This window comes from Lactococcus sp. bn62 (assembly GCF_029492705.2).
Lineage (GTDB): Bacteria > Bacillota > Bacilli > Lactobacillales > Streptococcaceae > Lactococcus > Lactococcus petauri.
This window is the reverse complement of record NZ_CP120417.1, coordinates 1,724,266-1,839,608: the sequence shown is the minus strand read 5'-3', so window position 1 is coordinate 1,839,608 and position 115,343 is coordinate 1,724,266. Positions and strand designations below refer to the sequence as shown.

The following is a 115,343-nucleotide window of genomic DNA, read 5'->3' as shown; positions in this document are numbered from 1 at the left end:
TCATCATCGTTACTTTTTATGTCGCAAATGCTTATAATGTAATGGTGTACCTCTGTACAGCATGTATCATGATCTGTTACGCTTTGGTCGGTGCATATATGATGAAACACGGTCTTGAAGAAAAAAATACAAAAAATATAGTCATTGGCTTTGTGGCCCTTGCTTTCCAAATTTTAGCGCTGTGGCTTTCAGGCTGGCAGTATGTTTGGATGGCTTCGATTCTCTATGCAATTGGTTTTATTTTCTACTACTTAGCGAAGAAAGAAAATGGTAAGACACTTTCTCGTGTAGAAATTATTGTTCTTTTTGTAATTATCGGTTTGTCTATCTTTGCAGCTTTTGGCTTGATTGGCAATCATTATGGTTTAAGAGAGTTACTTGGCTTATAAATAACGTAAAAAAATTCGGAATTAATGTTCCGAATTTTTTTGCTCTAATTGTGAGTAATGGCTATTTTTGATATGAACCAATACACGTAAATCTTCTTCGAGTTTATCTTTTTGTTGGCGCAATTCACGTTCTTGTTCAACAAGAAGGGAAATACGTTTTAATAACGTAGAATCCCCTTCTGCCTCCAGTGCCTTAAATTTGAACAGGTTATCCTCAGTCAGTGGTGGTTCTTTCTTGTCCATTTGTTTCAATTTCTCCTTGCTTCACATTGAAAATACTTAAGTTTTCTGGCAGGTTTTTGAGGTGGTCAAGCGTCGTTGTAGTAATAAAGGTTTGTGTTTTTCCGAGCGTTGTTTCTAAAAGATCCAACTGACGGCTATTATCGAGCTCACTCATGACATCGTCGAGCAAAAGAATAGGATATTCTCCAGTCTCTTCAAAAATTAAATCAATCTCAGCGAGCTTGACAGATAAAGCAACGGTTCTTTGTTGGCCTTGGCTGCCAAAGTCCGCAACATTAATACCATTGACAAAAAAAGTCAAATCATCTCGGTGAGGACCGACAGAGGTCTGATGACGAAAGATATCCTTATCACGTGCGCTTTTCAAATCTTCTAAGAGAGCTGTGGAATTAACTTTATAATTAATCTGCAGCTCCTCAAGCCCATGAGTGAGTTGAGCATGAATTTTTTGTGCCAGCTTTTCTAGTTTGTCAATAAAATTTTGACGTTCAGTACTAATCTTCTGACCGTGTTCTGCCAGTTGGCTGTCTAAAACATCTAAAAAAGTAGTGTCAATCTGTTTGCGTTCCATCTTGAGGTAAGCATTGCGCTCTTTTAAAGCGCGGTTATAGCGCACCGAATCATAAAGATAAACGGGGCGTATTTGACCAATCTCCATATCCAGAAAGCGACGGCGAATGCTTGGTGCACCTTTGATAAGTTCTAAATCTTCAGGTGCAAACATGATAAGGTTCAGCTGACCGATATAGTCTGCTAAGCGGTTTTCTTTCAAATGATTGACATGAGCCGTACGTCCTTTAGGAGTCAAAGCAACTTCTAGAGGGATATTACTGTGACCTTTTGTGACAGTACCAGAAACCTTCATTTCTTTGGCATCCCACCGAATCAGTTCCCGATCATGATGGGTGCGGTGGCTACGTGTTAAAGCAAGAAAGTAGATACTTTCTAAAAGATTAGTTTTACCTTGGGCATTCTGTCCTAAAAAGATATTGAGATTGGGATGAAATTCAAGGGAAAGCTTATCATAATTTCGGAAATTATAGAGCTGTATATTGTTAAGTTTCATGCTTATTTAGCGCCGGGGAATCTTGGCTTGGCCGCTTTTTTGGGTTTTTGAGTTTTGACTTGAGCGTTCATTTTCTTGACAAGTGCTTTGACGCGTTCTTCCTCGGCCTTATCTTCTTCACGTTCAGCAATTTCTTCTTCAGAAGCTTGGACAAATGTGAGAATCAGTCCAAATTCAGGAATCTCCAAAACATCTCCCGCACGCAGTTTTTTGCCACGGCGATTTTCAGCTTCCTTGTTTAAGAAAATATTGCCTTCATTTTCAGCGAGAAAAAGCTTAGCTTGGCCTCCTGTATTGACAATGGCCAATTCTTTAATGACTTGTCCTAAGGTGATGTATTCTTCAAATAAAATGTAATTTTGCATAACTCTATTTTAGCATAAAGAGTCTCAAAAATAGTGGAAAATTTGCTATAATAGAGATATTACAGCTCCTGCTCTTTTTAGGATTAAAAGAAGTTCCTTTAAACTTAAAAAGAGGAGTAGACAAGGGATATCTATGAAACTAGCCAGCGGAGTAAATCTCCATGTTATAAAAGAAACAAAATTCAAAACAATACGTCTCATGGTGCGCTTTCGTGAAGAACTTTCGCGAGAAAATATTGCTAAGCGTGTGATTATCTCTAATTTATGGGAAACGACCAATGCAGCATACCCAACAGCTCAAGCATTTTCAAGCCGCTTGTCAGAACTTTATGGGACATCTTTCTCAACTGCAGTAAATAAAAAAGGCAGTCAACATTTGTTAAGCATTCATATGAATCTTGTTAATCCTAAGTTTGTTGATGTGGATACTTTGGCAGGTGCCGTTGACTTTATGCATAAAGCGCTCTTTAGTCCAGATAATAATGTTGAAGTTTTCCAGCGGGAAAAGACAAATCTCATCAACTACCTTAAAGCTATGAATGAAGATCGCTCTTATTATGCCAGCCGTCAGTTGGCTGCCCTTTTCTTTACGGATCCAAATCAATCTCTCCCAGGTGTAGCAACTGTGGGACTTTTGCAGTCAGAAACAGCAGAAGCTGTTTTTAATTATTACACTGAAATGCTTAATCACAATCTGATTGATATTTTTGTTCTAGGTGATGTGGAAGAAGCTGAAGTTGTACGTTTGTTCCAAAACTTTGACTTTAAGGATCGTCAGAGGCATTCTGAAATTTTTTATAAGCAAGAGCTCAAGGATTATCAAGAAAAAATCGAAGCTAAGGAGGTGCAACAGTCTATTTTACAAATGGCTTTTGCGCAACCGACAACTTATGGCAGCAAGGATTACATGACTTTACAAGTGATGAATGGCCTTTTTGGTGGCTTTGCACATTCTAAATTATTTATGAATGTCCGTGAAAAGGCAAGCTTGGCTTACTATGCAAGTTCAGCTTTTGATAGTTTTACAGGCCTGCTAAGAGTTAATGCAGGAATTGATGCAGGAAATTATCAACAGGCACGAGAGCTGATTCTAGAACAACTTCAAGCCATGCAATCTGGAGACTTTACCGCACAAGAAATTGAGCAAACTAAAACAATGCTAAAAAATTCTTACTTCATGTCGCTTGACTCTTCTTCGAATCTCATCGAACAAGCTTTTATTCACGAAGTTTTGCCTGAACTTTATGTTGATGAAGCAACTTTTTTGAAAGCATTAGAAGCTGTGAGCAAAGAAGATATTATGCGCTTGGCGCAAAGTTTAAAACTACAGGCTCAATATTTCATGAAAGGAGAAGTTTATGCAGAAGAAGAGATATGAAAAAACGGGTGAAATCTTATATACTGATGTTCTAGCCAACGGTTTAACGGTTTATTACTTACCGAAACCTGATTACAATCGTACCTACGGTCTTTTTACGACAAACTTTGGGTCATTGGATACCTCTTTTGTCCCTATGGGAAGTCAAGAGATAAAGACTTTTCCAGAAGGTATCGCTCACTTTTTGGAGCATAAACTCTTCGAGAAAAAAGAAGGGGATGTAATGTACAAGTTTGGAGCCTATGGGGCGCAAACCAATGCTTTTACAAGCTTTTCGAGAACGTCTTATCTTTTTTCGACACGTGAAAATATCTATGAGTGTGTGAACTTACTGCTTGATTTTGTGCAAGAACCTTACTTTACGGAAGAAAATGTTGCAAAAGAGCAAGGTATTATTCAACAAGAAATCCAGATGTATCAAGATGATAGTGACTGGCGTTTGTTTGCAGGGCTTTTAGCTTCGCTTTATCCTGAGTCACCATTGGCAGATGATATTGCTGGTACTCCACGTTCGATTAAGGAAATTACCGCAGCTGACTTGTATGTTAACTATGAAACTTTTTATCATCCCTCAAACATGAACCTCTTTTTAACAGGTCCTTTTGATGTGGATTACATGGCTGCATTTGTAAATGAGAATCAAGAGAAGAAAGCTTTTGTTAAAGCTGAACCCATACAGAGAAAAACTGTTGAGGGGAGTCAGCCGATTGCAGGAAAAACTCTTGCGTTTGAAGTTGCGATGCCCAAGTTGGCTCTTGGTTTTCGTGGAGAAGATGCTTTACCAACTGATGCCCGCGAATTATTAGAATATAAACTTTCAAATCAGTTGCTTCTCGATATGCTTTTTGGGAAAACAAGTCATCGTTATGAGGAAATGTATAATGCAGGTTTAGTTGATGATTCTTTTGGCTATGGTTTTGATATGGATAAAAGTTTTCACTTTGCGAATATTACAGTAGATACTGAAAAACCAGAGCAAGTAAGTAAAGTTTTGCAGGAAGCCCTAAAAAGTTATAAAATAGATAAGGATTTTGAAAAAGAAAATCTAGAAATACTGAAACGTGAAACACTAGGGGACTATTATAAATCCCTAAACTCTTTAGAATATATCGCCAATCAATTTTCATCAAATATTTATGGCGAGATTAACTTCTTTGATTTACCTGAAATTTTATCAGGATTAACCCTTGAAAAAGTCAGCAAATACGCTGAAAAATTTGTTGAGAATATGCAAACTGTAGATTTTATCATCTACCCTAAATAATACGAACAGTTATGAATAAATCCATGTATTTCATAAAGCTGAGAGGAGGACATGGTGGCAATTAAAACAATAGGCGAAGTCCTCAAAGACAAGAGGACGGAACTTGGCCTCGGGCTAAGTGAAGCCGAAAAACTTACAAATATTCCGAAATTATATATTATTGCTTTAGAAACAGGGGATTATAAGGCTTTACCCGGTGATTTTTATATTAAAGCTTATCTTAAACAATATGCAGAAAAGTTGGATCTTGATGCAGATCAAATCATGTTTGCATATGAGAAGGATGGATCAATGTCTGTTGAAGAACACGAAGACATCCAAGAAACTTATCGATTTGTGAAACCAAGTGAACGCGTAGAAGAGGAAGAGGAAGAAAGTAATAAGCCTGCATGGCGTCATTATGTTCCCATTATCTTGCTTTCTGCTGTTGCACTAGCCATTGTCGGAAGTGTCACAGCTGTTGTATTACTTACGCGCCCGCCAAAGCCAGACTTGAGTGATACGTCTTATACTTATAAAACGAGCGAAACAAAAAAGGCAACAGAAGAACAAAAGAAAACAACAGAATCATCAGAAAAGCCTGTTGAATCAAAACCAGAGCCCCAAAACCAAATTACGATTACTGGAAGTGGTGCGCAGCTCAATGTCAAGGTAGAAAATGCTACGAGCCCAACACAAATTGTCTTTACAACAGCAGCTGGCGCAGTGACAACTGTTTCATTGACCAATGCGGATTGGGCAACAGTACGCACGTTATCTGATGCCGAAAATACAGCTACAGCAACGCTCGGAGCAGGATTAACTAACTCCGTGATTAACTTGTCCAATACCCAAGGACTTACAATGACAATCAACGGTAGCACTGTCGATTTGTCTGCTCTTACAGTAGGCGTTCCAGTTCAAGTGCAATTAACGGTGACTTATGCAAGCACTACAGCACCTGTAACACAATAAAAAGTTGAGCCACGAGCAGGCCAACTCTAAGAAGCGAAGAAAGTAATTATGAAAAAAGAAAAACTCCCTAATCAACTAACGATACTAAGAATCTTTATGATTCCTGTCTTTCTCATTGTCCTTTATCTGCCACATGGTGCAGCTGTGGGTACAAGCTATGTTTCATGGATTGTTGCAGCAATTATCTTTGCTGTAGCTTCAATTACAGACTGGCTTGATGGCTATTTGGCGCGCAAGTGGAAAGTTGTTTCTAATTTTGGTAAATTTGCAGATCCTTTAGCGGATAAAATGTTAACGATGGCTGCATTTGTGATGCTAATTGCTCTAGGCTTAGCTCCAGCTTGGGTTGTTGCAATCATCGTATGTCGTGAACTTGCTGTGACTGGACTTCGCCTTTTACTGGTTGAACAAGGTGGTGCAGTCTTGGCTGCAGCTATGCCAGGAAAAATTAAAACATTTACACAAATGTTGTCTATTATTTTCTTACTAATTGGTGATCCCATTTATATTGGCACAATCTTACTTTATGTTTGCCTTATCTTCACGATTTATTCCGGCTATGATTACTTTGCCAAAAATATGCAAGTTTTTAAAAATTAATGTGAATTTAAAGCTTGAAAAAAATAGAAGTCTGCGTTATACTTAAACATACAGAGAGTAAGACTTGGCTGAAAGCTTACAAAACCTAAAGTGACGATAAGAAACGGTAGCAACGTTATAGCTAAACTGAGGTTCTGGAAGACAGGACAAATTTAGGTGGTACCGCGATAAGATTACTGACGCCCTAGAGCTTTTATGCTTGGGGCGTTTTAATTTGCTACCAGCATTGCACCTAAAGGTGCTAATGCTGAACGGCAAGGCTCACAAAGGCTTTCTTAATAATGTTTAAATCATAAATGTATTCGATACAAAGGAGATAATATGAAATTACAAAAACCAAAAGGTACGGCAGATATTCTGCCTCAAGAGTCACAAAAATGGCAATATGTAGAAATGATGGCACGTGCAGTATTTGAAGATTACAATTTCAAAGAAATCCGTACACCCCTTTTTGAAAGTTATGAGCTGTTCAGTCGTGCAACAGGTGAAACAAGTGATATTGTGACGAAAGAAATGTATGACTTTGACGATAAAGGTGGACGTCACATTGCCTTACGTCCTGAAGGAACTGCTTCAACTGTTCGCGCTTATATTGAAAATAAACTCTTTGCCCCAGAAGTGCCAAAACCTGTCAAAATGTATTATATGGGCTCAATGTTCCGCTATGAACGCCCTCAATCTGGACGTTTACGTGAATTCCATCAATTTGGTGTAGAGTGTTTCGGAGCAAAAAATCCGGCAATTGATGTCGAAATTATCGCCATGGCACAATCATTATTTGAACAAATCGGTATTTCTGGTGTGACACTTCACTTGAATTCTCTGGGGGATTTAGAAACACGTAAGGCTTATCGTACAGCTTTGGTTGATTATTTGACACCTTTTGAAAAACAACTTTCAAAAGATAGCCAACGTCGTCTTCACGAAAATCCTCTTCGAGTACTTGACAGCAAGGAAAAAGAAGACAAAGAAATCGTCAAGGATGCACCATCTATCTTGGACTTTCTTACAGAAGAGTCTCAAAATCACTTTGACATGACACGTGATCTGCTCGATGGTTTAGGCATTGAATATGTCATTGATACTAATATGGTTCGTGGTTTGGACTATTATAATGATACAATTTTTGAATTTATCGTAGATGTCAAAGGACAAGAATTGACGGTTTGTGCAGGCGGCCGTTATGATGGTTTGGTTGAATACTTTGATGGTCCAGCCACACCAGGTTTTGGATTCGGACTGGGTGTAGAGCGCTTGTTGATGGTTGCTGAAATGCAAGGTGTTGATTTCCATGAAGAAGATACACTTGATGTTTATATTGCCGTTATGGGAAATAAAGCCAGCTTAGCAGCGACACAACTCGCAGAAAGCCTCCGTGCTCAAGCCTTTAAAGTCGAACGTGATTTCTCTAATCGCAAGCTTAGCGCACAATTTAAATCAGCTGAAAAAGCAAAAGCAGAAGTGATAATTACGCTTGGGGATAATGAAGTGGAAACAGGTGAAATTACAGTTAAACATAACCAAACGCGTAAAGAAGTGAAAACAACTTTGGCAGAAGTTGCGAAAGGATTTGCGCCTATCTTTGAGGAAGCGCTTGGAGAATAACAAAGTTCAGTAGTTCTAGAGAACAAGAGTACTAAAAAACATAAGGAGATTAAATTTGAAGAGAACAAACTATGCAGGAAATATTACCGAAGAATATTTAAATCAAGAAGTTACCGTAAAAGGTTGGGTTGCGAAGCGTCGCAATCTTGGAGGCTTAATCTTTATTGATTTGCGCGACCGCGAAGGTATTGTCCAGATTGTCGTTAACCCAGAAACAGCAGCAAAAGAAATTGTTGAGGTAGCGGATAAAGTCCGGAACGAATACGTCCTTGAAATTACAGGTAAAGTTGTTGAACGTGCCAGCAAAAACGAAAATATTAAAACAGGTGGAATTGAAATTGAAGCCAACCAAATGCAAATTCTCAGCACTTCAAAAACAACGCCTTTTGAGATTAAAGATGGAGTTGAGGTGCTTGATGATACACGGTTGAAATACCGTTATCTCGACTTACGTCGTCCGGAAATGCTTAATAATATTACGATGCGTCATGCGACAACACGTGCTATCCGTAGCTACTTAGATAATCAAGGCTTTATCGATGTTGAAACACCTTTCTTGAATAAATCAACTCCAGAAGGTGCACGTGATTACCTTGTTCCTTCTCGTGTTAATAAAGGCGAATTTTATGCTTTACCACAAAGTCCACAACTTATGAAACAATTGTTGATGACTGCGGGCCTTGATCGTTACTATCAAATCGTGAAATGTTTCCGTGACGAAGACTTGCGTGGTGACCGTCAACCAGAATTTACACAGGTCGACTTAGAAACAAGTTTTCTTGGGGAAGAAGAAATTCAAGATTTAACTGAAGGTTTGATTGCGAAAGTTATGAAGGACGTTAAAAACGTTGATGTAACTTTACCATTTCCGCGTATGAAATACGATGATGCTATGAATTTCTATGGTTCAGATAAGCCAGATACACGCTACGAAATGCTCTTGACAGACTTGACAGACCTTGCGAAAACTGTAGATTTCAAAGTGTTTAGTGAGGCGCCAGTTGTTAAAGCCATTGTTGTTAAAAATAATGCCGATAAGTACTCTCGTAAAGCTATTGATAAATTAACAGAGCAAGCCAAACAAAATGGTGCCAAGGGCTTAGCTTGGATCAAGTTTGAAGACGATAAATTGGCAGGTCCAATTGCTAAATTCTTGACAGATAAAACATCAGAATTCGTTGAAACTTTGGGCTTAGAAAACAACGACTTGGTTCTCTTTGTGGCGGACAGTTTAGAAGTGGCAAATTCAGCACTGGGTGCTTTACGTCAAACGATTGCCAAAGAGCAAGGCTTAATTGATTATTCGAAATTCAATTTCCTCTGGGTTATTGATTGGCCAATGTTTGAATGGTCAGAAGAAGAAGGGCGTTATATGAGTGCGCATCACCCGTTCACTTTACCAACTGCTGAAACACAAGGGGAACTTTCAGGAGATCTTAGTAAAGTGCGTGCGCATGCTTACGACATTGTTTTGAATGGTTACGAACTCGGTGGTGGTTCACTTCGTATTAATACGCGTGAATTACAAGAAGAAATGCTCAAAGCGCTAGGCTTTAGTTTAGAAGATGCCAAAGAGCAATTTGGTTTCTTGTTGGAAGCTTTAGATTATGGCTTCCCACCACACGGAGGATTGGCCCTTGGTTTGGACCGTTTCGTTATGTTGCTTGCAGGAAAAGACAATATTCGTGAAGTTATTGCCTTTCCTAAGAATAATAAAGCCACAGACCCGATGACACAAGCGCCATCAGTAGTCAGTGAGAGCCAACTGGAAGAATTGAGAATTAAACTTGAAAAACTTGACTAAATTTATCAACATGTTTGGTGGCTGGGAAAAGTTGACACATCGTTTCTCAGCATCTGTCTTATATGGAATCACATCTGCTTTTGCATTGAACTTCTTTTATCAACCCGGAAGAGTTTATGCAAGTGGCGCGACAGGGGCAGCACAGGTGGCAACGGAAATTTTAACACGAATTTTGGGGCACAACTATCTTCCCATATCAGCCACGCTCTTCCTGATCAATGTTCCCTTAATGATTTTAGCTTGGTTCCGTTTAGGGAAACAGTTTACTCTGTTTACTTTGTTAACGGTTACCATGAGCTCCATTTTTATCCACTTTGTTCCTGAAACAACGCTGACACCTGATCCAATCATCAATGCCATCTTTGGTGGTACCATCATGGGTGCAGGTGTTGGATATGCCATGCGTAATGGTATTTCAAGTGGTGGTACGGACATCATTGCCCTTTATATCCGGAAGAGAACAGGCCATAATGTTGGTACACTAGGTTTCATTGTCAACGGAGTAATTATCTTTACTGCAGGCGTACTCTTTGGCTGGGAATATATGCTGTATTCTATGATTGCTATCTTTGTGAGCTCACGTGTCACAGATGCAATCTTTACACGTCAAAAACGTATGCAGGTGATGATAGTTACCGAGAATCCTGAAATCATCATCCGCAAACTCTTTGAAAAAATGCATCACAGTGCAACAATTTTGAACAATGCTGAAGGTGCATACTCACACGAGAAACGGACAATTTTGTTTACGGTTATCACCATGTATGAGTATCAAGATTTTAAAGAAATCATCACAAAATATGATCCGAAAGCTTTTGTCTCTATCTCAGAAAACGTTCGTGTAATAGGGAACTTTAGTGAGATTACTGATTAAGTTGACAAAATGACCGTTTTAGTATAAATTAGAGAAGGCCTCTGTCAACTGTGACAGAGGTTTTACAAGAAATTATAAAGCCATTTTTATAAGGTAAAAATGGTATTAGATTGGAGAGTTGTATGAAGGATATGAGCCTCATTAAAATCCATTTTCGTAACTTTATTGCCATCAGCTTAGGCGCAATTATCTTTGCTTTTGGTTTTGTAAAGTTAAATATGGCCAATCAGTTGGCTGCAGGTGGCCTTTCCGGTATTACCTTGATCTTGCACGCATTATTCAAGTTGGATCCGGCCCTAAGTCAGTTCATTCTGAATATCCCCTTGCTTTTTATTGGTTACCGTTTCTTAGGACAACGGACCTTTACCTATACGGTCTATGCGATTGTTAACATCTCGCTTTTCCTTTCAGTTTTCCAAGCATTTGATTTTAGTATTAATCTTTTGCATGATAACTTAGTCGCAGCTCTCCTGGCCGGGGTATTTGCCGGAACGGGGATTGGGATTATCTTCCGCTTTGGCGGAACAACTGGAGGTTCAGATATCATTGCTCAGCTGTTGCAAATTAAGCGAGGCACAGCAGTGGGGCGTGTGATTTTCACAATAGACCTTTTTGTAATGACACTTTCTCTCACTTACATTGATGTTAATCATATGGTTTATACATTAATTGCAAGTTTCGTAAGTGCCCAAGTGATTAACCTTATCCAATCTGGTGGTTATACCGTTCGTGGGATGCTTATTATCAGTCCTAAGTATCAAGAAATTTCAAATGCCATCCTGGCAGAACTTGGACGTGGTGCAACATTCTTACATGGTGAAGGCGCATATTCAGGTACAGAAAAACGTGTGGTCTATGTGGTGCTTAACCCTCGAGAAGTCATGACGGTTAAAGCTCTGATTGCTGAAATAGATCCTCAAGCCTTCTCAACAGTAATAAATGTTCATGAAGTTATGGGAGATTTTACTTATCCACAAAGTAAATATAAACGTAAGAAAAAATAAAAAAAGAGCCAGATTTTGGTTCTTTTTATTTTAATGGCTATTATTGAAAAAGTTTTGAAGTTAGACGTTCGCCTTCAAGTCGGCCTACAGAAGAAACACCTTCTACATCAGAAGAATCAGCATTAACGCCGTCCTTAAGAATTTGTAAGCGATCGATAGCTTGATTGATTTGAATGAGGCTTTGAGTTTGGTTTTCAAAGCTATAATTACTAATCTCACGTTTAGCTTTCTTGAGGTGAATAATTGCCTTTTCGATTTCGACAAGAGCTTTTGATGTACGCATAGAGTCCCTCCTTGTTTTATGATACTAACCTTATTATAAACAAAAAGACTGGCAAAAGCCAATCTCTTAATTTTGAGCAACGAAATCATCTAAAATCTTGACAATTTCTGCTTGTGTTTCTGCTTGATTTACAGCTACTTTAACTTTTGCAGCACGTTTTGCACCTTTGAGGTAGTAAGCTGCATGTTGACGGAATTCGCGTGACGCTAAGTTATCGCCTTTGAGGTCAACAAGACGTTGCAAGTGAATCTTAGCGATACGCATTTTTTCATCCACAGTTGGTTCAGGGAGTAATTCCCCTGTGCGAAGGTAGTGTTCCGTACGGTGAAGCATCCACGGATTTCCAAGAGCTGCTCGACCAATCATGACTGCATCAACACCTGTTTCATCAATCATGCGTTTAGCATCTTCAGGTGTTTTAACATCGCCGTTTCCGATGAAAGGAATGTTAATATTGCTTGCTACTTTTTCAAGCCATGTCCAGTCGGCTTTACCTTCATAGAGTTGAGCGCGTGTCCGTGCGTGCATTGCAACAGCTGCACCACCAGCTGCTTCAATAGCTTTGGCATTTTCGACAGCGTAGAGATGATCAGAATCCCAACCGATACGAATTTTTACAGTGAGTGGTAGATCAATCGCAGAGCTGACAGCTTTCACTACATCGTAAACCTTATCTGGGTCAAGTAGTAAGCGACTTCCCGCTTCATTTTTGGTTACCTTCGGAACAGGACAGCCCATATTGATATCAATGATGTCTGCTACTGTATTTTCTTGAACAAATTTCGCTGCTTCAACCAGTGTATCAACTTCACCACCAAAAATCTGCATGGAAAGTGGATGCGGAACGCCTTCAAAGTCCATCATTTGAAGCGTTTTTTTGTTACGATGTTCGATACCTTTATCAGAAATCATTTCAGTAACAACAAGTCCGGCTCCAAACTCTTTAGCTGTTGTCAGGAAGGCTTTATTATTAATTCCCGCCATTGGAGCGAGTACAATTTTATTAGCAATTTCTATATCCCCAATTTTCCATGGGCGTGTGTATTTTGAATCCATAGTCATAGAGAATATTTTACCATTTTTTAGGGGATTTGCTAAAACTTTGCACTGAAAAAACCTTCGTAGATAAATTAACGAAGGTTTTTTAGATTAATCAGTAAATAAGTGCTTTATTTTTTGGCGTACAGAAACTTCCTGAGCTTGAGTGGTTAAAAAGGTTGCAACATCTCCAGCATGGAGTAGTGTATCTCCTCGTGGAATAATTTTTTCACCATTTCTTTGAATAGCAATCAGAAGACTATCTTTAGGAAGATGGAGATTTTGAACCGGTTGATTGTCAGCTTCCGAATCAAACTGTACCAAGGCTTCAATCATAATATGACCTTCTTTTTCAGTAGCTATTTCCGAATCAACAGTAAGTAGATTGTGGAGTAATGAGTGGTAGATTGGCTCAGAGTGTAAAAGCTCGGCCACAAGATAGGAAATTAGAGAAACAAAAGCCAGAGGTAATAAATGATCAAAGGAACCTGTCATCTCGACTAAAAGGAGAATTCCAGTCATTGGTGCACGAACGATAGCAGTAAAAGTTGCAGCCATCGCTAAAATAATAAAATTTGGGAATAGGTTGGGCGACAAATGCAAGAGAGGAATGACTGTTGTAGCAAAAATGCTACCAAGACTAGCACCGAGTACTAAGAGGGGGAAGAATATTCCTCCGGGAACACCTGAAGCATAGCTGATGAGGGAAATCAAAAACTTTGCAACAAAGACCAGACAGAGAAAGGCAAGTCCCCAAGTAAGCGTCAATTGGTCAATCAACTGGTGACCACTGCCGCTGATTAGTGGAAAGAAGAGTGCGACAAGAGCAGAAGCAGCAAAACTGAACAAGACACGAAGAAAAGGACTTTTTATCTTCCCCTTCATGAGGCTTTGACTCTTTAGAAGAGCAGCATTATAAACTGCACCAAAAATTCCCATAAGGATGCCTAAAAGTAAGAGTAGCCAATAATCTGAGAGGGGAAAGCTGCTCACGATTTGGAAATCAAAGATACTGGCTGGACCAAAAATAATACGCGAAACGGCATCAGCCATGATAGCAGAGCTCATACAAGTTAATAATATCAAAGGTGAGAAGTATTTGAATACTTCTTCAAGCGTAAACATGATACCCGAAAGCGGTGCATTAAAAGCAGCAGATAAACCGGCGGAAGCTCCAGAAGCAATCAACAAACGTTGGTGTCGCTCAGTAGAGGAAAATCTTTGACCAAAGGCTTGTCCCATCGCAGCCCCGAGCTGGATCGATGGTCCTTCACGACCTAAGGATAACCCAGCAAACATGGCCAGTGTTCCTCCGACAAACTTAGCCCAAGCCGTTGAAAACCAGTCTGGTTTAAAGTAGCCCAGCAATTGCCCTTTGACTTGAGGAATTCCGCTACCAGTCGACATAGGGTATTTTTTCATCAAGGTACTGACAATAAAGACAAGGAGAAGCAAGGTGGGAAGGAGGAAAAGCCCATAAATAAGGTGAGTGCTGGCTTGATGGTAGAGAGCAGCACCTAATTTTTCAGCTAGAGAAAGGGCCAAACGATAAAAGCTGGCTAAGAAGCCAGCTGCCAGTCCAACCAATAGACTTAAAAAAATTAAACCTATATTTTTGTTTGACGATTGTGAAAGATCTTTAATCAATAGTCTCATTTTTGAGCAGCTCCCAAGATTAAATCATTGAGTTCTTTTTCTGTAAATTCATATTTGCGTCCGCAAAATTGGCAGAGGACTTCAGCCCCGTGATCTTCTTCAATAATTTCGGTGAGTGCTTGACTACCGAGGCTTTGTAAGCCTTCAGCAAATCGTTCCTTTGAACAGTCACACGCAAAGGCTAAGGGTGATTCAGCAAGAATCGTATATTCGAGCTCACCATAAAGTGCAGCTAACATGGCTTCAAGCGGCTTTTCTTTTAAAAGCATTTCTGAAATACTTGGCATTGCTTTGATGTTTTTTTCCATCAGAGTGATTTCATCATCAGTTGCATCAGGCAAGGCTTGGAGCATAAATCCCCCTGCGATTTTAACACTGTCTTCCCCGTCATTGAGCAAGACATTTAAACCAACAGAAGAAGGTGTTTGCTCACTAGAGAGAAAATACCAGGCCAGATCTTCCCCAATTTCTCCAGTAATTAAATCAGTTTGGCCTGTATAAGGTTGACGAAGTCCCATATCTTTAATAACGACAAAGAAGCCATTGCCAATGAAAGGAGCAACAAGTACTTCTCCTGTTGAAGCTTTTTTATAGTCTAAATCTTTGTTTTGAACATAACCTTTAACATTTCCTTTAGCATCTGCTACGGCAACAATTGCACCCATAGCACCATCACCCAAGATTTTGACCGTAATTTTACTGTCCCCTTTTTCATTAGCGCCTAAAATTTGGGCAGCAATCAAGGTACGACCAAGGGCAACAGTAGAAGTAGGCATCGTTTGATGACGTTCCTGAGCTTCACGGACAGTTAATGTTGAATCAAGAGCAAAAGCACGAAAGTGACCATTTTTTGAAATGGATTTTAATATTTTATCAGTCATAACTTCTTCTATTTTAACATATTTTTAACGTCATGGATTGTTAGGATTTTATTTTGACACTGATGTTTTATAACGAGAACGAAGGTAGTCAAAAAAGTAAGATTATTAGAAAAAATAGAAATAAAGTTAGATATTTCCGAACAAAATAGTAGTTTTATAGAAAAAAACTCGTTTCTTACTCAAAGTAAATTATATTTTTTGCTATAATAGGAATAGTGCGATAGGAGCTTTTCAATATCAAAATGCCAGCTGTGCCTCTTGAAAAGGAGACATAGAGCGTACAAATATTAAAAGAAAAGAGAGCTATTATGCCATCAGTTGTTGTTGTAGGAACGCAGTGGGGAGATGAAGGAAAAGGTAAAATTACTGACTTCCTCAGCTCAGACGCAGAGGTTATTGCGCGTTACCAAGGAGGGGACAATGCCGGTCACACTATTGTTATTGACGGCTTTAAGTACAAACTCCACCTTATCCCATCTGGTATTTTCTTCCCAGAAAAAACATCTGTTATCGGTAATGGTGTAGTCATCAACCCCAAAGCCCTGGTAAAAGAAATTGCTTACCTCCACGAAAACGGTGTAACAACAGACAATCTTCGTATCTCAGACCGCGCCCACGTTATCTTGCCTTACCATATCAAGTTAGATGCCCTTCAAGAAGAAGCTAAAGGCGATCAAAAGATTGGTACGACAATCAAAGGTATCGGCCCAGCTTACATGGATAAAGCGGCACGTGTCGGTATCCGTATCGCAGACCTTCTTGATAAAGAAATTTTTGAAGAACGTCTACGTACAAATCTTGAAAATAAAAACCGTGAATTTGTTAAACTTTACGATAGTGAAGCACTTGATTTCGATGAAATCTTTAACGAATACTATGAATACGGTCAACAAATTAAAAAATATGTAGCGGACACCTCAGTAATCTTGAACGATGCGCTTGATGAAGGCCATCGCGTCCTCTTTGAAGGTGCACAAGGTGTTATGCTAGATATCGACCAAGGAACTTATCCTTTTGTTACATCTTCAAACCCATTGGCAGGAGGAGTAGCTATCGGTTCAGGTGTTGGTCCAACAAAAATTGATAAAGCAGTTGGTGTATGTAAAGCCTACACTTCACGCGTTGGTGATGGTCCATTCCCAACAGAGCTTTTTGATGAAACAGGTCACCAAATCCGTGAAGTTGGACATGAATATGGTACAACAACAGGTCGTCCACGCCGTGTAGGATGGTTTGATGCGGTCGTTATGCGTCACTCACGACGTGTTTCAGGTCTGACTCATCTTAGCTTGAACTCTATTGATGTTCTGGCAGGATTACCAACAGTGAAAATCTGTGTCGCTTACGAACTTGACGGAAAAGAAATCACTCACTACCCAGCAAGTCTTAAAGAATTGGAACGTTGCAAACCAATTTACGAAGAAATGCCAGGATGGTCTGAAGATATTACTGGAATGCGTACTCTGGAAGAACTTCCAGAAACAGCACGCAACTATGTTCTTCGTGTTGCAGAACTCGTTGGTGTCCGTATCTCAACATTCTCTGTTGGTCCAGACCGTGACCAAACAAACGTTTTGGAAAACGTTTGGGAAGCCTAAGGAAATAAATCTAAGAGCAAGCAATCATTGAGTTGATTGCTTTTTTTGGTGCCTTTTTTCTCGTATTAGTTGCTAAAAATTAATTATTGATTTTTGGAGGAGAATATTATTGAAAAAGAGAATAAGAGTAGTGCTGTTTGTGAGCCTGAGTTTTGTCCAAATACTTATTGCTATGTTTATAGTCGTGAAAAAATGGCTCCGTACGGCTTTTGAAACGGATTCTGCAGTAGTAAAAACGATTGAAGATGGGATGTTTTCAGGAAATGCCGTAGTCTATCCCACCTATGTCCGCCAGCTTTCAATCTGCCACCAGAAACAGAAGTAGAAGAAAAAGAACTCAATAGGCGTAAGGGGTATATCCTTAAAATCAAGAAGTAATAATTCTTTGAAATTGTTAATAATTGTGGAAAATGCTTAAGGCAGCGATAACCATTGACAAATGAGATAAATCTGCTAAAATAAGAACATATAAAGAATGAGAAGAGTAGGTTACTGGAACGTTTAAGGGAGTGATGTCGTCGACTGCAAATCATCACACGGAAAAGTTATTGAAGTTCACCTCGTTCTAATTTAAAATAGTCTTTAATTAAGTGATAAAATAGGATGGTACCGCGGTTTTCGCTCCTTTGTGTAGGGGTTGAAATCGTGGTTTTTTTGTCATCACGGTTAGAAGGTATTAGGAGAAAAAATGAATTTACAAGAAAAAATTGAAGCTTTACGTGAACAAGCTTTGAATAATTTAACAGCAGCTGTTGAAGAAAGAATGCTGAATGATTTGCGAACAGCAATCATGGGTAAAAAAGGCGAGTTGACAGAAATTCTCAAAGGGATGAAAGACCTAACAAATGAAGAACGTCCAGTTATCGGTGCTCTAGCTAATGCCTTCCGTGACGAATTCGGAGCGAAACTTGAGGAGAAAAAAGCAGAGCTTGAAGCAGCAGCCATGAATGCAGCCTTAAATTCTGAAACTTTAGACGTGACTTTACCCGGTCATGCACCTAAAAAAGGTGCACGTCATATTTTGACTCAAACAGCAGAAGAGATTGAGGAAATTTTCTTAGGTATGGGTTATGAGATTGTTGACGGCTATGAAGTCGAAACGGATCATTATAATTTTGAGCGTATGAATTTGCCTAAAGATCATCCTGCGCGTGATATGCAAGATACTTTCTATGTAACAAACGAGGTATTATTACGCACACATACATCGCCAATGCAAGCGCGCACGATGGACCAACATGACTTTAGTAAAGGTGGTTTACGCATGATTGCTCCAGGTCGCGTTTACCGTCGTGATACGGATGATGCTACTCACAGCCACCAATTCCATCAAGTCGAAGGCTTAGTTGTGGATAAAAACATTACGATGGCCGATCTTAAAGGTACGCTTGAACTTGTCATTCAAAAAATGTTCGGTGCTGACCGTGAGATTCGTCTACGTCCTTCTTACTTCCCGTTTACGGAACCTTCTGTTGAGGTCGATGTAAGCTGCTTCAAATGTGGCGGCAAGGGATGTAATGTCTGCAAATATACTGGCTGGATTGAAATTCTCGGTGCGGGTATGGTTCATCCTAACGTTTTAGAAATGAGTGGTATCGACAGCAAGGAATATTCTGGTTTTGCTTTTGGTATGGGACAAGAACGTATCGCAATGCTCCGCTATGGTATCAATGATATTCGTGGCTTCTATCAAGGTGACTTACGTTTCTTAGAACAATTTGGAAAATAATTTCAGAAGTAAAGACATAAAAGAATACGGAATAAAAGGAAAAATAAAATGTTAGTATCATATAAATGGTTAAAAAAATTAGTCAACGGTCTTGATGATGTTCCTGTTGCTGATTTGGCAGAAAAAATGTCACTTTCAGGTATTGAAATTGAAGGTGTAACTGTACCAGGACAAGGTTTGTCAAAAATTGTTGTCGGTCAAGTCTTGACTTGTGAAGATGTACCTGAAACACATCTACATATTTGCCAAGTTGATGTTGGAGAAGAAGAACCGCTCCAAATCGTCTGTGGTGCTCCAAATGTCAAAGCTGGAATTAAAGTCATTACAGCACTTGTGGGTGCACGTATCGCGGATAACTATAAAATCAAAAAAGGAAAAATCCGTGGTATCGTTTCCTTAGGAATGCTGTGCGCACTTGATGAAATTGGTATTCCTGAATCTGTTAATCCAATGAAGCATGAAGATGGCATCTATATTTTACCTGAAGATGCAGTGATTGGTGACAGTGTCTTGCCATATCTTGACTTAGATGATGAAATTATCGAACCCGATATCTTGGCCAACCGTGCTGATGCAATGTCAATGCGTGGTGTTGCTTATGAAGTAGCAGCTATCTATGGTAAAACAGTCAATTTTGAAGAAAAAACGGTAACCGAAGTAGCCAAAAAAGCGGCTGATAAGGTAGCTGTAAAAGTGGAAACAAGTACAGAACAAGTTCCGACTTATAAAATTCGTATGATTGAAAATGTCAAAATTGCTCCATCACCACTTTGGCTACAAAATACCTTGATGAATGCTGGTATTCGCCCCATTAATAATGTCGTTGACGTAACCAACTATGTTTTGATGTACTACGGCCAACCGCTTCATGCTTTTGATTTTGATAAGTTTGGTGCAGATGAAATTGTGGTGCGTCAGGCGGATCAAGGAGAGAAGATTATTACTCTCGACGAGCAAGAGCGGGAACTTAGCCCTGAGGATATCGTAATTACAGCTAATGGCCAACCGGTAGCTCTTGGAGGTGTCATGGGTGGCTTTGACAGTGAAATTACTGATCAAACAGTCACAGTAGCTTTAGAAGCTGCACTTTTCAACGGCACTTCAATCCGTAAAACTTCACATAAGTTTGCCTTACGTTCAGAATCTTCAAGCCGTTTTGAAAAAGGAATCAACCAAGGTACAGTACGTGAAGCACTAGACTTTGCAGCAGCCATGATTCAAGAACTGGCTGGTGGAGAGATTCTCTCAGGTGTGGTAGAGTCAAATGACTTCATGCCCAAACTTCAAGAAGTTAACATTACTTTGGACCGTATCAATGCGGCTTTAGGAACATCACTTGAAGATGCAGAAGTACTTGCGATTTTAGCGCAACTTGGTTTTGAAACACAAGAAAAAGAAGGACAATTTAACATTCAAATTCCTTCACGACGTTGGGATATCAAGATTGAAGCCGATATCGTGGAAGAAGTAGCTCGTATTTATGGCTATGATAATTTACCTAGTACTCTACCTTCAGGTGCGACAGCAGGTGAATTAACTGCCATGCAAAAATTACGTCGCAAGGTACGCACACACGTCGAAGCGGCAGGGCTTTCAGAAGTTATTGGTTATTCTTTAACTACAGCAGAAAAAGCGCAAGAATTTGTAGAAACACAAGGGGCAACAACATCGTTGATGTTGCCAATGACAGAAGATCGTCAAACCTTACGTGGCAGTCAAATTCCGGGTCTCTTAGATATTGTTAATTACAATCAAAACCGCAAAAATGCAGATGTTGCAATTTATGAAGTAGGCAATATTTTTGTAGCGACAGATTCTGAAGATACACGTCCTCTTGAAATTCCACATCTTGCCTTTGCTATTTCTGGAAATGTAGAAGACAAAACCTACAGTTCTGATGCTGTAGCTGTGGACTTTTATTATGCAAAAGCTATTGTTGAACAACTCCTAGCAGGTTATGACAACCTTGCTTTTGAAGCTTATTCTGAAGTCAAAGAAATGCACCCAGGGCGTACTGCACGTATTCTTTTGGGTGACCGTCAAGTTGGTTTCGTTGGGCAAGTTCATCCTGCAACAGCAAAAGCTTATGATGTGAAAGAAACTTATGTGGCTTCACTGGACTTGGATGTAATGCTTGAGCTTGCACCAGCGCAGACAGTCTTTGTGGAAATTCCAAAAGTTCAAGCTGTGCATCGTGACATTGCGATGCTAGTTGATGCAGAGAAAACACATGCTGAAATCGTAGAAACAATCACTTCAAGTAAAGTTAAAACATTAAGCAAAGTTGAGCTCTTTGATATTTATCAAGGTGAAAACTTACCAGAAGGTAAGAAATCAATGGCTTATAGCTTAACTTTCCAAAGTCGTGAAAAGACAATGACAGAAGAAGAAATTGCAAAAGCAATGGCAAAAATTACGAAAAATCTTGTAGAAACTTTAGCGCTTGAAATCCGTTAAATGAAAAACCTTAGAAGTATATTCTAAGGTTTTTATTATGAGTTTTAAAAAAAGTCAAGAGATAAAGTATTAATAAAAGCGGTTTACATTAAGTTTGTATGTCTCTTCGTAATGTATTTGACATCAACCTGCGTTCTTTTTGTGTTAAAATAGTAAAATATGAAAAAGAACAATTGGAAAAAAGGTGCAACTTTACTTGGACTGTCAGTCGGAATGCTGACAATGGGCCTACAAGTTGCTAAAGCTGACGAAAGTACGATTAATAAAGATATCGAGAACTTTCAACAACAGCTCAACTCAGAACTTTCTCAGACAAATGCTATCTACGCAAAAGCAACTGATTCGCAAAATAAGCTAAAAACAACGCAAGAAAAGATTGCAAGTCTGAATCAAGAAATTGAAAGAACTGAGGGAAAATACAATTCTTTAAAAGAAACAGTAGCGAAGCAAATGCGTGCCATGCAAGCTCACGGTGGAGCTTCAGCTTCTGTTCTTAATGTAGTATTGAATGCTAATGATTTTCATGAAGCAATACAGGCTTGGACAAACCTGAGTGTGATATTAAGAGCTGAGGATGCGCAAGCTAAGGACTTAGTTGACACGCAGAAAAATTTGGAAACAATGCAAAGCTCACTTATGCAAACCAAAGATGAGTTAAAAACTGCTCAGGCAGACTACCAAGAGCAAGCGGAGAACCTTGAAGAGAGTATTCATACCCTAAAAAATAAAATGGCTGATAACCAGAACATACTGGAGGAGATGAAAGCCAAAGCAGAAATGGCTAAAGATACAACAGTAGACGAGAATGCAGATCAGCCTAAAATAGAGCAGTTGGCTTCAAAGAAAAATGAAGCACCTCAAGTTTCGGAGCCTAAAGATACGACGATTACAGCTCCGAGTAGTGATGGTGGAACTTCCTTGACTGTTTCGGCTACAGCTTACTCCTCAGATAACGGCTTAGGTTTTATCACAGCTACAGGGATTAACTTGCACCAAAATCCAATGTGTATTGCCGTAGATCCTTCTGTCATTCCCTTAGGAAAGATGGTTGAAGTCCCAGGATATGGCATTGCTATTGCAGGTGATACAGGTGGAGCCATCAAGGGAAATATTATTGATGTCCATCTTCCAACAACAGCTCAAGCGCAAGCTTGGGGACGTAAGACAATTCAGATTAATGTACTTGCTTAACAAACAACAGCATATCTACAGTAGCCTTTCAAAACTACTTTAAGTATGCTTTTTGTTTTGCATTTATAAGTACTAAAAAAGCCCAAGAAGAGGTTATTCAAAGTCTTCTTGGGCTTTTTTTTGTGAGCCAAGGCTGCACTTATCTTTCTTTCATGAAACTTTCTGACCAGTTTTTAACTTTATCGCTGTTGGCAGAGTGATGAATTTTTGAGCTTCAACTTGTTTTACTTTTTTAGTCTTACGTAAATCTCGCTCCTCAGGACTAAACCAGAGGGCTATTTCATAGAGGGCTGCAAAACCTAAGCCCATTCCACCAAACATTAAAACAATTTCTATAAATTCCATTGTGACCTTCTTTTATAATATTCTTAGTTCTCGATTAATTCGGGCGTTATTTCTTCAATACAATCAACGACAGGGCCGACGATTCTTGAAGTTTCTTCATCTAAGTAAAAATCCTTGTATTGTGGATCGGTGTTGAGTGAGTGACAGCGGAAACTTTCTCCGTCTCGAAAAACTTGCTTACAATACAGCTGTTCTTCTCCGGGTCCGCCCTCTGAAATGACATAAATATCGCCATCTCTATCAAAACCAGTCGTAACAAAGGTGACAATAGAGAAGTTAGGATACTCTGGTTGCATAGAGTCTCCTTTGATGCGTGCAGCACCGTCATAACGGCCTGGACGTACATCTGTAAAGATGGTGTAAGTCTCTTGGGTGTCATTCAGAGCCTGACCAAAACCAGCAGATAATTGCTCATCAGCTACCTCAATCGTATATAGTTCCTCACGACGGTAAGTACGTAAAGGAATGATATTATCTGAGTCAGGAAGAGTTTGTGGTTTCTGACTGGCAAGAAACTGTGAAAAATTCAAGACATTCTTTTGCTGTTCAGCATCTAACTGTTTGTAAATATCGAGAAGCTCAATAAAAGAAGAATGTCCTTGATTTTCGTTGAGGATAAGATCAATAGGTGTTTTGTAAATATCTGCAAGTTTAGTAATCATTTCTAAAGCAGGATTACTGGTTTTCTTCTCCCAAAGCGCATAAGTCCCTTGAGTGATGTCAAGCATCTTGGCAATGTCTTTTTGAGTAAACTGATGTTCTTTACGTAGCTTTTTTAAGGTTTGTCCTAGATTCATGCTTCCATCCTCTTTTATTGAATTTATCAATATTATAAGCTAAAATAGAATAGAAGTCAAGCTAAAAAATTGAATGAGTCAATAAAAGGAAGCGAGCTTGCTTCCTTGCATTTATTAATCTTCTCGATATTCAAGGAGATCTTTAGGTTGACAGTCGAGTGCTTTGCAAAGTGCTTCAAGTGTAGAGAAGCGTATTGCTTTAGCCTTACCATTTTTTAAAATAGAAATGTTAGCCATTGTGATACCCACTCGTTCTGAAAGTTCAGTCACAGACATTTCACGCTCTACAAGCATTCGATCTATATGTACTTTTATTGCCATTTTATACTCCTTTCTTAAACCGTGAGGTCATTTTCTGATTTAATCTGAATGACACTTTGCAGGAGCTTTTCAATTGTTGCAATAAAGATAGCAACAATAAAAGGAGTAACACTAATGGCTACACCAATAACCATAATTACCGGTGCATGAATCACCTCGATGATGTGATAGGTCATAGGTAAAATTCCAAGAAGCACAAAGAAAGTTGCAAATGATAATTTTTTAATAGTAGAAATTATCTTTAAGGCCGGCTCAGTAAAGGCTGTACCACGCTCAATAAGTAACAGTATACGATAGACAAAAATCGTTACGACAAGAGATAGGGCCGCAGCTATGTAAAGCGCCAAATAAAAGAGAATTTTTACAAAATAAATATCATGATCAGAGTAGGAACTGATGAGCCCTTGTGTCAAAACAACAAAGAAAAAAAGGATAAATGCAATAACAGGTACAAGTGCAACCTTGAGAAAGGTGGTCTTAATTTTCGATATTTCTTTCATGTTGTTCATTATAAGTGATGGATGATTGATTGTCAAGATGAAAATATCGTTTTGCGATATGAGTTGACTATGGTTTTGTACGTATAGATGTATCATTCAAAGAACAATTGTTTTTTATAAGAGAGATAGTCGTAAGGGTTTCAAGGAGCAGAGAATAATAATTATATGAAATGTGTTAAAATATCAGTATGGTAAAAAAAGGACGTATTATTAAATCTTTAGCAGGGTTTTACAATGTAGAATCTGAGGGACAAGTTTATCAAACACGAGCGCGTGGTAACTTTCGTAAGAAAGGGATGAAACCAATCGTTGGTGATTTTGTGGACTTTTCAGCTGAAGAAAATTCAGAAGGTTATATCTTAGATATACACAAACGCAGAAACAGCTTGATTCGTCCTTCCATTGCGAATATCGATCAGGCTGTCATCATCATGTCAACGGTTAATCCTGATTTTTCCTTGAACCTGTTGGATCGCTTTCTTGTGTTTTTGGAACATAAAGATATTCAGCCTCTCATCTACATTTCGAAACTAGATTTGCTTGAGGATGTCAGTGAGTATGAACAGTTCAAAAAGAATTATGAAACGATTGGCTATCAAGTTTTCTTTGACTGGAAAGAACTGACAGAAGTATTAGCAGATAAAGTTACGGTCTTTATGGGGCAAACGGGCGCTGGAAAAACAACTTTGTTGAATCTAATTGCACCAGGTATGAACTTGGCTACGGGAGAAACTTCAGACAAACTAGGACGTGGACGTCACACTACGCGTCATGTGGAATTCTTTGAAGTGGCATCAGGCTTAATTGCAGATACCCCAGGATTTTCAAATCTAGACTATGATGTCTCTAACCAACCCGATTTAAATGCGGCCTTTCCAGAAATTTTACGAGAAAGTCATGGGTGTAAGTTTAGAGAATGTACCCATACACATGAACCTTCTTGTGCTGTCAAAGAAGCACTTGAAGAAGGTAGGATTTTAGCGAGCCGTTATGAGAACTATCTACAATTATTAACTGAAATAAACAACACGAGGGAAACTTATGCCAAACAAAGAAAAAAACAAAATTAAAGGGAACATTTGGATGAAGCAAGCCGGCTTTTTAGGCTTAGTGATTCTTTGGGGCCTTATCATTCTGTTTAAAAATAGTTTAGGAGATTGGAAGTGGCCACTTTTTGGCTTGCTTGTTGTCTTAACTATTTGGGGTTTATACCAAATCAATAAAGCTTTCTTTGGCTTGAAAAAATAGGAGGAAACATGAAACAATATACAAATAAAATCGCACCATCTATTCTCGCTGCTGACTTTGGTGCTTTTACAGCAGAAGTCGCAAAGATTAGAGCTGCTGGTGCTGATTATGTACACATTGATGTTATGGATGGTCATTTTGTTGACAACTTGACTTTTGGCTCTGGTGTCGTTGCTGCACTTCGCCCACATACAGATATGGTTTTGGATGTGCACATGATGGTTGAAAATCCAGAAAAATATGTAACGGAGTTTGCGAAAGCCGGTACGGATATCATGAGTATTCATGTTGAAGCAACAGCACATATCCATGGTGCATTGCAAAAGATTAAAGCAGCCGGAATGAAAGCAAGCGTGGTCATCAATCCTGGAACTCCCGTTTCAATGATTGAACCTGTTCTCGGCATGGTGGATATGGTCTTGGTGATGACTGTCAATCCTGGTTTTGGAGGTCAAGCCTTTATTCCTGAAACGATGGATAAAATTCGTGAACTTGTGAAATTACGTGAAGCTAATAATCTAGAATTTGATATTGAAGTTGATGGTGGTATTGACGATAAAACTGTTGACCAAGCACGAGAAGCAGGCGCCAATGTATTTGTAGCTGGATCTTTTGTCTTTAAAGGCGATGTGGCTGATAACATTCAAAAGTTAAGAGATAGATTATGAACGTCGTCATTATTATTCTTTTGATTTTAGCCATTCTGATTGGGATTGCTAATTTTTTCAAAAAGCCAACGTCTAACACCAAACTGAATGCGCGGGTCGAAAATCTGTCTTCAAACCTGACAGAGTTACGTATAGAAATGTCGCAACAGTTGGGGCAAAATCGCCAAGAAATTTCCGGAACAGTTTCAAGCTTATCGCATAATATGAATGCAAACTTAGGAAATCTGACAGAAAATATCAATGCTAAATTTGATTACCAGTTTAAGGATTTACAAAGTTCCAACGAGCAAAAACTAGATAAAATTGCGCTTAACTTAGCAGAAATGTCAGCAGCTATTACGGATAAATTTGACCGTAAGTTTCAGGAGCTGCAAGAGGCTAATGATAAAAAGCTCGGTCAAATTCAGAACACGGTGGATGAAAAGCTTCAGGAAACATTAAACAAAAGGATTTCCCAAAGCTTTGAACAGGTCACAAATCTTCTGACTTCAGTTGATAAAGGATTAGGCGAAATGCGTAACCTAGCCAGTGATGTCGATAGCCTACAAAAAGTAATGACGGGTGTGAAGACACGAGGTATTATTGGCGAGGTACAACTTGGCCGTATTTTAGAGCAAATTTTCACCTCAAGTCAGTACCAGGAGCAAGTCAACATTCAAGACCGAAATGCAGTAGATTTTGCGGTTATCATGCCTGGTAAAGTAGCAGGCAGTGATGTTTTATTGCCGATTGACTCAAAGTTTCCTTTGGAAGACTACCAACGCCTGCAAACTGCGCTTGAAACAAACGATATGCTGGCGATTGAAGCATCACGAAAAGCCTTGTTTGCCGCGGTTAAAGCTCAGGCAAAATCAATTTCGGAGAAATACATCTTACCGCCAAAGACAACCGACTTTGCAATCATGTTTTTACCTATTGAGGGGCTTTTCATGGAAGTGGTAAATAACACAGACCTTTATGAGCAACTCAGCCGTGATTATAAGGTAAATGTTACTGGTCCAACAACCATGACAGCAGTCTTGAATAGCTTGCAAATGGGATTTAAGACCTTACAGATAGAACAAAAATCAAGTGAAGTTTATGAAATGCTTGGGGCTGTTAAAACCGAATTTGGTAAGTTTGAAACCTCGCTTAAGAAAGTTCACGAACGTTTGCAACAGTCCGAAAAAGAAATCAATACGCTGATTACGACAAGAACGAATGTCATGAATCGTAAATTGCGCACGATTGATGCCGTTGACAAAGACACGAGTGCTGCGCTTTTAGAAATAGAAGGGGACTAAGATGGTTCTGATAAAAAACATAGCTATGGGAGAATTTTTTGAAGGATTCTACCTGATAAAATCAGTCGAGCTTCGTCGAACACGCGCAGGTAAGGATTTCCTTGCGATTGTTTTTCAAGATCGGACAGGAACAATATCGGGCAATATTTGGGATGCCAATCCTAAAGCTGTCAAGCAGTTTGTTGCGGGGCGTGTGGTTCATATGAAAGCCTTAAAAGAACTCTACAACGGTATGCCGCAGGTCAATCGAATTAGCCTACGTTTGCCGGAAGGTAACGAACCAGCTAACCCTGCAGATTATCGTGAAAAATCACCGGTAAATGAGACGGATCTCCGTAAATATGTTGAAAGTATCGTTTTCCGTATTGAAAATGCAACATGGAATCGTATCGTTCGTCATATCTTGAAAAAATTTGACCGTGAATTTTATCAGTTTCCTGCTGCAAAAACCAATCATCATGCCTTTGAAGGTGGGTTAGCTTATCATACAACCACGATGCTCCAACTGGCCGAAAAAGTATGTGAAGTTTATCCACAGCTCAATGAATCTTTGATGTTTGCAGGTATTCTTTTGCATGATATGGCCAAATGTTTAGAGTTTACTGGTTATGAAAACACAAGTTATACGTTGCGTGGAAATCTCTTAGGACACATCGTTCTTATCGATGAAGAAGTCAGTAAAGCAGCGATCGAACTTGACATCAGTGATGAAAAAGAGGACTTGCTTTTACTGCGTCATGTCTTACTGAGTCATCACGGCCAGTTAGAATATGGCAGTCCTGTCCGCCCTAAAATCATGGAAGCAGAAATCATTCATCAGATTGATATGATGGATGCTAGCATGATGATGATGATGACCGCTCTAAATAATGTTGAACCGGGACAATCAAGTCAACGCGTCTTTGCCTTGGAAAATCGTAACTTTTATAAACCATTAGATAACTAAAGAGAAGAAGAAAAGATGAAACACACACTTAAAAATAATACATTAACGGTTGCAGTTGACACTTTTGGTGCAGAATTACACTCTGTTCAAAAAGAGGGTATCGAATATCTTTGGCAAGCAGCTCCAGCGTTTTGGGGACGTCATGCTCCTGTTCTTTTCCCGATTGTTGGGAAGTTAAAAGACGGACATTACAGCTACGCAGGTAAAAACTATGAGATGTCAGGACACGGCTTTGCACGTGATACAGAATTCAAACTCGTACAGGAAAAAGAGGATGAGTTGGTTTATGAAATTACCTCAAATGCTGATACACTTGCACAATATCCTTTTGAATTTAGCTTTAAGGTAAGTTACAAATTGACAGGAAATCAAGTGCGCGTACTTTATCAAGTGGAAAACAAAGATGAAACGACGATGATTTTTGGTGTGGGTGCTCATCCAGCTTTTAACGTTCCTCTCGAAAAAGGCAGCTTTGAGGATTACACCTTGACGATAGCCCCAGCCGAAAAACGTACATTTATTCCTTTAGATTTACCAACGGGTACGCTTAAGAGAGAAGAGCAATCTGAGGTTGAGGTGAGTGATATAGCACTGAACCATGAACGCTTTTCTAAAGACGCGCTCGTTTATACATCATCAGATGAGATGTCAGTGGCTTTAACAAACCGTTTAGATAGTCGAAGTGTGAAAGTCACTTGGGAAAACATGCCTTTCTTTGGTCTTTGGAGTCCCTATCCAGCTGAAGCTCCTTTTGTTTGTATCGAACCTTGGGCTGGTATAGCAGATGAAGTTAGCACAACAGGCGAACTTACCGAAAAATTTGGGATGAATCAACTTGCTCCACATGAAACTTTTAGCTGTGAATATGTCATTGAAATAAACTAAGACAAAAAGATAGACAGTAAGTCTATCTTTTTCTAAATTTTTAAGAAAGACCGCGAGAAAAAGCAGCTGTAAATTGCTATAATAGAAAGTATGAATGATATTTTCCAACTTACACTGATTTTAGTGGCTTCATTAGTCGCAACTTTAATCGCAAGAAGAATAAGAATTCCCGCAGTAGTCGGTCAAATACTGATTGGTATTGTCTTAGCACCTGCTGCTTTGGGATGGTTGCAAGGAGGACACACCATTGAGGTCCTCTCCGAAATTGGGGTGATTCTGCTCATGTTTCTGGCAGGGCTAGAGAGTGACCTAGGGGTTTTAAAGAAAAACTTTAAACCTGCTTTACTGGTTGCCCTAGCGGGTGTCCTTGTTCCTTTACTGGTTTTCTGGGGCGTAACAACGATGATGGGCTATGCCTTCTCAACGGCTATCTTTTATGGTATCGTCTTTGCAGCAACCTCTGTCTCGATTACAGTTGAAGTTTTGCAAGAATACGGTAAGCTTTCCACAAAGGCAGGCTCTATTATCTTGGGTGCGGCTGTTGTAGACGATATTCTGGCTGTTTTAGCTCTATCTATCTTCACATCTACACAAAGCTCTTCTGGCAACTTGCCAAAGCAGTTTTTCATGGAATTCCTCTTCCTTCTTTTCCTTGTCTTGGTACACAAGTCAATCCCTAAAGTTTGGCGCTTTGTGGAGAAACTTCCGGTCTACGCAAAAAATACAACAGCGGCGCTCATTCTTTGTTTGGTTTTAAGCCTCCTTGCTGATGCAGCGGGTATGTCAGCTGTGATTGGTTCTTTCTTTGCTGGATTAGCTTTAAGTCAAACAGACGTTTCTCATAAGATTGAGGAATACAGTTCCGCTATTGCTTATGTCGTCTTCATCCCAGTTTTCTTCGTTTCCATTGCGATTTCCGTAACTTTCGAGAGCATCTTTGAACATCCAATCTTGATTCTCTTCTTTACTTTATTAGCCGTATTGACGAAGTTTATTCCGGCTTATTTCATCGGGAAATCAACGGGACTTACAAGCTCAGACAGTGCCTTGGTCGGTACAGGAATGGTTTCTCGTGGTGAAATGGCTTTAATCATCGCGCAGATTGGTCTTGCTTCACAAGTGATTAATAGCGATATTTATTCAGAGCTGGTTATCGTGATTATCCTCAGCACTCTGATTGCACCGTTCCTAATCAAGCTCTCTTTGAAAAAAGACTAAAATAACAATAATAACAGACTTATGACAAGAAAAATGATAAAATAGTCAAAGTATATAAAATGAAGGGGTTTCTTATGTCAAACTGTCAAGTAGTAAAACATCCACTTATCCAACACAAACTTTCAATCTTGCGTCGTGCAGACGTTTCAACAAAAGAGTTCCGCGAACTCGTTGACGAGATTGGTATGCTTATGGCTTATGAAGTATCTCGTGACTTGCCTGTACAAGATGTCGAAATTGATACTCCTGTTGCGCACATGACTGCGCAAGAACTTGCAGGGAAGAAATTAGCAGTTGTGCCAATTCTTCGTGCAGGTATCGGTATGGTAGATGGTATCTTGAAACTTATCCCAGCAGCGCGCGTGGGCCACATTGGTATGTATCGTGATGAAGAAACGTTCAAACCAGTTGAATACTTGGTTAAACTCCCAACAGATATCGCTGAGCGCCAAATCTTTTTGGTTGATCCAATGTTAGCTACAGGTGGTTCAGCAATTCTTGCAATTGATAGCCTTAAAAAGCGTAATGCTAACAATATCAAGTTCGTTTGTCTTGTTGCAGCACCAGAAGGTGTAAAAGCAGTCCAAGAAGCGCATCCAGATATTGATATCTATGTTGCAGCACTTGATGATCACCTTAACGAACATGGCTACATCGTTCCAGGACTTGGTGATGCTGGAGACCGTTTGTTCGGAACAAAATAATAAAACTTTAAAACGTTAGAGAGTAAAAGCTTTCTAGCGTTTTTTTATAAAAAAAATAAAAATCCTGAGCTAAATAGTTTACAAGCGTAAATTTATGTGTTAAGATTACAATTGTAAACATAAATAAGAAAATAAAAGGAGACATTACTATGTCATTTATCAACTCACTCAAAAATCGTCGTTCAATCTACGCACTTGGTAAAGATGTTAAAGATGCAGACCAAGCTATCGAAACAATTAAAGAAGCAGTAAAACACAGCCCATCAGCTTTCAACAGCCAAACAACACGTGTACTTATCGTTACAGGTGAGGCGCAAGAAAAACTTTGGGGCCAAATCGTGGCTGACGAATTGAAAGCAACAATGAAAGCACAAGGTGTTCCTGAGTCTGCTTGGGAAGGTACAAAAGCAAAACTTGATGGCTTCAAAGCTGCTTATGGTACAGCTCTCTTCTTCGAAGATCAAGACGTTGTAAAAGGTTTGCAAGAACAATTTGCCCTTTATGCAGACAACTTCCCAGTATGGAGCGAGCAAGCTTCAGGTATCACTTCAGTCAATGCATGGACAGCTCTTGCAGAACTTGGTATTGGGGCAAACTTGCAACACTATAATCCAGTTATTGATGAAGCAGTTGCTAAAGAATGGAATGTTCCAGCAAACTGGAAACTACGTGGTCAACTCGTATTCGGTTCTATCGAAGACGAAGCAGGAGAAAAAACTTACATGGCAGATGATGACCGTTTCATTATCGTAAAATAAGTTAATAAAGGCCTTAGGGCTTTTTTTTGTAGGAAAAATGATAATTTGCTATAATAAAAGAAAGTAATACTACTCGAAAAAGACTAGCGTTGCTACTGTTTGAGGCAATAAAATATTTTGAGATAATCAAGATATGAGCCAAAATATGATTTCGAAAAATTCCTTAGAACTAAGGACGCAAGATAAAGCACATAAAGGAGAAGATATGGAAGCAAAATTGCTCAATAAAGTAGTGATAAAACGTAATGGTCGCGTTGTCGATTGGGATTCATTTCGTATACAAACAGCGGTTTTTAAAGCTGCAATTAATGGAAAATACAAAGACAAACCCTTGCATGCCAATATGATTGCCAACAATGTTGCTAAGGTTGTTGAGAAAGTTATCGCTGAAATTCCTTTTGATAAGATTGAGATTGACACAATTCAAAACCAAGTGGTCAACCAGCTCAATGACTTTGACAAAGAAGTGGCAAAAGATTTCCTTGAATATAAAGTGAAACAAGAAATTAATCGTAAGCACTAATAGCGGGACTATATTGAAAATAAAAAGCAGATTCTCTGAGAAACTGCTTTTTGTGTTCCTTAATTAAAAACAAATGAGTGTAATATTACTTCTTTATAATTTTAATCTTTGATATAATTTGTAATATGAGAAACATTACGTTATATCCGAGCGGTATCATGAGATTCCCAAAAGATTTCAGGAGAAGAATATATGACAGAAAGAAAAGCAATCAAAGCAAAGAAGCAAGCCATACGCCGTGCGCGACTTAAAAAAGCAGGCACTGTCGCTGCAATGTTGCCACTTGTAATGTCCAAAGGTGCACCTGTAGCTACACTCATCCGGGGCCGACATGATGAAGAAGTGCCCGGTATCGAACAAGTTGTCGAAATGCCTGAGCAGGAAATCGCAGACGTTGTCTTGCCAGAAACACCTGCTGAAGCAATGTATGAAGAAGCAAAAGAAGCTGAGGTGTTAGAAGAACTGGAGATACAGGAAATTACCGAAACTCCAGCTACTTTTGAAGCGCCACAAAAATTTGAGGCACCGCGTTTTTCTGAAGGGGGATTGACTCAGTTTGAGGCCAGTGATGCTTATGTGGGGATTGTGCCTCTGAACATGCCATGGAATGACTGGGGAAACAGGGACAATTGGCCTCTTGGAACAATCTACAGCGTACAGTGGGTAGAGAAAGACGAAGTTCGGATTGAATTTTCAAGAAATTTTCCTGAAGTAGATGATCCAAGTAAAACTTTTAATATTGGAGTGGGTCAATTTAAGGATATAGAATTTAAAATAGGAGTGGGAGATGAACTTTCTGAAATCATGTTAGCTGGAGATTATACTCATGATGGAGGAGATAGGAGTTTTCTTACTTTACGAGGAGTAAATCCTGAGACATATGGCCAGATAAGTGTTTATGGCCGGAACACAGGAAAGAGTGAGGAGTCCATTCGCCTTATTGGTGGGCAGCTCCGCCCAAACCCTTTCTTCCCCATAGTTTTCGCAAAGGAAGATATTCGTTTGGGTCGAGTAACTGACAAGTTTGTCGGTGATGACGTTCCGGTTGATTATGTTATCAAATGGCCACACTTGGACTTGGGTGATTTAGGATTTACGGGGAATTTTTATTTTAGGGATAAAATAGCAGCTATTGTTTTTGACAGTACTGACTATGTTGGGCCAGCACAAATTAACTATGGAGCAGTTGATTGGGAAAGTATAGCTGCTGACTTGGTGCTGGAACTTACCCAGCAAAGACAACTTGTAGATATGCAATATGAGGTAGACATTGCTGCCTTGGAATCCGCCTTCACGGGCACAGGTCTTTTCTACGAGGCACAAGTTCATGAAAACGTTCCTGTAGCGCTTCAAAATATCCAGATTAATCGAGGTTTAGTCCCTGAACGTCCTTTTGATGGTACACGGACCGTCCAGAATATTTCTCGGCATATCTCTCTGGACTTTGAGATTGAGATGGCGAATGGCCACCGACTTCCGAAGGTTGAGAAATTCGAAGTACAACTTCCTAAGGAAATCTTACGTCATAATCGCGCGGGCTTGTCTGCTTCCTTTGTTCATATCGAGGGGCATAATCACTCTCCAGCCGTTCATGCAGCCGTGCGTGAAGCAGCCCAAGATTTGCCACAAACACTCAGTGAGGAACTTCTCTCTGAGCTGACGCAGATTATCCTGACACAGTCCGCACAAGCCAATGGACTTTATGACGGGACAATCACTCTGGCGACCACTGGTTTTACCCCAACGATTATCGATGATCTTCAAGCAGTGCCAGATAAGACCTTTGATAATACCAAGCTTGTCGTGGATGGTCAAGAAGAATATACCTTTGAGTTTGCCATCAAGGGACCAAATTCTGCCGGTGTAGGAGAAGTACGCTTTGCTACCGCCACCTTGGTTATTGGCCGTCATGATTTGAAATTTGCTAACTCCCACGTAGGGCGTCACAAGATTGTGGTGTAACCCTATGTTTATAAGAGCTTAGACATTACGGCTGGGATAGAGGATCTTTTTAGCACAGAAGACCTACCAGCTTTCTTGGCGGACTACCGTGTACAAATTGAGAAGGCAATCCAGACTTTAGCGGAGCAAGGCGGACTTTTCGTTGATACAAATATTAACCAGAAGGAAGTCAGTTGGACAGTAGGTCACGTTGATAGTAGGGAATATGATGGTACGACCGCTGTGACAGGCATTGTAGCGCCTGAGTTGACAGGCTTTGTTGAGGGGGATAGCAATACTATCGCATGGGATTTTGGCGACTTGGAAAATCGTCTACAGTTTGCCAGCAGTCTGCCTGGAGAGTGGTGGATTGAAGGTTTTGACTTTAATGATTCCATGCTGAATCGTCGTGACCAGATTTCAGGTGCTAACCTGCCCAACTATAAGATTAGCAACTCTCCTGAATTTGCGCGAGCTACTATCAACCCTTTGACTTTAGAAGTTGAAGATATTGGACGTCTTATCTTTGACCGTGGCGAAATTAGCCGTCAATATAACGCTACAAATATCTATGATTATAGTTCTCTCACACCGCTTATTATTGAAAAAATCGAGGGGCTAGCTGAGAATAACCGCTACCGCTTTGTCTTCTATGATGCCTTTGATGAGCTTTATTTTGACAGCCGCCACGTGACGGATGGATTTGTTCCAGTGCGTGTCACGTCCGACTTTGGTTTACAACGTCTCGGGGTGCAAAACTCAGTTGAATCGCCTGTCCAGCTGTCACCAGAATTACGTGAGTACTTGCGTGATAAGCTTTTCTATGGCGAGATTACACCACGTCAAGTTTTCTGGGGCTTGGGCCAAGTGGGGGACAAGGATTACGATGGAAAGGTTTCAGCTACTATCAAAGGTGAAGTGCAACTTCTTCCAGCTCCCGAAGCTACAGGAGATTTCGGAATTGCTGACATAGATAAAGAAGGAGCCCAGCGTGTAATACTGCAAACAGGTTCAGCTGAATTTTCATCTGAAAATGTTGCCTTTGATACCGACGATAATGTTACTGGCCAGTCTGTCCGTACCCTTGGTGACTGGTTTATCGATGGCGGTTTATATGCGTCTAACTATGAGCTGGTCGCGCGACCGCTAGAAGGAGAAGAAATAGGAACTGTCGACTTTGACTTGCCCAACCAGCTTTTTGGCCAGTCTGCCTTCGCAATGCCAGAATTCTTTATAGCAGAGCGTATGCAGCCCGCTTTCGCTGATGCGGTGATTCATCCGCTAGACGTTCAGTTTACGGGTCTGGCATTAGCGGACCCAAGCGTAAGCCATAGCTATACGGGCAGGAAAATTGAGCCAGAGATGATTCTTCCAAGTCTAAGCACGATAGATAACACCAAACAAGCCTTATTAGTCCAAGAGTTAGAGGAGGGTAGAGTAAATGATGTTATAGGTGGACTTATACACAAGAATAACACGCAGAGAGGTACAGCAAGAACCGCTTTAGATGACATCTGGGACATTACAGGCGACGGGGCAAGCAACTACATTCTGCTCAAGGCAGATGAACTTGAGTGGGAGATAGTTGCTGGCAAAGTAACCGCTTGGGATCCTGAGCAAATAGCTGGCGCTCAAGCAGGCTTGGCAACAAGACTCTTTGATAATACGAGGTATTTCTCAGAAGACGATATCATTAGGCGTCCGCGCTTGAATACCGTAGACTTGGATATTAGCAATTGGGATCTGTCCTTTAACTCTCCTCATGTGCTTGGGGCAAAGTATCTGACCATTGGAAATCCTGAATTGGTTCGTGCGCAGTTAAACGACTTACTCGGACCAAACCAAGTACTTGCTGATAATTTTGATTTCACTAGCCTTTTTGCAGGGGAAATCACACCACGTATTCTACGCTGGGAAAATGGACGCATACCTTCACGACGGTATAATGGTACAGTTGACATCATAGGGGAGATTACTCTACCAACCTTTTTTGGATACTCTTGAATTTGAAAGTGAACTTCCAGGACTTTATACATTTGACTGGTATATAGAGATTGGTTTGAGACATGAGTTTAGCGATTCGATATATGAAGGAAATTATAGGGTGCAAAAGCTTCTTCCGACTCAAGCATCAATCCTCCCATATGATATAGGGACGATAACATCAGTGAATTCAAATTTTACTATCGACGGACGAGAATATAATGGCACGAACGATATCATACATAATGGATGGGTAGCCGATATTTTTCTTGACGATGGCACTGAACTTGAAATTCCTTACCTTGCAAAAAATCTTCACTTTAAGCAGGTACATGCGGGTACTAATGAACTTGATTTAAACGAAATTCTCTTTGATGAGGTATATGAATATTACTTTAAAAATATTGGTAAAGTTCAGGAATATATTATGAACGATATTTTAGCCTATCGAGAAGCCTACATCACTCCACGCCGTATCCAATGGACAGAAGGTCAAGTGTTTGATAAGGAGTGGGATGGCACTCCTGAGGTACACCGCGTTCGAACTATGCCAGACTTAGCACGTGCAGGATCAAGACTTGAAGAAGTTATTGTTGCACGGGACAGAGCGGCGATTAGGGTAGAAGAAGGCTGGGCGCAGTCTTAAATCCTCAGATACATGCAGGCGCCATTACACCTTTGTGGATTGGTGAAAAGGGAACGGATAATCCAGAGGAGCGAGATATCTCTGAACTTTGGACAGATGTCATAGATGTGACACGTCAGTATGATGGTACTACAGAAGTTTATCAAGGGACGAAGTCAGATGCTGATTTTAAGGACTTCCTTACTCTTCTCTCTGAAATCATCATTGTCACTTTTGATGAGGCAGATGATGTGAAAGTTTCGCTCACAGCAGCAACGGTGAACTTCGATGAGCGTCATGTACCTGACCAAAACGAGGAGAGAAGCATTGTCATAGAAGGTTTGGCAAATCATGAAGATAATCTTAATGTTAGACTGACTGACGCAGCCCTTGATTGGATAGAAAGTCGCCTTTTTGAGGGAAGCATTGATCCGAGAGTTTTACAGGCTGGGCAAGGTATATTTATGCCTCGCGCCTATACTGGAAATTCCTACTATTTGCCAAACTTTGAAAATGATGACTGGAATTTAGTCACTCTCCCTCCGCTGGTTGGACGGACTAATTTCCATGCGGAAGACCGACCAGTCTTGGTACCACAAAGCAGAGCGGAATGGCATGAGGCACCTCGTCCGCAGTTGCTTGAGCGCGATATTGATCCTGCAAGCTGGACAGACCCTAAAAATTCTGGTCAGTATGTCATTTCAGGACTAGATTGGTGGATTGCAGGCAGTATTTATGACCAACGTAATTTCGCTGTCGAGAATCAGCCTACTTTCTTGATTACTATTGGTGAGAAAGATATCGAAAACTGGGACGAGCTGATTCAGATGGGATTGGCGAACCCTGGTCATGTCGAAAAGGTTTATGACCGTACAGTAAGCATTATCGGTGTAGATGATATTCAGATTAGTGCGCCACAGCTGACTGTGACAGAAACTTCGCAGACCATAGAGGTCGATATCGAGGAATGGCTTCTTCAATTTGCCCAAGCAAATGTAGGTGACAACATAGCCGTTAATCTTATCAGTGTGGAAGCAGAAGAGATTATTCAGCAGTTACAAGACTACATTGATGAAGTTTTTGGGTCTGGACTTATTCGCTTAACTTCAGAATTTGATATTCATTCTCTCTTCACAGGTCGAATCACAGCTAGAGAATTAACGATTAGTACAGGGAGCTTGGGAAGCCATACTTTTACAGGCAATGCACTTAGTTTTTCAGATTTTGGCTTAGAATATTTACATAATCAAGGACGTCCAGAGCTAGAAGGCATCATTGCAGGGGATGAGGTCTTGCTTCCAGATGCTGGAGTTAATCAGGCGACTTGGCCAGATGATGCCATAAATGTTGGACTTTATGACAACGTTGAAGGACAAGGTTGGACTATTCTGGAAGGTGAGCAAGCAGCAAACTATAAACTACTTGCAGAACCGCTCTTGAGCTTTGAAATTACACCAGCCCAACTTCAAAATTGGGAGGATTTGGAACAATGGGCGATTCTTGAAAGCAAAGGAGGCGTAAGTAAGGAATATGACGGTCAAGTCGAAATTGATTTGAACAAACACGTGATTGCACCCAGCTATCGAGATAATGATGGTATACTTCAAGAACTGGATATTAGCCTTTGGGGATTATCCTTCGCTCAGGCAGATGTAGGTTCCGAGTTGCTTATTGGTAATACAGAAGTCGCTCTTGCAAGTCTGGAAGCTCTTCTGACGGAGGACAACTTGGTCTTAGCAGAAAACTTTAATCTTAGCTCCATCTTTGAAGCAGTAATTGAGCCACGTCTAGTGGCTTGGAGTCAGGGACAGGTTGCAGATAAAGTTTATGACCGTAACAGGTCAGCTCAGTTTAAGGATTCAGAGCATCCCAAGCTTATCTATGCTGGTTCATCAGCAGGGGAGCAAGTTGCTCTAGTGGAGGTTGACAAGCCTTATGTGACTTGGAATGAAGGCCTCATTGAATTTGAATCGGCAGAGATAGGGGCAAACAAGATAGTATCGATTATGCCCGACCAATGGTGGACAATCTTGGATAGTAGTCCTCAAGGCACTTGGAGCTTGAACTACCGTTTGGTGGATGAAGATGGGGAAGAACTGGATTTACAGGCAGTGGAACCAATTATTCAGCCAACTTTAAGTCGTGCAGCCATTACGCCGATTGTACTTGGCACTGGAGAAGATGAACCCATAATTATCCCTTTACCAGATGAGGAAAATCATGGGGAGGATGTAGAGGTGGAAACACCGATAAGGAACCTTCAAACTTGGACAAGTATGCAAACAATTGATCTGAGCCGTGAGTATGATGGAACTGAAATTATCCTTAGTTCATTTTATCTTGACCACTTATCAAGTAGTTTGCTCTATCTTTGGTCTGAAACAGAAAGCCAAGCCCTTATGCTTGAAGTCGATGATGTTCATTTTGCTCATCGTCATACGGAAGTGGCTCAAACTAACACTATTCTTGTGGAAAATCTAAGGTTAGCGAATAACCAAGACTTTATTCTGACGGATAAGGCGCTGGAATATCTGACACAACATCTTTTTAGTGGAGAAATTACGCCACGACAGATTCATTGGAATCAACTTCAAGTAGAGGATAAGTATTATGACCGAACTCGTACAGCAGTCATAGTCAATGATGAAATCGAACTCATAGGACGAAATGATGGACGAGCTGGTATCTTGACGATTGACCAAGAAGAAGTCATTGTAAATAAAGGGGGCGCAAGCTTTGTCGACTTTAATGTCCACCGTGATACACAAGGGCAGGTTATTGCCCAAGCAGTTCAAGCCATTGGCGACTGGTCTATTCAGGGAGATATGGCTGGGAACTATGAGATTGTTGCTGCCACAGGACCACAAGCATTTGCATTACCAAGATTTAGCGCATTAGAACCAGAATTTGAGCCAGCCGTAATACGTCCACGTCCGATTCAATTTAATGGACAGATTGAGATGCGAAAGGTCTTTGACCGTACAGCAGATTTTAACGGTAATTTAGCAGAACACCACATTTATGTTTCTTTAGACAATGGACCACATAACTTTACTGCCGTGATTGAAGGTGTTGATCCTGATGATCCGAATTTGGCAATCATGCATATTGGAGCTGAAGATGGCACACCAAATGAAGTTTTACATGATGATGTGGCAAAATCTCTGTCCAACTTCATTGGTCAGCAAACGGTTAATGGACTGCCCGATGCAAATGCCAATATTCAATCGCAATATACCGCTGGTCTCCTCGAACATAATATTGAATTTGGCTTAAGAGGTGCAGAAAGTGGCAACTATCAACTCGTTGGAGAGCTGCCAAATATTGTGACAAGGATTAGTCAGGCGCCTGGTCCGGATTTAAGTTTAGCAGTAGAAAGTAGAGGAGAGACTGCGATACGTGTTCAACCTGCAAATATTCTGCAAGATAATACACCAGCACCACCAGAAATGAGCGTGTTACGTGAAGCAGATAATGACTTCACGATTGTTTATACAATTAGCGATTCGCCCGATATGAGTAGAATTGAAAGTTACAGCGAAAATCCAGAAATCTGGCAAGAAGGACGTGACTTTGAAGGTTTGGAAGCAGATACAACTTACTATATCTTTGCTCAATCTATTGAGACACGGAATCACTACCAAGGCCCTATCACAGAAGCTTTAAGTGTTAGAACGTCAGTACCTACTCTATCTCGGGAAAGAATTCCTGCACTTGGTGATTCCGCAATAGCTATAGGAACTTTAGGTTTAACTTTAAGTGCTAGTGCCATATATCTGGCTAAAAAACGATGTAAGCGAAGCACAGACGGTGGAAAAAGAAGAAAGTAGATTTACTATATAAAAGCATCATTGTTCTTTTTGGTAAGTGTATTTTAAGGTTTTCAGTTAATTAAAAGGAAACCCAAAGAAAAAATAAAGATTATTTTCTAAAAAATCAAAAAACTTACTCAAAAGGACTTGACAAAAGATAAAGAAAATCCTAAAATGGTCATTAGAGACAAGTCTTTAACCAATTCTTTCCAAGAGAGCGAGTGTGTGGTGCGAACTCGTATTGTGATTGCTAAAGATACCACTCTGATAATTCTTTCTGAGAACAGAAAGCGTGGCTGACACGTTACGTCAAAGATGAGATATTTTTGAAGCTTTTTATGCTGAAAAAATTAAGAAGGTGGTAACACGCAGATCGCGTCCTTTAGAGGGAGTTGATCTGCGTTTTTTTATTTCCTCAGTGCTCATCCCCAAAACTAAAATATGTTAACAAAAAAATTGGAGGCTTATATGATTAAAATCACTTTCCCAGATGGTGCTGTCAAAGAATTTGAGGCAGGCATCTCAACACTTGAAATTGCGAAATCAATCTCACCTGGTTTGGCTAAAAAAGCCTTGGCTGGTAAAGTCAACGGCAAACTTATTGACGTGACCCGTCCAATCAAAGAAGATGCAACTTTTGAAATTGTAACACCGGATCATGAAGATGCTTTTGGTTTACTTCGTCACTCTGCAGCTCACTTATTTGCTCAAGCAGCACGTCGTCATTTTCCAAATATTCACCTTGGTGTAGGTCCAGCTATTGAAAATGGTTTCTACTACGATACTGATAATGAAGAAGGACAAATTTCAAACGATGATTTGGAAAAAATCGAAGCAGAAATGCGTCGTATCTCAAAAGAAAATTTCCCTTCAATTCGTAAAGAAGTAAGCAAAGAAGAAGCGAAAGAAATCTTTGCTGGTGATCCTTATAAGCTTGAGCTTATCGAAGAACACAATGAAGATGAAGGCGGCTTGACAATCTATAGTCAAGGCGAATACACAGATCTTTGCCGTGGCCCACATGTGCCATCAACTGGCTTTATTAAATTCTTCAAATTGCTTAATGTGGCAGGAGCTTACTGGCGTGGAAATAGTGATAATGCAATGATGCAACGTGTTTACGGTACTGCTTGGTTTAATAAAGAAGACCTCGAAGAAAACTTGAGAATGCGTGAAGAAGCGAAAGAACGTGATCACCGTAAGCTCGGTCGAGAGTTAGATCTCTTCTTCAATGAAGCTTCTTTGGGAGCAGGTACAGCTTACTGGCTTCCAGATGGAGCAACTATTCGCCGTACAATCCAACGTTTCGTAGAAGACCGTGAAATCGCTGCAGGCTACTTGCACGTTAACACACCAAACTTGATGAACTTGGATATTTATAAACAATCAGGTCACTGGCAACATTATCATGAAGACATGTTCCCACCAATGGATATGGGTGATGGCGAGCAAATGGAGCTTCGTCCAATGAACTGCCCATCGCACATTGCTATCTATAAACACCACGTACACAGCTACCGCGAATTACCTATCCGTATCGCTGAGTTCGGTACAATGCACCGTTATGAAAAATCAGGCGCACTTTCAGGTCTTCAACGTGTACGTGTGATGCAACTAAATGATGGTCACACATTTGTGACACCTGATCAAATCCAAGAAGAATTTGGAAAAATTCTTGAATTGATTATGGAAATGTACCGTGATTTTGGTATCGACGATTACAGCTTCCGTTTGTCATATCGTGACCCGGAAGACACAGAAAAATATTTCCCAGACGATGCAATGTGGGAAAAATCACAACGTATGCTTAAAGCAACCATGGATGATATGAATCTTGACTACGTTGAAGCTGAAGGCGAAGCAGCCTTCTATGGACCAAAATTGGACATCCAAGTTAAGACAGCTTTAGGTAATGAAGAAACACTTTCAACTATCCAGCTGGACTTCCTTAACCCTGAAAACTTTGACATCACATATGTTGGTGCAGATGGTGAAAAACACCGTCCAGTTATGATTCACCGCGGTGTAATTTCAACTTTGGAACGCTTTACAGCTTACTTGATTGAACTTTATAAAGGTGCGTTCCCAACTTGGTTGGCACCTACTCAAGCAATCATCATTCCTGTAAACAACGAAATTCATGCCGATTACGCATGGGAAATCAAAAAACGTCTCCAAGAAAAAGGATTGCGTATCGTTGTTGATGAATCAAATGAAAAAATGGGTTATAAAATCCGTCAAGCCCAAACACGTAAAGTTCCTTATCAAATCGTTGTGGGTGATCAAGAAATGGCAGATGGCACTGTAAACATTCGCCGTTATGGTTCAACAGATACTGAAGTTATTAGCTTGGATCAATTTATCGAAAATATTCAAGAAGACGTAGCTAACTACAGCCGTACTAAATAATAAAAAGAGAGGGAACTCTCTTTTTATTTGTCATTACCATATGTTTTATTTTCTAAAAAAACCAGAATACAAGCGCATTCACGACTTATAACTAGAAAAATAGTTCACAAAATGCTATACTAAGACAGTAATAGAAAATATTCGGAGGAATTTGAAATGGCAATCGTTTCAGCAGAAAAATTCGTACAAGCCGCTCGTGACAATGGTTACGCTATCGGTGGTTTCAACACAAACAACCTTGAATGGACTCAAGCTATCTTGCGCGCAGCAGAAGCTAAAAAGACTCCAGTACTTATCCAAACTTCAATGGGTGCTGCTAAATACATGGGTGGTTACAAAATGTGTAAACTCCTCATTGAAACTCTTGTAGAATCAATGGGAATCACTGTACCAGTAGCTATTCACCTTGACCACGGTCACTTTGATGACGCTTTGGAATGTATCGAAGTTGGTTACTCTTCATTGATGTTTGACGGTTCACACCTTCCAATCGAAGAAAACCTTAAACTTGCTGAAGAAGTTATCACAAAAGCTCACGCTAAAGGTATCTCAGTTGAGTGTGAAGTTGGTTCTATCGGTGGTGAAGAAGACGGTATCGTCGGTGAAGGCGAACTTGCTCCTATCGAAGATGCAGTAGCAATGGCTAAACTTGGTGTTGACTTCCTTGCGGCTGGTATCGGTAACATCCACGGTCCTTACCCAGAAAACTGGAAAGGTCTCCACATCGATCACTTGACTAAATTGAACGAAGCACTCGTTGAAGCTATGGGCAAAAATGTTCCTATCGTATTGCACGGTGGTTCAGGTATCCCTGACGATCAAATCCGCGAAGCAATCGCTAACGGTGTAGCTAAAATCAACGTAAACACAGAATGCCAACTTGCATTTGCAAAAGCAACTCGTGAATTCGTCGTTGAATTTAACGCTAACGAAGCTGAATACATGAAGAAAAAACTCTTCGACCCACGTAAATTCTTGAAACCTGGTTTCGACGCAATCACTGCATCAGTTGAAGAACGTATCGACGTTTTCGGTTCAGCAAACAAGGCGTAAGCCTTGTTCTGCGAAGCAATCTCTGATTGTGAGCAAACAAATATAGTTTTTGATTTGCGAAGCAATCTTTGATTGTGAGCAAACCAAGATTAATCAGTTTTTTGAAATATGATTAAAAGAACGCTTGTCGCTTTTGGCAAGCTTTTTTTGTGTGAACTTAGGAGTAGGAAGTAAGTGAAGTCAGATTGAGTCAAAAATTTGAAAGAAAATGTTAAACTTAAAGAAGAGCAAAGAACATACGATTTGCAGGATAAATCTGATACTTAGATCGATGAAGCTCAGACAATAAATAGTGAAGAAATGAGGGGGAGAGATGATAGGAATAAAAAAACGTAAGAATATAGAAGTTTCAAAAGAAATGAACGGACAAATACCTCAAACGGTAAAAAAATCTATAAGTAGTGATAAAGCTTCTAAGGTTCATAGAACAATTCACGGAGCCTCAATCACTGCTGCGGGCGTAGGCGCTCTACCGATACCTATTGCGGATGCTTTAATTTTAGTACCTATTCAGTTAAAGATGCTGAAAAATATTTATAATATTTATGACGTGAAGTTTAGTGATAAATTTGTCGTAAACTTTATAAGGGTGACATTGATTCCGTACATCGGAAGATCATTGGCTACTTTGATTCCAGGTGTAGGTAGTGTGGTCAATGCTTCGATAGCTGCGGTAATCACTGAAGCGATTGGCTGGAGTGCAGCTGCTTCATTAGAAAAAGGGATCGATATCACGAAAGATACTGAAAAATTCGAAGGAATACTGACAGATACACTTAAAACTTTAATTCAACAAAAAAAATAAAAACTGCTAGGTATTAGCAGTTTTTTTTATTTTAAAATTTATCCTTGACAAGATTTTGATAATACAGTATACTAATATAAAAGCGGTTTCATAAAAAACGGATAGTGATTATTAAGTTAAGCTAGACCTTATCGTACTCTATTTTTGTCATAGGGGCGATAGGGTCTATTTTTGTGAAATGAGGGGTGAATTGTGGAAATCAGAAAAATCCTAAACAATAATGTGGTCATAGCAATTAATAGCAGAAATGAAGAAATCATCCTTATGGGGCTTGGTATTGGTTTCAAGAAAAGAATAGGTCAAGCAGTTGGGGTTGATAAAATCGAAAAGATTTTTGGTTTAAAAGCCAGTTCAGATATACAGAGTTTTTCGGAGATTTTAAACGAAATTCCGAGTGCTATCATTGAGCTTTCGATGGTGACTTTATCCGAGGTTAAAGTTAAGTTTGATAAGGAAGTTTCAGATACAACACTTGTTGCTTTTGCGGACCATCTTCATGCAGCGCTTCTGCGTACTGAAGAAAACATCTCGGTGAAGAATTTTCTGCTCTGGGATATTAAACGTTTCTTTCCAGAAGAGTTCAAAATCTGTTTGAAAGCATTGGAAAAGGTCAAAGAACAATTTGGTGTAGAACTGCCAGAAGATGAAGCAGGTTTTCTGACGATGCATATCGTTAACGGTACACTTGGTACTGGTCATGAGTACGCGATGCAGCTGACCAAGCTTATGGAAGAAATTTTAACGACATTAAAGTATACTTTGAAAATCACCTTTGATGAACAAGATATTTACTTCCAACGCTTCATTACACATTTAAAATTCTTTACTGAGCAGATTTTAGCAGGTAGTGCTAGAGTAGAAGAAACCGACAAGGAACTTTTTGCTCTTATTGTGCGCAAATATCCCAATGCTTATCTTGGCACACGTAAAGTGAGCGAATTTTTAAATCAAACAAGGGATTATGAAGTCTCTGAAAGCGAACAGATTTACATGACTGTGCATTTGGCACGTATCTTGGAGAAAATCCAATAAAACTAAACTTTGGTAACAAATGGATCGTGACATTAAGTTGGCGAGACCTCTAAAAATATATTATATTATGGAGGTTTGTGATGGGCAAATATGAAGCTCTTGCAAAAGACATTGTAGCAAATGTGGGAGGGAAAGAAAACATCCTCTCATTGACAAATTGTATTACGCGACTACGTTTTAAGTTGAAAGACGAAAGTCTCGCGAATACAGAAGTACTGAAGAAGATGAATGGTGTTGTCACTGTCATGCAAGCTGGGGGACAGTACCAAGTTGTCATTGGGAACCATGTTCCTGATGTCCGCGCTGACGTAGATAATGTTATCGGTAAGCTAGAGATGGATTCTTCTCAGACGAAAGCTAAGGGAAATATTTTCGATAAGTTTGTCGAAATGATTTCAGGAATTTTCCAGCCTATTTTAGCACCCTTAGCGGCAGCAGGTATGATTAAAGGGTTGAACGCGATTTTATCCTTTGCATTGGGTGCAAGCTTCCAGGCTTCATCAACCTATGCTGTCCTTAATTCTATGGGCGATGGACTTTTCTTGTTCTTACCAATTTTTATCGGCTATACAGCGATGAAAAAATTTAACGGTTCGCCATTTGTCGGGATGCTGATTGCCGCAGCCTTGGTTTATCCTGGATTTGTGGATGGTTCAGTCACAAAAACTTTCGCTGAGAGTGGAGGGCTAAACTTCTTTGGCATTCCATTTTCAGTGCCAGCAGCAGGTTATGGTTCATCAGTTATGCCTATTATCGCTATTACAGCTTTTGCGGCCTTTCTTGAACAACAGCTCAAGAAAATTATCCCTGACGTGGTGAAACTTTTTCTAGCACCTTTCTTTACAGCTTTGATTGCAATTCCTTTAGGTTTTCTCATTATTGGGCCAGTCATGAACATTGCTTCTGATGCTTTAGGGAAAGGACTTCTCGCCTTACAAGGATTCAGTCCAATTATCTTTGGACTTGTGTTAGGCTTTACGTGGCAAATTTTGGTTATGTTTGGCTTGCACTGGGCAATTGTGCCTTTTGCCATCATTTCTTTAGCACAAGGTGAACCAACTGCATTACTTATTGCAGCATCAGGTGCTTCATTTGCTCAGACTGGTGCAGTGGGAGCAGTAATGGTGAAAACAAAAGATAAACGATTACGTGAGTTAGCAATCCCTGCTTTCATTTCAGGATGGTTTGGCGTAACAGAGCCAGCAATCTACGGGATAACACTTCCAAAGAAACGTCCTTTCTGGGCTTCATGTGTGGTAAGTGGTATTATTGGTGCATTTGCTATGGGAATGGGTATTAAAGGATACACAATGGGCGGCTTAGGTGTCTTTAGTTTCACAACAAATATCAGTTTAGATGGTGATATTTCGGGAGCAGTTAAGATGATTATTTTAGCAATCATTGCTGTAATCGCAGGTTTTGCCTTGACATGGATTCTTGGTTTTGAAGATGAAAACTCAGAGGAAGAACAACCAAAAGAAGCAAAAAATAATCAAACTCGTGTATCACAAGCAGTAGGTGAAGAACATATTACGACTCCTTTAGAAGGTAAAGTTCTTCCATTATCTGAAGCCAATGATGCAGCTTTTGCTGCAGGTGTGATGGGCAAAGGAGCAGTAATTGAGCCAACACTTGGTGAAGTTTATGCCCCATTTGATGGACAAGTGATGACTGTTTTCCCTACAAAACACGCTATTGGTTTAATTTCAGAGCAAGGAACAGAACTCCTTATACATGTTGGTATTGATACCGTGCAGCTAGAAGGAAAATATTTTGAATCCTTTGTTTCACAGGGACAAAAGATTCAAAAAGGCGATTTATTGTTGAAGTTTGATATGGAAGCTATTGAAGCTGCAGGTTTCAGTACACAAGTGCCGATTATTATAACTAATAGCAGTGATTTTGCAGATATTGTAATCACTGACAAGACAGTTATTCATAAAGCAGAAGAGTTATTAACTGGTCTTGTAAAAACAGCTGATGGTTTGGTCGTTCAGCCGGTATAAAAAAGGAGAGAGAAATGAGCTTTAAAAAAGACTTTTTATGGGGTGGAGCTATCGCGGCCAATCAAGCAGAAGGTGCTTATAATGTTGGTGGTAAAGGACTGTCTGTAGCTGATATGAAAACAGTAGGTGGAAAAAATAAGGAACGTCATTTTACACCAGTGCTTGACGAGGAGACATATTACCCTTCACATCGCGCGATTGATTTCTATCATAATTACAAAGAAGACATTGCTTTATTTGCAGAAATGGGCTTTAAAACATTTAGACTGAGTATAAACTGGTCGCGCATTTTCCCTCAGGGAGACGAAACGCAACCTAATGAAGAAGGTTTACTCTTTTATGATCTCGTATTTGATGAATGTTTGAAACATGGCATTGAACCGTTGGTTACACTCAGTCACTTTGAAATTCCCTTGGGATTGATGGAAAAATATGACGGCTTTTTAAGCCGGGAAACCATTGATTTCTATGTGAATTATGCCAAAGTATGTTTTGAGCGCTACAAAGATAAAGTGAAATACTGGATCACTTTTAACGAACTAAATTTTGGTACAATGCCACACGGTGAACTTACAGTTTTAGGCCTTCATCCACATGGTGATTTTGCGCTCAATGCGATTCCAGAAGATGAGCATAAAAGATTTCAAGCCTTACACCATACTTTTATTGCCAGTGCAAAGGCGGTCATTGAGGGCCATAAGATTAATCCAGAGTTTAAGATTGGTTGTATGATTGCTCATTTGACTATGTACCCTCTTACACCAAACCCAGAAGATATCTTGCAAACCAAAGAATACGACCTGCTTGTGAATAAGTTTGTCGGTGATGTCCAAGTTAAAGGGAAATATCCAGCGCTTATCGAAAAATACTTTCAAAATAAAAAAATTGAAATCCAAAAAGAAGAAGGTGATGATGCGCTGCTCCAAGAAGGAAGAGTTGATATGTACACTTTCAGTTACTATATGACACTTTGCGTAACGACTCAAGAAGGGGCAGAGCCTTCGATGGGGAACTTGATGGGAGGTGCAGCAAATCCTTACTTGGAAGCCAGTGAATATGGCTGGCAGATTGATGCGACAGGGTTAGAATATACCTTAATGGATTTGTATGACCGCTATGAAGTCCCGCTCTTTGTTGTGGAAAACGGTTTAGGCATGGAAGACAAAGTCGAAGCAGATGGTACAATCAATGATGATTATCGTATCGATTATTTCCAAAAACATATCAAGGCGATGAGCCGTGCAATTGATAAAGGTGTGGATCTCCTGGGTTATACACCTTGGGGCTGTATTGATTTGGTTTCAGCAGGAACTGGGGAAATGCGGAAACGTTATGGTTTTATCTATGTAGATATGGACAATGACGGTAAAGGAACATTAAAACGTTCAAAGAAAAAATCCTTTGACTGGTACAAAGAAGTAATTGCCTCAAATGGCGAAACGATTTTAGGAGAAAAATAAAATGACATTTAAAAAAGACTTTTTATGGGGCGGTGCCACAGCTGCTAATCAATTGGAAGGTGCCTTTGATGTGGATGGAAAAGGACTTTCGGTTGCAGATGCGATGCCAGGTGGGAAAGAACGCTTAGAAATTCTCAATTCACCAGACTTTGACTGGACCATTGATGAAGACAAATATGTTTATCCTAACCACAAAGGGATTGATCATTACCATCATTTTAAAGAAGATATCGCCTTGTTCGCCGAGATGGGTTTTAAAGCTTATCGCTTTTCTGTAGCTTGGTCCCGCATCTTTCCGAAGGGAAACGAAAGTGAACCTAATGAAGCCGGTCTTAAATTCTACGACCAATTGATTGACGAATGTTTGAAATACAATATCGAACCTGTAGTCACAATTTCTCACTATGAAATGCCACTTCATCTTGCTAAAGAATATGGTGGATGGAAAAATCGTGAATTGATTGAGTTCTATGTTCGTTATGCCAAAGTTTTGTTGGAGCGTTATCAAGACAAAGTGAAATACTGGATGACTTTCAATGAAATTAACTCTGCAACTTTCTTTGCGGCTCTGGGTCAAGGTTTAGTACCTTCAAATGGTGGAGATGATAAAAAGAATGTCTTTCAAGCTTGGCATAATCAATTTGTTGCAAGTGCATTAACTGTAGAATTTGGACATGCCTTAAACAAAGATTTACACATCGGTTGTATGAGCATTTATTCGACAACTTATGCTTTTGATGCCAATCCAATCAATCAGATAGCTGCTCAACAAAGTATTCAAGAATTCAATTACTTCTGTAATGATGTTCAAGTGCGAGGGGAGTATCCTGTCTTTACATATCGACTTCATAAAAAATATGGAATTAAAAAAGAAGACTTAGAGATAACGAAAGAAGATTTGGAAACTTTGAAAAAAGGAACAGTCGATTACATCGGTTTTAGTTACTATATGTCAACTGTAGAATCGAAAACCCAAGAAGGAGTTGAAGCAAGTGGAAATATGGTACTCGGGGGTGTAAAAAATCCGTTTCTTAAAGAAAGTGAATGGGGTTGGGCCGTTGACCCTGATGGATTACGTTATGCCTTAAATGATCTTTATGGACGATATCAGGTTCCACTCTTTATAGTAGAAAATGGCTTAGGAGCTATTGATAAAGTTGAAGCTGACGGCAGCATTCAAGATGATTACCGTATCGATTATTTACGCAGACACATTATCGCCATGGAAGAAGCAGTTGAAGATGGTGTGGACTTGATGGGCTATACACCTTGGGGCTGTATTGACCTTGTTTCTGCCTCAACTGGAGAAATGAGCAAACGTTATGGCTTCATTTATGTGGATTTGGATGATGAAATTCATGGTACAGGAAAACGTTCGAAGAAAAAATCATTTGATTGGTATAAAGAAGTCATTGCATCAAACGGTCAAAGACTTTGAAATAAAAAACCACTTTAAGTGGTTTTTTTATTGAGAGCTTTATTAACAGGAGGTTTCCAAGTATCCTCTAGAAAATTACGGACAATCTGACTGAAATTTGTGGGACGAAAATAGAAACTCAGATGGCTTCCCCAAGGGATAATAAAAAACTGACTGTTAGGAATATGCTTTGCAATATCATGCGCATGGGCAGTTTTAACCACATCAAACTGGCCATTGATGACAAGTGTGGGAGCAGTGATATTTTCTAGTTCATTCATATTTTGAAGCACATCTTCTAAAAGAAGTTGCAAAGCAGGTGAGGGTCTACGCAGTAAATGTGCACAAATGTTTAGTGATTTTACTGTGAAGCGTACCAAGCTATAAAGTCCAGCATAGGTGGAATTGCCAGCGTTAAGGATTAAGCGATGTATGCGCGTAGGGTACTTGCTGGCTAGAAGCATTGCAATATTTGCGCCATCGCTGAAACCAAGCAGATTGATAGACTGAAGATCTTCAGCTTGCATCACTTCAAGTACATCCTCCATTAAACGATTAAAACTAAGTTTTTTTCCGCTAAAAAGACTTTTTCCATGACCGCGTGTATCGATTGAAATGCAAGTATAATCACCTTTTAGCCTTTTGATAAGTGGCTTAAAGATATTACTATTTTGTGAGTTGCCGTGCAACAGTAAAAGTGTAGGTCCTTTACCTTCAACTTTATAGTAAATTTTCACCTTATCACTTGTAATAATATATTTTTCCATGATTTTGTCCTTGATGTTAGTATAGCAGATTAGCTTGGGAAATGGGGGCTTGTAAAATAAATGAAATAACTGTAAAATAATCGCTCATATTGGTTGAGTGAAATAATAATTTTTGTTAGAATAAAGTGGCCAATAGTTTTATTAAAAAAAGATTATAAAACCAAGATTTTTTGATTGACTTGAGGAGATAAAATTAACAATGGCTGAAAAAAAATATAAACATATGAAGGTAAAGGAGCGTAAAGCTCTACCAAAGGTCACTCTAAGTGCAGCGGCAGTATTAGGCGTCGCTGCTTTTGGTGCGAATGCTCATGCGGATAGTACAACAACTGCTTCATCAGATTTCAAAGTGGTAACGAATGTAGATACTGTGACTCAGAACTCAGAGGTAAACAAGATTGAAGCTGGGGATGATGGGCAGTTGAGCAGTAGTAATTCAGAAAACTCAACGGATTCAACAAATTCAACGGACTCAGTTGACCCAACGGATCCAGTAGATCCAACGGACCCGGTTGACCCAACAGATCCAGTAGATCCTACAGACCCGGTTGACCCAACGGACCCAGTAGATCCTACAGACCCGGTTGACCCAACGGATCCAGTAGATCCTACAGACCCAGTTGACCCAACAGATCCTGGTAAACCTGTGAACCCTGAGAAACCAAAACCAGAAAAGCCGAAACCATCAAAGCCAAAGCCTTCTAAACCAAAACCATCAACGCCAAAACCTAGCACTCCGGCACCGGCGCCTACACCAGCTCCATCTGCACCTAACTATAATTATGTGGCACCCGTTTATTCTGGAGCAAATTATACAGCACAGGATGCGGTAACGACTTATAAACAGGCAAGTACAGATGGCGATTTGAAATTCAATAAAACAAATATTGCAGTACCTCCATTGACAAAAATTAACAACACAACTGTTGAAGATTTTATCAAAAGTATTGCTCCTCGAATTTCACAACTTGCAGGACAAAATAATCTCTATGCTTCTTTAATTATTGCACAAGCTATTTTGGAGTCAGGCTACGGACATAGTAATGTCGCATCTATCTACCACAATTTGTTTAATATCATTGGTGCATTTAATGGACAGTCCGTAACAATTTCTTCGGGAACTTATCGGGCCTATGATAATTTTGACCAATCCCTTGTAGATTACATCAACTTGATGTTGCATGGGACAACTTGGAACAGCAAGATTTATGCTGGAAGCTGGAAGGTCAATAGTGACAGTGTTGAGGATGCAGCACGTTCATTGCAAGGAATTTTTGCTACGGATCCGGAGTATGCGGCTAAGCTCATTCAAATTATTAAAGAATACAACTTGACTCAGTATGACGATATTGAAAACTTGTCAGATGAGTTTAAAAATCTTGATGCTCCTGCAAGTCCATTATTGGAAAAAATGCCGACTGACTTGAAATTCCCAGAATATGATGGCAAACAATATCCAGGTGCCTCAAGCTATGCTTGGGGAAATTGTACACAATATGTGTATAACCGTATCTTCCAATTGGGTGGAAAAATTGGCCAATTCATGGGTAATGGTGGCGTTTGGGGTTCAAACGGTGCCGCACAAGGTTATTACACAACGACTATTCCACAAGTGGGTTATGCGGTAAGTTTCCCACCGGGTGTAGCTGGAGCTTCTGCTGAGTATGGTCACGTTGCTTTTGTGGAAAAAGTAAATAAGGATGGTTCAATCCTTGTTTCCGAAATGAATGTTAAAGGCCTCAATGTTGTGGACTATCGTACGATATCTGCAAGCGATGCAAGTTTATCCACATATATTCAACCTAAAAAATAAAAAAACGGTTCGTAAGAACCTTTTTTTGTTCTTTTTAAAAAAAGTTAAAGAAAAAAATCAGTCCAAAGACTGAGATTATCCACAATAAAGTATGGGATAATTTAAATATAGAGATTGACAGATCTCAGTTCTATAACAGGAGGAACAAAAATGAATAAAAAAGATAGAATTATGGACTTGATGCGTCGGGGAATTATTACCGAAGATGAAGCTTTGGAATTGCTTGATAAATCAAATCCTATGGCTGAAGAAGGCCAAAGCGAAAATAAAGAAAAATTTAATTATACAGATACAGAGGGATTTGTTAACCACGAGGTTGACTTTATGGACTCCTTCAAAGGTATCATGGACCAAATCGTGTCAAAAGGAAAAGTAGTGTTCAAAGATGCTTCGAAAGCAATCGATGACAATATCGACTTCTCTAAAGGCTTTCCAAAAGTAAAATCAACAGTAAAAACTGTGGAAAAAGATATTGACGGCGACTTTCATTCCGTTAATTTAGACATTAAGGCAGGTAAAATTTCCGTTTATCCTGGTGAAAATGCTCATGTAAAAGCTGAATACAGAATTTACGGTGCAGTGGATCAAGAAAAAATTGATGAATATCTGGCTGAAAAAACAAAACTCGAAGTTAACGACGGCGTTTTAGAGATTACGACATCTGATAGCTTGCGTACAGCTGTTAATTTGGAACTTTACTTACCTGAAAAAGTGTATGAAACTTTTGATTTCAAGTTTGCACATGGGGATATTAAAGTAGAAAAAATAGCAGTGGATAACTTAGAGATTGATCAAGTCAATGGTGAAGTTGAACTTGTGGAAACAACCAACAAAGACATTAACGTAACTATTAAAAATGGTGAAATTAAAGTTTTAGATGGTTCAACAAATGTTTTGAAGTTGAATTCAGTCAATGGTAACATTCGAGTTACATCAGCTTTTGAAGATGGAGATGTCAACTTGGTTAATGGGAATATTCTCTTGACACAAAACCAAGATACACCAAGAAAATTAATGGTGAAAAATGTCAATGGTGATGTGAAACTTTCTGTACCAGAATATCTCGGTCTTGTTGGACATGTGCGTACAGTCTTTGGTGGCTATAAAACACGTTTGAACTTGGATAATCCTTTTGAAGCAAGTCGTAACGGTGCGGCAGTCGTTCGTACTGGTCCAGATACTTTAACCTTTGAACTCGAAACAAAATCAGGAACAATCTGGCTTAAAGATATTGACTAAGCAGAAATCCTTCCAAACTTTTTAGAAAGGAAAACATATGTCTAAAAGACAACTTACAAAATCATCGAGTAACCGTATGCTGACGGGGACCATAGCTGGCGTAGGCGAGTATTTTGGCTTAAGTCGTGATATAATTACACTAATGCGTATTTTGTATGTGTTCTTCGCTTTAGGAAGTTTTGGAACACTTGCACTTGTATATATCGTAGCGAGTTGGCTAATACCTAGCCCTCATTAATCATTCGAAGGACAGCTTCTAGAAAGGAAAGAAAATGTCTCAAAAACAATTAACAAAATCACCAAACAATCGAATGTTGACGGGTACGATTGCAGGTATCTGTGAATACTTTGGTTGGAGCCCTGATATCATTACTTTTGTACGGATCTTGTATGTCCTCTTAGCTTTCGGAAGTTGGGGAAGTCTTATTCCTGTATACTTTATTGCCAGTTGGATTATTCCAAGTGCTGGAAGTAATGCTGGGAGACAAAACTACCGCAGAACAAATGAAGAAAACTGGTCAAGCTATGCGGACCGTTGGCAAAGCAAATCTTCATCTCACTCATCTGGCCGTAAGATGAAAGAGGCTGAACCAGTTGAAGATGAGAAAAAAGATGACTGGTCAGATTTTTAAAAAATAATAATTCCGAATTTCCTAAACTCCTAATAATATAAATGAAAAAATTAAAACTGGACGTCCATCACGTCCAGTTTTTTAGCGAGATTTCACCGCTTGAGAGAGTTTTTATCTGACCATCTTCAAGGTGAACAATGAGTTGACCAGATGGTGTTAAGTCTACTGCGGTACCTCTATATAAGACTTTATTTTCCTCAAATTCTACTGTTTTCCCAAGAATGAAGGAATGAGTTTTATAAATTTCAAAGAAGTCTCTTTTAGAGAGCTGATGAAATTCTGACCAGATTTTGGCAACAAGCTCAGAGCGTGTTATTGTAGGAGTTTCTGTAAATAATGAGCCAGCTTTGTGAGCGATTGCTTCAGGAAATGTTGAAATATGAAAATTTATTCCGATGCCTAAGGCGATCTGCAAACTCGTATCTGGTTGGACTTGGGCCTCTGCGAGAATCCCTACAATTTTTTTATGATTGAGATAAATATCGTTGACCCATTTAATATCTACTTTCTTTGTGGTCAGTGTTTCAATTGCTGAAACGACAGCTGCAGCGGCAAGCAGTGTGTAATTAGGCAGAGTTCCCAAAGATCCGACAGGCTTTAAGAGGAGTGTCATATAGATACCTCCTTCAGGACTGGCATAGTATTCCCGCCCAAAACGGCCATAAATACCTGTTTGTTTTTCAGACATATATAAAGTGTTGGCTTGACCATCAGCTTTAGCATCCAACTGTGTTGAGATGGATTCATCAAGGATTTTAACGTCGTTTAACCAAGGATTAGCATCTAAAATAATTTTTTTATCTAAAGGATTTTTCATTTAGGCAAAGTATATCAAAAATTCTCTTTTTGTGCTAAAATAAAGGAGTTACAATTTCCGATGGCGGGAGAGAACTCTCCAAGTGAGCAATCACTACCATTAAGCCTGTAACCGAAAAATACTTAAGAAGTAGGGGAAATAAAGAATGTCAGAAAAACGTCTATTCACATCAGAATCAGTTTCAGAAGGACATCCAGATAAGGTTGCTGACCAAATCTCGGATGCTATCCTTGATGCCATTGTGGCACAAGACCCAGATGCACACGTAGCCTGTGAAACAGTAGTTTACACAGGTACAGTTAATGTATTTGGGGAGATATCAACATCAGCTTATGTTGATATTGCTGGAGTGGTTCGTGAGACAATCAAAAATATTGGCTATACAGACAGTGAAAATGGATTTGACTATAAATCAGTCGGTGTCCATGTTTCACTTGTAGAGCAGTCACCAGATATTGCCCAAGGGGTAAACGAAGCAGAAGAAGTTCGTGGTAAAGATGGAAAAATCATTGATCCACTTGATCTTATCGGTGCTGGTGACCAAGGGATGATGTTTGGTTATGCAACCAACGAAACAGAAGAATATATGCCACTTGCGATTTCACTTAGCCATAAGCTAGTGAAAAAATTAGCAGACTTACGTAAGTCAGGTGATATCAGCTACCTTCGTCCAGATGCAAAATCACAAGTTACAGTAGAATATGATGAAGCAGGACAAGTTAAGCGTGTAGATACAGTGGTTATTTCAACACAACACGCAGCTGAAGCTACTAATGAAGAAATTCGCCGAGATGTTATTGAAAAAGTAATCAAGGAAGTTATTCCGGAAAATCTTCTTGATGATGAAACAAAATACTTTATTAATCCAACAGGTCGCTTTGTTATTGGTGGACCTCAAGGAGATTCTGGTTTGACTGGCCGTAAGATAATCGTAGACACTTATGGTGGGTACGCACCTCATGGTGGTGGTGCTTTCTCAGGTAAAGATGCCACAAAAGTTGACCGTTCAGCTTCATACGCAGCACGTTATGTTGCCAAAAATATTGTTGCTGCCGGTTTGGCAGATAAAGCTCAAGTCCAATTGTCTTATGCGATTGGTGTAGCTACACCAACCTCTGTAAATATTGAAACCTTTGGTACTGGAAAAGTTTCTGACGACATCTTATTGGCAGCTATCCGTGAAAACTTTGATTTGCGTCCGGCTGGTATCATCGAAATGCTAGATTTGCTCCGCCCAATTTATGGACAAACCGCCGCTTATGGTCATTTTGGTCGTACAGACATTGATCTTCCATGGGAACGTTTAGACAAGGTTGAAACACTTAAAGAATTGCTTTAAACAACAAAACTGTGTTATTATGCACAGTTTTTTTATTTTATAAAAATGCTATAAAGGACGTTATTACGCAGTTGCTTTACTGGTTTTACTAATCATAATCTTTCATCTTTCACTCTTCAGGATATCATGCTTTTAAAATCAAAATGTCAAAAAGTTGAAAGCGGTAAAATACTTAATTGAAACATATCCTAAAAAATGGTAAAATATAGGGAGTGTTTCTCTGCAAACACATATGATTTATAATCAAGCTATCTGCCTTATTGAACCGCGATAAGGCAGGTATGAATAAAAGGAGACAAATGAACGTCATATCACTCGTTCTGCTTGTCTTGTTGATTGTATTGGTTATTGCCTTTATTTTTTATGCCCAAAATATTAAGAAAAACAAGCAAGATGCTGAGAGTCTTTTTATGCAGGCAGAAAACAAGGCAAATGAGATAACGGCAAATGCACAGCGTGATGCTGCTCTTGTAAGAAAAGAAGCGGAAATCCTGAGGGACGAAGCAGAAGCATTCAAGAAAGAAGCGCGCTTTAATCTTCGCGAAGAAGAACAAAAGCAACGCCGTGAAATCGAAGATGAATTTAAGCAAGATCGTAAGGAGTTAAAAGAAACTGAACAACGCCTAAAACAACGTGAAGAAGTTCTAGACCGTAAGGATGATAAACTTACAAATAAAGAACGTAGCTTAGACTCTAAAGAGGAAGCGCTCTCTAAAAAAACTGATACACTCAATAAACGTGAGCAAGAACTTTTAGAAATTGAAGAAAAGAAACAAGAAGAATTAGAACGTATCGCTGCTTTAACAAAAGATGAAGCGAAAGAAATCATTCTTAGTGAAACCCGTGATGGTTTAACCAAAGAAATGGCACAGCTGATACGTTCAAGTGAAGAAAAAGCACATGCTGAAGCTGATAAACGTGCGAAAAACATTGTTTCACTTGCAATCCAACGTGTCTCTAGTGATTCGGTTGCTGAACAAACGGTATCAGTAGTTACTTTACCAGATGATGGCATGAAGGGACGGATTATCGGACGTGAAGGTCGGAATATCCGCACCTTTGAAGCCTTGACGGGTATTGACGTAATTATTGATGATACTCCAGAAGCTGTTGTATTATCTGGCTTTGATCCGATTAGACGTGAGATTGCACGAATGACCTTGGAGCAACTGGTTCAAGATGGTCGTATTCACCCTGCACGTATTGAGGAACTTGTTGAGAAAAATCGCAAAGCATTGGATCACAAGATGCGCGAGTATGGCGAACAAGCTGCCTTTGAAGTGGGAGCACATAACCTCCATCCAGATTTAATGAAAATCATGGGTCGCTTGCATTTCCGTACTTCTTATGGTCAAAATGTTCTTGACCATTCAGTTGAGGTGGCAAATGTTGCTGGAAACCTTGCTGGAGAGATGGGCGAAAATGTGAGTCTTGCAAAACGTGCCGGCTTCTTACATGATATCGGTAAAGCTCTGGATCATGAAGTTGAAGGTAGCCACGTCGAGATTGGTACAGAACTTGCACGTAAGTACAAGGAAAATCCAGTCGTTATTAATACTATTGCGAGTCACCATGGAGATACAGAACCAAACAGTAATATTGCTACTTTGGTTGCTGCAGCTGATGCTTTAAGTGCAGCACGTCCTGGGGCACGTCGTGAGTCGATTGAAAATTATATTAAACGTCTGCGTGATTTGGAAAATATCTCAACAAGCTTTGACGGTGTTGAAAGTGCCTTTGCATTACAGGCAGGACGTGAAGTTCGTGTCATGGTTAAGCCAGAAAAGCTTACAGATGATCAAATCGTAATTCTTGCACGAGATGTGAAAAATCGTATTGAAGACGAGATGGATTATCCAGGAAATATTAAAGTTACAGTTATTCGTGAAACACGGGCTATTGACTATGCAAAATAAAAAGTACTCCCAGCAGTACTTTTTTATTTTGAAGAAGAATAAAAAAGTTATGTTACGTTTAAATTAATTAAAGTTACTTTGTGTTACGCAAAGTGGATATATAAGCCCAACTTTGCTAGAATAGATTGTAAACAATAAGTGAGGTTAAAAAGATGCCCGAACGTGGTTTATTAATTGTCTTTTCTGGTCCTTCGGGAGTAGGAAAAGGTACTGTCCGTGCGAAAATTTTTGAAAATGAAAATAACTTTGATTACTCTGTATCAATGACAACACGTGCACAACGCCCTGGTGAAGTAGATGGAAAAGATTATTATTTCCGCACACGTGAAGAGTTTGAAGAAATGATACGTAAAGGTGAGATGTTAGAGTATGCTGAATATGTCGGCAATTACTACGGTACACCTTTAACCTATGTCAATCAAACTTTAGATGAAGGTAAGGATGTATTTCTTGAAATCGAAGTGCAAGGAGCCTTGCAAGTTAAGGAGAAAGTACCAGATGGTGTATTTGTCTTCTTGACGCCCCCGGATTTGGAGGAGCTACGTGGTCGACTTGTTGGCCGTGGTACTGATAGTGCAGAAGTAATCAATAACCGGATGATGAAAGCAAAAGAAGAAATTCGCTTGATGAGTGAATACGACTATGCTGTTGTCAATGATAAGGTTGAACTTGCTGCAGAACGTGTCATCAAGATTATTGAGGCAGAACATTATCGTGTCGATCGTGTAATGGAGCGTTATGCACATATGATTGAGAAGTTAGACGAAGACGGTAAAAATTAAAAACAAGAGGCTTGAGATTTTAGCTGAAAGACGCTTAGGTTGTTTTAAAGTAAGAAGAACCCATTGGTGACTGAGATCCAATGAAACAGCGTACAGAAAAGAAAAGAGGAAACTGATATGATGTTAGAACCTTCAATTGACAAATTACTCCAACACGTGGATTCAAAATATTCACTCGTTGTTTTGGAAGCCAAACGTGCTCATGAATTGCGTGATGGCGAACGTCCTACAATGGAATTTAAATCTGTTAAACGTACATTACAAGCCTTGGAAGAAATCGCGGCAGGAACAGTAACGATTCACCCTTCGCCAGATGCTAAACGTGAAACATTGAAAGAAAAACGTGAATTAGAACGTCTTCAACAAAAAATGGCTGAAAAACTTATCCGCGAACAAATCGCGAAAGAAGAAGCCGAAGAAGAAGCAAAACAAAAAGGTAATCGTGCAGCTAAAGCAGCTGCAGCTGCAGCTGAATAAGAAATAGTACCAGCTTTCAAAGATTTATTTTATATAGAAAATCTTTGGAAGTTTTTCTTTATCCCAAATTCAGAGTTGACATTCGGTTAGCTCTTTTTGCTATAATTAAATTACTATATTTAGATACAGAAGAAGTAAGCAGAGGAGAAAAATGTTCAAAAAAACAGCACGAATTATTGTAGATGTTCCTCTGATGCAGATAGACAAACCGTTCTCCTATGCTATTCCTACAGAATTGCAAGAGTTGATTGAGCCAGGAATGCGCGTTCATGTTCCCTTTGGTAAAGGCAATCGGCTGGTTCAAGGAATTATTATTGAAAGTGTAGATGAGGAAGAAGAGGGACTCAAAGAAATAGCGGAGCTGCTCGACTTAGAGCCTGTTTTGACAAAGGAACAACTCCGCTTGGCAGATGAAATGCGCCATACTGTCTTTTCTTACAAAATTTCTTGCCTTAAAGCCATGTTGCCTAATTTATTGAATTCAAGCTATGATAAGATTTTGACTAATCAAGAAGGCATTCAAACCAAATGGAGCGCGCTTAGTGAAAGTCAAAAAGTCCGAGCATTAAAAGATGTCAAGTCAGGAAAGTTATCCGTTAACTACTCTGCAAAGTCAAAAGAAAATAAGAAAACAGAAAAGTATTTAAAGGCTAATGCTAAATTGGCTACCTTTGAGATTGGCAAAGCGGCCAAAAAAAGAGCAGAATTGAAAGATTATCTTTTAAACCAAGAAGCAAGTGTGCGTCAAAAAGACTTACCATTTTCTTCGGCTATCATCAAGTATTTTATAGAAAATGAACTTGTTGAAGTGACTGAAAAAGAGATTTCAAGAACAGCGGCTGTTTTTGAAGCTGTCGTTCCTGATAAAGCAAAAGTTTTGAATCATGAGCAGCAACTTGCCTTTGAGGCAATTGTTTCTTCTGCAGAAAAGCCCTTTTTACTGGAAGGAATTACAGGATCAGGAAAGACAGAAATTTATTTACAGGTTATTGAACATTTTTTGGAAAAGGGACAAACTGCAATTATGCTGGTGCCTGAGATTTCTCTAACACCACAAATGTCTAATCGTTTTATTGCGCGCTTTGGGGAAAAAGTTGCGATTATGCATTCGGGACTTTCGGACGGTGAAAAATATGACGAATGGCGTAAGATAAAGGAAGGACGAGCTCAGGTTGTTGTGGGGGCGCGTTCCGCTATCTTCGCACCTTTAGAAAATATTGGGGTTATTATTATTGATGAGGAGCATGAAACAAGCTACAAGCAAGATTCGAGCCCACGTTACCATGCCAGAGATATTGCCTTATTACGTGCACAATATCATCATGCACGGTTAGTTCTCGGTTCAGCGACCCCTAGTCTCGAAAGCCGAGCACGTGCTCAGCGAAATGTTTATCATTTATTGACACTCACACATCGAGCTAATGACCAAGCTTTCCTACCTGAAGTTCAAATCGTAGATATGCGTAATAACCTTAGTGACAAGTCGGCCAATTTCTCAGATATTTTACTACAAAAAATTCGCGAAAAAATTGAGCGAAATGAACAAGTAATCTTGATGCTTAACCGTCGGGGTTATAGTTCTTTTGTGATGTGTAGAGATTGTGGTTTTGTTGTTGAATGCCCGAACTGTGATATTTCTTTGACCCTTCATATGGATACAAAAACTTTGAATTGCCATTATTGTGGTCATCAAGAGGGGATTCCACAAACATGTCCGAGCTGTCAAAGTCGAAAAATACGGTATTATGGCTCAGGTACGCAGAAGGTTCAAGAAGAATTAGAAAAACTTCTACCAGAAATCCGCATTTTACGTATGGATGTTGATACAACAAAAACAAAAAATGCCCATGAGAAAATTTTAAAGAAATTTGGTCATCATGAGGCAGATGTACTTTTAGGAACACAAATGATTGCGAAGGGACTGGATTTTCCTAATGTGACACTGGTCGGTGTGATTAATGCGGACACTGGTTTAAATCTCCCCGATTTTCGAGCAAGTGAGCGCAGTTTTCAGCTGCTCATGCAAGTTGCAGGACGTGCTGGGCGTGCGGATAAAAAAGGTGAAGTTATCATCCAAACATTTAATCCAGGTCACTATGCGGTTAAACTTGTTGCTGATCAAGATTATGAAGCCTTCTACCGTCAAGAGATGTATTACCGGCAACAACTTTCTTATCCGCCCTATTATTTTACGGTTCAGATCTTAGTTAGTCATAAGGATGAGGATACAGTTGCAAAAAAAGCTTATGAGATAGCAAGCATAATTAAGGCCAGTTTATCAGAGAAGGCTAAAATATTAGGACCAACTCCAAAACCTATTGCACGAACACATAATCTTTATCATTATCAGATACTGGTGAAGTATCGTTTTGAGGAGCAACTGGAAGAAGTCTTAAATCAGGTCCTTGATTTAACACAAAAACGTGAAAATAAAGATGTTAGAGTTCTTATCGATAGTGAACCCCAAAGTTTTGTATAAAAATGACAAGCTACTTGTCGTTTTTTTTGTGGAACATTGTCTGAATTTTATCAGGTTTTCATTGCTTACATTTTTAAAGTTAGCACTATATGTTGTGTTGTGTTATAATTAAAAATGCCTTTAACCACTACATGTTGTGTTTGTGCGTTGGGGCGATTTTGAACAAAAAAAGTGTGTTCATGAGCTCAATGAACCTTTTCAAATAGTATTCTGGGAGTAAGAATACAAAAAGTTAGGAAGGAAAAAATGGCAGTGTTAGTATTAGCTGGAACAATTGGAGCTGGCAAAAGTTCACTTACAGAGATGTTAGCAGAAGAGCTGGGAACAGAGGCGTTCTATGAGAGTGTAGATGATAATGAGGTTTTGCCTCTCTTTTATCAAGATCCACAAAAATATGCCTTCTTGTTGCAAATCTATTTTTTAAATAAGAGATTTGACTCGATTAAAAGAGCACTTTCGCATAACAATAACGTGCTTGATCGTTCAATTTATGAGGACAGTTTGCTTTTTCACCTGAATGCAGATTTGGGACGAGCAACAGAGATTGAAGTAGAGGTTTATGATGCTTTACTGGAAAATATGTTAGAGGAAATCAATACGCTAACTTTTAAAAAGCGCCCTGATTTATTGATTCATGTAAGTGTATCTTTTGAAAAAATGTTGGAACGTATCCAAAAAAGAGGACGCGAATTTGAACAATTGGAATACGATAGTTCATTGTATGGCTATTATCAAGAGTTAAACAAGCGTTACGAAAAATGGTTTGAGGATTTTGATATTTGTCCTAAAATTCAGATTGACGGCGATAAGTATGATTTTGTTGAGGATGAAGAAGCAAAATTGTTTGTCCTTGAACAAATTAAAGATAAACTCGCAGAAATTGAGAAGGAGAACAACAAATGAATCTGACTGTTTTCTTATCGGCTCGTGATGGGAAAAATCCGACACATTTATTACGTAGCAAGAAACTCGGTGAAGCGATAACGCGTTGTGGACATACCTTAGTTTATGGAGGTTCCCAAGAAGGATGTATGGGTGCTGTATCAGATGCGGTGCTAGAGAATAAAGGACAAGTTATTGCTGTTTACCCGGATGGGGTTTTGCCTTTAGAACCACCTCGCCAAAATGCAACAGAGCTCTATCTGGCCAAAAATATGGATGAACGCAAGCGCAAGTTGATTGATCTGGGCGAAGCATTTATTATTTTGCCTGGAGGATTTGGGACAATGGAAGAAGTTTTTCAACTCTTGACAGAAATGAGTATTGGGCAAACAGCAATTCGCCCAGTTATTTTCATTGATAAAGACTTTTATCTTCCTTTATTTAATATGATTCAACAACAAACCCAAGAAGAAATGTTATCTTTAGAAGTTTTAGAAGCCGTTCATCTTGTTGAAACAACCGAACAAGCAATGGAGTTATTAGGAGATTTAAATTATGAACAAGCCATTTGAACAGGCAGTAAAAGTATATCTTGCAGCACCCTTTTTCAGCGAGAGTCAAATTCAAAAAGTGAAAAAATTAGAAGCAGCACTTGCAAGTAATGAAACAGTAGCGTCTTATTTTAGTCCGATGCGTTGCCAACGTCCAGAAGGATTAGCAGAGGATATTGAGCCATTTACACCAGTGTGGGCAAAAGCTACGATGGAAAACGATGTTAAAGAAGTTGAAGCTGCTGATGTGATTGTTGCCATCTTGGATTATGATGGCCAGGATACTGATTCGGGCACTGCATGGGAATTAGGCTATGCGATTGCGAAAGGCAAACCGACTTTCTTAGTACGTTTTGAGGAAGATGTACCGGGAAATATTATGCTCACAGAGCGAAATACCGCCTTCTTTACCGAAGCTGAGCAAGTAGAAACATATGATTTTATGGAAGCTCAAACTATACCTTATACCGGCAAATATATATAGTTATTATTTATTTTTTATTCATTTCGGGGCGAACAAATAACAAAAAGAGAGGTATTGATTTTCTCTCTTTTTTCTTTTTTATCGTAAAGAAGAGTTATGCTGAGTTGAAAGCCTATAATTAAGGGTATGAAAAGGAATAGGGAGTAAGAAAATGTTATAATAAAGGGCACACATTTTTTATAGGATAAGAAAAAATTTTTTATGAAAAATAAAAGAGGAGGATAAAGAGCACGAGTAACCTGTTCAAGGAAATTATCATGAACTTGAAATATTAAGAAAAAGGTTTAGACAACGTGTTAAAATAATACTATGACAAAAACGAAAATCATATTTATGGGGACACCTCAGTTTTCTCAAACGGTTTTGCAAGGATTAATTGATAGCCAACGTTATGATATTTTAGCTGTGGTGACGCAACCAGATCGTAAGGTGGGACGTAAGCAAGAACTTCGACAAACACCTGTAAAAGAGTTAGCATTGAAAGCTAACTTGAAAATTTTACAACCAGAGAAATTATCTGGTTCACCTGAAATGGAAGAATTGTTAGCCTTTGGCGTTCAAGGTGCAGGTATTGTAACGGCAGCCTTCGGACAATTTTTGCCGGGGAAATTGCTTGATGCAATGGCTTTTGCGGTAAATGTTCACGCGTCTTTATTGCCTAAATACCGTGGCGGAGCACCTATTCATTATGCAATTATGAATGGCGAAAAAGAAGCAGGCGTGACCATTATGGAGATGGTTAGAAAAATGGATGCAGGCGATATGGTTGCAAAAGCTTCTACTCCGATTTTAGAAGAAGATAATGTAGGTACAATGTTTGAAAAATTAGCTGTTGTCGGTCGTGATCTTCTTCTTGAAACACTCCCTCTCTATGTTGCAGGAGAAATCAAGCCAGAAGCACAGGATGAAACGCAAGCTACTTTTTCGCCAAACATTAGTCCTGAAGAAGAAAAAATAGACTGGACAAAAAATAATCGTCAAATCTTTAATCAGATTCGCGGTATGAATCCTTTCCCTGTGGCACATACCACATGGAATGAAGGGCGTTTCAAAATCTACAATAGTCGTCCCATTGACACAGACAAACACGGACAGCCTGGCGAAATCATTGACAAAACAAAAAAATCGCTCGTAGTGGCAACAGGTTCTGGTGCCTTAGAACTTTTAGAAGTACAGCCGGCTGGAAAGCCCAAAATGGATATTGTTAGTTTCCTCAATGGTTTAGGACAGAAAGTAAATATAGGTGATCAATTTGGCAAGTAATGCAAGACAAGTCGCACTCGATGTGCTTAATGATATTTTTGGGAATGATGCGTATGCGAATATCGCCTTAGATAGAACGTTACGTGAGGTACAACTTTCGGACTTAGATCGTAATTTTGTAACGGCTTTGGTCTATGGTGTAGTGTCCAAGGAAAAACTTTTGGAGTGGTATCTAGAGCCTTTCTTTAAAAAACAACCGAAACCTTGGGCCAAGATGCTTTTGATAATGACTATATATCAAATCCTTTTTATGGATAAAGTGCCAACTTCAGCTGCGGTTGATGAGGCTGTTAAGATAGCTAAACGTAAGGATGGACAGCAAGCAGGAAACTTTATTAATGCTGTTTTACGTAATTTTATGCGGTCAGAACGCCGAAATGAAGAACCAAAAACTTGGGAAATCAAATATTCTATGCCGAAACTTCTTTTGGATAAAATGGTACGTCAGTTTGGTGGGAAACGTACAGGAATGATTTTAGAGAGCTTAGAAAAACCAAGTAAAGCCAGTCTCAGAATAATTGATCCTCAAGTTACTATTCCTGACACAGTTCCTTCAGAACTCTCGCCGGTTGGCCGTGTGGCAGACCATGGTAATTTTGCTCATAGCCAAGCATTTATTGAAGGAAAAATGACCATTCAGGATGAGACAAGTCAGTTGGTAGCCCCACAACTTGATTTAACGGGAAGCGAGCGGGTTCTTGATGCCTGTGCTGCCCCAGGAGGTAAAACAACACATATCGCTCAATATCTTGATACAGGACATGTTACAGCCTGTGATTTATACGATCACAAGCTAAAGCTCATTGAAGACAATGCGGAACGTCAAGGCGTGTGGGAAAAAATTACGACAGTCAAAGCCGATGCAACACAATTAGAAGAACGTTTTGCAGATGATGAGGACTTTGACCGCATCTTGGTTGATGCACCGTGTTCGGGTATTGGTTTAATTCGTCGCAAACCTGATATTCGCTATCGTAAAGAAAGCTCTGATTTTCTTAATTTACAGGAAATCCAACTAAGAATATTGGACAGTGCTTCGAAAAAGCTGAAGAAAAATGGTATAATGGTTTACAGTACCTGCACAATTTTTGATGAAGAAAACTTTGAGGTAGTCAATAAGTTCCTTGAGGCTCATCCAGAATTTGAACAGGTTGAAATTTTGCACGAAAAAGAAGATATTGTCACAGACGGTTGTATTTTCATTACACCGGAAATGTACCATACAGATGGTTTCTTTATTGCGAAATTCAGAAAACTTTAATTCTTTTATAAGGAGCAAAAGTGGAATATAGTATTTTATCAGACATTGGTATGAAACGTACTGCCAACCAAGACTTTGCAGGCACTTATGTTAACCGCGCAGGTTATCGTCTTTTTCTTTTAGCAGATGGTATGGGTGGTCACAAAGCAGGCAATGTCGCTAGTAAATTAACCGTAGAGGATTTGGGGAAATTGTGGTCCGAATCATTTTTTGATGATGGCACACCTGTTGCGACAATGGAAACATGGCTTCGCAATCAAATCCGTAATGAAAGTGAAAATATTGCAGATTTAGGTAAACTAGATGAATATCAAGGGATGGGAACAACTCTTGAAGCTTTAGTGATGCAAGAAGGACAAGTCATTTCGGCTCACGTTGGTGACAGTCGTACCTATCTCATTCGTGATGGACAATTGCAAAAAATTACAACAGATCATTCTTTAGTTCAAGAACTTGTTGATGCAGGTCAAATTACTGAAGAGGAAGCTGAAATACACCCTAACAAAAATATCATTACACGTTCTCTTGGCCAGTCAGCCGAAGTACAAGCTGATTTACAAGCTGTTGATGTTCAGCCAGGGGACTATCTGTTGATGAACTCTGATGGTTTGACCAATATGATTTCTGCTGAGGAAATTTTAGAAGTTGTTTATTCTGAGGCTAGTATTGAAGAGAAAACGGAAATACTTGTAGGTCTTGCAAATGAAGCAGGTGGTCATGACAATATCACAGTAATCTTGGTGAAAATTGACGAAGAGTCTGCAGTGGTGAATGAAGATGTGGAGGTTGACTGATGATTCAAATCGGAAAAATCTTTGCAGATCGCTATAAAATCATTAAAGAAGTTGGTCGTGGTGGTATGGCTAATGTTTATCAAGGTGAAGATACGTATCTTGATAATCGGCAAGTCGCTATTAAAGTTTTGCGTTCTAATTTTGAAAATGACAATATTGCCATTGCTCGTTTTCAAAGAGAAGCATTCGCAATGGCAGAACTTTCTCACCCCAATATCGTTAGTATTTCTGATGTAGGAGAGTCTGAAAATCAACAATATATCGTAATGGAATATGTTGATGGTATGACTTTAAAGCAATACATCAATGAACACGCCCCTTTATCAAATGATGAGGCAGTGAATATTACTTCAGAAATACTTTCGGCTATGGAATGTGCACATAACCATGGCATTATTCACCGGGATCTGAAACCGCAAAATGTGTTACTCTCACAAAGTGGTAACGTGAAAGTGACGGACTTCGGTATTGCCAAAGCCTTAACAGAAACGAGTTTAACACAAACGAACACGATGTTTGGTAGTGTTCACTACTTATCGCCAGAACAAGCGCGTGGTGCCAATGCAACGCTTCAGTCAGATATTTATGCTATTGGTATTATCTTGTTTGAGTTGTTGACAGGGCAGATCCCGTTTGATGGTGATTCTGCCGTAGCCATTGCCTTGAAACATTTTCAGGAAAATGTACCCAGCATTATCAACATCAACAAAAATGTACCTCAAGCGTTAGAAAATGTCGTAATCAAAGCAACAGCTAAAGATATCGACAATCGCTATGCGAATGTTGAGGAGATGATGACAGATCTCGCTACGGCTACCAGTTTGGATCGTAAAGGAGAACCGAAACTTACCTTTGATAAGGATTTAGATGCAACTAAAGCTTTGCCTAGTAAGTTAATTAATCCTTATGATACGAAGCCATTAATTGATCATCCGCAAGCTGAGCAAAAGGATGAAGCTAAAGATAAAGCGTCTGAAGATAAGGCAAAAACAGATTCTGAGCCAAAAAAGAAAAAATCACGCAAAGGCTTAATTGCTTGGATTATCCTTGCCCTTGTACTTATTGCAGGCGGCATCACAGCTTGGATGATTACAACACCTCAAAATGTTTCTGTTCCTGATGTGACAAATATGACACAGGCAGAAGCAGAAAGTAAACTGAAAGAGAAAAATCTTGCTGTAGGAAATATTATTCCCGAACTAAGTACGACGGTTGAAAAAGATAAAGTAACACGTACAAATCCTGAATCTGGATCAAATGTCCGAAAAAATAGCAAAGTAGATATCTATGTCTCACAAGGTGCAACCGGCTTCAAGATGGACGACTATGTAGGTCAAAAATATGAAGACGTTGTTGACGAGCTTGTTTTGAATAAAAATATCAGTAAGAGCCAAATTAAGGTTAACTACGTGACAAGCTCCGAAGATTCTGGCACTATTGTGAAACAAACGCCAGCTAAAGGAGAGTTTTTCGATCCGACAGGTAACGATCAAATTACATTTGATGTATCCGAAGGCGAGACAGTAATTATGCCTGCGCTTGCTCTTACTTCAGGTGGATTAAGCTCAACATCAGCAATCAGTTACCTCAATCAGCTTGAAAGTCTTGGTGTTCCTACATCCAATATAACTTTTGTTGATGCTAGCACGGCTAGCAAGGTTTCAAGTTCTAACCTCGATGGTTATTATGTAACACAGACCAGCCCTGAATCAGGAAAAGAATTTAATCCTTCAAATACAAAAATTACATTGACAGTGGCTAAAGCTAACAATAGTAATACTGGTGGCAATCAAACGTCAGAAACTACAACTGAAACAACTCCGGAAACAACACCAGAGACGACTCCAGAAACAACACCAGAGACTTCACCAGAACAAGGTAAAGACTCTTCCAACCAAGAAAAAGATTCTTCATCAAACAATGGAGACACGAATAGTACAACGGAACAAGCGTCTTGACACAAAAAAAACTTCCAGATATCTGGAAGTTTTTTATATAGTAAAAGAAAAAAACTGCCCAAAGGCAGTTTTTTCTGAGTCTTAACGACGAAGACCGAGTGAAGCGATAAGTTCGCGGTAACGTTGAACATCTTTTTCACGAAGGTAAGCAAGAAGGTTACGACGGTGACCGATTTTTTTCATCAATCCACGGTAAGTTGCGTGGTCTTTTTTGTGTGATTTGATGTGGTCGTTAAGGTGGTTGATTTCCCAAGTCAAAACAGCGATTTGAACTTCAGGTGAACCAGTATCGCCTTCAGTGCGCGCATATTGCTTGATGATTTCTTGTTTTTTTTCTTTTGAGATTGCCATGAGTTTTTCTCCTTTTTATTTAGTGCTCATACCGAGTAGAGCGCAGGCAAAGCGCAAAACCAAGAATGAGTTGTAAAAAACTACCTACTTATCTTACACTATTTTTAGACTTTTTACAAGCTTATTAGGTAACAAAAGCTGTTTTAGTTTAAGGTATTTTCTTTTTCAATCGTTGCAGTGATTGCATCAATTACTGTGGCTACAAAATGATTTTGTTCTAAAGAAACAACACCGGCAACAGTGGTCCCGCCAGGACTTGAAACTTTATCGACCAAAGTCCAAGGACCTTCACCTGATTCCAAAATCATTTGAGCAGAAGCTGCAACGGTTTCTGCAACGATTTTGGTAGCTTGATCTTTAGGAATACCATGAAGAACACCAGCTCGGCTCAAAGCATCAACAAACATATAGATATATGCAGGACTAGAACCAGCAATCGCTGTGAAAGTAGAAAAATCTTTTTCAGCAACTTCATGAACAGTACCGATGGAAGAGAAGATTTCTTGAGTCAACTGATAGATATCAGAACTTACATACTCATTACGTACAATCGCAGAAGTCGATTTTTGAATTTGTGCGTTAATGTTTGGCATTACGCGAATGATAGGAAAGTCATATGTTTTAGACATGTCTGATAAGGCTTCCAAATCGAAACCGGCTGCGATAGAAATAAGGGTTTTATCTTTCGTAAACAGAGGGGAAATTTCTTCCATGATGTCAGGCAAAATTTGAGGTTTGACAGCCATAACGATAAGATCAGATTGTTCAACGAGCTCACCATGTGAATGACTAGCAAACACACCCAATTTATCAGCTTGCTCCTGTGTCTTTCTCAAATCACGTCCCGAAATAAGCACGCGGACATTTGACTTATCAAGTCCAGTAATGATAGCAGATGCCATCTTACCGACACCTATAAAACCAATTGTTTTCATTTTATCTCCATTTTCTTTATAGTAGAACTTCCTTCATTTTAGCATATATTTTAGCATATTTATAGAAACAAAGACAATAATTAGAAATACTCTTAGAATGTGATATAATCGATGTATATTCTATTAGAAATTTAACAAGTTTTGGAGGCCATATAAAATGGAAAAATATGCAATTATACTCGCGGCTGGAAAAGGCACGCGCATGAAATCGTCTTTACCAAAAGTTCTTCACAATGTGGCAGGAAAAACAATGCTAGGTCACGTTTTACAAAGTGTGAATCAAGTGGATATGGAAAAACGTATCGTGATTGTTGGGCATGAAGCAGATAAAGTTATTGAAACTCTTCCTAAAGGAACAAACTTTGTGAAACAAGATGAGCAATTAGGAACTGGCCATGCGGTTCGTATTGCCTCAGATTTACTTGAAAATGAAGAAGGTGCAACTTTGGTTATTGCGGGAGATACACCTTTAATTACAGGCGAAACTTTAGAACAATTATTTGAGTATCATGTGGCGCAAAAAGCTACCGCAACTATTTTAACAGCTATTGCACCAAATCCTACAGGCTATGGACGTATCATCCGCGATGCTGAGGATTGTGTGGAAAAAATTGTGGAGCAAAAAGATGCTTCTGCAGAAGAGCAAGCTATTCAAGAAATTAATACAGGTACTTATATCTTTGATAACAAGGCTTTGTTCTCAGCGCTTGAAAATCTCACAACGGATAACGCACAAGGTGAATACTACTTGACAGATGTTATCGAAATTTTCAAAAAGCAAGGAAAAACTGTTACGGCCCATATTTTAGAAGACTTTGATGAAAGTCTTGGTGTAAACGATCGTGTTGCTTTAGCACAAGCAGAAAAAATTATGCGTCGTCGCATCAACCATCAACATATGGTTAATGGTGTGACACTTATTGATCCAGAAACAACTTATATTGATGCAGATATCGAAATCGGTGAAGAAACGGTCATTGAACCAAATGTACAAATTATGGGTAATACCGTTATTGGTAAGAAAACCTTGATTACAAGTGGAAGCCGCATTGAGAATTCAGAAATTCATTCTCATTGTGAAATCCGTTCGTCATGGATTGAAAGCAGTAAAATGAACATTATGAGTAATGTTGGACCATATGCTCACTTACGCCCAGGAACGGTTCTCAGCGAAAAAGTTCATGTGGGTAACTTTGTTGAAATCAAGGGCTCAACACTCGGTAAAGGAACAAAAGCCGGTCACCTTACTTACATTGGTAATGCAACAGTTGGTGAAAAAGTGAACTTCGGTGCTGGAACAATCACTGTAAATTATGATGGTCAAAATAAATACAATACGGAAATTGATGATTTTGCCTTTATTGGTTCTAACTCAACATTAGTAGCACCACTTCGTGTGGGTAAAAACGCCTTGACTGCTGCCGGCTCAACCATTACTAAGGATGTTGCACCAGAAAGTATCGCAATTGGACGTTCACGTCAAGTTGAAAAGTCAGGTGCTGCACGTCGCTTGCCGCATTTTCGTGGTGAGTAAAATATAAGAAAATAAAGATAACGGAGATAAACATGCGAGAATTTGACGAGAAAAAGTTTGAAGAACCCACTTTGTCTCGTGAGCAAATTTTTCACGGACAAATTTTTCGAGTGGTAAAAGACTTAGTAAGTTTACCAGATGAAACAATGGCAACAAGAGAGCTAGTTTTTCATAATGGTGGTGTTACTGTTGCACCAATAAGTGGAGATAAGCTTGTATTGGTAGGACAATATCGTAAAGCTTTTGAAAAATTTATTTATGAAGTGCCTGCGGGGAAACTAGAAGCCGATGAGTTGGATGACCCGAAAGCCGCCGCTTTACGTGAATTAGAAGAAGAGACGGGCTACACAGCAGAACAACTTGTCGAAATTACGAGCTTTTATGGTACACCTGGTTTTTCTTCTGAAAAAACATATCTTTATTTCCCTATTGGACTCACGAAGGTTGAAAACCCTCGTCCGAAAGACGAAGGAGAATTTCTTGAAATGATTGAAGTGACGCTTCCGGAAGCTAAGACAATGATTGAAGAAGGGCAAATTTGTGATGCTAAGACAATCATGGCTGTTTGGTACTGGGAGCTGAAAAATCTGAAAAAACAAGGAGATTTAGATGCCTAAACCACTTTTGACAGATGATATCATTGAGGATGCAGAGCGAAAAAGAAGACGTTTAGAGAGAAGTCTCAAAGAAGAATTAGAGCAAGATCGAGAAATATCAGAGAAATACGATAAACTTGAACGTGATTTATCAAAAAATGCGGTTTATAAAAGTCGCCGCATTGAAAATGCCAAGCAGAAAAAACGAAGTAGTCGTGTAAACAAATGGCTCCTTATTACTTCGCTTGTTGTAATTGGGATAGGAATTTTGTTTTTCTGGTACTATTTCTAAACGATATCTATACCTCACATATATGTGGGGTTTTATTTTAAACTTTTATACTATATAATGTACTTACCACAATGAAAGAAAAAGGAGAATAAAAATGAAATTAGGAATTATTTGTGCAATGGAAGAAGAGCTCCGTACTCTTGTAGAAAATCTTGACAATGCAAGTAAGATTACACGTCACGGTTATGTCTTTCATACCGGATCAATAGGTCGTCATGAGGTTGTACTGGTCCAATCAGGAATAGGTAAAGTGATGTCTGCAATGGCAGTTACTTTGTTGGTTGAAGTTTTTTCCGTTGAAGGGATTATTAATACAGGTTCTGCTGGTGCGGTTAATCACGAATTAAAAATAGGCGATGTTGTTGTTGCTGACAAGCTTGCTTATCATGATGTTGATGTTACAGCTTTTGGCTATGCTTTTGGGCAAATGGCGCAACAGCCGCTTTATTTTGAGAGCAGTAAATATTTTGTTTCAGAGCTTAAAAAAGCGATTGAGAATCCTGTTGTTGGTCTGATTACAAGCTCTGACAGCTTTATTTCTAGCGACGGCCGCATTGCTGAAATTAAAAAACACTTTCCAGATGTTTTGGCCGTTGAAATGGAAGGGGCTTCGATTGCCCAAGCAGCAACAGCCTTGAAAAAACCGTTTGTCATTATTCGTGCGATGTCGGATACAGCAAGCCACGATGCAAATGTGAAATTTGATGAATTTATTATTGAAGCTGGTCGCAAATCTGCCCAAACATTAATGAATTTTCTGAACAATATGGAATAAACGATAATTAGCTGACTTTTTCACCAGAAAAAGTTATAATAATAAAATCAATACATGGAAGTGGAGAAGAATGAAATGACTATTACTCAAGATTTCACACAAAAACTTAATGACAACTTTGCGGAAAACCCTAAATTTCGTGCTGTAGAGAATGCAGCGACGAAAAATGGGCTCCTGAATGCTTTGGAAGTTCGTAGCTCACATGCCAACAATATTCCAGAGTTTTCAATTGACCTTACCAAAGATAAAGTAACGAATCAAAAACAATCAGGTCGTTGTTGGATGTTTGCTGCTCTGAATACTTTCCGTCATAAAATGATTGGACAATTTAAGTTAGAAAACTTTGAACTGTCACAGGCTTACACTTTCTTTTGGGATAAATACGAAAAGTCAAATTGGTTTATGGAACAAATTATTAACCATGTAGATATGGACGATCGTCGCTTGAAATTTTTACTCCAAACACCACAACAAGATGGTGGACAATGGGATATGGTTGTGGCGCTTTTTGAAAAATACGGTGTTGTTCCTAAGGATATTTATCCTGAATCAGCAGCATCTTCTAATTCGCGTGAACTCAACCAGTATTTAGACAAACTGTTGCGCCAAGATGCTCAATTATTGAGAGAAGCACTGGCAAAGGGCGAAGATGTACAAGTTCTTAAAGAAGATTTGTTACAAGAAATTTTTAACTTTTTAGCAGCAACTCTTGGACTTCCTCCGCAACATTTTGAGTATGCATTCCGTGACAAAGAAAGCGCATTAGAAAAATTCTCAGGCACAGCCCAAGAATTTTATGCTCAATATGTAGATATCAAACTTGATGACTATGTTTCGGTCATTAATGCACCAACAGAAGATAAACCTTACAACAAATCATACACAGTTGAATTTCTGGGAAATGTGGTTGGAGCTCGTGATGTTAAGCACTTGAATCTTGACATGGATCGTTTCAAAAAACTCGCCATTGCACAAATGCAAGCAGGTGAAACAGTTTGGTTTGGTTGTGATGTTGGACAAGTTTCAAATCGTAAGGATGGTTTGTTGACTCTTGATGCATATGATTTTGAGACAGCGCTTGATATTCACTTTACACAGGACAAAGCCTCACGCTTAGATTATGCTGAATCTTTAATGACACATGCTATGGTTTTAACAGGTGTAGATTTGGATGAAAATGGAGCACCTACGAAATGGAAAGTTGAAAACTCTTGGGGGAAAGATGTTGGTAAGGAAGGCTATTTTGTGGCCTCTGATGCTTGGATGGATGAATATACCTACCAAATCGTAGTACGCAAAGATTTGCTCACTCCTGAAGAACTTGCAGCCTACAATGCTGAACCTCAGATCCTCTTACCTTGGGATCCTATGGGAGCTTTGGCTTAAAAGAAGAGAAGATGTCCCATATGGACATCTTTTTTGCTATAATAATATTATGGAAAATACGGATATCATATACGGCTTACACGCTGTAACAGAGTCACTCAATGCAGGAGTAGTCAATAAACTCTATGTCGAGGAAAAATTACGGGGTAAGAACGTTGAGAAAATCAAGGAACTTGCGCGTGAAAAAAAAGTAAACATCTCTTGGACACCTAAAACTGAATTAAATAAAATATCAGAAAACGGAGTTCATCAAGGTTTTGTTGCCCGTGTGGCAGAATTTGCTTATGCAGAATTGGCAACAATTTTAGCACAAGTTTCGGATAAAGAAACTGCGACAATTTTAATTTTAGATGAGCTGACAGATCCTCACAATTTAGGATCAATTGCCCGAACAGCAGATGCAACAGGAGTAGATGCGATTATTATTCCAAAACACCGCGCGGTAGGGATCACGCCAACAGCAGTAAAAGCAAGTACAGGTGCTTTGCAACATGTGCCCGTGGTACGTGTTACTAATCTTTCTCAAACGTTAGATAAACTAAAAGAAGCTGGTTTTTGGACTTTTGGAACCGACATGGACGGTACCACTTATTCTAAATGGAATACCTCGGGTAAAGTTGCCTTGGTGATTGGAAATGAAGGAAAAGGTATTGGTCAAAATCTGAAGAAACAAGTGGACGAGATGATTACTATTCCGATGGTTGGCCATGTTCAAAGTTTGAATGCAAGTGTTGCTGCCAGTATTTTGATGTACGAAATTTTTAGAAATAAGATGTAAGGGGAAAAAGATGACTTTTCGCATTGTTACTGATTCAACAGCGGATTTGAGTGAAGATTATTTACAAAAGTACGACATAGCTGTATTAGGAATGACTGTCACTATTGGTGAGCAAACCTATCCAACTATTGGCGAAAATAGCCTGAGTAATGAACACCTTCTCCGAGAAATTAAAGCAGGCAAAACTGTTCAAACATCACAAATTAATTCTGGCCAGTTTTCCGAGTTATTCAAAAAATTTATAAGCCAAAATCCAGAAGAAGAAATTGTGTATCTGGCCTTTTCATCAGGCTTATCAGGTACTTATCAATCTGCCGTTATTGCTCGAGAAATGATTCTAGAAGAATATCCGAAAGCTAAAATTACGGTAGTGGATACATTGGCCGCAGCTTCTGGAGAGGGTTTCTTGGTCCAAGAAATGGTGAATCTACGAGAATCTGGGAAGAGTTTGACAGAAGCGTTGCCTATTTTTGAAACACTTATTTTACGCCTTAAGAGTCTTTTCATGGTTGACGACTTGAATCATCTGGCACGTGGAGGACGTATTCCCAAAGCTGTTGCTATGGTTGGAACGATGGCCAACATCAAACCTCTCCTTACCGTAGATGCAGAAGGCAAGTTGACACAACTGACTAAAGTACGTGGCAAGAAGAAAGCAATAAAAAGTTTAGTTGACATGACACTTGAAGAGATGGACCCGGCTTATTCACATGTAATTGTGGCCTATTCTGGGAGCGAAGCCACTGCTCAAGAAGTGAAACAACTCTTCTTGGAACAACATGTTGACAAGGTTGACATCCGTCCTCTGAGTCCAACGATTGTCACTCATACAGGTTCTGGTACTTTGGCGATTTTTTCAATTACTAAAAAAAATAGAAAATAATATAAAAAATCACAGTTGAACTCTTGTTTTACTGTGATTTTGTGTTAAAATATAGAGTGAGTGTAAACTCGATAAATTGAAAATATGAATTGTGATATGTGAGGAAAGGGGTCGCTTTTATGCTAAAAAGTGGACTTTATACGGGCGTTGACATCGGTACAAATACTATTAAAGTGTTGGTTGCGGAGTACGTCTCAGACGAAATGAATATAATTGGCGTCGGTAATGCAAAATCTGACGGTCTAAAAAACGGAATTATTGTAGATATTGAAAAGGTGGCAACAGCTTTGCGCAAGGCTGTTAACGCTGCTGAAGAACGTGCGGGGATTACGATTGACAAAATTAATGTCAGTATTCCTGCCAATCAACTCGAAATGGAAAACTGCCAAGGCATGGTTCCAATTATCGGGACTTCAAAAGAAATTACAGAAGATGATGTAATGCAAACGGTGCAAAATGCATTGATGCGTGGTGTAGTTCCTGAACGTGAAATAATTTCTGTAGAGACAACTGAGTTTACAGTTGATGATTTCACAGGAATATCTGACCCTCGTGGGATGTTTGGTGTGCGTTTAGGTATGCGTGGTATCATTTATACTGGTCCAAAAACATTAGTACACAACATTCGTAAAGTTGTGGAACGTGCTGGCTTGATTGTGGATAATCTCGTGATTGCTCCGCTGGCTATGAGTCACTATGTACTTTCAGAAGGAGAACGTGAGTTTGGTACAGTAATGATTGATCTTGGTGCAGGCCAAACAACAGTTTCCGCTGTTCGTGATCAACAGCTGAAGTTTGCACATACAAGCCCAGAAGGTGGCGATTATGTGACACGTGACATTTCTACTGTACTTAATACTTCATTGAGTGAAGCAGAAGATTTGAAACTAAATTATGGTGAAGCAAGTACTGAGCGCGCCAGTCAAGAAGAATACTTCCCGGTTGACGTTGTTGGACAAACAGACCCAGAAGAAATCACAGAATATTACCTTTCACAAATTATTGAAGCACGTTTAACACAAATTTTTAACCGTGTGAAATCAGATTTGGAAAACACACGTTCATTAGATTATCCTGGTGGAATTGTGGTCCTTGGCGGAGCTGCGGCAATGCCTGGCACAGTGAATCTTGCAACAAAAGTTATTGGGATGAATGCACGTCTTTTCGTACCAAGCGAAATGGGCTTACGTAACCCAGCTTTCGCTCAAGTAATCAGTGTTGTCAACTACGTTGGTGAACGCACAGACATTGATCGACTTGTATCACAAGCCATTGCTTCTGACAGCACATATGTTGCTCCTGTTGCGCAATATGAAGAACCTGTTCTTCCGGCAACAGATACAATGGATTATGAAGAAAATAACTTCTACCAAACAGAAGCTCCAACTCGTCCAGTTGCTCAACCAGCAGCTGAACCTGAAGAAGAAAAAGAAGGTGTTGTGGATCGTATGCGCAACATGTTCTCAAACCTTTTTGACTAAAACGACTTAATAACGGAGAAATAAAACATGGAATTTTCATTTGATACAGAAATCGCTCAAGGCGCTGTAATTAAAGTTATCGGTGTTGGTGGCGGCGGTGGTAACGCAGTTAACCGCATGATTGAAGAAGGCGTTTCTGGCGTTGACTTTATCGTAGCTAATACAGATGTACAAGCTTTGCGCAGTTCAAAAGCAGATACAGTAATTCAACTTGGTCCAAAATTGACACGAGGACTTGGTGCAGGTGCACAGCCTGAGGTTGGTCGCCGTGCCGCAGAAGAATCTGCAGAAACAATTGCCCAATCTTTTGAAGGCGCAGATATGGTCTTCATCACTGCTGGTATGGGTGGTGGAACAGGAACAGGTGCTGCTCCTGTAATCGCTCAAATCGCAAAAGAAATTGGTGCTTTGACAGTTGCAGTTGTAACTCGTCCATTTGGTTTTGAAGGCTCAAAACGTAGCTACTTTGCAACAGAAGGCATTGAAGATCTTCGTGCAAATGTAGACACATTACTTATCATCTCAAACAACAACTTGCTTGAAATCGTTGATAAGAAAACTCCTTTGACAGAGGCATTGCGTGAAGCAGATAATGTTCTCCGCCAAGGTGTTCAAGGTGTTACTGACTTGATTACAAATCCAGGTATGATTAACCTTGACTTCGCTGATGTGAAAACAGTTATGGCGAACAAAGGAGATGCCCTCATGGGTATCGGTGTTGCAACTGGTGAAGATCGTGTCATTGAAGCAACACGTAAAGCGATTTACTCACCATTGCTTGAAACAACAATTGAAGGTGCTGAAAATGTCCTCCTTAATGTTACAGGTGGTATGGATATGAGCCTTATTGAAGCTCAGGATGCTTCAGAAATTGTTATTCAAGCTGCAGGTAACGATGTGAACATCTTGTTGGGTACATCTATTGATGACTCACTCAGTGATGAAATTCGTGTTACTGTTGTAGCCACAGGTGTTTCACAAGATGCAACTGATGAATATTTAGGAACATCTACAGCTCCAGTTGTAGATGAACCACGTCGTCAACCGAACTTTCAACATACTTCGATGAAACAAGCCTCAGCGCCAACTTCACGACCAGCACAAGCTTCACAGCCTTCACAAGCCCAACAAGCTCCTACACAAAAATCAGGATCTGCTTTTGGTGATTGGGATCTTCGTCGCGATGCTTCACCGCGTCAAAACGGAAATCAAAACCGTGAAAACTCATCGAATGTTACAAGCTTCTCAGGTATCCCATCTACAGATGAAGATATCGATACTCCACCATTTTTCCGTAAATAATGAGTATAGCAGAAAATGTTAAAAATATTTTGAACAAGGTAGATGTGGCAAAAGCTACATCTCCTTATTCAAATCAAGACGTTCAGGTGATTGCCGTAACCAAGTATGTCGATACTGCAAAAGCAGCACAAGTAGTTGAAGCAGGTATTCATCATTTAGCAGAAAATCGTACAGATTTATTTCTTGAAAAATATAAGGCTCTTGAAAACAAAGATATTACTTGGCATCTCATCGGAAATTTGCAACGCCGTAAAGTAAAAGATGTCATTAATTTAGTTGATTACTTTCATGCTTTAGATTCGGTCAAGCTTGCCAAAGAAATTGAAAAACGTGCGGAACATATGATAAAATGTTTCCTCGAAGTCAATATCTCAGGTGAAGAGACAAAACATGGATTTGCGCCAGAAGACATAGATCAAGCTTTAGCAGAAATCTCACAGTTAGATAATGTGGAAATTGTGGGCTTGATGACGATGGCGCCGATTGATGCTGATAATGAGCAGTTGGATAACATTTTCGCTTCGATGAAGCAATTGCAAATCGAAATTGCGGCTAAAGAAATTACTAATATTCCTTGTACTGAATTGAGTATGGGAATGAGCCGTGATTATACAAGAGCAATTCAACAAGGAGCGACCTTTGTTCGAATTGGTACAGCATTTTTTGAATAAAATTTGTATAGAATCTTAAGCATTGAAAACGGAGGGAAGTATGGCCTTAAAAGATCAATTTGATAAATTAAAAAAATTTTTCGAAGAGGACGACGATGAGTATGATGAACCCGTTGTAGCGGCACAAAAGCCACAACCACAACCGCAAAAGTCTTCAGCAGTAAACACAGAAAAGAAAGCCACAGGTATGAATCGTCCGGTTCAACCTCAAAGACAAGCGCAAGCAAAATCAACTGCTAAACGCCCAGCATCCTTTTCTTCAACAACAAATAACACTAAAACAACAGAGAAAAAAGTTCAAAAACCTATGATGAATCAAGCCACAACAAATGCAGGACAAGTTATTGCCATCAAAGAGCCACGTGCCTATTCTGATATTATGGAATCTGCGCGCATCGTTAAAAATGGAGAGTCGGTTTTGGTTAACTTCAAGTTTATGCCAGATAACCAAGCACGACGTTCAATTGACTTCTTGACTGGTGTTGTATTTACACTTGATGGTGATGTTCAAAATGTTGGCGGACAAATTTTCTTACTTACACCGGCGAATATCACAGTTGATGCTTCCCAAGAATTAAGTATCTTGGCAGGGCAAAACTTTGAGAACTTCGATATTTAATAAACTATGATTATATATATTTTAATTCGACTGATTGGTCTTTATACCTGGGTTTTAGTAGCTTATGCTCTGATGAGTTGGATACCAAGCCTTTATGATACAGCTGTAGGCCGTTTTATTGTCAAAATTTCAAGACCTTATCTGAGCTTATTTGAAGGTATTCCATTACGTTTTGCAGGATTAGATTTCACAATCGTGCTTGGTGTAATTGCTTTACAAGTTATTCAACAACTTCTTTTACGCTTCTTATGAGTCATGAAAATATATATCAACACTTTCATCCTGATGAAAAGCAATTTATTGATCGCGTCTTAGACTGGATGGATCGTGTGGAAAACAATTATTCTGTAGTTACTACTTATTTTCTAAATCCTAGAGAAGTTGAAATTCTCGAATCTTTAGCAAATAAGCGGGAACTTCAGATTTTTTCTACTCAGGATATTGCCCAGACCGAACTTACTAAGATTATTATTGCGCCTGAATTTTATCAGTTAGATGTCGCAGACTTTGACCTGGCGTTGTTAGAAATTTTATACGCTAAGAAATTTTGTCAACTCAAGCATTCCCAAATTTTGGGAAGTTTCTTAGGTCAAACGGGAATTCGGCGTTCAGAGCTTGGCGATATTATTTTAAGCGAAGGAAGGGCACAAGTTTTTGTTTCCAAACATCTTCTTGAAATCTTTCAGAATAATATCAAAAAAATTGGTTCTGCCACCGTACAATTTGTTGAAAAACCATTTGAAGAGCTGATAGAAACAGAAGCTGCCTCAGTAATGAAAGTAGTCTTAGTTTCGAGTATGCGTATTGACAAAATTATTGCAAGCACTTTCGAGATTTCTCGCAATCTTGCCGTAAATATGTTACAATCAAGAAAGGTAAAATTAAATTACCTTGAAATTGAAAAGAAAGATTTTACTGTCGAACAAGGAGATTTAATCAGTGTTCGTGGCCTAGGTCGTATTAAGATTCTAAGAATTTTAGGTGAAACCAAAAAAGGTAAACAGAAAATCGAATGTGAAATTACTAAGAATCATAAGAAAAGATAGAGTCTCTTGGGAGATTGGAGGTACTTATGGCATTAAATAGTTTAGATGTTCAAAATAAAACATTTAATACACAAATGCGTGGTTACAACAAACATGAAATTGAAGAATTTTTAGATATCGTTGTTCGTGATTACGATGAATTTGCACAAAAAATTAAAGATCAAGAGCGTGAGCTTAAGGCTTTACGTGAACGCGTAAAATATTTCGATGATATGAAAGATTCCTTGAATAAATCTATTGTCGTTGCACAAGATGCGGCCGACAATTTACGTGTTCAAGCACAGAGTGAATCAAACAGCATTATTGCTGAAGCTAGTCAAAAAGGTCAGCTCATTATTGAAGCCGCTAAAAAAGAAGCAGGAACAATCCTTAATCAAGCTTCGGATGATGCACGTCGCTTGGTTCGTGATACAGATGATTTGAAACGTAAAATGCGTCTTTATCACCAACGTATGACTTCAATCATTGAGGCTCAGTTGGCAAGTATTCATTCAGAAGATTGGCAAGATACTCTAGAAGCAACATCTTCACATATTACAAATCCTGAAGAAAAGCTTCAAGAAATTGTGGATATGCAGTTGAGTGATACATCTTTACAAGGAAATATCGCTAAAGATGAACCCGCTAAGGCTGAAGAAAACACTGTTGTAGAACCTACAGTTAAGGAAGAAACTGAAATTCCACAGACTGTGAAAGAAGTTTTGGCTCCTGCTCTTGAAGAGGAAACTCAAAAAATACCCTCAGAAGAAGGGAAAGTTGCAGAAACTGAAAAAAATGAAGAAACTTCTTATCCAGTTTTTCCAGAAATGCAAACAGAAGTTCCAGAAGTAGAAGTACCTGAACATAAATAATTTAATTTTAGGACAAGAAAAGAAAAATATATTTACAGCAAGTGAGAGTTGATGGAAGTCTCATATTCCCTGTTTTTCGGATTATCACCTAAATTATTCTAAGCCCAAGTCAAGTAAGTTTAGACGCTGTACACGTTACGTACGTAAGAGTTCTCACTTTTCGTGAGAAAAATTAAGGTGGTACCACGGTCTTTCGTCCTTTTTCGAAAGACCGTTTTTTATTATCATTCTTTCCGCTTTAGCGGATTAGAATGATAATACGCAAGAAACAGAGAGTTTAGAGATACTGGTAAACAGATAAAGTTTAAAAGAAAGGTAAAAATTATGAAAATTAAAGATACATTGAATTTAGGGAAAACGGCTTTCCCGATGCGAGCAGGCTTGCCAAATAAAGAAGCTGGCTGGCAAAAAGGCTGGGAAGAAGCTAAACTTTATGAAGCACGTCAAGAACTGAATGAAGGTAAACCATCGTTTATGTTGCATGATGGACCTCCCTATGCAAATGGAAATATCCACGTTGGACATGCCCTAAATAAAATTTCGAAAGATATTATTGTACGCTATAAATCCATGTCTGGTTTCCGTGCACCATATGTACCAGGATGGGATACTCACGGTTTACCTATCGAACAACAACTTTCAAAAGCGGGTATGAACCGTAAAGAAATGGACATGTTAGACTATCTTGAGGAGTGTCGCAAATATGCGCTCAAGCAAGTAGATATGCAACGTTCAGACTTTAAGTCTTTAGGAGTTTTAGCAGATTGGGAACGTCCATATATGACACTTCTCCCAGAATATGAGGCTGCACAAATTCGTGTCTTCGGTAAAATGGCGGAAAAAGGCTATATCTACAAAGGTCAAAAACCAATTTACTGGTCTCCTTCATCAGAAAGTTCATTGGCAGAAGCGGAAATTGAATACCAAGATGTCCGTTCGGCATCAATCTTTGTGGCTTTCAAAGCAAAAGATGTTAAGGGCTTGTTACCAGAAGATGCAGAATTTGTTATCTGGACAACGACACCTTGGACATTGCCAGCAAATATGGGGATTTTTGTACATCCAGACTACGAATATTCAGTTGTAGAAGTAGGAAATCGTAAATTTGTTGTTGCTTCAGAAATGCTTAGCAAGGTGGCAGAGACTTTAGAGTGGGAAAACCCAACGGTAATTCAAACACTTAAAGGTTCTGAAATGGATATGATGACGGCTTATCACCCATTTTATAATCGTGAATCATTGATTATGAATGGGGATTATGTCACACTTGATTCTGGTACTGGACTCGTTCATAGCGCACCAGGTCATGGTGAAGATGACTACTTCTTTAGCCGTAAATATAAACTTGAAGTTCTATCACCTGTGGACAACCGTGGTTACTATACGGATGAAGCACCTGGTTTAGAAGGTATCTTCTACGATGAAGGAAACAAAATTGTAAGTAAATGGTTAGAAGAAAAAGGAGCTTTGCTGAAGCTTGACTTCTTTACACACAGTTATCCACATGATTGGCGTACGAAGAAACCCGTTATTTTCCGTGCAACACCACAATGGTTTGCATCGATTGATGACTTCCGTGAAAATATCCTAAGTGAAATTAAACAAGTGGATTGGATTATCCCTTGGGGGAAAACACGTCTCTATAATATGGTTCGTGACCGTGGAGATTGGGTCATTTCTCGTCAACGCGCTTGGGGTGTTCCACTGCCAATCTTCTATGCGGAAAATGGAGAGGCAATCATTACGCCGGAAACAACAGAACATGTTGCCCAGCTTTTTGCGGAACACGGTTCAAAAGTTTGGGTTGAACGTGAAGCTAAAGAGTTGTTACCAGAAGGCTTCACTCATCCTGGTTCTCCAAACGGTAAATTCACAAAAGAAAAAGACATCATGGATGTCTGGTTTGATTCAGGTTCATCATGGAATGGTGTTCTGAACGAACGCGATTACCTATCTTACCCTGCCGATCTTTATCTTGAAGGTTCAGATCAATATCGTGGTTGGTTTAACTCATCAATCACAACTTCAGTTGCTGTTAACGGTGTTTCTCCATACAAAGCAGTTCTGTCACAAGGTTTTGTTCTTGATGGAAAAGGACGTAAAATGTCTAAATCTATTGGTAATACAATTTTACCTTCAGATGTGACAGGAAAATTAGGGGCAGATATTCTTCGTCTCTGGGTAGCTTCTGTCGATACTGAAGCCGATGTTCGTGTTTCTATGGAGATCCTTAATCAAGTTTCAGAAGTTTATCGTAAAATCCGTAACACAATGCGTTTCCTAATCGCAAATACTACCGATTTTGATAAAAACACAAATGCGGTTTCTTATGAAAACTTACGTAGTGTTGATAAATATATGCTTGTCAAATTCAATACACTAGTAGAATCAGTACGTGAAGCTTATGATTCATACAATTTCATGAGTGTTTATAAGCAAGTGATTAACTTCTTGACCAATGATTTGTCTGCTTTCTATCTTGATTTTGCTAAGGATGTGGTATACATCGAGGCAGTCAATGCTGCAGATCGTCGTTCAATGCAAACCGTGATGTATACAATGCTTGCAGATTTGACAAAACTTTTAGTTCCGATTCTGCCGCACACAGCAGAAGAAATCTGGTCATACCTTGAAGCAGAAACGGAAGAGTTCGCTTATCTTGCTGAAATGCCTGAAGTTAAAGACTTCACTGGCTCAGAAGAGTTACTCGGTGAATGGGAAGCATTCCTTGATTTCCGAAATAAAGTACTTAAAGCGCTTGAAGAAGCACGAGAAGCAAAATTAATCGGTAAATCACTTGAAGCAAAAGTTACTGTATATCCTAATGAAGTGGTTTCAAGTCTTCTTGTAAGTCTTGATGAAAATGTTGCTCAACTTCTCATTGTTTCAGAATTCTCTGTATCAAATGAGGGAGCACCAGAAGAAGCTGTTAAATTTGATGATGTAGCTATTCTTGTGGAACAAGCAGCAGGTCAAGTATGTGACCGTTGTCGCCGTACAGATGTGACCGTTGGGACTGATGAAAATGAACATTTACATGCCCTTTGCTCAAGCTGTGCTACCATTGTAAAAAATGAATTTCCTCAAGTATTAACTGATGGGTTTGAATAAAATAAAAAGCTTGGATATCCAAGCTTTTTATAATATAAAAAACTGCTTCAAGCAGTTTTTAAAATGCAGACAGAGCCATAGCTAGGGAGCTAAAGACAATAAGTAGCAGCATCGCAACGACAACAACCATCGTCACTTTTTGAAAAGTAGATTTTTGTTTCTTTTTGTAAGCCATAGTTTCCTCAATATTTATTATTCTCAGTTCTATTCTAGCAATAAATTAGTAAAATGTCACACTATTTACCAGAATTGTCCGTTTCAGATTTTGAAGACTCTTTTGGTTCTAAGAATTTTGCAAATGGATCTTCTTGCTTCTCAGTTTTCGCTGTTGCTTTATCAGTGTCTAAATTACCGGTTGAGACGCCTAAATCATCCATCATTTTATCGAAATCATCACGTTTTCTAAAAGTTAATCCCATATCGATATTACTCCTTATCATTTTTTATATATTTTACTACGAAAAGTCAAAAAAAGCCAGATAAATAGCAATAAAGTTTGCATTTAAAGCGAAAATCCAGTATAATGTTATGGAACGGTAGTTTGTGTAAAGCACTGCTACCTATAAAAAATATATTTTTTCTCAAAGGAGACATTTTAAAATGGCTAAAGAAGTTTACGACCGTAGCAAACCGCACGTAAATATTGGTACTATCGGACACGTTGACCATGGTAAAACTACCCTCTCAGCTGCAATCTCTAAAGTATTGTCTGACAAAGGTTATTCTAAAGCGACTGATTTCGCATCTATCGATGCTGCGCCAGAAGAACGCGAACGTGGTATCACTATCAACACTGCTCACATCGAGTACGAAACTGATAAACGTCACTATGCCCACATCGACGCCCCAGGTCACGCGGACTACGTTAAAAACATGATCACTGGTGCTGCCCAAATGGACGGCGCGATCCTCGTAGTTGCTGCAACTGACGGACCAATGCCACAAACACGTGAACACATCTTGCTTTCACGTCAAGTTGGTGTTAAATACCTTATCGTATTCCTTAACAAAGCTGACCTCGTTGATGACGAAGAACTTATGGAACTTGTTGAAATGGAAGTACGTGACCTCTTGTCAGAATACGACTTCCCAGGTGACGATACTCCAGTAATCGCTGGTTCAGCTCTTGGTGCTTTGAACGGTGAACCTCAATGGGTTGCTAAAGTTGAAGAACTTATGGACATCGTTGACGAATATATCCCAACTCCAGAACGTGACACTGACAAACCATTGTTGCTTCCAGTCGAAGACGTATTCTCAATCACTGGTCGTGGTACAGTTGCTTCAGGTCGTATCGAACGTGGTACTGTTAAAGTCAACGACGAAATCGAAATCGTTGGTATCAAAGAAGACACTAAAAAAGCTGTCGTTACTGGTATCGAAATGTTCCGTAAAACACTTGATGAAGGTCTTGCCGGCGATAACGTTGGTGTACTTCTCCGTGGTGTTCAACGTGACGAAATCGAACGTGGTCAAGTTATCGCTAAACCAGGTTCAATCACTCCACATACTAAATTCGAAGGTGAAGTTTACGTATTGAGCAAAGAAGAAGGTGGACGTCACACTCCATTCTTCGACAACTACCGTCCTCAATTCTACTTCCACACAACTGACGTTACTGGTTCAGTTAAACTTCCAGAAGGTACTGAAATGGTAATGCCTGGTGATAACGTTCACATCGATGTTGAACTTATCCACCCAGTTGCCATCGAACAAGGAACTACTTTCTCTATCCGTGAAGGTGGACGTACTGTTGGTTCAGGTATCGTAGCTGAAATCAAAGCATAATTCGTTAAGAATTATTGAAGTGAACTCACTTCCTAAAAAACCTCACATTTTGTGAGGTTTTTTTGATGAATAGGTTTGAGATTAGAAAATAAAAAAGCTCCCATTTGGGAGTTTTTTTAGACTTCATTTTTAATAAAGATTTCACGATCAACAAAAGTATCCATTTGGAAATAAAATTTTTCTTGGATAATTTCGCTAGCATTTTTAAAGATATTCACATTACGTAATCCAGATTTATCAGTAACTGATAGTTTAAAACCTGTTAAATCAGGATTAATAATAATTTTAAGGAGAAAACCTTGACCCGAATTTGGAACTTCTTCAAGTATACGTTTAAATTCAAAGTTTCCAATATTATTTTGAGAAAAAGTTGTGTCTTTGAGAGTAAATTTCTTAACTTTTGGTGATAATGTGTAGCTGTATTTGCAGCCCTCAAGTTTTTTTTCAGTAATAAAAGCCATCTTTTATAGTGCCCTTTCTTTTAGTGTTTGAACAAAATTGTGAATTTCTTCTTCAGTATTGAGTTCTGAAAAAGAAACACGAATATTTTCTTTAAGTTTTTGTGATTCACTACCATATACAGCTTCGAGAACATGGGAAGGATCAACTGTTCCAGCGGTGCAGGCTGAACCAGTTGAAATTGCCACACCAGCAAGATCAAGTTTTGCGAGTAATAAATCATGATTTTTCCCTGGGAACCCGATATTTACAACATGTGGCATACTCGGACCAAATTCGTGTGTATAATACTCAATATCTGCAAGATCGTCTAGAAGTGAAGCTTTCAGTTTTTCAACATGGGCATAATTAGCACTCATGTTATCTGTTGCAATTTGTAGTGCTTTTGCCATACCCAAAAGAGAATGAAGATTTTCTGTACCTGCACGTCGTTTTTCTTCTTGTTCGCCGCCGTGTATAATACTGTCAAATTTTAGTCCGGAACGATGATAAAGAAAGCCAACACCTTTTGGACCATGGAATTTGTGAGCACTAGCTGATAGAAAATCTATTTTTAGCTCCTCAGGATGTACGGGGATTTTCCCCATTGTTTGTACTGAATCAACATGAAAAACAGCTTGATGATTTTCTAAAAGTTGCCCCACTTCTTTGATGGGAAGTAGTTGCCCAGTTTCATTATTGGCCATCATCATTGAAACAAGAATTGTCTCTTCCCGCAATTCATTTTCAATCAATTGGGCGGGGAAAGAGCCATCAGTTTTGGGTTGAACAAAAGTAACATCAAAGCCATGACGTGTTTTCAAGTAGTCAAGGGCATTAAGTACTGATGGATGCTCTAAGGCAGTGGTGATAATATGATTACCATTTTGACGGTTGGCTAAAGCGTAACCGACCAAAGCGGTGGAGTTGGATTCACTTCCGCCGGAAGTAAAAGTAATTGTTCCAGGTGAAACTTGAAGTGCCTTAGCTACTGTTTCTCGTGCCTGACGTACGAGTTGGCTCGCTTGGCGACCAAAAGTGTGCGTACTGGACGGATTGCCAAAATTGTTAGCAAGAACTTCCGTCATGACATCAACAACTTCAGGAAGTATCGGTGTTGTTGCGGCATTATCTAGATATATAATTGTTCTTTCCTCTCTTTCGAGTTTCTATTAAAAGTCTTATTTCAAGGACATGTAAGCTTCTATTAACTTAACCTTTTAATAAATGTGTGTATTTCATTTATGTACTCTATACGAAAGCTTAATGATAATCGTAAGTTTCCATTATCTCTATATTACCATGTTTTATATTTTTTTTCTGAAATTCGAACGCTTCCGCTAATTTTTTAGATAAATGAAGTTATGAGAGGAGAAAGAAGTGACTAAAGTAAGTACAGGTTATGAAAAAAGCCACCTAGGCAGAGAGGTGACCTTTGAAAGATGTATTAATTATATTATTGTGATCTGCCTATACCAATTATAACACTGACAAAGGCTAAAGTATAATTTTTTAAACGAAGTGGAACAATCTAATAATGAAGGATATAATAAATTTAAGCTGGTAAACAGTCTTATAGGAAAGGAAGAGCAGACAAATGGAATATAACTTATTAGGTATCTCGGCATTAATTGTAATTATTTTAGGATTAACATGGCTCAAGGATGGCGAAAAAATGGATCCGCCTTTGAAGAAAAGAATAGTGATTGATGTTGTAACGATAGCAATCTTTTGGGGTGTTTTCGAGTTTTACAAGTTTTCAAATGTAAAAATGTACAACCATGAAATAGAATTTGTTATCAATAGTTCTTTACTTTTTTTCTTTGCACGAATGCTTCAACTCATTTGTCAAATCAATCCATTATTTCAAGAACTCTTTCTCTATCTCAAATCAAAAGGATTTACTCTTGAGGACAAAAAAATAAAGGAAGAAAATTATAAAGAAAAGAATGATAAAAAAAGAGATAGCTAACCATTTCTAGCTCTGTTAACAAAAGGTAACGTTATTGATAAGCAAATATGATATATTGGATATGGCAAATCAAAATATCGATAAAAATTTCCTGAATATGAAGTCTCGTTTTGCCAACGTGGCTTTTTTTCATATAAAAAAACCAGCTAAAAGCTGGTGCTGAATGAACTTAAATATTGTTCAGAATAGACTTTAGTCTTGATTTTTATCAAATTTGAAGAGCGGAGATACAGGACGTCCTTCATGAATACGAAGAATTGCATCTGCCATGTGTTTATCGACACTAAGGTATTTTACATTGTTAGGTTTACGATTTTTAGTAGCTACCGAGTCTGTGACGAGAACTTCACAAATTCCAGACTTTTCAAGTAAGTCAGCTGCCGTTTTAGTGAAGAGACCGTGACTTGCTACGGCATAAACATCTCCAGCACCTGCTTCGCGCACGACAGAAGCAGCATTTGAGAATGTTACACCTGAGTTGAGGATATCATCAATAAGAATAACTTTTTTCCCTTCAACATTACCGATGATATAACCATTTTCACGTTTTGCATCGTCATCTTCATAGTCAACGATGGCAATAGGAGCTTCTAAATATTCCGCAAGACTACGCGCGCGTTTGATACCTGAGTTTTTAGGTGCAACAACGACAACGTCATCGCCAGACAACCCTTTATTCATGTAGTACTCAGCAAAAAGCGGTACAGTAAAGAGATTATCGACAGGAATATCAAAGAAACCTTGAACTTGAACTGCATGGATGTCTAAAGTGAGTACACGATCTGCTCCAGCTTTGACGAGCATATCAGCTACAAGCTTAGCTGTGATTGGTTCACGGCTTGAAGCAGTTCGGTCTTGACGCGCATAACCAAAGTATGGCATAACGATATTGACTGAATGTGCAGATGCACGGACGCAAGCATCAATCATAATCAACAATTCCCAAATGTTGTCATTGACTGGCCAACTTGTTGACTGGATAATATAAACATCATGATTACGAACACTTTCTTCCATGTTAATCATGATTTCTCCGTCAGAAAATTGTTTTGAAGTTACTTTCCCCAAAGGAACATCCATAATTTTGCTAATTTTTTCAGCTAATTCAGGATTCGAGTTCAGTGAAAAAAGTTTAAGTTGTGCGTCAGAATAAGTCACAGTTTTTCTCCTATAATATTATGATATGTCTATTCTATCAAATTTGAGGGGGATTTCATAGCGCTATTTACGTGAAAGGTTTCACGTTATATAGGTAAGGGTTAAAATAAAAAAATTTTTAATGGAAGATGTTTGATATTTAGAGTTGTCTCATTATCTTATATATCCTCTGTAGTAAGCCAAGTGTTTTAGTTACCGAAGTTAAGTGTGGACATGGTAAAATAAGAGGAATGTTATGTCTCAAGATGAGATAAATAAAAATAATACAAGAACAGCGGCAAGTATGGAAAGAGGGTAACTTCTTAGCAGCACTTAAATGACTGTGAGGGACCAGACTAAGTCATATTTGTGGGTGACACTGTTAGCAAGGGCCTTGGTTTCAAAAATAAGGGCTTTAAATGATGAGAGCTTTTTTTAGTGAGGGAGAACAAATGAAAAAGAAAACACTAACGATAATTGGTTTGCTGTTTATGGTGGTTAGTCTATCAGCATGTACAAAAAATAAACACGTGACTCAGGAAGCAAACTCATCTAAAGTTGAAATTACGACACCACAAGGTGAGAGAGTAAAAATTCCCAACAATATTCAGAGAGTTGTGTCACTCTCACCTGCGGTGACACAAGTGATTAACGATCTGGGGCAAAAAGATAAACTCATTGCTGTAGATACGCAAAGCCCCAAGTATGTTAAGGGTTTGGAAAATGTGCAGCAGACAGACCTTATGAACTTGGATCTTGAAAAAATAATGGCGCTCCAGCCAGAACTTTTATTTGTGAGTGATTTGACCTTGTTCCAATCGGAAGATAAAATTAAGAAGCTACAAGATAAAGGAACGAGTGTTGTCGTCCTACCTACTGAAAAGAACTTTAAAGAAATTGAAAACAATATTCGTCTCGTGGCGACAGCTTTAAACCAAAAAGAAAAAGGAGAACAACTTACTGGTCAGATGGAGAAGGATATCTCTGCTTTTAAAGAACAAGCTGCAAAAATAAATCATAAGAAAAGGATTCTGTTTGAAATCGCGGCTTCCCCAGAAATTTATAGTATGGGAAAGGACACTTATATCAATGAAATGATTGAAACAATTGGAGCTGAGAATGTGATGGCCAAAGAAACAGGAGCCATCAAAGTTTCAGAAGAGGCAGCAATTATGGCTAATCCAGATGTAATATTAACAAATGTTGAATATGTTCCGGATCCTATTAATGACATTTTAAAATTGAAAGGTTGGGAAGAAGTGAAGGCAGTAAAAAATAAAGCCGTTTATTCTATTGATAACGAAAGAAGCTCGCTTCCTAATCAACATGTAATAAAAGCAATGACAGAAATGGCAAAAGCGGTATATCCTGATGTATTCAAAAACTTCAAATAAGAATAGAATAAGCATTATTGTGATGCTTTTGGCCCTATCTTTACTGGCAATGCTTTTAAGCCTTCAAATAGGAAGTGCTCCGATATCAGTCGGTGATTTAATGAATATGATATTGGGCAGAGGGAAAGATTCTGCTCCTCTTTTGCAAAGTATTCTTCTTGAAGTTCGCATGCCTCGGATTTTGCTCAGCTTTCTTGTCGGCTTAGCCTTGGGTGCTAGTGGAACAGTGATGCAATCACTTTTACAAAATCCTTTAGCCTCTTCCTATACCTTAGGCGTATCATCAGGTGCTTCATTAGGCGCTTCGACTGTGATGTTACTCGGTATTAATTTTATGAGCACTTCGATTTCGATGAGCCTTGCGGGCTTTGCTTTTGGACTTGTAACTGTTTTTATCGTTTTACTCTTTGCTCAACAATTTTCCCAATCATTAGATAATCAAACTATCATTTTGGTGGGAATGGTATTTTCTTTGTTTGTTAATTCTTTTTTAACTTTAATGATGACCTTTTCGCCGGATTATATGCAACGTATCATTTTCTGGCAATTGGGGAGTTTTTCAGGAGCTTCATGGGAAAACGTACAGCTCCTCACTTTACTCTTTGTCTTTAGTTTCGTCTGCTTACTTTACTTTCACCGAGAAATGGATATTTTGAGTTTTGGTGATACCTTTGCTTTGAGTCAAGGAGTAGAAGTCAAACGGACGAAAGTTATTTTAATTAGCTTATCGACTTTGCTCACAGGAGCCAGCGTAGCAATGACGGGAGTGATTGGTTTTGTCGATTTGATTGCACCTCATATCGCTCGTCGTTTGTTTGGTGCGACACATAAGTGGGTTCTTCCAAGCTCAGCACTTATAGGCGGCCTGCTCTGTGTTCTTGCAGATACTGTAGCAAGAAGTGTTTTCCAAACAAGAGAATTACCAATTGGAGCAGTAACAGCCCTCATTGGTGCGCCATTTTTCTGCTATATTTTCTTTAGAAAAGGACAAGTATGAGATGTTAAAAGTTGAAAATATGAAGGTTGAGTATTCGGGAAAAGAGATTCTTTCTGATATTAATTTTTCTGTCAAGGCAGGGGAAAGGTTAGCAATTTTAGGACCAAACGGTAGTGGGAAATCAACGCTTTTAAAGAGTCTAGCTGGTTTGCTAAAATATCAAGGAAAAATTGAGCTAAACGAACAATCATTGACCACATTAAAAAGAATTGAATTAGCAGAAAAAGTGGCTCTTCTTTCTCAAAATCCAGCTGTATATTTTTCTTATTCCGTCTATGAAACTTTGATGATGGGACTCTACACCCAGCTGAGAAAACGATTTATGGCAGTGGCAAGCGCCCAAGATAAAGCACGTGTAGCCGAAGTAATAGCCGCATTTGATTTGGATACGATAAAAGATCAACAACTGTCAACACTTTCTGGCGGCCAGCTGCAGCGTGTCTTTTTAGCCCGGACTTTATTACAGAACCCTCAGATTGTTTTATTGGATGAACCCAATAATCATTTGGATATTTATTATCAACTAGAAATGTTGCGCAATATTGATGAGTATTTTGCTCAAAATCAAATCATCATTGCTGTTTTTCATGATATTAATTTAGCTCTGTCTTTTTCAGAAAATGTTCTAGTTTTACATGAGGGAAAAATAGTAAAACAAGGAAAAGCAAACGAAGTACTTTCTAGAAGTTTTTTGGAGCAAGTTTACCAAACCGATGTTCTTGCTTATATGCTTGAAAAACATAAATTTTGGCATAAAATGGATAAAAAGGGAGAATAGTTATCTGCTTAGCTGATACAATGGGAAAATGTATTGAGATACTTAAAGTAAAAATATACCTTTACCAAAAAGCAACGTACTGTTGCTTTTTTTGTATGAAGAGAATGATTATTTTTTACAATCTGTTTTATAAGAGAAGTTAAAAATTTCATTGGAAAGTGAGCGTTTTCTTTTGTGGCGCCCGAATGCCTAAAACCGTTATAGATTGCTCTTACAAAGCTTTTTTTATCCTCAAAAATATAGTATAATGGGCACAGTGCTGTTCTATACAAAAATGAGTTTACTTTTGAGAAAGCAAATTGATTTTTGGATAGAAATGAGAAGCACTGAAATCTCGAAAAGTGGGAGAAAACATGACAAAAGAAACTTTCAGAATGAATTTTGCAGGACGCGAGCTTGTTGTTGAAACAGGTCAAGTTGCCAAGCAAGCCAATGGCGCAGTTATTGTTCGCTATGGAGACACAACCGTGCTAACTGCAGCGACCATGTCGAAAAAAATGGCAAACGGTGACTTTTTCCCTTTGCAAGTTAATTATGAAGAAAAAATGTATGCCGCAGGAAAATTTCCTGGAGGTTTTAATAAGCGTGAAGCACGACCATCCACTTATGCTACTCTGACTGCCCGGTTGATTGATCGCCCTATACGCCCAATGTTTGCTGACGGTTTTCGAAATGAAGTACAAGTAATCAATACTGTACTCTCTTATGATGAAAATGCAAGTGGGCGTATGGCAGCGATGTTTGGAAGTTCCTTGGCATTAGCTATTTCAGATATTCCTTTTGACGGTCCGATTGCGGGTGTTGAAGTGGGCTATATCAATGGTGAAATTATCATTAATCCCGATGTTGCACAGATGCAAAAGTCTGATTTGGATCTTGCTGTCGCTGGGAATATTGATGCGATTAATATGGTAGAGTCAGGTGCAAAGGAACTATCAGAAACAATCATGCTCGATGCCCTCCTTGCAGGACACGAAGCGATTAAAGAACTTATTGCTTTCCAAAATGAGATTGTAGCCAAAGTTGGTAAGAACAAGGCAGAAGTTGAACTTCTGCGTGTTGATGAAACATTGAAAGCCCAAATTATTGCAGACTATAATAAAGACTTACAAGCTGCTGTACAAGTAGAAGAAAAACTTGCGCGTGAAGCGGCCACTCAAGCTGTTAAAGATCGTGTCAAAGCAGAATATGAAACAGCTTATGCCGAACATGAAGAGTTTGAGCGCATTATGCGTGATGTTTCTGAGATTCTGGAGGGAATGGAACATACAGAAGTCCGTCGCCTCATAACAGAGGATAAAATTCGCCCTGATGGTCGTAAAGTCGATGAGATTCGTCCTTTAGAAGCAGAAATCGACTTTACACCGAATACAATTACACACGGCTCAGCTCTCTTTACACGTGGGCAAACGCAAGTCTTGTCAACTTTGACTCTGGCTCCGATGGGGGAAGCACAAGTCATTGATGGCTTGGATCTGGAATATAAAAAACGTTTCATGCACCACTATAATTTCCCGCAGTATTCAGTGGGAGAAACTGGACGTTATGGTGCACCTGGTCGCCGCGAAATAGGGCATGGTGCACTTGGTGAGCGTGCGCTTGAGCAAGTTATGCCGTCACTTGAAGAATTTCCTTATGCTGTACGTTTAGTTGCGGAAGTACTAGAGTCAAATGGTTCTTCATCACAAGCTTCGATTTGTGCAGGAACATTAGCCTTGATGGCTGGAGGAGTACCAATCAAGGCGCCAGTAGCTGGAATTGCTATGGGCTTAATCTCAGACGGCTCCAACTATACTATTTTGACAGATATTCAAGGTTTGGAAGATCACTTTGGCGATATGGATTTCAAAGTTGCTGGTACACGCGAGGGAATTACTGCTTTACAAATGGACATCAAAATTTCAGGAATTACTGCCGAAATTTTGGCAGAAGCACTTGCACAAGCAAAACGCGCCCGCTTTGAAATATTAGATGTGATTGAAGCCACAATTTCGGAACCCCGTCCAAATCTTGCACCATCTGCACCTAAAATTGATACGATTAAAATTGATGCGGATAAAATTAAGGTTGTTATTGGTAAGGGCGGCGAAACGATCGACAAAATCATCGAAGAAACAGGAGTCAAAATTGACATCGATGAAGATGGACTTTGTTCTATCTTTTCTCCTGATCAGACAGCGATTAACCGTGCGAAAGAAATCATTACAGAATTGGTCCACGAAGCCAAAGTCGGCGATGTGTATGAAGCAAAGGTTGTAAGAATCGAAAAATTCGGTGCATTTGTTCATCTTTTTGGCCATACTGATGCGATGGTACATATTTCAGAACTTGCATGGAATCGCACGAACAAAGTAGAAGATGCTTTGAAGCTTGGAGATGTTGTTAAAGTTAAGATTACAAAAGTTGATGATAAAGGTCGTGTTGATGCCTCAGTACGTGCTTTGCTAGAAAAACCAGAAGGCTATGAAGAACCTGAGCATAAGCCACGCGAACGTCGTAATGGGAAGAACGGTAATGGTCACCGTGGATATCATAAAGAAAAAACATCTGGTCCTAAATTTGAGCGCCGAGAACGCAAAGCATCAGTCATAGATGAAGAGTTTCCAGAATTATCAACAACTCGACCAGAGTGATAAAAAGGAGGAAGGCGCAGTGTAATGCGCTTTTCCTATAGATTTTTGCTATAATAAATGAATATGAAAAATAAAAAGAGAGGCTTTTGGCAGGAAGCCATCCGTGTCACAAAAGAAAATGATCCTGCTGCACGAACTGGGCTAGAAGTTCTCTTGACTTATCCGGGAGTAAAAGCTTTAGCAGCACATCGTTTTAGTCATTGGCTGTGGACACATAACCTTAAACTTTGGGCGCGTATGAATTCACAGTTTTGGCGTTTTTGGACACAAATCGAAATTCATCCAGGAGCAACGATTGCCCACGGAGTTTTTATCGATCACGGTTCTGGATTGGTTATCGGGGAGACAGCGATAGTAGAAACAGATGTTAAACTTTATCACGGAGTAACCCTTGGAGGGACAGGGAAAGATAAAGGAAAACGTCACCCTACGGTGCGTAAGGGGGCCTTAATATCAGCACACTCACAGCTGCTTGGTCCTATCGAAATTGGCGAAAATGCCAAAGTCGGTGCTGGTGCTGTTGTCGTAAGTGATGTCCCACCTGAAGTTACAGTAGTAGGTATTCCAGCAAAAGTTGTTCGAGTTAAGGGACAAAAAGACTCAGAGAAAATTTCGTCCATAGAAGAAAAAAGGGAGGCGAGCTACCATGCTTCACATCTATAATACAATGACAAGAAAAATCGAGGAGTTCCATCCTCTCGAAGAAAATAAGATAAAGATGTATGTTTGTGGACCAACAGTCTATAACTATATCCATATCGGGAATGCACGATCTGTTGTTGCTTTCGATTTAATCCGTAGATATATGGAATACCGAGGCTTTGAAGTGATTTACGTCTCTAACTTTACAGATGTTGATGATAAAATTATCAAAGGAGCCTCTCAGGAACATCTTACACCACTTGAATTATCCGACAAATATATTGCCGCATTTTATCAAGATACAGATGCTCTCAATGTTAAACGTGCAACGGTAAATCCAAGAGCAACTAACTATATCGACAAGATGATTACCTTTATTCAAGATTTAATGGATAAAGGGTTCGCTTACGAAGCCGAAGGCGACGTCTATTTCCGTGTTGCAAAATCAAAAGGTTATGCTAAGCTCGCAAATAAAAATTTAGAAGAACTGCTGCAAGGCGCTTCTGGTCGAACAGATGAAGAAACAGTACGTAAAGAAAGCCCAGCGGATTTTGCCTTATGGAAATCCGCGAAAAAAGACGAAATTTCTTGGTCAAGCCCTTGGGGTGAAGGACGTCCAGGGTGGCACATCGAATGTTCAGTGATGAGCAGTGACCTTTTAGGGGATACTTTAGATATACATGCGGGAGGAGCTGATCTGGAGTTCCCTCATCATACCAATGAAATTGCGCAATCAGAAGCTAAAACAGGTAAAAAATTTGTGAACTACTGGATGCACAATGGATTTGTAAATGTTAGCGGTGAAAAAATGTCTAAGTCTTTAGGAAACTTTAAAACCGTGCATGAAATGCTCGACGTAGTAAGTCCAACAGTTCTCCGCTTTTTCTTGGCTACGACTCATTATCGCCGACCTGTTAACTTTACAGATGAAGCCGTACAAGATGCAGAAAATAATGTCAAGAAGATTGAAAATGCTTACCGCAATCTTGAAGTAGAAGGTCAGGCTGACTTAGAAGTTCTTGCTAAATTCAAAGCAGAGTTTGAAACAGCAATGGATGAGGACTTTAATATTGCGAATGGTTTAACTGTTTTTTATAACTTTATCACTTGGGTAAATAAGGGAAATGGTGGATTAGAAGTTAAAGCCTTCTTTGAGGATGTTCTCTTAATTCTCGGTTTGCGTTTTGAAAATCAAGATACAAGATTAGATGCTGAAATTGAAGACTTAATCGAAGCAAGACAAGCGGCAAGAGCAGCACGAGATTTTGCTCAAGCAGATAAGATTCGTGATGAATTAAAGGCACAAGGGATTGTGCTTGAAGATACTGCTCAAGGTGTGAGGTGGCATCGTGAATAAAAAAGATGCAGAGTTATTAAATGGTGTAGCACTCGCCTATATCGGAGATGCTGTTTATGAAGTTTTCGTTAGAGATTATCTCCTCGATAAAGGATTAACCAAACCTGGAGAACTTCAGCGACAAGCCACGCAATATGTTTCCGCTAAAGCACAGGCTGCCTTAATTCGTAAAATGGAAGACGTTGACTTTCTAACAGAAGAGGAACTTCTTTATTTCAAGCGTGGACGAAATGCGCACTCTAAAACAACAGCGAAAAACACAGATGTTGTGACTTATCGTATATCTACAGGCTTCGAAGCAGTTGTAGGTTTCTTACACTTGACTAAAAAGACCGAACGTTTAGAGGAGTTTGCTGCGTTTTGCATTAAGAATATTGTCATATCTGTAAAATAGTGCAAAATATTTCTCAAAAGCATATTTTTTCGTTACAATACATAACAAGAGATGTATATTAAAGAAAAGAAGCTGGACAAGAAATATGTATAGAGTAATCACAATGTCAGGCTATGATGAACCATGGTGGTTTTTTGAAGACTGGCAAAAAGATATTCAATCAGTAGATGAATATGAAGACTTCTATCAAGCTTTGAAAAAGTACAAAAGTGAATGGCTAAAAATGGCAAAAAGCTATAAAGAATTTAAAAGCCAAGATGACCTTTTAGCTGCATTCTGGAGAAGTGGAGATGAGATCTGGTGTGAAGAATGCGCAGGATATCTCCAACGCTATCAAAGTTTGATGCTTTTAGAAGATTGGCATGTACTTCCAGTAGAGAAAAAACGCTGGGCGTATGGTAAATCTTCTGGAGAATTACCTCCTAAATTTTGTAATAAATTTTGGGATAAAAATTAATCAAGTATAAAAGACTTTTAGCCATTAAGCTAGAAGTCTTTTAATGTCAAAAAGTCTCCAAGTAAAACGTTATTGAAGATTAAGTTATTTTGTTATAATTATTTTATAATCAAATTCTAATCGAAATGGAAAGGAGCTTTCCTTGAAAAAACTGCTTGTTATCACAGACGTTACATTAGTTTTTACTGCTGTTCTTTTAATTTTTGCTGTGAAACAGGATGAACATTCTGTTGTCGCGCCAACAATAGAGTTTGCGAAAGCAGACCAATACAGCCCAGCAAAAACAGTTAATATTGAGCAAATAAAGATGGGAAATTTTGAAACTATTCATGGGGATTGGGTTAATTATGAAAGTGATATTGATGGCAGAAGAGCACGTGTTTTGGATTCAAAAGTGACGAAGCAGAAACGGGATTTTTATCTCCAATATGGAGGTATAAATGAACAAACAGGACAGATTTATTTGTGGATGTATTTGGAAGGTATTGCTCCTGAAAATGGTTCCCGATTTGAAATATATCCTAAAGGCACACCTATTCCGGTCAAATTAAGGAACGGCACGATTGATTATTCTGGCAAATATGATCCGACATCTCGAGAAAAAGACAGAATACTACCAGAAGGCTCAGCACGAACAGTAGAGGAACTTGCTTCGTTGGTCTTGTATCGTGATGGTGAAGCAGTATCGTAAAAATAAATAGGAAAATACTCTTGAAAAAATTTTTGAAAAGAGTTAAAATAGTCCTATCATAAAAACTCGATGGTCAAGGCTCGGGAAGATATGTGCTTTTTAGCATGTATTTTTCACTGGCTTTGGCTTTTTGTTTTGTAAAAATGGAGAAATTATGGAATTTCAAGAAAAATATGATGTCATAGTGATCGGCGCGGGACATGCTGGTGTAGAAGCAGCACTCGCTTCAGCTCGTATGGGCACCAAAACCCTTCTATTAACAATTAATCTCGACATGGTTGCTTTCATGCCCTGTAATCCTTCAATCGGAGGTTCTGCCAAAGGAATAGTTGTTCGTGAAATTGATGCCTTAGGTGGCGAAATGGGGCGAAATATTGACAAGACCTATATTCAGATGAAGATGTTGAATACCGGTAAAGGGCCTGCTGTCCGTGCCTTACGTGCACAAGCAGACAAGGCACTATATTCGCAAGAAATGAAGCATACAGTAGAAAATCAAGAGAAGCTAACCTTACGTCAAGCTATGGTCGAAGAAATTTTGGTTGATGATGGAAAAGTAACAGGCGTAAAAGTTACAACGGGGGCGAAGTATGCTGCCCAAGCAGTTATTGTTACTACAGGAACTGCTTTACGTGGTGAAATTATCATCGGTGAGCTTAAATATTCCTCAGGACCAAATAATTCGCTAGCCTCTGTCAGCTTGGCTGATAACTTACGCAATTTGGGCTTTGAAATTGGACGCTTTAAAACAGGAACGCCACCACGTGTACTCTCATCAAGTATTAATTACGATGCGACAGAGATTCAACCAGGGGATGAAAAGCCTAATCACTTTAGCTTTTTGTCAAAAGATGAAGATTACCTTACAGAGCAAATTCCTTGTTGGCTGACGTATACAAGTAAGACAACACATGAGATTATACAAGAAAATTTGCACCGTGCTCCAATGTTTTCAGGGATTATCAAAGGTGTCGGCCCGCGTTATTGTCCTTCTATAGAAGATAAAGTTGTACGCTTTGCAGATAAGCCCCGTCACCAACTTTTCTTAGAACCAGAAGGGCGGAATACAGAAGAAGTATACATCCAAGGTTTATCCACAAGTTTACCGGAAGATGTTCAGTTTGATTTGGTCCGTTCTATTCCTGGTTTAGAAGATGCAAAAATGATGCGTACTGGCTATGCTATCGAATATGATGTGGTATTACCTCACCAGCTCCGTCCAACACTGGAAACGAAACTAGTTTCAGGACTTTTCACTGCAGGACAAACAAATGGTACATCTGGCTATGAAGAAGCAGCTGGACAAGGTTTGGTTGCAGGAATCAATGCAAGTCTTAAAGTTCAAGGTAAAGAAGAGCTCATCCTTAAACGAAGTGATGCATATATTGGTGTAATGATTGATGATCTTGTGACTAAAGGAACTTTAGAACCCTATCGTTTACTGACTTCTCGTGCTGAATATCGTTTGATTTTACGCCATGACAATGCAGATATGCGTTTGACATCTATTGGACGAGAAATTGGCTTAGTTGGTGACGAACGCTGGGAGGCTTTCCAAGATAAACTAACTTCTTACCAAACAGAGATTGCTCGTCTCAATAAAGAAAAACTTAAACCACTTGCCGATACGCAAGAAAAACTTGGGATGATGGGATTTGGGCCAATCAAAGATGCTTTGACGGGTATTGAATTTTTAAAACGTCCTGAAGTGAAGTATTCTGATGTAGTTAGATTTGTCGGTGAATCTTCTGAGAAACTTGATCGAACTGTTATTGAACTTATTGAAACAGAAGTTACCTATGAGGGATACATCAAAAAAGCAAAAGAACAAGTTGAAAAGATGCACCGTTTAGAAGCTAAACGCATTCCTAAAAATATGAATTGGGATGCATTAGACAGTATCGCAACGGAAGCACGCCAAAAATTCAAGAAAATAAATCCTGAAACTTTAGGCCAAGCGAGTCGTATTTCAGGAGTAAATCCTGCCGATATTTCCATTTTGATGGTTTATCTTGAAGGAAAAAGATAAAAAACAAGAAACCAGCCCCCAAAGTGTCTGGTTTTTTTATAGTCTTTAAACGTGACAACGGCGGGGTTTTCCGAACGAGTGTAAAAAAAAGGGAGAAAAATCACAGTTTATTCTTGACAGAACAAAGTGAGTTTGATAGAATATAATAGTTGTCGCGAGAGAGCGTATCTCTTACGAGAGCGATAGACCTTTGAAAACTGAATAAAGTAGAATGACTATATGCGAGAAGTTAACTTCTTGTATACCAACTGTCAATTCAATAATGAAAGACAAAACAACAGCCAGTTCATTTGATGAACTAAATTTAAATGAGAGTTTGATCCTGGCTCAGGACGAACGCTGGCGGCGTGCCTAATACATGCAAGTCGAGCGATGATTAAAGATAGCTTGCTATTTTTATGAAGAGCGGCGAACGGGTGAGTAACGCGTGGGAAATCTGCCGAGTAGCGGGGGACAACGTTTGGAAACGAACGCTAATACCGCATAACAATGAGAATCGCATGATTCTTATTTGAAAGAAGCAATTGCTTCACTACTTGATGATCCCGCGTTGTATTAGCTAGTTGGTAGTGTAAAGGACTACCAAGGCGATGATACATAGCCGACCTGAGAGGGTGATCGGCCACACTGGGACTGAGACACGGCCCAGACTCCTACGGGAGGCAGCAGTAGGGAATCTTCGGCAATGGGGGCAACCCTGACCGAGCAACGCCGCGTGAGTGAAGAAGGTTTTCGGATCGTAAAACTCTGTTGTTAGAGAAGAACGTTAAGTAGAGTGGAAAATTACTTAAGTGACGGTATCTAACCAGAAAGGGACGGCTAACTACGTGCCAGCAGCCGCGGTAATACGTAGGTCCCAAGCGTTGTCCGGATTTATTGGGCGTAAAGCGAGCGCAGGTGGTTTCTTAAGTCTGATGTAAAAGGCAGTGGCTCAACCATTGTGTGCATTGGAAACTGGGAGACTTGAGTGCAGGAGAGGAGAGTGGAATTCCATGTGTAGCGGTGAAATGCGTAGATATATGGAGGAACACCGGAGGCGAAAGCGGCTCTCTGGCCTGTAACTGACACTGAGGCTCGAAAGCGTGGGGAGCAAACAGGATTAGATACCCTGGTAGTCCACGCCGTAAACGATGAGTGCTAGCTGTAGGGAGCTATAAGTTCTCTGTAGCGCAGCTAACGCATTAAGCACTCCGCCTGGGGAGTACGACCGCAAGGTTGAAACTCAAAGGAATTGACGGGGGCCCGCACAAGCGGTGGAGCATGTGGTTTAATTCGAAGCAACGCGAAGAACCTTACCAGGTCTTGACATACTCGTGCTATCCTTAGAGATAAGGAGTTCCTTCGGGACACGGGATACAGGTGGTGCATGGTTGTCGTCAGCTCGTGTCGTGAGATGTTGGGTTAAGTCCCGCAACGAGCGCAACCCTTATTACTAGTTGCCATCATTAAGTTGGGCACTCTAGTGAGACTGCCGGTGATAAACCGGAGGAAGGTGGGGATGACGTCAAATCATCATGCCCCTTATGACCTGGGCTACACACGTGCTACAATGGATGGTACAACGAGTCGCCAACCCGCGAGGGTGCGCTAATCTCTTAAAACCATTCTCAGTTCGGATTGCAGGCTGCAACTCGCCTGCATGAAGTCGGAATCGCTAGTAATCGCGGATCAGCACGCCGCGGTGAATACGTTCCCGGGCCTTGTACACACCGCCCGTCACACCACGGAAGTTGGGAGTACCCAAAGTAGGTTGCCTAACCGCAAGGAGGGCGCTTCCTAAGGTAAGACCGATGACTGGGGTGAAGTCGTAACAAGGTAGCCGTATCGGAAGGTGCGGCTGGATCACCTCCTTTCTAAGGAATATAAAAAAAGATGTTGTTCTACTTTATTCAGTTTTGAGGGGTCTATAAAGACCAAACAAGCAGTCTTTTGATGCAAGATAGAGAAGATTGCGTTGAGAGAAGGGGCCTTAGCTCAGCTGGGAGAGCGCCTGCTTTGCACGCAGGAGGTCAGCGGTTCGATCCCGCTAGGCTCCATAAGATACGACAGTATCTTGTCAACGAAGACGTTAAAATAGGAATTGATCATTGAAAACTAAATAACAATATCTTATAACGATAAATAAACCGAGAAATGGTAAAACATTTCTGTAAAGCTGCGAATTATTTTAAATAGTTCGAAAAAACTTATACTTGTTTTAATGGCAAAGTTAATAAGGGCGCACGGTGGATGCCTTGGCATTAAGAGCCGAAGAAGGACGTGACTAACGACGATATTCTAGGGGGAGCAGTAAGTACGCATTGATCCCTAGGTCTCCGAATGGGGAAACCCACTATGTTATGCATAGTATCCGTAAGTGAATACATAGCTTACGAGAAGGTAACGCAGAGAACTGAAACATCTAAGTACCTGCAGGAAGAGAAAGTAAAAACGATTTCCTAAGTAGCGGCGAGCGAACGGGAAACAGGCCAAACCAAGAAGCTTGCTTCTTGGGGTTGTAGGACTGCAACGTGGACTTAAAGTCTATAGAAGAATTACCTGGGAAGGTAAGCCAAAGAGAGTAATAGCCTCGTATTTGAAATAGACTTTATACCTAGCAGTATCCTGAGTAGGGCTGGACACGCGAAATCCAGTTTGAATCCGGGAGGACCATCTCCCAAGCCTAAATACTCCTTAATGACCGATAGTGAACCAGTACCGTGAGGGAAAGGTGAAAAGAACCCCGGGAGGGGAGTGAAATAGCACCTGAAACCGTGTGCCTACAAGAAGTTCGAGCCCGTCAATGGGTGAGAGCGTGCCTTTTGTAGAATGAACCGGCGAGTTACGTTATGATGCGAGGTTAAGCTGAAGAGGCGGAGCCGTAGCGAAAGCGAGTCTGAATAGGGCGCTTTAGTATCATGATGTAGACCCGAAACCTAGTGACCTATCCATGAGCAGGTTGAAGGTGCGGTAAGACGCACTGGAGGACCGAACCAGGACACGTTGAAAAGTGTTTGGATGACTTGTGGATAGCGGAGAAATTCCAAACGAACTGGGAGATAGCTGGTTCTCTCCGAAATAGCTTTAGGGCTAGCGTCGCAATTTAAGTGTATTGGAGGTAGAGCACTGTTTGGATGAGGGGCCCATCTCGGGTTACCAATTTCAGATAAACTCCGAATGCTAATACACATGTGCGGCAGTCAGACTGCGAGTGCTAAGATCCGTAGTCGAAAGGGAAACAGCCCAGACCACCAGCTAAGGTCCCAAAATATATGTTAAGTGGAAAAGGATGTGGGGTTGCACAGACAACTAGGATGTTAGCTCAGAAGCAGCTATCATTCAAAGAGTGCGTAATAGCTCACTAGTCGAGTGACCCTGCGCCGAAAATGTACCGGGGCTAAACATATTACCGAAGCTGTGGATTTAATATTAATTAAATGGTAGGAGAGCGTTGTAATCAGCGATGAAGGTATACCGTGAGGGGTGCTGGAGCGATTACAAGTGAGAATGCCGGTATGAGTAGCGCAAGATAAGTGAGAATCTTATCCACCGTAAGACTAAGGTTTCCAGGGGAAGGCTCGTCCGCCCTGGGTTAGTCGGGACCTAAGGCGAGGCCGAAAGGCGTAGTCGATGGACAACAGGTTGATATTCCTGTACTAGTATTGTTAGTGATGGAGGGACGCAGTAGGCTAAAGGGAGCCAGTTAATGGATTCTGGTCTAAGCAGTGAGGTGTGGAATGTGTCAAATGCATTTTCCTTTAACATTGAGCTGTGATGGGGAAGCAACTACGGTTGCGAAGCCCTTGATGTCACACTGCCAAGAAAATCTTCTAGCGTTTAATTCAATACTACCCGTACCGCAAACCGACACAGGTAGTCGAGGCGAGTAGCCTCAGGTGATCGAGAGAACTCTCGTTAAGGAACTCGGCAAAATGACCCCGTAACTTCGGGAGAAGGGGTGCTGTAGAAATACAGCCGCAGTGAAAAGATCCAAGCAACTGTTTATCAAAAACACAGCTCTCTGCTAAACCGCAAGGTGATGTATAGGGGGTGACGCCTGCCCGGTGCTGGAAGGTTAAGAGGAGGGGTTAGCTTAGGCGAAGCTCTGAATTGAAGCCCCAGTAAACGGCGGCCGTAACTATAACGGTCCTAAGGTAGCGAAATTCCTTGTCGGGTAAGTTCCGACCCGCACGAAAGGCGTAATGATTTGGATACTGTCTCAACGAGAGACTCGGTGAAATTTTAGTACCTGTGAAGATGCAGGTTACCCGCGACAGGACGGAAAGACCCCATGGAGCTTTACTGCAGATTGATATTGAGTACCTGTGAAGCATGTACAGGATAGGTAGGAGACTTTGACCTTGGGACGCTAGTTTCAAGTGAGTCGCTGTTGGGATACTACCCTTGCTTCATGGTTGCTCTAACCCACACGCATAATCGGCGTGGGAGACAGTGTCTGTCGGGCAGTTTGACTGGGGCGGTCGCCTCCTAAAGAGTAACGGAGGCGCCCAAAGGTTCCCTCAACATGGTTGGAAATCATGTGTAGAGTGTAAAGGTATAAGGGAGCTTGACTGCGAGAGCTACAACTCGAGCAGGTAGGAAACTAGGGCTTAGTGATCCGGTGGTACCGCATGGAAGGGCCATCGCTCAACGGATAAAAGCTACCCTGGGGATAACAGGCTTATCTCCCCCAAGAGTTCACATCGACGGGGAGGTTTGGCACCTCGATGTCGGCTCGTCGCATCCTGGGGCTGTAGTCGGTCCCAAGGGTTGGGCTGTTCGCCCATTAAAGCGGCACGCGAGCTGGGTTCAGAACGTCGTGAGACAGTTCGGTCCCTATCCGTCGCGGGCGTAGGAAATTTGAGAGGATCTGCCCTTAGTACGAGAGGACCGGGGTGGACTTACCGCTGGTGTACCAGTTGTTCCGCCAGGAGCACCGCTGGGTAGCTATGTAGGGAAGGGATAAGCGCTGAAAGCATCTAAGTGCGAAGCCCACCTCAAGATGAGATTTCCCATTCTTTATGAATTAAGAGCCCTGAGAGATGATCAGGTTGATAGGCTGGAAGTGGAAGTCCTGCGAGGGATGGAGCGGACCAGTACTAATAGCTCGAGGACTTTACCAAGTAATAGAACATATGAGTTCAGCTTTACTTATTTATCAAGAGATTGTTATTTAGTTTTGAGTGTTCAATACATTCAGACCATGATTTGGTATTCATTGCATAGGAGATACACCTGTTCCCATGTCGAACACAGAAGTTAAGTCCTATTACGCCGGAAGTAGTTGGGGGTTGCCCCCTGCGAGATAGGGTAAATGCCAAGTGATTGGGAGTTTAGCTCAGCTGGGAGAGCATCTGCCTTACAAGCAGAGGGTCAGCGGTTCGATCCCGTTAACTCCCATAGGTTCCGTAGTGTAGCGGTTATCACGTCGCCCTGTCACGGCGAAGATCGCGGGTTCGATTCCCGTCGGAACCGTTTCAAGTTGATAGACTTGAAAGGTAATAAAAGAAATAGACTCGTTAGCTCAGTTGGTAGAGCATTTGACTTTTAATCAAAGGGTCGCTGGTTCGAGCCCAGCACGGGTCATACTTTAACAATAGGTTGAGGTATAAAGCGTAAAAGAACTTGTCAAGCGGATGTGGTGAAATTGGCAGACACGCTAGATTTAGGTTCTAGTGCTTTAGGGCGTGGGGGTTCAAGTCCCTTCATCCGCATTTCTTTTATAGCCGACTTAGCTCAGTTGGTAGAGCATCTGATTTGTAATCAGAGGGTCGCGTGTTCGAATCATGTAGTCGGCATTCCTTTAACTGTTGGACCTAGTGTAGTGCAGCTAGAGGTATTTAGAAAGTTTTTCTTTCTTTAAGCGTTGCGAACGTAGTTCAGGGGTAGAACACAACCTTGCCATGGTTGGGGTCGCGAGTTCGAATCTCGTCGTTCGCTTTAAAATTAAATATTATGCACCCGTGGCTCAACTGGATAGAGTACCTGACTACGAATCAGGCGGTTGCAGGTTCGAATCCTGCCGGGTGCATTGATTTCTGAATGAAATCATGATGATAATGAACTTTATCTCGGGAAGTAGCTCAGCTTGGTAGAGTACTTGGTTTGGGACCAAGGTGTCGCAGGTTCGAATCCTGTCTTCCCGATTGATAGATTATTCTATCAGAAATTTTTGGCGGTGTAGCTCAGCTGGCTAGAGCGTTCGGTTCATACCCGAGAGGTCGGGGGTTCGATCCCCTTCGCCGCTATTATATTTTACAGCTGGATCTTTAGCTCAGTTGGTTAGAGCTCTCGGCTCATAACCGAGCGGTCGTTGGTTCGAATCCAACAAGATCCACTTTTTGGAGGATTACCCAAGTCCGGCTGAAGGGAACGGTCTTGAAAACCGTCAGGCGGGTAAAACCGTGCGTGGGTTCGAATCCCACATCCTCCTTTCCTTTGGCTCGGTAGCTCAGTTGGTAGAGCAATGGATTGAAGCTCCATGTGTCGGCGGTTCGATTCCGTCTCGCGCCATTTGCGGGTGTAGTTTAGTGGTAAAACCTCAGCCTTCCAAGCTGATGTTGTGAGTTCGATTCTCATCACCCGCTTAAAAATTTTCTGGGATATAGAAGATTTTTTAATAATTTGGGAGCATAGCTCAGTTGGTTAGAGCACTGTGTTGATAACGCAGGGGTCCGAGGTTCAAATCCTCGTGTTCCCATAGATGTTTATAATATCTATATATTGTGAATAACTGGTGGGGAGTTACTCAAGAGGCTGAAGAGGACGGTTTGCTAAATCGTTAGGTCGGGAAACCGGCGCGAGGGTTCGAATCCCTTACTCCCCTTCCGTACAACGACTATTGTTGAATAGTCGTTTTTTATGCTTTATGTAGAATGTTAAAGATGAGAGGGGGTTATATGGCTTTTCTTACGAACGAAGAAGTAACCGAGTTAAAAAATCAGGTAAATATTGCTGATTTAATTTCACAATATGTGCCTCTCACTAGGTCTGGAAAGAATTATTTAGGGCTATGTCCTTTTCATGGGGAAAAAACACCAAGCTTTAATGTCAATGCTGATAAAGGGTTTTATCACTGTTTTGGTTGTGGAAAATCTGGCGATGTTATTGATTTTATAAAAGATTATAAACAAGTTGGTTTTGTGGATGCAGTAAAAGATGTTGCGAGTTTTGCTGGAATCACCTTAAATATTGAGAATGATTCTACTGCAGAAAAAGATAATCCTCATGCAATGCTTTATGATATAAACAATCAAGCTGCACGGCTTTATAATATTGTTTTGACTTCGACAGAAATCGGTGAAAAAGCTCGGCTTTATTTAGAAAAACGTGGGATTACTTCTGAGATTATCAAGCAGTTTAATATCGGCTTAGCACCAGACGAAAATGATTTCATTTTTAAAAATCTCTCTGGAAAATTTGATGAAAGTGTTCAAGCGAATTCCGGGCTTTTCAACTTTTCAAGTAACAAGGTTTTTGATGCTTTTCAAAACAGAATTATGTTTCCACTCAAAAATGAGTACGGGCATGTTGTGGGATTTTCTGGCCGAAAATGGCAAGAAAATGATACAAGTAAGGCAAAGTATATTAATACAAGTGCAACAAAAATCTTTGATAAATCTTACGAGCTTTATAATTTGGATAGAGCAAAACCAGTTATTTCTAAAACACGTGAAGTTTACTTGATGGAAGGTTTCATGGATGTTATTGCAGCTTATAAAGCGGGTGTATATAATGTTGTGGCGACTATGGGAACAGCCTTAACTGATAAACACGTAAAGCGTTTAAAAAAAATAGCTAAAAATTATGTTCTTATCTATGATGGCGATCAGGCAGGTCAAAATGCAATATATAAAGCAATTGATTTGATTGGTGAAGAGAAGACACAGATTGTTCGTGTTCCAGAAGGCTTGGATCCAGACGATTACAGTAAAAAATATTCTTTAGAATCATTAGCTGGTCTGATGGAAAACAGCAGGATACAACCGACAGAATTTCTGATTGATTATTTGAAACCTGAAAACCTTTCAAATCTGCAAAACCAATTGGATTTTATTGAGCAAATGGCGCCTGTTATTGCAAGGGTTTCGTCAATTACAGCACAGGATGCTTTTATAAGAAAATTAGTTGAGATTTTACCTGATTTCGAGTATAATCAAGTAGAGCAATCTGTCAATTTAAAGCGTGAAAACGTCCTTAAATCAAGGGCAGAAGCGGGAAATTTTGAAGAGAGTTTTGGGAGCTTTTCGGAAGAAGATTTTTCGAATTATCCTGATCCTGGTTTTATTGCAACGGAGCAAGATTATTATGGTGATTTTCCTTCTGGTCAAGAGGCTGCTAAAACTGTACAACAGCCGCAACTTCCAAGTTTATCACGAAGTGAACGGGCAGAGGAACAACTTTTGAATCGCATGATTTATCATCAGAGTATTCTTCAAAAATTTGCGGAGGATGAAACTTTTCGCTTTGTCCATCAGCGTTACCAGAACCTTTTTGACAAAATCATACTTGAGGTTATGAGTTTTGAAGAAATTGATCCTTCTCACTTTGGTACCTCATTAGATACCGATGAGAAAAATTTATTTTATCAAATCTTAAGTCTTGATTTGCCAGATGAGACAAGTAGTCAGGAGCTCGAAGATTTGGTGGCCGTTTTTGCAAAGGAAATGGAGCAAATAAAGTTTAGTGAATTGCAAAAACAACTAGAGAATGCCCAAAAAGTAGGCAACAAGGAACGTGAGCTGGAACTCACAATCCAAATCATTAATCAGAAGAAAAAAATATAAGCTATTGCTTATATTGTTCATTGGGGAGGATTAAATTGGCAAGTAATAATAAAAAAAGAATCAGTCAAATTGCAAAAGAAACTGGAATCACTAACAAAGCTTTAATCGCAAAAGCACAAGAGCTTGGTATGGCGGTTAAATCGCATTCAAGTTCTATTTTTGAAGCTGAAGAAGCAAAACTCCTTGCGGCAATGGATTTTAAACCAATTATTGTTGAAAAAGTTGATGTGGAAGAGTTAAAAGAAAAAGGTTCTAAACATGTAACTTCTGTTAAAGAAAAAGCGGCCAAGAAAATCGATATTAAAGATTCGGATACTTTTGACAATAAGGCTTTTGATAAAGCAGTAGCAGCTTATATTACAAAACGTAAACCTCTCGAAGAAGCTTTAGATGATGAAATTACAGATGAGCTTGTGGTGAAGTTTGGTTTGGAAGCCGAAGCTATCGAAGATTTGCTTCAACAAATCCAAGATGCAGGTATTTCTATTGTTGATAAAGAAGGAAATCCTAGTCCATTAGCTTTGCAAGCTGAAGAAGAAGAAAAGCTTGATGATAATGCCATGGATGAAATCGTGACAAATGTCCGTATTGATGATCCTGTCCGTATGTATCTTAAGGAAATCGGACGTTATCCATTGATTTCGCTTGAAGAAGAAACAAAACTTGCGGAAGCTATCGTGGCAGGTGGTGATGAAGCAGAATTTGCCAAACAAATGCTTGCGGAAGCCAATTTACGTTTGGTTGTTTCAATTGCAAAGCGTTATTCTGGACGAGGGATGCAATTCCTGGATTTGATCCAAGAAGGAAACATGGGACTTATGAAAGCTGTGGACAAATTTGACCATACGAAAGGTTTCAAATTCTCAACTTATGCGACCTGGTGGATTCGTCAAGCAATCACACGTGCGATTGCTGACCAAGCACGTACAATTCGTATTCCTGTCCACATGGTCGAAACAATCAATAAGTTAATCCGTGTACAACGTAATCTTTTACAAGAATTAGGTCGTGATCCTTTACCAGAAGAAATTGGTAAAGAATTGCACATGACACCTGATAAAGTTCGTGAAGTCTTAAAAATTGCGCAGGAACCTGTATCATTGGAAACACCTATTGGTGAGGAAGACGATTCACACCTTGGAGATTTCATTGAAGATGATGTGATTGAAAGTCCGGTAGACTATACCAACCGTATCTTGCTTCGTGAACAGCTTGATGAAGTTATGGATACCTTAACGGACCGCGAAGAAAACGTATTGCGTATGCGTTTTGGACTTGATGATGGACGTATGCACACACTTGAAGATGTTGGTAAACAATTTAAAGTGACACGTGAACGTATTCGTCAAATTGAAGCGAAAGCGATTAAAAAGTTACGTCATCCTCGTCGTAGCAAACCATTGCGTGACTTTATGTAATATAAAAAACTCTCTCGACAGATGTCGAAGAGTTTTTTCTTATAATTGAAAAAGAATATAGTACAAAAGATTTGATAAATTTGAGAGAAGTGATATAATAAAAATTATTAAAGGTCAAAAAAGGTCAAACTTTAAATAAAAGAAGCCAGACATGATTCTTTAATTCTAAAAAAATAAGTTAAAATAAAGAAAAGACGTAACCACAAAGGAGGAAGAGATGCTCTGCCAAAATTGTAAAATAAACGAAGCGACAATTCACCTTTATACAAATGTGAATGGCCAGCGTAAGCAAGTGGATTTATGCCAAAACTGTTATCAAATTATGAAATCAGGTGGTCAAGAAAGCTTGTTTGCTGGAGCTACAAATATTTCGAATAATGATGATCCTTTTAATCCATTTCCAGATATTTTCCAAGCCTTACATGGTAATGATCAAGGTCGGACAATGACACCTCCAACACAAGCGGGTGGTCGAGGCCCAGGAGGTCCACAAAATCCTCGTGGAAGTCAAGCACCTAAAGGACTTCTTGAAGAATTCGGAGTCAACATTACTGATGCTGCACGTCGTGGAGAAATAGATCCTGTTATTGGACGGGATTCTGAAATTACCCGTGTTATCGAAATTTTGAATCGTCGAACAAAAAATAATCCTGTTCTTATCGGTGAACCTGGTGTTGGGAAAACAGCAGTTGTTGAAGGTTTAGCCCAAAAAATAGTTGATGGTGATGTACCACAAAAACTACAAAATAAAGAAGTTATTCGTCTTGATGTTGTCAGTCTCGTCCAAGGTACTGGTGTGCGTGGGCAATTTGAAGAGCGTATGCAAAAACTGATGGAAGAGATTCGTAAACGTGATGACGTTATCCTCTTCATTGATGAAATTCATGAGATTGTGGGCGCAGGCTCTGCTGGGGAAGGAAATATGGATGCTGGAAATATCCTTAAACCGGCTTTAGCACGTGGAGAACTCCAACTTGTTGGAGCAACAACCCTCAATGAATATCGAATTATTGAAAAAGATGCAGCGCTTGAGCGTCGGATGCAACCTGTTAAAGTTGATGAACCTTCTGTAGATGAGACTATCACAATCTTACGTGGTATTCAAAAACGTTATGAAGATTATCATCATGTAAAATACTCAGATGAAGCAATCTTAGCTGCTGCAAATCTGTCTAACCGTTATATTCAGGACCGTTTCCTTCCCGATAAAGCAATAGACTTGCTGGACGAAGCGGGTTCGAAAAAGAATCTGACCCTCAAATTTGTTGAT

General features: G+C 39.5%; 101 protein-coding genes, 16 tRNA genes and 3 rRNA genes (2 of these 120 only partly in view). 100 read left to right on the top strand and 20 right to left on the bottom strand.

Annotated features, from left to right (window positions below; genetic code table 11):
* Positions 1–389, top strand: partial view of a basic amino acid/polyamine antiporter gene (locus tag P3G65_RS09575; RefSeq protein ID WP_019292211.1) — the final stretch only. The gene continues 1,072 nt to the left of window position 1, outside the view; only the last 389 of its 1,461 coding nucleotides appear in the window; its start codon lies off the left edge, out of view; its stop codon occupies positions 387–389.
* Positions 390–410: 21 nt separating this feature from the next.
* Here the strand turns inward: P3G65_RS09575 and P3G65_RS09570 are convergent, their stop codons facing one another.
* The 3 genes from P3G65_RS09570 to P3G65_RS09560 are packed head-to-tail and all read right to left on the bottom strand — an operon-like array spanning position 411 to position 2,063.
* Entirely contained in the window at positions 411–632 is a 222-nt protein-coding gene (locus P3G65_RS09570) for a transcriptional regulator (protein ID WP_019335376.1), read from the bottom strand.
* A complete protein-coding gene (gene recF, locus P3G65_RS09565) occupies positions 604–1,698 on the bottom strand; it encodes a DNA replication/repair protein RecF (RefSeq protein ID WP_019292209.1) in 1,095 nt (364 codons plus the stop codon). Before recF ends, P3G65_RS09570 begins: the two co-directional genes overlap by 29 nt.
* 2 nt (positions 1,699–1,700) lie before the next feature.
* A complete protein-coding gene (locus tag P3G65_RS09560) occupies positions 1,701–2,063 on the bottom strand; it encodes an RNA-binding S4 domain-containing protein (RefSeq protein WP_019292208.1) in 363 nt (120 codons plus the stop codon).
* A gap of 133 nt (positions 2,064–2,196) precedes the next feature.
* Here P3G65_RS09560 and yfmF point away from each other — a divergent pair, with 133 nt between their 5' ends.
* The 8 genes from yfmF (at position 2,197) to P3G65_RS09520 (ending at position 11,546) form a co-directional block, all read left to right on the top strand.
* On the top strand, positions 2,197–3,441 hold the full coding sequence (yfmF, locus tag P3G65_RS09555; RefSeq protein WP_019292207.1) for an EF-P 5-aminopentanol modification-associated protein YfmF: 1,245 nt from the start codon (positions 2,197–2,199) through the stop codon (positions 3,439–3,441).
* Positions 3,422–4,705, top strand: a complete 1,284-nt coding sequence (gene yfmH / locus P3G65_RS09550; protein WP_019292206.1) for an EF-P 5-aminopentanol modification-associated protein YfmH — start codon at positions 3,422–3,424, stop codon at positions 4,703–4,705. Before yfmF ends, yfmH begins: the two co-directional genes overlap by 20 nt.
* 51 nt (positions 4,706–4,756) lie before the next feature.
* Positions 4,757–5,659, top strand: a complete 903-nt coding sequence (locus P3G65_RS09545) for a RodZ family helix-turn-helix domain-containing protein (RefSeq protein ID WP_019292205.1) — start codon at positions 4,757–4,759, stop codon at positions 5,657–5,659.
* Positions 5,660–5,707: 48 nt separating this feature from the next.
* On the top strand, positions 5,708–6,259 hold the full coding sequence (gene pgsA / locus P3G65_RS09540) for a CDP-diacylglycerol--glycerol-3-phosphate 3-phosphatidyltransferase (RefSeq protein WP_019292204.1): 552 nt from the start codon (positions 5,708–5,710) through the stop codon (positions 6,257–6,259).
* A gap of 321 nt (positions 6,260–6,580) precedes the next feature.
* Positions 6,581–7,864, top strand: coding sequence for a histidine--tRNA ligase (gene hisS / locus P3G65_RS09535; RefSeq protein ID WP_019292203.1), 1,284 nt, complete (start codon positions 6,581–6,583; stop codon positions 7,862–7,864).
* A 55-nt stretch (positions 7,865–7,919) separates the two neighbouring features.
* A complete protein-coding gene (aspS, locus tag P3G65_RS09530; RefSeq protein ID WP_019292202.1) occupies positions 7,920–9,668 on the top strand; it encodes an aspartate--tRNA ligase in 1,749 nt (582 codons plus the stop codon).
* Between the two features lie 10 nt (positions 9,669–9,678).
* The gene (locus tag P3G65_RS09525; RefSeq protein WP_029343371.1) at positions 9,679–10,542 is read left to right on the top strand and encodes a YitT family protein; all 864 of its coding nucleotides are present in this window, start codon (positions 9,679–9,681) and stop codon (positions 10,540–10,542) included.
* 122 nt (positions 10,543–10,664) lie between these two features.
* Positions 10,665–11,546, top strand: coding sequence for a YitT family protein (locus P3G65_RS09520; protein ID WP_017368602.1), 882 nt, complete (start codon positions 10,665–10,667; stop codon positions 11,544–11,546).
* A 40-nt stretch (positions 11,547–11,586) separates the two neighbouring features.
* On the opposite strand, the gene P3G65_RS09515 is transcribed toward P3G65_RS09520, so the two are convergent.
* From P3G65_RS09515 to hslO, 4 genes are all read right to left on the bottom strand, one after another.
* Entirely contained in the window at positions 11,587–11,829 is a 243-nt protein-coding gene (locus P3G65_RS09515; RefSeq protein ID WP_019292200.1) for a hypothetical protein, read from the bottom strand.
* A gap of 66 nt (positions 11,830–11,895) precedes the next feature.
* Positions 11,896–12,891, bottom strand: coding sequence for a tRNA dihydrouridine synthase DusB (gene dusB / locus P3G65_RS09510; RefSeq protein ID WP_003133380.1), 996 nt, complete (start codon positions 12,889–12,891; stop codon positions 11,896–11,898).
* Between the two features lie 87 nt (positions 12,892–12,978).
* The gene (locus tag P3G65_RS09505; RefSeq protein WP_019292199.1) at positions 12,979–14,523 is read right to left on the bottom strand and encodes a ClC family H(+)/Cl(-) exchange transporter; all 1,545 of its coding nucleotides are present in this window, start codon (positions 14,521–14,523) and stop codon (positions 12,979–12,981) included.
* Entirely contained in the window at positions 14,520–15,404 is an 885-nt protein-coding gene (gene hslO, locus P3G65_RS09500) for an Hsp33 family molecular chaperone HslO (RefSeq protein WP_019292198.1), read from the bottom strand. Before hslO ends, P3G65_RS09505 begins: the two co-directional genes overlap by 4 nt.
* A gap of 308 nt (positions 15,405–15,712) precedes the next feature.
* Between hslO and P3G65_RS09495 the strand changes: the two genes are divergently transcribed.
* From P3G65_RS09495 to P3G65_RS09475, 5 genes are all read left to right on the top strand, one after another.
* Positions 15,713–17,002 carry an adenylosuccinate synthase gene (locus P3G65_RS09495; protein WP_017368598.1) on the top strand — a complete coding sequence of 430 codons (1,290 nt, stop codon included), beginning with the start codon at positions 15,713–15,715 and terminating at the stop codon, positions 17,000–17,002.
* Positions 17,003–17,186: 184 nt separating this feature from the next.
* Positions 17,187–17,327, top strand: coding sequence for a hypothetical protein (locus tag P3G65_RS09490; RefSeq protein ID WP_230318217.1), 141 nt, complete (start codon positions 17,187–17,189; stop codon positions 17,325–17,327).
* A 363-nt stretch (positions 17,328–17,690) separates the two neighbouring features.
* Positions 17,691–18,731 carry a phenylalanine--tRNA ligase subunit alpha gene (gene pheS, locus P3G65_RS09485; protein ID WP_019292196.1) on the top strand — a complete coding sequence of 347 codons (1,041 nt, stop codon included), beginning with the start codon at positions 17,691–17,693 and terminating at the stop codon, positions 18,729–18,731.
* 48 nt (positions 18,732–18,779) lie between these two features.
* On the top strand, positions 18,780–21,188 hold the full coding sequence (gene pheT / locus P3G65_RS09480) for a phenylalanine--tRNA ligase subunit beta (protein ID WP_019292195.1): 2,409 nt from the start codon (positions 18,780–18,782) through the stop codon (positions 21,186–21,188).
* Positions 21,189–21,347: 159 nt separating this feature from the next.
* Positions 21,348–22,379, top strand: coding sequence for a 3D domain-containing protein (locus tag P3G65_RS09475; RefSeq protein ID WP_019292194.1), 1,032 nt, complete (start codon positions 21,348–21,350; stop codon positions 22,377–22,379).
* 150 nt (positions 22,380–22,529) lie between these two features.
* Here P3G65_RS09475 and P3G65_RS09470 read toward each other — a convergent pair whose 3' ends face one another.
* The 4 genes from P3G65_RS09470 to P3G65_RS09455 form a co-directional block, all read right to left on the bottom strand.
* Positions 22,530–22,724 (bottom strand): hypothetical protein, encoded by a 195-nt coding sequence (locus P3G65_RS09470; protein WP_019293884.1) that lies wholly within the window; start codon positions 22,722–22,724, stop codon positions 22,530–22,532.
* Positions 22,725–22,747: 23 nt separating this feature from the next.
* Positions 22,748–23,521, bottom strand: a complete 774-nt coding sequence (locus tag P3G65_RS09465; protein WP_019292192.1) for an XRE family transcriptional regulator — start codon at positions 23,519–23,521, stop codon at positions 22,748–22,750.
* A 114-nt stretch (positions 23,522–23,635) separates the two neighbouring features.
* Positions 23,636–23,842: a helix-turn-helix transcriptional regulator gene (locus tag P3G65_RS09460; protein WP_019292191.1), complete on the bottom strand. Its 207-nt coding sequence runs from the start codon at positions 23,840–23,842 to the stop codon at positions 23,636–23,638.
* A 14-nt stretch (positions 23,843–23,856) separates the two neighbouring features.
* Entirely contained in the window at positions 23,857–24,438 is a 582-nt protein-coding gene (locus tag P3G65_RS09455; protein WP_242520613.1) for a DUF2975 domain-containing protein, read from the bottom strand.
* 92 nt (positions 24,439–24,530) lie between these two features.
* On the opposite strand from P3G65_RS09455, the gene rsgA reads away from it, so the two are divergent.
* From rsgA to P3G65_RS09350, 21 genes are all read left to right on the top strand, one after another.
* Positions 24,531–25,412, top strand: a complete 882-nt coding sequence (gene rsgA / locus P3G65_RS09450) for a ribosome small subunit-dependent GTPase A (protein WP_019292189.1) — start codon at positions 24,531–24,533, stop codon at positions 25,410–25,412.
* Positions 25,384–25,590 (top strand): hypothetical protein, encoded by a 207-nt coding sequence (locus tag P3G65_RS09445; RefSeq protein ID WP_019292188.1) that lies wholly within the window; start codon positions 25,384–25,386, stop codon positions 25,588–25,590. The genes rsgA and P3G65_RS09445 overlap by 29 nt, the downstream gene beginning before the upstream one ends.
* A gap of 8 nt (positions 25,591–25,598) precedes the next feature.
* On the top strand, positions 25,599–26,258 hold the full coding sequence (gene rpe / locus P3G65_RS09440) for a ribulose-phosphate 3-epimerase (protein WP_019292187.1): 660 nt from the start codon (positions 25,599–25,601) through the stop codon (positions 26,256–26,258).
* The gene (gene rmuC / locus P3G65_RS09435; protein WP_019292186.1) at positions 26,255–27,541 is read left to right on the top strand and encodes a DNA recombination protein RmuC; all 1,287 of its coding nucleotides are present in this window, start codon (positions 26,255–26,257) and stop codon (positions 27,539–27,541) included. Before rpe ends, rmuC begins: the two co-directional genes overlap by 4 nt.
* A gap of 1 nt (position 27,542) precedes the next feature.
* A complete protein-coding gene (locus P3G65_RS09430) occupies positions 27,543–28,487 on the top strand; it encodes a 3'-5' exoribonuclease YhaM family protein (protein WP_003133400.1) in 945 nt (314 codons plus the stop codon).
* A gap of 15 nt (positions 28,488–28,502) precedes the next feature.
* Positions 28,503–29,372: an aldose 1-epimerase family protein gene (locus P3G65_RS09425; protein WP_019292185.1), complete on the top strand. Its 870-nt coding sequence runs from the start codon at positions 28,503–28,505 to the stop codon at positions 29,370–29,372.
* A 90-nt stretch (positions 29,373–29,462) separates the two neighbouring features.
* Positions 29,463–30,590: a cation:proton antiporter gene (locus P3G65_RS09420; RefSeq protein ID WP_003133404.1), complete on the top strand. Its 1,128-nt coding sequence runs from the start codon at positions 29,463–29,465 to the stop codon at positions 30,588–30,590.
* A 74-nt stretch (positions 30,591–30,664) separates the two neighbouring features.
* The gene (gene upp / locus P3G65_RS09415) at positions 30,665–31,294 is read left to right on the top strand and encodes a uracil phosphoribosyltransferase (protein WP_003133406.1); all 630 of its coding nucleotides are present in this window, start codon (positions 30,665–30,667) and stop codon (positions 31,292–31,294) included.
* A 149-nt stretch (positions 31,295–31,443) separates the two neighbouring features.
* Complete coding sequence (locus P3G65_RS09410) at positions 31,444–32,052, top strand: nitroreductase family protein (RefSeq protein WP_019292184.1); 609 nt, start codon at positions 31,444–31,446, stop codon at positions 32,050–32,052.
* Between the two features lie 205 nt (positions 32,053–32,257).
* The gene (locus P3G65_RS09405) at positions 32,258–32,575 is read left to right on the top strand and encodes an ATP cone domain-containing protein (protein ID WP_003133409.1); all 318 of its coding nucleotides are present in this window, start codon (positions 32,258–32,260) and stop codon (positions 32,573–32,575) included.
* A 192-nt stretch (positions 32,576–32,767) separates the two neighbouring features.
* Entirely contained in the window at positions 32,768–34,537 is a 1,770-nt protein-coding gene (locus tag P3G65_RS09400; RefSeq protein WP_019292183.1) for a hypothetical protein, read from the top strand.
* A 75-nt stretch (positions 34,538–34,612) separates the two neighbouring features.
* Complete coding sequence (locus tag P3G65_RS09395; protein WP_019292182.1) at positions 34,613–36,520, top strand: hypothetical protein; 1,908 nt, start codon at positions 34,613–34,615, stop codon at positions 36,518–36,520.
* Positions 36,507–37,145, top strand: a complete 639-nt coding sequence (locus P3G65_RS09390) for a hypothetical protein (RefSeq protein WP_017370536.1) — start codon at positions 36,507–36,509, stop codon at positions 37,143–37,145. The genes P3G65_RS09395 and P3G65_RS09390 overlap by 14 nt, the downstream gene beginning before the upstream one ends.
* Before the next feature lie 32 nt (positions 37,146–37,177).
* Positions 37,178–40,954: a hypothetical protein gene (locus tag P3G65_RS09385; protein ID WP_017370537.1), complete on the top strand. Its 3,777-nt coding sequence runs from the start codon at positions 37,178–37,180 to the stop codon at positions 40,952–40,954.
* A gap of 450 nt (positions 40,955–41,404) precedes the next feature.
* Positions 41,405–43,345, top strand: coding sequence for a threonine--tRNA ligase (gene thrS / locus P3G65_RS09380; protein ID WP_017369132.1), 1,941 nt, complete (start codon positions 41,405–41,407; stop codon positions 43,343–43,345).
* Positions 43,346–43,501: 156 nt separating this feature from the next.
* Positions 43,502–44,398: a class II fructose-bisphosphate aldolase gene (locus P3G65_RS09375; protein WP_017370538.1), complete on the top strand. Its 897-nt coding sequence runs from the start codon at positions 43,502–43,504 to the stop codon at positions 44,396–44,398.
* Positions 44,399–44,711: 313 nt separating this feature from the next.
* A complete protein-coding gene (locus tag P3G65_RS09370; protein WP_019292181.1) occupies positions 44,712–45,203 on the top strand; it encodes a YcjF family protein in 492 nt (163 codons plus the stop codon).
* A 192-nt stretch (positions 45,204–45,395) separates the two neighbouring features.
* Positions 45,396–46,235, top strand: a complete 840-nt coding sequence (locus P3G65_RS09365; protein ID WP_284071168.1) for a PRD domain-containing protein — start codon at positions 45,396–45,398, stop codon at positions 46,233–46,235.
* 80 nt (positions 46,236–46,315) lie between these two features.
* Positions 46,316–48,241, top strand: a complete 1,926-nt coding sequence (locus P3G65_RS09360) for a beta-glucoside-specific PTS transporter subunit IIABC (RefSeq protein WP_017370541.1) — start codon at positions 46,316–46,318, stop codon at positions 48,239–48,241.
* 14 nt (positions 48,242–48,255) lie between these two features.
* Complete coding sequence (locus tag P3G65_RS09355) at positions 48,256–49,701, top strand: glycoside hydrolase family 1 protein (RefSeq protein WP_017370542.1); 1,446 nt, start codon at positions 48,256–48,258, stop codon at positions 49,699–49,701.
* Between the two features lies 1 nt (position 49,702).
* The gene (locus tag P3G65_RS09350) at positions 49,703–51,139 is read left to right on the top strand and encodes a glycoside hydrolase family 1 protein (RefSeq protein ID WP_017370543.1); all 1,437 of its coding nucleotides are present in this window, start codon (positions 49,703–49,705) and stop codon (positions 51,137–51,139) included.
* Between the two features lie 14 nt (positions 51,140–51,153).
* Here the strand turns inward: P3G65_RS09350 and P3G65_RS09345 are convergent, their stop codons facing one another.
* Positions 51,154–51,885 carry an alpha/beta fold hydrolase gene (locus tag P3G65_RS09345; RefSeq protein ID WP_019292179.1) on the bottom strand — a complete coding sequence of 244 codons (732 nt, stop codon included), beginning with the start codon at positions 51,883–51,885 and terminating at the stop codon, positions 51,154–51,156.
* A gap of 199 nt (positions 51,886–52,084) precedes the next feature.
* Between P3G65_RS09345 and P3G65_RS09340 the strand changes: the two genes are divergently transcribed.
* The 4 genes from P3G65_RS09340 to P3G65_RS09325 all read left to right on the top strand — a co-directional run bounded on the left by P3G65_RS09340 (position 52,085) and on the right by P3G65_RS09325 (position 55,569).
* Positions 52,085–53,698: a glucosaminidase domain-containing protein gene (locus tag P3G65_RS09340; RefSeq protein WP_019292178.1), complete on the top strand. Its 1,614-nt coding sequence runs from the start codon at positions 52,085–52,087 to the stop codon at positions 53,696–53,698.
* A gap of 150 nt (positions 53,699–53,848) precedes the next feature.
* On the top strand, positions 53,849–54,937 hold the full coding sequence (locus P3G65_RS09335) for a DUF4097 domain-containing protein (protein WP_017370546.1): 1,089 nt from the start codon (positions 53,849–53,851) through the stop codon (positions 54,935–54,937).
* A 37-nt stretch (positions 54,938–54,974) separates the two neighbouring features.
* Positions 54,975–55,175, top strand: a complete 201-nt coding sequence (locus P3G65_RS09330) for a PspC domain-containing protein (protein WP_017369124.1) — start codon at positions 54,975–54,977, stop codon at positions 55,173–55,175.
* A gap of 34 nt (positions 55,176–55,209) precedes the next feature.
* Positions 55,210–55,569 (top strand): PspC domain-containing protein, encoded by a 360-nt coding sequence (locus P3G65_RS09325; RefSeq protein ID WP_017370547.1) that lies wholly within the window; start codon positions 55,210–55,212, stop codon positions 55,567–55,569.
* A 67-nt stretch (positions 55,570–55,636) separates the two neighbouring features.
* Here the strand turns inward: P3G65_RS09325 and P3G65_RS09320 are convergent, their stop codons facing one another.
* Positions 55,637–56,386, bottom strand: a complete 750-nt coding sequence (locus P3G65_RS09320) for a biotin--[acetyl-CoA-carboxylase] ligase (RefSeq protein ID WP_019292177.1) — start codon at positions 56,384–56,386, stop codon at positions 55,637–55,639.
* 145 nt (positions 56,387–56,531) lie between these two features.
* On the opposite strand from P3G65_RS09320, the gene metK reads away from it, so the two are divergent.
* The 12 genes from metK (at position 56,532) to pknB (ending at position 70,572) form a co-directional block, all read left to right on the top strand.
* Positions 56,532–57,725 carry a methionine adenosyltransferase gene (gene metK / locus P3G65_RS09315; RefSeq protein ID WP_017370549.1) on the top strand — a complete coding sequence of 398 codons (1,194 nt, stop codon included), beginning with the start codon at positions 56,532–56,534 and terminating at the stop codon, positions 57,723–57,725.
* A 299-nt stretch (positions 57,726–58,024) separates the two neighbouring features.
* Positions 58,025–59,641 (top strand): ribonuclease Y, encoded by a 1,617-nt coding sequence (gene rny / locus P3G65_RS09310; RefSeq protein WP_017370550.1) that lies wholly within the window; start codon positions 58,025–58,027, stop codon positions 59,639–59,641.
* Between the two features lie 152 nt (positions 59,642–59,793).
* Positions 59,794–60,423, top strand: a complete 630-nt coding sequence (gmk, locus tag P3G65_RS09305) for a guanylate kinase (RefSeq protein ID WP_017369120.1) — start codon at positions 59,794–59,796, stop codon at positions 60,421–60,423.
* Positions 60,424–60,540: 117 nt separating this feature from the next.
* Positions 60,541–60,900, top strand: coding sequence for a DNA-directed RNA polymerase subunit omega (rpoZ, locus tag P3G65_RS09300; protein ID WP_003133436.1), 360 nt, complete (start codon positions 60,541–60,543; stop codon positions 60,898–60,900).
* 151 nt (positions 60,901–61,051) lie between these two features.
* A complete protein-coding gene (locus P3G65_RS09295) occupies positions 61,052–63,379 on the top strand; it encodes a primosomal protein N' (RefSeq protein WP_017370551.1) in 2,328 nt (775 codons plus the stop codon).
* A gap of 246 nt (positions 63,380–63,625) precedes the next feature.
* Complete coding sequence (locus P3G65_RS09290) at positions 63,626–64,282, top strand: deoxynucleoside kinase (RefSeq protein WP_019292455.1); 657 nt, start codon at positions 63,626–63,628, stop codon at positions 64,280–64,282.
* Complete coding sequence (locus P3G65_RS09285) at positions 64,279–64,833, top strand: TIGR00730 family Rossman fold protein (protein WP_017370553.1); 555 nt, start codon at positions 64,279–64,281, stop codon at positions 64,831–64,833. The genes P3G65_RS09290 and P3G65_RS09285 overlap by 4 nt, the downstream gene beginning before the upstream one ends.
* Positions 64,817–65,296 carry a nucleoside 2-deoxyribosyltransferase gene (locus P3G65_RS09280; RefSeq protein ID WP_017370554.1) on the top strand — a complete coding sequence of 160 codons (480 nt, stop codon included), beginning with the start codon at positions 64,817–64,819 and terminating at the stop codon, positions 65,294–65,296. Before P3G65_RS09285 ends, P3G65_RS09280 begins: the two co-directional genes overlap by 17 nt.
* 309 nt (positions 65,297–65,605) lie before the next feature.
* Positions 65,606–66,559 (top strand): methionyl-tRNA formyltransferase, encoded by a 954-nt coding sequence (fmt, locus tag P3G65_RS09275; protein WP_019292454.1) that lies wholly within the window; start codon positions 65,606–65,608, stop codon positions 66,557–66,559.
* A complete protein-coding gene (gene rsmB / locus P3G65_RS09270) occupies positions 66,549–67,820 on the top strand; it encodes a 16S rRNA (cytosine(967)-C(5))-methyltransferase RsmB (protein ID WP_284071167.1) in 1,272 nt (423 codons plus the stop codon). The genes fmt and rsmB overlap by 11 nt, the downstream gene beginning before the upstream one ends.
* Before the next feature lie 20 nt (positions 67,821–67,840).
* Positions 67,841–68,614, top strand: coding sequence for a Stp1/IreP family PP2C-type Ser/Thr phosphatase (locus P3G65_RS09265; RefSeq protein ID WP_017370557.1), 774 nt, complete (start codon positions 67,841–67,843; stop codon positions 68,612–68,614).
* Complete coding sequence (pknB, locus tag P3G65_RS09260) at positions 68,614–70,572, top strand: Stk1 family PASTA domain-containing Ser/Thr kinase (protein WP_019292453.1); 1,959 nt, start codon at positions 68,614–68,616, stop codon at positions 70,570–70,572. Before P3G65_RS09265 ends, pknB begins: the two co-directional genes overlap by 1 nt.
* A gap of 81 nt (positions 70,573–70,653) precedes the next feature.
* On the opposite strand, the gene rpsO is transcribed toward pknB, so the two are convergent.
* Complete coding sequence (gene rpsO, locus P3G65_RS09255) at positions 70,654–70,923, bottom strand: 30S ribosomal protein S15 (protein ID WP_017369110.1); 270 nt, start codon at positions 70,921–70,923, stop codon at positions 70,654–70,656.
* 143 nt (positions 70,924–71,066) lie between these two features.
* A complete protein-coding gene (gene proC, locus P3G65_RS09250) occupies positions 71,067–71,858 on the bottom strand; it encodes a pyrroline-5-carboxylate reductase (RefSeq protein ID WP_017370559.1) in 792 nt (263 codons plus the stop codon).
* A 157-nt stretch (positions 71,859–72,015) separates the two neighbouring features.
* Here proC and glmU point away from each other — a divergent pair, with 157 nt between their 5' ends.
* The 15 genes from glmU (at position 72,016) to ileS (ending at position 87,183) form a co-directional block, all read left to right on the top strand.
* Entirely contained in the window at positions 72,016–73,392 is a 1,377-nt protein-coding gene (gene glmU / locus P3G65_RS09245) for a bifunctional UDP-N-acetylglucosamine diphosphorylase/glucosamine-1-phosphate N-acetyltransferase GlmU (protein WP_017370560.1), read from the top strand.
* A 32-nt stretch (positions 73,393–73,424) separates the two neighbouring features.
* Entirely contained in the window at positions 73,425–74,009 is a 585-nt protein-coding gene (locus P3G65_RS09240) for an NUDIX hydrolase (RefSeq protein WP_019292451.1), read from the top strand.
* A complete protein-coding gene (macP, locus tag P3G65_RS09235) occupies positions 74,002–74,280 on the top strand; it encodes a cell wall synthase accessory phosphoprotein MacP (RefSeq protein WP_003133453.1) in 279 nt (92 codons plus the stop codon). The genes P3G65_RS09240 and macP overlap by 8 nt, the downstream gene beginning before the upstream one ends.
* A 94-nt stretch (positions 74,281–74,374) precedes the next feature.
* Positions 74,375–75,055, top strand: coding sequence for a 5'-methylthioadenosine/adenosylhomocysteine nucleosidase (locus P3G65_RS09230; protein WP_017370562.1), 681 nt, complete (start codon positions 74,375–74,377; stop codon positions 75,053–75,055).
* A 75-nt stretch (positions 75,056–75,130) separates the two neighbouring features.
* Complete coding sequence (gene pepC, locus P3G65_RS09225) at positions 75,131–76,441, top strand: aminopeptidase C (RefSeq protein ID WP_019292450.1); 1,311 nt, start codon at positions 75,131–75,133, stop codon at positions 76,439–76,441.
* A gap of 49 nt (positions 76,442–76,490) precedes the next feature.
* Positions 76,491–77,219 carry a 23S rRNA (guanosine(2251)-2'-O)-methyltransferase RlmB gene (gene rlmB, locus P3G65_RS09220; RefSeq protein ID WP_017370564.1) on the top strand — a complete coding sequence of 243 codons (729 nt, stop codon included), beginning with the start codon at positions 76,491–76,493 and terminating at the stop codon, positions 77,217–77,219.
* A gap of 10 nt (positions 77,220–77,229) precedes the next feature.
* A complete protein-coding gene (locus P3G65_RS09215; protein ID WP_017370565.1) occupies positions 77,230–78,102 on the top strand; it encodes a DegV family protein in 873 nt (290 codons plus the stop codon).
* Positions 78,103–78,221: 119 nt separating this feature from the next.
* Entirely contained in the window at positions 78,222–79,583 is a 1,362-nt protein-coding gene (gene ftsA / locus P3G65_RS09210) for a cell division protein FtsA (RefSeq protein WP_017370566.1), read from the top strand.
* A 27-nt stretch (positions 79,584–79,610) separates the two neighbouring features.
* Positions 79,611–80,885 carry a cell division protein FtsZ gene (gene ftsZ, locus P3G65_RS09205; RefSeq protein ID WP_017370567.1) on the top strand — a complete coding sequence of 425 codons (1,275 nt, stop codon included), beginning with the start codon at positions 79,611–79,613 and terminating at the stop codon, positions 80,883–80,885.
* The gene (locus P3G65_RS09200; protein WP_017370568.1) at positions 80,885–81,556 is read left to right on the top strand and encodes a YggS family pyridoxal phosphate-dependent enzyme; all 672 of its coding nucleotides are present in this window, start codon (positions 80,885–80,887) and stop codon (positions 81,554–81,556) included. The genes ftsZ and P3G65_RS09200 overlap by 1 nt, the downstream gene beginning before the upstream one ends.
* A 40-nt stretch (positions 81,557–81,596) precedes the next feature.
* Positions 81,597–82,175: a cell division protein SepF gene (locus tag P3G65_RS09195; RefSeq protein ID WP_017370569.1), complete on the top strand. Its 579-nt coding sequence runs from the start codon at positions 81,597–81,599 to the stop codon at positions 82,173–82,175.
* Positions 82,176–82,181: 6 nt separating this feature from the next.
* Entirely contained in the window at positions 82,182–82,427 is a 246-nt protein-coding gene (locus P3G65_RS09190; protein WP_003133468.1) for a YggT family protein, read from the top strand.
* Entirely contained in the window at positions 82,424–83,221 is a 798-nt protein-coding gene (locus tag P3G65_RS09185) for an RNA-binding protein (protein ID WP_017370570.1), read from the top strand. The genes P3G65_RS09190 and P3G65_RS09185 overlap by 4 nt, the downstream gene beginning before the upstream one ends.
* A gap of 26 nt (positions 83,222–83,247) precedes the next feature.
* Positions 83,248–84,072 (top strand): DivIVA domain-containing protein, encoded by an 825-nt coding sequence (locus P3G65_RS09180; protein WP_017370571.1) that lies wholly within the window; start codon positions 83,248–83,250, stop codon positions 84,070–84,072.
* A 324-nt stretch (positions 84,073–84,396) separates the two neighbouring features.
* A complete protein-coding gene (gene ileS / locus P3G65_RS09175) occupies positions 84,397–87,183 on the top strand; it encodes an isoleucine--tRNA ligase (RefSeq protein WP_019292448.1) in 2,787 nt (928 codons plus the stop codon).
* A gap of 58 nt (positions 87,184–87,241) precedes the next feature.
* On the opposite strand, the gene P3G65_RS09170 is transcribed toward ileS, so the two are convergent.
* Both P3G65_RS09170 and P3G65_RS09165 read right to left on the bottom strand, forming a co-directional pair.
* On the bottom strand, positions 87,242–87,358 hold the full coding sequence (locus P3G65_RS09170) for a DUF4044 domain-containing protein (RefSeq protein WP_004259413.1): 117 nt from the start codon (positions 87,356–87,358) through the stop codon (positions 87,242–87,244).
* A 61-nt stretch (positions 87,359–87,419) separates the two neighbouring features.
* Positions 87,420–87,602, bottom strand: coding sequence for an SPJ_0845 family protein (locus P3G65_RS09165; protein WP_017370573.1), 183 nt, complete (start codon positions 87,600–87,602; stop codon positions 87,420–87,422).
* A 181-nt stretch (positions 87,603–87,783) separates the two neighbouring features.
* Here P3G65_RS09165 and tuf point away from each other — a divergent pair, with 181 nt between their 5' ends.
* On the top strand, positions 87,784–88,971 hold the full coding sequence (gene tuf, locus P3G65_RS09160) for an elongation factor Tu (protein ID WP_003133474.1): 1,188 nt from the start codon (positions 87,784–87,786) through the stop codon (positions 88,969–88,971).
* A 116-nt stretch (positions 88,972–89,087) separates the two neighbouring features.
* Here the strand turns inward: tuf and P3G65_RS09155 are convergent, their stop codons facing one another.
* Positions 89,088–89,432, bottom strand: coding sequence for a DUF1831 domain-containing protein (locus P3G65_RS09155; RefSeq protein ID WP_017370574.1), 345 nt, complete (start codon positions 89,430–89,432; stop codon positions 89,088–89,090).
* A gap of 3 nt (positions 89,433–89,435) precedes the next feature.
* Complete coding sequence (locus P3G65_RS09150; protein WP_026063896.1) at positions 89,436–90,554, bottom strand: cysteine desulfurase family protein; 1,119 nt, start codon at positions 90,552–90,554, stop codon at positions 89,436–89,438.
* A gap of 452 nt (positions 90,555–91,006) precedes the next feature.
* Between P3G65_RS09150 and P3G65_RS09145 the strand changes: the two genes are divergently transcribed.
* Positions 91,007–91,381, top strand: coding sequence for a hypothetical protein (locus tag P3G65_RS09145; RefSeq protein WP_017370576.1), 375 nt, complete (start codon positions 91,007–91,009; stop codon positions 91,379–91,381).
* 192 nt (positions 91,382–91,573) lie between these two features.
* Here the strand turns inward: P3G65_RS09145 and P3G65_RS09140 are convergent, their stop codons facing one another.
* Positions 91,574–92,539, bottom strand: coding sequence for a ribose-phosphate diphosphokinase (locus P3G65_RS09140; protein WP_017370577.1), 966 nt, complete (start codon positions 92,537–92,539; stop codon positions 91,574–91,576).
* Positions 92,540–92,970: 431 nt separating this feature from the next.
* On the opposite strand from P3G65_RS09140, the gene P3G65_RS09135 reads away from it, so the two are divergent.
* The 32 genes from P3G65_RS09135 to P3G65_RS08975 form a co-directional block, all read left to right on the top strand.
* The gene (locus tag P3G65_RS09135; protein ID WP_017370578.1) at positions 92,971–93,912 is read left to right on the top strand and encodes an ABC transporter substrate-binding protein; all 942 of its coding nucleotides are present in this window, start codon (positions 92,971–92,973) and stop codon (positions 93,910–93,912) included.
* Positions 93,890–94,909 (top strand): iron ABC transporter permease, encoded by a 1,020-nt coding sequence (locus P3G65_RS09130; RefSeq protein WP_019292447.1) that lies wholly within the window; start codon positions 93,890–93,892, stop codon positions 94,907–94,909. Before P3G65_RS09135 ends, P3G65_RS09130 begins: the two co-directional genes overlap by 23 nt.
* A gap of 1 nt (position 94,910) precedes the next feature.
* Positions 94,911–95,687: an ABC transporter ATP-binding protein gene (locus tag P3G65_RS09125; protein WP_017370580.1), complete on the top strand. Its 777-nt coding sequence runs from the start codon at positions 94,911–94,913 to the stop codon at positions 95,685–95,687.
* 353 nt (positions 95,688–96,040) lie between these two features.
* Positions 96,041–98,320 carry a polyribonucleotide nucleotidyltransferase gene (pnp, locus tag P3G65_RS09120; RefSeq protein WP_284071166.1) on the top strand — a complete coding sequence of 760 codons (2,280 nt, stop codon included), beginning with the start codon at positions 96,041–96,043 and terminating at the stop codon, positions 98,318–98,320.
* 63 nt (positions 98,321–98,383) lie between these two features.
* The gene (gene cysE, locus P3G65_RS09115) at positions 98,384–98,983 is read left to right on the top strand and encodes a serine O-acetyltransferase (protein WP_017370582.1); all 600 of its coding nucleotides are present in this window, start codon (positions 98,384–98,386) and stop codon (positions 98,981–98,983) included.
* Positions 98,967–100,319 (top strand): cysteine--tRNA ligase, encoded by a 1,353-nt coding sequence (cysS, locus tag P3G65_RS09110; protein WP_017370583.1) that lies wholly within the window; start codon positions 98,967–98,969, stop codon positions 100,317–100,319. Before cysE ends, cysS begins: the two co-directional genes overlap by 17 nt.
* Positions 100,312–100,713 (top strand): Mini-ribonuclease 3, encoded by a 402-nt coding sequence (locus P3G65_RS09105; protein ID WP_284071165.1) that lies wholly within the window; start codon positions 100,312–100,314, stop codon positions 100,711–100,713. Before cysS ends, P3G65_RS09105 begins: the two co-directional genes overlap by 8 nt.
* Before the next feature lie 85 nt (positions 100,714–100,798).
* Positions 100,799–101,170 (top strand): DUF1033 family protein, encoded by a 372-nt coding sequence (locus tag P3G65_RS09100; protein WP_017370585.1) that lies wholly within the window; start codon positions 100,799–100,801, stop codon positions 101,168–101,170.
* Between the two features lie 142 nt (positions 101,171–101,312).
* Positions 101,313–101,861, top strand: a complete 549-nt coding sequence (locus tag P3G65_RS09095; protein WP_019292445.1) for a hypothetical protein — start codon at positions 101,313–101,315, stop codon at positions 101,859–101,861.
* Positions 101,862–102,015: 154 nt separating this feature from the next.
* Entirely contained in the window at positions 102,016–103,890 is a 1,875-nt protein-coding gene (gene mnmG, locus P3G65_RS09090) for a tRNA uridine-5-carboxymethylaminomethyl(34) synthesis enzyme MnmG (RefSeq protein ID WP_019292444.1), read from the top strand.
* A 304-nt stretch (positions 103,891–104,194) separates the two neighbouring features.
* A 16S ribosomal RNA gene (locus P3G65_RS09085) occupies positions 104,195–105,743 on the top strand.
* A gap of 110 nt (positions 105,744–105,853) precedes the next feature.
* Positions 105,854–105,926 (top strand) — tRNA-Ala (locus P3G65_RS09080).
* 166 nt (positions 105,927–106,092) lie between these two features.
* Positions 106,093–108,992: ribosomal RNA gene (locus tag P3G65_RS09075) — 23S ribosomal RNA — on the top strand.
* An 84-nt stretch (positions 108,993–109,076) separates the two neighbouring features.
* Positions 109,077–109,192 (top strand): 5S ribosomal RNA (rrf, locus tag P3G65_RS09070).
* The 16S, 23S and 5S rRNA genes sit together here with 16 tRNA genes alongside, the layout of an rRNA operon.
* Before the next feature lie 4 nt (positions 109,193–109,196).
* A tRNA-Val gene (locus P3G65_RS09065) sits at positions 109,197–109,269 on the top strand.
* A gap of 2 nt (positions 109,270–109,271) precedes the next feature.
* A tRNA-Asp gene (locus tag P3G65_RS09060) sits at positions 109,272–109,344 on the top strand.
* Between the two features lie 38 nt (positions 109,345–109,382).
* Positions 109,383–109,455 (top strand) — tRNA-Lys (locus P3G65_RS09055).
* Positions 109,456–109,501: 46 nt separating this feature from the next.
* Positions 109,502–109,583, top strand: a tRNA-Leu gene (locus P3G65_RS09050).
* An 11-nt stretch (positions 109,584–109,594) separates the two neighbouring features.
* Positions 109,595–109,667, top strand: a tRNA-Thr gene (locus P3G65_RS09045).
* Positions 109,668–109,737: 70 nt separating this feature from the next.
* Positions 109,738–109,809, top strand: a tRNA-Gly gene (locus P3G65_RS09040).
* A 17-nt stretch (positions 109,810–109,826) separates the two neighbouring features.
* Positions 109,827–109,900 (top strand) — tRNA-Arg (locus P3G65_RS09035).
* 41 nt (positions 109,901–109,941) lie between these two features.
* A tRNA-Pro gene (locus tag P3G65_RS09030) sits at positions 109,942–110,015 on the top strand.
* A gap of 28 nt (positions 110,016–110,043) precedes the next feature.
* Positions 110,044–110,117 (top strand) — tRNA-Met (locus tag P3G65_RS09025).
* A 15-nt stretch (positions 110,118–110,132) separates the two neighbouring features.
* A tRNA-Ile gene (locus P3G65_RS09020) sits at positions 110,133–110,206 on the top strand.
* A 6-nt stretch (positions 110,207–110,212) separates the two neighbouring features.
* Positions 110,213–110,302 (top strand) — tRNA-Ser (locus P3G65_RS09015).
* Positions 110,303–110,309: 7 nt separating this feature from the next.
* A tRNA-Phe gene (locus P3G65_RS09010) sits at positions 110,310–110,382 on the top strand.
* A 3-nt stretch (positions 110,383–110,385) separates the two neighbouring features.
* Positions 110,386–110,456 (top strand) — tRNA-Gly (locus P3G65_RS09005).
* Positions 110,457–110,495: 39 nt separating this feature from the next.
* Positions 110,496–110,569: transfer RNA gene (locus P3G65_RS09000), tRNA-Ile, on the top strand.
* Between the two features lie 38 nt (positions 110,570–110,607).
* Positions 110,608–110,695: transfer RNA gene (locus tag P3G65_RS08995), tRNA-Ser, on the top strand.
* A 73-nt stretch (positions 110,696–110,768) separates the two neighbouring features.
* Entirely contained in the window at positions 110,769–112,655 is a 1,887-nt protein-coding gene (gene dnaG / locus P3G65_RS08990) for a DNA primase (protein WP_017370525.1), read from the top strand.
* A 35-nt stretch (positions 112,656–112,690) separates the two neighbouring features.
* Entirely contained in the window at positions 112,691–114,073 is a 1,383-nt protein-coding gene (gene rpoD, locus P3G65_RS08980; protein WP_017370526.1) for an RNA polymerase sigma factor RpoD, read from the top strand.
* Between the two features lie 217 nt (positions 114,074–114,290).
* On the top strand, positions 114,291–115,343 hold the start of the coding sequence (locus tag P3G65_RS08975; protein WP_107106237.1) for an ATP-dependent Clp protease ATP-binding subunit. The gene runs 1,194 nt beyond the window's last position; the window shows 1,053 of its 2,247 coding nt (coding positions 1–1,053); the start codon lies at positions 114,291–114,293; the stop codon falls past the right edge of the window.

What these genes read in the sequence shown, in the direction of transcription:
- hisS (WP_019292203.1), top strand. Translation starts at nt 6,581, where the DNA reads ATGAAATTACAAAAACCAAAAGGTACGGCAGATATTCTGCCTCAAGAG.
- hslO (WP_019292198.1), bottom strand. Translation starts at nt 15,404, where the DNA reads ATGACTGATAAAATATTAAAATCCATTTCAAAAAATGGTCACTTTCGT.
- P3G65_RS09200 (WP_017370568.1), top strand. Translation starts at nt 80,885, where the DNA reads ATGAGTATAGCAGAAAATGTTAAAAATATTTTGAACAAGGTAGATGTG.
- P3G65_RS09325 (WP_017370547.1), top strand. Translation starts at nt 55,210, where the DNA reads ATGTCTCAAAAACAATTAACAAAATCACCAAACAATCGAATGTTGACG.
- P3G65_RS09475 (WP_019292194.1), top strand. Translation starts at nt 21,348, where the DNA reads ATGAAAAAGAACAATTGGAAAAAAGGTGCAACTTTACTTGGACTGTCA.
- upp (WP_003133406.1), top strand. Translation starts at nt 30,665, where the DNA reads ATGTCAAACTGTCAAGTAGTAAAACATCCACTTATCCAACACAAACTT.
- rmuC (WP_019292186.1), top strand. Translation starts at nt 26,255, where the DNA reads ATGAACGTCGTCATTATTATTCTTTTGATTTTAGCCATTCTGATTGGG.
- P3G65_RS09460 (WP_019292191.1), bottom strand. Translation starts at nt 23,842, where the DNA reads ATGGCAATAAAAGTACATATAGATCGAATGCTTGTAGAGCGTGAAATG.
- tuf (WP_003133474.1), top strand. Translation starts at nt 87,784, where the DNA reads ATGGCTAAAGAAGTTTACGACCGTAGCAAACCGCACGTAAATATTGGT.
- pknB (WP_019292453.1), top strand. Translation starts at nt 68,614, where the DNA reads ATGATTCAAATCGGAAAAATCTTTGCAGATCGCTATAAAATCATTAAA.
- proC (WP_017370559.1), bottom strand. Translation starts at nt 71,858, where the DNA reads ATGAAAACAATTGGTTTTATAGGTGTCGGTAAGATGGCATCTGCTATC.
- P3G65_RS09425 (WP_019292185.1), top strand. Translation starts at nt 28,503, where the DNA reads ATGAAACACACACTTAAAAATAATACATTAACGGTTGCAGTTGACACT.
- cysE (WP_017370582.1), top strand. Translation starts at nt 98,384, where the DNA reads ATGAAAAATAAAAAGAGAGGCTTTTGGCAGGAAGCCATCCGTGTCACA.
- P3G65_RS09335 (WP_017370546.1), top strand. Translation starts at nt 53,849, where the DNA reads ATGAATAAAAAAGATAGAATTATGGACTTGATGCGTCGGGGAATTATT.
- gmk (WP_017369120.1), top strand. Translation starts at nt 59,794, where the DNA reads ATGCCCGAACGTGGTTTATTAATTGTCTTTTCTGGTCCTTCGGGAGTA.
- P3G65_RS09350 (WP_017370543.1), top strand. Translation starts at nt 49,703, where the DNA reads ATGACATTTAAAAAAGACTTTTTATGGGGCGGTGCCACAGCTGCTAAT.
- dusB (WP_003133380.1), bottom strand. Translation starts at nt 12,891, where the DNA reads ATGACTATGGATTCAAAATACACACGCCCATGGAAAATTGGGGATATA.
- P3G65_RS09340 (WP_019292178.1), top strand. Translation starts at nt 52,085, where the DNA reads ATGGCTGAAAAAAAATATAAACATATGAAGGTAAAGGAGCGTAAAGCT.
- P3G65_RS09330 (WP_017369124.1), top strand. Translation starts at nt 54,975, where the DNA reads ATGTCTAAAAGACAACTTACAAAATCATCGAGTAACCGTATGCTGACG.
- pgsA (WP_019292204.1), top strand. Translation starts at nt 5,708, where the DNA reads ATGAAAAAAGAAAAACTCCCTAATCAACTAACGATACTAAGAATCTTT.
- yfmH (WP_019292206.1), top strand. Translation starts at nt 3,422, where the DNA reads ATGCAGAAGAAGAGATATGAAAAAACGGGTGAAATCTTATATACTGAT.
- P3G65_RS09410 (WP_019292184.1), top strand. Translation starts at nt 31,444, where the DNA reads ATGTCATTTATCAACTCACTCAAAAATCGTCGTTCAATCTACGCACTT.
- P3G65_RS09355 (WP_017370542.1), top strand. Translation starts at nt 48,256, where the DNA reads ATGAGCTTTAAAAAAGACTTTTTATGGGGTGGAGCTATCGCGGCCAAT.
- ftsA (WP_017370566.1), top strand. Translation starts at nt 78,222, where the DNA reads ATGCTAAAAAGTGGACTTTATACGGGCGTTGACATCGGTACAAATACT.
- P3G65_RS09185 (WP_017370570.1), top strand. Translation starts at nt 82,424, where the DNA reads ATGAGTCATGAAAATATATATCAACACTTTCATCCTGATGAAAAGCAA.
- yfmF (WP_019292207.1), top strand. Translation starts at nt 2,197, where the DNA reads ATGAAACTAGCCAGCGGAGTAAATCTCCATGTTATAAAAGAAACAAAA.
- P3G65_RS09405 (WP_003133409.1), top strand. Translation starts at nt 32,258, where the DNA reads ATGGAAGCAAAATTGCTCAATAAAGTAGTGATAAAACGTAATGGTCGC.
- P3G65_RS09505 (WP_019292199.1), bottom strand. Translation starts at nt 14,523, where the DNA reads ATGAGACTATTGATTAAAGATCTTTCACAATCGTCAAACAAAAATATA.
- P3G65_RS09180 (WP_017370571.1), top strand. Translation starts at nt 83,248, where the DNA reads ATGGCATTAAATAGTTTAGATGTTCAAAATAAAACATTTAATACACAA.
- P3G65_RS09455 (WP_242520613.1), bottom strand. Translation starts at nt 24,438, where the DNA reads ATGATACATCTATACGTACAAAACCATAGTCAACTCATATCGCAAAAC.
- P3G65_RS09400 (WP_019292183.1), top strand. Translation starts at nt 32,768, where the DNA reads ATGACAGAAAGAAAAGCAATCAAAGCAAAGAAGCAAGCCATACGCCGT.
- ileS (WP_019292448.1), top strand. Translation starts at nt 84,397, where the DNA reads ATGAAAATTAAAGATACATTGAATTTAGGGAAAACGGCTTTCCCGATG.
- P3G65_RS09445 (WP_019292188.1), top strand. Translation starts at nt 25,384, where the DNA reads ATGCCAAACAAAGAAAAAAACAAAATTAAAGGGAACATTTGGATGAAG.
- P3G65_RS09280 (WP_017370554.1), top strand. Translation starts at nt 64,817, where the DNA reads ATGAACAAGCCATTTGAACAGGCAGTAAAAGTATATCTTGCAGCACCC.
- P3G65_RS09125 (WP_017370580.1), top strand. Translation starts at nt 94,911, where the DNA reads ATGTTAAAAGTTGAAAATATGAAGGTTGAGTATTCGGGAAAAGAGATT.
- P3G65_RS09240 (WP_019292451.1), top strand. Translation starts at nt 73,425, where the DNA reads ATGCGAGAATTTGACGAGAAAAAGTTTGAAGAACCCACTTTGTCTCGT.
- macP (WP_003133453.1), top strand. Translation starts at nt 74,002, where the DNA reads ATGCCTAAACCACTTTTGACAGATGATATCATTGAGGATGCAGAGCGA.
- P3G65_RS09560 (WP_019292208.1), bottom strand. Translation starts at nt 2,063, where the DNA reads ATGCAAAATTACATTTTATTTGAAGAATACATCACCTTAGGACAAGTC.
- rsgA (WP_019292189.1), top strand. Translation starts at nt 24,531, where the DNA reads ATGGTAAAAAAAGGACGTATTATTAAATCTTTAGCAGGGTTTTACAAT.
- metK (WP_017370549.1), top strand. Translation starts at nt 56,532, where the DNA reads ATGTCAGAAAAACGTCTATTCACATCAGAATCAGTTTCAGAAGGACAT.
- rpe (WP_019292187.1), top strand. Translation starts at nt 25,599, where the DNA reads ATGAAACAATATACAAATAAAATCGCACCATCTATTCTCGCTGCTGAC.
- P3G65_RS09100 (WP_017370585.1), top strand. Translation starts at nt 100,799, where the DNA reads ATGTATAGAGTAATCACAATGTCAGGCTATGATGAACCATGGTGGTTT.
- P3G65_RS09375 (WP_017370538.1), top strand. Translation starts at nt 43,502, where the DNA reads ATGGCAATCGTTTCAGCAGAAAAATTCGTACAAGCCGCTCGTGACAAT.
- pepC (WP_019292450.1), top strand. Translation starts at nt 75,131, where the DNA reads ATGACTATTACTCAAGATTTCACACAAAAACTTAATGACAACTTTGCG.
- P3G65_RS09345 (WP_019292179.1), bottom strand. Translation starts at nt 51,885, where the DNA reads ATGGAAAAATATATTATTACAAGTGATAAGGTGAAAATTTACTATAAA.
- P3G65_RS09285 (WP_017370553.1), top strand. Translation starts at nt 64,279, where the DNA reads ATGAATCTGACTGTTTTCTTATCGGCTCGTGATGGGAAAAATCCGACA.
- P3G65_RS09430 (WP_003133400.1), top strand. Translation starts at nt 27,543, where the DNA reads ATGGTTCTGATAAAAAACATAGCTATGGGAGAATTTTTTGAAGGATTC.
- dnaG (WP_017370525.1), top strand. Translation starts at nt 110,769, where the DNA reads ATGGCTTTTCTTACGAACGAAGAAGTAACCGAGTTAAAAAATCAGGTA.
- thrS (WP_017369132.1), top strand. Translation starts at nt 41,405, where the DNA reads ATGATTAAAATCACTTTCCCAGATGGTGCTGTCAAAGAATTTGAGGCA.
- pheS (WP_019292196.1), top strand. Translation starts at nt 17,691, where the DNA reads ATGAATTTACAAGAAAAAATTGAAGCTTTACGTGAACAAGCTTTGAAT.
- pheT (WP_019292195.1), top strand. Translation starts at nt 18,780, where the DNA reads ATGTTAGTATCATATAAATGGTTAAAAAAATTAGTCAACGGTCTTGAT.
- P3G65_RS09525 (WP_029343371.1), top strand. Translation starts at nt 9,679, where the DNA reads ATGTTTGGTGGCTGGGAAAAGTTGACACATCGTTTCTCAGCATCTGTC.
- P3G65_RS09195 (WP_017370569.1), top strand. Translation starts at nt 81,597, where the DNA reads ATGGCCTTAAAAGATCAATTTGATAAATTAAAAAAATTTTTCGAAGAG.
- rny (WP_017370550.1), top strand. Translation starts at nt 58,025, where the DNA reads ATGAACGTCATATCACTCGTTCTGCTTGTCTTGTTGATTGTATTGGTT.
- P3G65_RS09360 (WP_017370541.1), top strand. Translation starts at nt 46,316, where the DNA reads ATGGGCAAATATGAAGCTCTTGCAAAAGACATTGTAGCAAATGTGGGA.
- P3G65_RS09515 (WP_019292200.1), bottom strand. Translation starts at nt 11,829, where the DNA reads ATGCGTACATCAAAAGCTCTTGTCGAAATCGAAAAGGCAATTATTCAC.
- P3G65_RS09570 (WP_019335376.1), bottom strand. Translation starts at nt 632, where the DNA reads ATGGACAAGAAAGAACCACCACTGACTGAGGATAACCTGTTCAAATTT.
- P3G65_RS09420 (WP_003133404.1), top strand. Translation starts at nt 29,463, where the DNA reads ATGAATGATATTTTCCAACTTACACTGATTTTAGTGGCTTCATTAGTC.
- P3G65_RS09155 (WP_017370574.1), bottom strand. Translation starts at nt 89,432, where the DNA reads ATGGCTTTTATTACTGAAAAAAAACTTGAGGGCTGCAAATACAGCTAC.
- P3G65_RS09370 (WP_019292181.1), top strand. Translation starts at nt 44,712, where the DNA reads ATGATAGGAATAAAAAAACGTAAGAATATAGAAGTTTCAAAAGAAATG.
- P3G65_RS09295 (WP_017370551.1), top strand. Translation starts at nt 61,052, where the DNA reads ATGTTCAAAAAAACAGCACGAATTATTGTAGATGTTCCTCTGATGCAG.
- pnp (WP_284071166.1), top strand. Translation starts at nt 96,041, where the DNA reads ATGACAAAAGAAACTTTCAGAATGAATTTTGCAGGACGCGAGCTTGTT.
- P3G65_RS09135 (WP_017370578.1), top strand. Translation starts at nt 92,971, where the DNA reads ATGAAAAAGAAAACACTAACGATAATTGGTTTGCTGTTTATGGTGGTT.
- cysS (WP_017370583.1), top strand. Translation starts at nt 98,967, where the DNA reads ATGCTTCACATCTATAATACAATGACAAGAAAAATCGAGGAGTTCCAT.
- P3G65_RS09190 (WP_003133468.1), top strand. Translation starts at nt 82,182, where the DNA reads ATGATTATATATATTTTAATTCGACTGATTGGTCTTTATACCTGGGTT.
- P3G65_RS09320 (WP_019292177.1), bottom strand. Translation starts at nt 56,386, where the DNA reads ATGAAAAATCCTTTAGATAAAAAAATTATTTTAGATGCTAATCCTTGG.
- glmU (WP_017370560.1), top strand. Translation starts at nt 72,016, where the DNA reads ATGGAAAAATATGCAATTATACTCGCGGCTGGAAAAGGCACGCGCATG.
- rpsO (WP_017369110.1), bottom strand. Translation starts at nt 70,923, where the DNA reads ATGGCAATCTCAAAAGAAAAAAAACAAGAAATCATCAAGCAATATGCG.
- P3G65_RS09290 (WP_019292455.1), top strand. Translation starts at nt 63,626, where the DNA reads ATGGCAGTGTTAGTATTAGCTGGAACAATTGGAGCTGGCAAAAGTTCA.
- mnmG (WP_019292444.1), top strand. Translation starts at nt 102,016, where the DNA reads ATGGAATTTCAAGAAAAATATGATGTCATAGTGATCGGCGCGGGACAT.
- rlmB (WP_017370564.1), top strand. Translation starts at nt 76,491, where the DNA reads ATGGAAAATACGGATATCATATACGGCTTACACGCTGTAACAGAGTCA.
- P3G65_RS09170 (WP_004259413.1), bottom strand. Translation starts at nt 87,358, where the DNA reads ATGGCTTACAAAAAGAAACAAAAATCTACTTTTCAAAAAGTGACGATG.
- P3G65_RS09165 (WP_017370573.1), bottom strand. Translation starts at nt 87,602, where the DNA reads ATGGGATTAACTTTTAGAAAACGTGATGATTTCGATAAAATGATGGAT.
- P3G65_RS09130 (WP_019292447.1), top strand. Translation starts at nt 93,890, where the DNA reads ATGTATTCAAAAACTTCAAATAAGAATAGAATAAGCATTATTGTGATG.
- P3G65_RS09470 (WP_019293884.1), bottom strand. Translation starts at nt 22,724, where the DNA reads ATGGAATTTATAGAAATTGTTTTAATGTTTGGTGGAATGGGCTTAGGT.
- recF (WP_019292209.1), bottom strand. Translation starts at nt 1,698, where the DNA reads ATGAAACTTAACAATATACAGCTCTATAATTTCCGAAATTATGATAAG.
- P3G65_RS09545 (WP_019292205.1), top strand. Translation starts at nt 4,757, where the DNA reads ATGGTGGCAATTAAAACAATAGGCGAAGTCCTCAAAGACAAGAGGACG.
- P3G65_RS09465 (WP_019292192.1), bottom strand. Translation starts at nt 23,521, where the DNA reads ATGAATCTAGGACAAACCTTAAAAAAGCTACGTAAAGAACATCAGTTT.
- rpoZ (WP_003133436.1), top strand. Translation starts at nt 60,541, where the DNA reads ATGATGTTAGAACCTTCAATTGACAAATTACTCCAACACGTGGATTCA.
- ftsZ (WP_017370567.1), top strand. Translation starts at nt 79,611, where the DNA reads ATGGAATTTTCATTTGATACAGAAATCGCTCAAGGCGCTGTAATTAAA.
- P3G65_RS09230 (WP_017370562.1), top strand. Translation starts at nt 74,375, where the DNA reads ATGAAATTAGGAATTATTTGTGCAATGGAAGAAGAGCTCCGTACTCTT.
- P3G65_RS09520 (WP_017368602.1), top strand. Translation starts at nt 10,665, where the DNA reads ATGAAGGATATGAGCCTCATTAAAATCCATTTTCGTAACTTTATTGCC.
- fmt (WP_019292454.1), top strand. Translation starts at nt 65,606, where the DNA reads ATGACAAAAACGAAAATCATATTTATGGGGACACCTCAGTTTTCTCAA.
- P3G65_RS09215 (WP_017370565.1), top strand. Translation starts at nt 77,230, where the DNA reads ATGACTTTTCGCATTGTTACTGATTCAACAGCGGATTTGAGTGAAGAT.
- P3G65_RS09145 (WP_017370576.1), top strand. Translation starts at nt 91,007, where the DNA reads ATGGAATATAACTTATTAGGTATCTCGGCATTAATTGTAATTATTTTA.
- P3G65_RS09495 (WP_017368598.1), top strand. Translation starts at nt 15,713, where the DNA reads ATGCCATCAGTTGTTGTTGTAGGAACGCAGTGGGGAGATGAAGGAAAA.